Origin of the sequence: Sinorhizobium meliloti, assembly GCF_017876815.1 — a bacterium.
Lineage (GTDB): Bacteria > Pseudomonadota > Alphaproteobacteria > Rhizobiales > Rhizobiaceae > Sinorhizobium > Sinorhizobium meliloti.
The window spans coordinates 3624402-3734984 of sequence record NZ_JAGIOS010000001.1; the positions used below are offsets into that span (position 1 = coordinate 3624402).

Annotated in this window: 118 protein-coding genes and 4 tRNA genes (1 of these 122 cut by a window edge); 36 read left to right on the top strand and 86 right to left on the bottom strand. The window is 61.5% G+C overall.

Translation table 11 applies throughout. The features are described 5' to 3' along the window. Positions 1 to 94: 94 nt before the first annotated feature. From lipA to tpiA, 15 genes are all read right to left on the bottom strand, one after another. Positions 95 to 1063 (bottom strand): lipoyl synthase, encoded by a 969-nt coding sequence (lipA, locus tag JOH52_RS17575; protein WP_003535457.1) that lies wholly within the window; start codon positions 1061 to 1063, stop codon positions 95 to 97. 134 nt (positions 1064 to 1197) lie between these two features. After that, positions 1198 to 1449 (bottom strand): GlsB/YeaQ/YmgE family stress response membrane protein, encoded by a 252-nt coding sequence (locus tag JOH52_RS17580; protein ID WP_003535458.1) that lies wholly within the window; start codon positions 1447 to 1449, stop codon positions 1198 to 1200. Between the two features lie 75 nt (positions 1450 to 1524). Beyond that, the gene (gene lpdA / locus JOH52_RS17585) at positions 1525 to 2970 is read right to left on the bottom strand and encodes a dihydrolipoyl dehydrogenase (RefSeq protein ID WP_010969230.1); all 1446 of its coding nucleotides are present in this window, start codon (positions 2968 to 2970) and stop codon (positions 1525 to 1527) included. 17 nt (positions 2971 to 2987) lie between these two features. Further along, complete coding sequence (locus tag JOH52_RS17590) at positions 2988 to 3569, bottom strand: GNAT family N-acetyltransferase (RefSeq protein ID WP_014529673.1); 582 nt, start codon at positions 3567 to 3569, stop codon at positions 2988 to 2990. Between the two features lie 2 nt (positions 3570 to 3571). Then, entirely contained in the window at positions 3572 to 4213 is a 642-nt protein-coding gene (locus tag JOH52_RS17595) for an SGNH/GDSL hydrolase family protein (protein WP_014529674.1), read from the bottom strand. Positions 4214 to 4269: 56 nt separating this feature from the next. Continuing rightward, the gene (locus JOH52_RS17600) at positions 4270 to 5613 is read right to left on the bottom strand and encodes a pyruvate dehydrogenase complex dihydrolipoamide acetyltransferase (protein ID WP_014529675.1); all 1344 of its coding nucleotides are present in this window, start codon (positions 5611 to 5613) and stop codon (positions 4270 to 4272) included. Between the two features lie 12 nt (positions 5614 to 5625). After that, positions 5626 to 7008, bottom strand: coding sequence for a pyruvate dehydrogenase complex E1 component subunit beta (locus JOH52_RS17605; protein ID WP_010969227.1), 1383 nt, complete (start codon positions 7006 to 7008; stop codon positions 5626 to 5628). 17 nt (positions 7009 to 7025) lie between these two features. Then, positions 7026 to 8072 carry a pyruvate dehydrogenase (acetyl-transferring) E1 component subunit alpha gene (pdhA, locus tag JOH52_RS17610; RefSeq protein ID WP_003535472.1) on the bottom strand — a complete coding sequence of 349 codons (1047 nt, stop codon included), beginning with the start codon at positions 8070 to 8072 and terminating at the stop codon, positions 7026 to 7028. A gap of 136 nt (positions 8073 to 8208) precedes the next feature. Then, complete coding sequence (locus tag JOH52_RS17615) at positions 8209 to 8529, bottom strand: FtsB family cell division protein (protein WP_013844312.1); 321 nt, start codon at positions 8527 to 8529, stop codon at positions 8209 to 8211. Between the two features lie 768 nt (positions 8530 to 9297). Then, entirely contained in the window at positions 9298 to 10572 is a 1275-nt protein-coding gene (gene eno, locus JOH52_RS17620) for a phosphopyruvate hydratase (protein WP_010969226.1), read from the bottom strand. Between the two features lie 134 nt (positions 10573 to 10706). Beyond that, positions 10707 to 11549 carry a 3-deoxy-8-phosphooctulonate synthase gene (kdsA, locus tag JOH52_RS17625; protein WP_003534735.1) on the bottom strand — a complete coding sequence of 281 codons (843 nt, stop codon included), beginning with the start codon at positions 11547 to 11549 and terminating at the stop codon, positions 10707 to 10709. Beyond that, a complete protein-coding gene (locus JOH52_RS17630; protein ID WP_003534734.1) occupies positions 11549 to 12439 on the bottom strand; it encodes a VOC family protein in 891 nt (296 codons plus the stop codon). Before JOH52_RS17630 ends, kdsA begins: the two co-directional genes overlap by 1 nt. A gap of 152 nt (positions 12440 to 12591) precedes the next feature. Beyond that, positions 12592 to 14229 carry a CTP synthase gene (locus JOH52_RS17635; RefSeq protein WP_162098018.1) on the bottom strand — a complete coding sequence of 546 codons (1638 nt, stop codon included), beginning with the start codon at positions 14227 to 14229 and terminating at the stop codon, positions 12592 to 12594. Positions 14230 to 14363: 134 nt separating this feature from the next. Next, the gene (secG, locus tag JOH52_RS17640) at positions 14364 to 14849 is read right to left on the bottom strand and encodes a preprotein translocase subunit SecG (protein WP_003534731.1); all 486 of its coding nucleotides are present in this window, start codon (positions 14847 to 14849) and stop codon (positions 14364 to 14366) included. A 122-nt stretch (positions 14850 to 14971) separates the two neighbouring features. Beyond that, the gene (gene tpiA, locus JOH52_RS17645; RefSeq protein ID WP_010969225.1) at positions 14972 to 15742 is read right to left on the bottom strand and encodes a triose-phosphate isomerase; all 771 of its coding nucleotides are present in this window, start codon (positions 15740 to 15742) and stop codon (positions 14972 to 14974) included. 258 nt (positions 15743 to 16000) lie between these two features. On the opposite strand from tpiA, the gene JOH52_RS17650 reads away from it, so the two are divergent. Continuing rightward, positions 16001 to 16627 (top strand): cytochrome b, encoded by a 627-nt coding sequence (locus tag JOH52_RS17650; protein ID WP_010969224.1) that lies wholly within the window; start codon positions 16001 to 16003, stop codon positions 16625 to 16627. Next, positions 16624 to 17229, top strand: coding sequence for a YceI family protein (locus JOH52_RS17655; RefSeq protein ID WP_010969223.1), 606 nt, complete (start codon positions 16624 to 16626; stop codon positions 17227 to 17229). The genes JOH52_RS17650 and JOH52_RS17655 overlap by 4 nt, the downstream gene beginning before the upstream one ends. Here JOH52_RS17655 and JOH52_RS17660 read toward each other — a convergent pair. Continuing rightward, on the bottom strand, positions 17226 to 18551 hold the full coding sequence (locus JOH52_RS17660; RefSeq protein ID WP_010969222.1) for an FAD-binding oxidoreductase: 1326 nt from the start codon (positions 18549 to 18551) through the stop codon (positions 17226 to 17228). The genes JOH52_RS17655 and JOH52_RS17660 overlap by 4 nt on opposite strands. Before the next feature lie 28 nt (positions 18552 to 18579). Next, on the bottom strand, positions 18580 to 19515 hold the full coding sequence (locus JOH52_RS17665) for an alpha/beta hydrolase (RefSeq protein ID WP_017271814.1): 936 nt from the start codon (positions 19513 to 19515) through the stop codon (positions 18580 to 18582). Between the two features lie 192 nt (positions 19516 to 19707). Between JOH52_RS17665 and parE the strand changes: the two genes are divergently transcribed. Continuing rightward, positions 19708 to 21768: a DNA topoisomerase IV subunit B gene (gene parE / locus JOH52_RS17670; protein WP_003534725.1), complete on the top strand. Its 2061-nt coding sequence runs from the start codon at positions 19708 to 19710 to the stop codon at positions 21766 to 21768. A gap of 16 nt (positions 21769 to 21784) precedes the next feature. On the opposite strand, the gene JOH52_RS17675 is transcribed toward parE, so the two are convergent. Further along, on the bottom strand, positions 21785 to 22255 hold the full coding sequence (locus JOH52_RS17675; protein WP_010969220.1) for a GNAT family N-acetyltransferase: 471 nt from the start codon (positions 22253 to 22255) through the stop codon (positions 21785 to 21787). Between the two features lie 226 nt (positions 22256 to 22481). On the opposite strand from JOH52_RS17675, the gene JOH52_RS17680 reads away from it, so the two are divergent. Next, entirely contained in the window at positions 22482 to 22913 is a 432-nt protein-coding gene (locus tag JOH52_RS17680) for a hypothetical protein (protein ID WP_014529679.1), read from the top strand. 15 nt (positions 22914 to 22928) lie between these two features. Here the strand turns inward: JOH52_RS17680 and JOH52_RS17685 are convergent, their stop codons facing one another. After that, the gene (locus JOH52_RS17685; RefSeq protein WP_014529680.1) at positions 22929 to 24062 is read right to left on the bottom strand and encodes a DUF2336 domain-containing protein; all 1134 of its coding nucleotides are present in this window, start codon (positions 24060 to 24062) and stop codon (positions 22929 to 22931) included. Positions 24063 to 24134: 72 nt separating this feature from the next. Here JOH52_RS17685 and JOH52_RS17690 point away from each other — a divergent pair, with 72 nt between their 5' ends. Beyond that, positions 24135 to 24845: an aldolase/citrate lyase family protein gene (locus tag JOH52_RS17690; protein ID WP_017267057.1), complete on the top strand. Its 711-nt coding sequence runs from the start codon at positions 24135 to 24137 to the stop codon at positions 24843 to 24845. Between the two features lie 8 nt (positions 24846 to 24853). On the opposite strand, the gene JOH52_RS17695 is transcribed toward JOH52_RS17690, so the two are convergent. Together JOH52_RS17695 and JOH52_RS17700 are read right to left on the bottom strand one after the other, a co-directional pair. Continuing rightward, positions 24854 to 25456 (bottom strand): flavin reductase family protein, encoded by a 603-nt coding sequence (locus JOH52_RS17695; protein ID WP_003534717.1) that lies wholly within the window; start codon positions 25454 to 25456, stop codon positions 24854 to 24856. Further along, positions 25456 to 26040: a nitroreductase family protein gene (locus tag JOH52_RS17700; RefSeq protein ID WP_003534715.1), complete on the bottom strand. Its 585-nt coding sequence runs from the start codon at positions 26038 to 26040 to the stop codon at positions 25456 to 25458. Before JOH52_RS17700 ends, JOH52_RS17695 begins: the two co-directional genes overlap by 1 nt. Before the next feature lie 100 nt (positions 26041 to 26140). On the opposite strand from JOH52_RS17700, the gene JOH52_RS17705 reads away from it, so the two are divergent. Then, on the top strand, positions 26141 to 27136 hold the full coding sequence (locus JOH52_RS17705) for a hypothetical protein (RefSeq protein ID WP_017267056.1): 996 nt from the start codon (positions 26141 to 26143) through the stop codon (positions 27134 to 27136). 204 nt (positions 27137 to 27340) lie between these two features. On the opposite strand, the gene thrS is transcribed toward JOH52_RS17705, so the two are convergent. The 5 genes from thrS to JOH52_RS17730 all read right to left on the bottom strand — a co-directional run bounded on the left by thrS (position 27341) and on the right by JOH52_RS17730 (position 31229). Next, positions 27341 to 29323: a threonine--tRNA ligase gene (gene thrS / locus JOH52_RS17710; RefSeq protein WP_014529683.1), complete on the bottom strand. Its 1983-nt coding sequence runs from the start codon at positions 29321 to 29323 to the stop codon at positions 27341 to 27343. Between the two features lie 111 nt (positions 29324 to 29434). Next, complete coding sequence (locus JOH52_RS17715) at positions 29435 to 29974, bottom strand: DUF1697 domain-containing protein (protein ID WP_010969217.1); 540 nt, start codon at positions 29972 to 29974, stop codon at positions 29435 to 29437. Then, positions 29971 to 30408 (bottom strand): DUF2267 domain-containing protein, encoded by a 438-nt coding sequence (locus JOH52_RS17720; RefSeq protein ID WP_017266739.1) that lies wholly within the window; start codon positions 30406 to 30408, stop codon positions 29971 to 29973. The genes JOH52_RS17715 and JOH52_RS17720 overlap by 4 nt, the downstream gene beginning before the upstream one ends. Next, on the bottom strand, positions 30405 to 30779 hold the full coding sequence (gene yidD, locus JOH52_RS17725) for a membrane protein insertion efficiency factor YidD (RefSeq protein WP_014529685.1): 375 nt from the start codon (positions 30777 to 30779) through the stop codon (positions 30405 to 30407). The genes JOH52_RS17720 and yidD overlap by 4 nt, the downstream gene beginning before the upstream one ends. A 3-nt stretch (positions 30780 to 30782) precedes the next feature. Beyond that, positions 30783 to 31229, bottom strand: a complete 447-nt coding sequence (locus JOH52_RS17730; RefSeq protein ID WP_014529686.1) for an iron-sulfur cluster assembly scaffold protein — start codon at positions 31227 to 31229, stop codon at positions 30783 to 30785. 338 nt (positions 31230 to 31567) lie between these two features. Here JOH52_RS17730 and folE point away from each other — a divergent pair, with 338 nt between their 5' ends. The 3 genes from folE to JOH52_RS17745 all read left to right on the top strand — a co-directional run bounded on the left by folE (position 31568) and on the right by JOH52_RS17745 (position 34048). Beyond that, the gene (folE, locus tag JOH52_RS17735) at positions 31568 to 32182 is read left to right on the top strand and encodes a GTP cyclohydrolase I FolE (RefSeq protein ID WP_014529687.1); all 615 of its coding nucleotides are present in this window, start codon (positions 31568 to 31570) and stop codon (positions 32180 to 32182) included. A gap of 101 nt (positions 32183 to 32283) precedes the next feature. Continuing rightward, on the top strand, positions 32284 to 32736 hold the full coding sequence (gene hisI / locus JOH52_RS17740) for a phosphoribosyl-AMP cyclohydrolase (protein WP_003534698.1): 453 nt from the start codon (positions 32284 to 32286) through the stop codon (positions 32734 to 32736). 346 nt (positions 32737 to 33082) lie between these two features. Further along, entirely contained in the window at positions 33083 to 34048 is a 966-nt protein-coding gene (locus JOH52_RS17745) for a patatin-like phospholipase family protein (RefSeq protein WP_003534696.1), read from the top strand. 462 nt (positions 34049 to 34510) lie between these two features. Here the strand turns inward: JOH52_RS17745 and JOH52_RS17750 are convergent, their stop codons facing one another. Together JOH52_RS17750 and JOH52_RS17755 are read right to left on the bottom strand one after the other, a co-directional pair. After that, positions 34511 to 34939 carry a CBS domain-containing protein gene (locus tag JOH52_RS17750; RefSeq protein WP_003534694.1) on the bottom strand — a complete coding sequence of 143 codons (429 nt, stop codon included), beginning with the start codon at positions 34937 to 34939 and terminating at the stop codon, positions 34511 to 34513. Between the two features lie 395 nt (positions 34940 to 35334). Beyond that, positions 35335 to 36066, bottom strand: coding sequence for a rhomboid family intramembrane serine protease (locus tag JOH52_RS17755; RefSeq protein WP_003534691.1), 732 nt, complete (start codon positions 36064 to 36066; stop codon positions 35335 to 35337). 281 nt (positions 36067 to 36347) lie between these two features. Here JOH52_RS17755 and JOH52_RS17760 point away from each other — a divergent pair, with 281 nt between their 5' ends. From JOH52_RS17760 to JOH52_RS17785, 6 genes are all read left to right on the top strand, one after another. After that, entirely contained in the window at positions 36348 to 37010 is a 663-nt protein-coding gene (locus tag JOH52_RS17760; protein ID WP_014529689.1) for a PAS domain-containing protein, read from the top strand. Between the two features lie 67 nt (positions 37011 to 37077). Beyond that, entirely contained in the window at positions 37078 to 37686 is a 609-nt protein-coding gene (locus JOH52_RS17765; RefSeq protein WP_003534682.1) for a PilZ domain-containing protein, read from the top strand. Positions 37687 to 38545: 859 nt separating this feature from the next. After that, complete coding sequence (locus tag JOH52_RS17770; RefSeq protein ID WP_014529690.1) at positions 38546 to 39154, top strand: transglutaminase-like cysteine peptidase; 609 nt, start codon at positions 38546 to 38548, stop codon at positions 39152 to 39154. Positions 39155 to 39383: 229 nt separating this feature from the next. After that, positions 39384 to 40112 (top strand): hypothetical protein, encoded by a 729-nt coding sequence (locus JOH52_RS17775; protein WP_014529691.1) that lies wholly within the window; start codon positions 39384 to 39386, stop codon positions 40110 to 40112. A gap of 243 nt (positions 40113 to 40355) precedes the next feature. After that, complete coding sequence (locus JOH52_RS17780; RefSeq protein ID WP_014529692.1) at positions 40356 to 41858, top strand: D-alanyl-D-alanine carboxypeptidase; 1503 nt, start codon at positions 40356 to 40358, stop codon at positions 41856 to 41858. A gap of 75 nt (positions 41859 to 41933) precedes the next feature. Beyond that, positions 41934 to 42203 (top strand): hypothetical protein, encoded by a 270-nt coding sequence (locus JOH52_RS17785; protein WP_010969213.1) that lies wholly within the window; start codon positions 41934 to 41936, stop codon positions 42201 to 42203. Between the two features lie 670 nt (positions 42204 to 42873). Here JOH52_RS17785 and JOH52_RS17790 read toward each other — a convergent pair. Together JOH52_RS17790 and JOH52_RS17795 are read right to left on the bottom strand one after the other, a co-directional pair. Beyond that, positions 42874 to 43308 (bottom strand): DUF1489 family protein, encoded by a 435-nt coding sequence (locus JOH52_RS17790; RefSeq protein ID WP_003536712.1) that lies wholly within the window; start codon positions 43306 to 43308, stop codon positions 42874 to 42876. An 86-nt stretch (positions 43309 to 43394) separates the two neighbouring features. Then, positions 43395 to 44795, bottom strand: a complete 1401-nt coding sequence (locus JOH52_RS17795) for an L-serine ammonia-lyase (protein ID WP_017266111.1) — start codon at positions 44793 to 44795, stop codon at positions 43395 to 43397. A gap of 600 nt (positions 44796 to 45395) precedes the next feature. Between JOH52_RS17795 and JOH52_RS17800 the strand changes: the two genes are divergently transcribed. The 3 genes from JOH52_RS17800 to JOH52_RS17810 all read left to right on the top strand — a co-directional run bounded on the left by JOH52_RS17800 (position 45396) and on the right by JOH52_RS17810 (position 47761). Beyond that, positions 45396 to 46130 carry a DUF599 domain-containing protein gene (locus tag JOH52_RS17800; protein WP_013844304.1) on the top strand — a complete coding sequence of 245 codons (735 nt, stop codon included), beginning with the start codon at positions 45396 to 45398 and terminating at the stop codon, positions 46128 to 46130. 140 nt (positions 46131 to 46270) lie between these two features. Further along, entirely contained in the window at positions 46271 to 47284 is a 1014-nt protein-coding gene (locus JOH52_RS17805; RefSeq protein WP_017266112.1) for a heparan-alpha-glucosaminide N-acetyltransferase, read from the top strand. 3 nt (positions 47285 to 47287) lie between these two features. Then, entirely contained in the window at positions 47288 to 47761 is a 474-nt protein-coding gene (locus tag JOH52_RS17810; protein WP_014529695.1) for a methyltransferase family protein, read from the top strand. A gap of 225 nt (positions 47762 to 47986) precedes the next feature. Here JOH52_RS17810 and JOH52_RS17815 read toward each other — a convergent pair whose 3' ends face one another. Beyond that, a complete protein-coding gene (locus JOH52_RS17815) occupies positions 47987 to 48373 on the bottom strand; it encodes a MerR family transcriptional regulator (RefSeq protein ID WP_003536722.1) in 387 nt (128 codons plus the stop codon). A gap of 84 nt (positions 48374 to 48457) precedes the next feature. Continuing rightward, entirely contained in the window at positions 48458 to 49879 is a 1422-nt protein-coding gene (mgtE, locus tag JOH52_RS17820; RefSeq protein WP_010969209.1) for a magnesium transporter, read from the bottom strand. 223 nt (positions 49880 to 50102) lie between these two features. Between mgtE and JOH52_RS17825 the strand changes: the two genes are divergently transcribed. From JOH52_RS17825 to JOH52_RS17835, 3 genes are all read left to right on the top strand, one after another. Next, on the top strand, positions 50103 to 50621 hold the full coding sequence (locus tag JOH52_RS17825; protein WP_014529696.1) for a peptide deformylase: 519 nt from the start codon (positions 50103 to 50105) through the stop codon (positions 50619 to 50621). 79 nt (positions 50622 to 50700) lie between these two features. Further along, positions 50701 to 50967 (top strand): putative periplasmic lipoprotein, encoded by a 267-nt coding sequence (locus JOH52_RS17830; RefSeq protein ID WP_014529697.1) that lies wholly within the window; start codon positions 50701 to 50703, stop codon positions 50965 to 50967. 156 nt (positions 50968 to 51123) lie between these two features. Beyond that, positions 51124 to 51477: a hypothetical protein gene (locus tag JOH52_RS17835; RefSeq protein ID WP_010969207.1), complete on the top strand. Its 354-nt coding sequence runs from the start codon at positions 51124 to 51126 to the stop codon at positions 51475 to 51477. 258 nt (positions 51478 to 51735) lie between these two features. On the opposite strand, the gene JOH52_RS17840 is transcribed toward JOH52_RS17835, so the two are convergent. The 4 genes from JOH52_RS17840 to JOH52_RS17855 form a co-directional block, all read right to left on the bottom strand. After that, positions 51736 to 53283 (bottom strand): SpoVR family protein, encoded by a 1548-nt coding sequence (locus tag JOH52_RS17840; protein WP_010969206.1) that lies wholly within the window; start codon positions 53281 to 53283, stop codon positions 51736 to 51738. 12 nt (positions 53284 to 53295) lie between these two features. Then, entirely contained in the window at positions 53296 to 54612 is a 1317-nt protein-coding gene (locus JOH52_RS17845) for a YeaH/YhbH family protein (RefSeq protein ID WP_003536733.1), read from the bottom strand. A gap of 24 nt (positions 54613 to 54636) precedes the next feature. Then, positions 54637 to 56586 carry a PrkA family serine protein kinase gene (locus JOH52_RS17850; RefSeq protein WP_003536736.1) on the bottom strand — a complete coding sequence of 650 codons (1950 nt, stop codon included), beginning with the start codon at positions 56584 to 56586 and terminating at the stop codon, positions 54637 to 54639. Between the two features lie 584 nt (positions 56587 to 57170). Next, positions 57171 to 57255: transfer RNA gene (locus tag JOH52_RS17855), tRNA-Leu, on the bottom strand. A 158-nt stretch (positions 57256 to 57413) separates the two neighbouring features. Here JOH52_RS17855 and lipB point away from each other — a divergent pair. The 10 genes from lipB (at position 57414) to JOH52_RS17905 (ending at position 64900) form a co-directional block, all read left to right on the top strand. Then, positions 57414 to 58172, top strand: a complete 759-nt coding sequence (gene lipB / locus JOH52_RS17860; protein WP_003536740.1) for a lipoyl(octanoyl) transferase LipB — start codon at positions 57414 to 57416, stop codon at positions 58170 to 58172. Between the two features lie 182 nt (positions 58173 to 58354). Beyond that, entirely contained in the window at positions 58355 to 58753 is a 399-nt protein-coding gene (locus JOH52_RS17865; RefSeq protein WP_003536742.1) for a helix-turn-helix domain-containing protein, read from the top strand. An 88-nt stretch (positions 58754 to 58841) separates the two neighbouring features. After that, positions 58842 to 59969 (top strand): S-(hydroxymethyl)glutathione dehydrogenase/class III alcohol dehydrogenase, encoded by a 1128-nt coding sequence (locus JOH52_RS17870; RefSeq protein WP_014529699.1) that lies wholly within the window; start codon positions 58842 to 58844, stop codon positions 59967 to 59969. 73 nt (positions 59970 to 60042) lie between these two features. Then, a complete protein-coding gene (locus JOH52_RS17875; RefSeq protein ID WP_003537410.1) occupies positions 60043 to 60483 on the top strand; it encodes a YaiI/YqxD family protein in 441 nt (146 codons plus the stop codon). A gap of 22 nt (positions 60484 to 60505) precedes the next feature. Next, a complete protein-coding gene (locus tag JOH52_RS17880; protein WP_003537409.1) occupies positions 60506 to 61165 on the top strand; it encodes a DUF1345 domain-containing protein in 660 nt (219 codons plus the stop codon). 16 nt (positions 61166 to 61181) lie between these two features. Beyond that, positions 61182 to 62015: an S-formylglutathione hydrolase gene (fghA, locus tag JOH52_RS17885; RefSeq protein ID WP_014529700.1), complete on the top strand. Its 834-nt coding sequence runs from the start codon at positions 61182 to 61184 to the stop codon at positions 62013 to 62015. A gap of 33 nt (positions 62016 to 62048) precedes the next feature. After that, a complete protein-coding gene (crcB, locus tag JOH52_RS17890) occupies positions 62049 to 62426 on the top strand; it encodes a fluoride efflux transporter CrcB (RefSeq protein WP_014529701.1) in 378 nt (125 codons plus the stop codon). Between the two features lie 38 nt (positions 62427 to 62464). Continuing rightward, positions 62465 to 63457, top strand: a complete 993-nt coding sequence (locus tag JOH52_RS17895) for an RluA family pseudouridine synthase (RefSeq protein ID WP_003537406.1) — start codon at positions 62465 to 62467, stop codon at positions 63455 to 63457. Then, the gene (locus JOH52_RS17900) at positions 63457 to 64122 is read left to right on the top strand and encodes an HAD-IA family hydrolase (RefSeq protein ID WP_003537405.1); all 666 of its coding nucleotides are present in this window, start codon (positions 63457 to 63459) and stop codon (positions 64120 to 64122) included. Before JOH52_RS17895 ends, JOH52_RS17900 begins: the two co-directional genes overlap by 1 nt. Beyond that, positions 64115 to 64900, top strand: coding sequence for an ATP12 family chaperone protein (locus JOH52_RS17905; protein ID WP_014529702.1), 786 nt, complete (start codon positions 64115 to 64117; stop codon positions 64898 to 64900). The genes JOH52_RS17900 and JOH52_RS17905 overlap by 8 nt, the downstream gene beginning before the upstream one ends. A gap of 122 nt (positions 64901 to 65022) precedes the next feature. Here the strand turns inward: JOH52_RS17905 and sugE are convergent, their stop codons facing one another. The 3 genes from sugE to JOH52_RS17920 form a co-directional block, all read right to left on the bottom strand. Beyond that, positions 65023 to 65337 carry a quaternary ammonium compound efflux SMR transporter SugE gene (sugE, locus tag JOH52_RS17910; RefSeq protein ID WP_014529703.1) on the bottom strand — a complete coding sequence of 105 codons (315 nt, stop codon included), beginning with the start codon at positions 65335 to 65337 and terminating at the stop codon, positions 65023 to 65025. 164 nt (positions 65338 to 65501) lie between these two features. Beyond that, complete coding sequence (locus JOH52_RS17915) at positions 65502 to 66812, bottom strand: replication-associated recombination protein A (RefSeq protein WP_014529704.1); 1311 nt, start codon at positions 66810 to 66812, stop codon at positions 65502 to 65504. Continuing rightward, a complete protein-coding gene (locus JOH52_RS17920) occupies positions 66809 to 68206 on the bottom strand; it encodes a DegQ family serine endoprotease (protein WP_014529705.1) in 1398 nt (465 codons plus the stop codon). The genes JOH52_RS17915 and JOH52_RS17920 overlap by 4 nt, the downstream gene beginning before the upstream one ends. A gap of 389 nt (positions 68207 to 68595) precedes the next feature. Between JOH52_RS17920 and msrP the strand changes: the two genes are divergently transcribed. Next, positions 68596 to 69537, top strand: a complete 942-nt coding sequence (msrP, locus tag JOH52_RS17925; protein ID WP_013844298.1) for a protein-methionine-sulfoxide reductase catalytic subunit MsrP — start codon at positions 68596 to 68598, stop codon at positions 69535 to 69537. 2 nt (positions 69538 to 69539) lie between these two features. Beyond that, positions 69540 to 70190 carry a protein-methionine-sulfoxide reductase heme-binding subunit MsrQ gene (msrQ, locus tag JOH52_RS17930; RefSeq protein ID WP_003536490.1) on the top strand — a complete coding sequence of 217 codons (651 nt, stop codon included), beginning with the start codon at positions 69540 to 69542 and terminating at the stop codon, positions 70188 to 70190. 437 nt (positions 70191 to 70627) lie between these two features. On the opposite strand, the gene rplQ is transcribed toward msrQ, so the two are convergent. The 31 genes from rplQ to rpsL form a co-directional block, all read right to left on the bottom strand. Further along, positions 70628 to 71053 (bottom strand): 50S ribosomal protein L17, encoded by a 426-nt coding sequence (gene rplQ, locus JOH52_RS17935; RefSeq protein ID WP_003536492.1) that lies wholly within the window; start codon positions 71051 to 71053, stop codon positions 70628 to 70630. Positions 71054 to 71098: 45 nt separating this feature from the next. Then, positions 71099 to 72109, bottom strand: a complete 1011-nt coding sequence (locus JOH52_RS17940; RefSeq protein WP_003536494.1) for a DNA-directed RNA polymerase subunit alpha — start codon at positions 72107 to 72109, stop codon at positions 71099 to 71101. Positions 72110 to 72212: 103 nt separating this feature from the next. Beyond that, complete coding sequence (rpsK, locus tag JOH52_RS17945; protein WP_003536496.1) at positions 72213 to 72602, bottom strand: 30S ribosomal protein S11; 390 nt, start codon at positions 72600 to 72602, stop codon at positions 72213 to 72215. Between the two features lie 230 nt (positions 72603 to 72832). After that, complete coding sequence (gene rpsM / locus JOH52_RS17950; protein ID WP_003536498.1) at positions 72833 to 73201, bottom strand: 30S ribosomal protein S13; 369 nt, start codon at positions 73199 to 73201, stop codon at positions 72833 to 72835. A 230-nt stretch (positions 73202 to 73431) separates the two neighbouring features. Continuing rightward, complete coding sequence (locus JOH52_RS17955; protein ID WP_003536501.1) at positions 73432 to 74010, bottom strand: adenylate kinase; 579 nt, start codon at positions 74008 to 74010, stop codon at positions 73432 to 73434. After that, a complete protein-coding gene (gene secY, locus JOH52_RS17960) occupies positions 74007 to 75347 on the bottom strand; it encodes a preprotein translocase subunit SecY (RefSeq protein ID WP_003536503.1) in 1341 nt (446 codons plus the stop codon). Before secY ends, JOH52_RS17955 begins: the two co-directional genes overlap by 4 nt. A gap of 235 nt (positions 75348 to 75582) precedes the next feature. Next, positions 75583 to 76053 (bottom strand): 50S ribosomal protein L15, encoded by a 471-nt coding sequence (gene rplO / locus JOH52_RS17965; protein WP_003536505.1) that lies wholly within the window; start codon positions 76051 to 76053, stop codon positions 75583 to 75585. 13 nt (positions 76054 to 76066) lie between these two features. Further along, positions 76067 to 76270, bottom strand: a complete 204-nt coding sequence (rpmD, locus tag JOH52_RS17970; RefSeq protein ID WP_003536508.1) for a 50S ribosomal protein L30 — start codon at positions 76268 to 76270, stop codon at positions 76067 to 76069. Between the two features lie 12 nt (positions 76271 to 76282). Further along, complete coding sequence (rpsE, locus tag JOH52_RS17975; RefSeq protein WP_003536510.1) at positions 76283 to 76852, bottom strand: 30S ribosomal protein S5; 570 nt, start codon at positions 76850 to 76852, stop codon at positions 76283 to 76285. A 133-nt stretch (positions 76853 to 76985) separates the two neighbouring features. Then, positions 76986 to 77348: a 50S ribosomal protein L18 gene (rplR, locus tag JOH52_RS17980; RefSeq protein WP_003536512.1), complete on the bottom strand. Its 363-nt coding sequence runs from the start codon at positions 77346 to 77348 to the stop codon at positions 76986 to 76988. A gap of 12 nt (positions 77349 to 77360) precedes the next feature. Beyond that, positions 77361 to 77894, bottom strand: coding sequence for a 50S ribosomal protein L6 (gene rplF, locus JOH52_RS17985; protein WP_003536514.1), 534 nt, complete (start codon positions 77892 to 77894; stop codon positions 77361 to 77363). A gap of 40 nt (positions 77895 to 77934) precedes the next feature. After that, positions 77935 to 78333 carry a 30S ribosomal protein S8 gene (gene rpsH, locus JOH52_RS17990; protein ID WP_003536517.1) on the bottom strand — a complete coding sequence of 133 codons (399 nt, stop codon included), beginning with the start codon at positions 78331 to 78333 and terminating at the stop codon, positions 77935 to 77937. A gap of 12 nt (positions 78334 to 78345) precedes the next feature. Then, positions 78346 to 78651, bottom strand: coding sequence for a 30S ribosomal protein S14 (gene rpsN, locus JOH52_RS17995; RefSeq protein WP_003536519.1), 306 nt, complete (start codon positions 78649 to 78651; stop codon positions 78346 to 78348). 34 nt (positions 78652 to 78685) lie between these two features. Beyond that, complete coding sequence (rplE, locus tag JOH52_RS18000) at positions 78686 to 79243, bottom strand: 50S ribosomal protein L5 (RefSeq protein ID WP_003536522.1); 558 nt, start codon at positions 79241 to 79243, stop codon at positions 78686 to 78688. After that, entirely contained in the window at positions 79236 to 79547 is a 312-nt protein-coding gene (gene rplX, locus JOH52_RS18005; protein ID WP_003536524.1) for a 50S ribosomal protein L24, read from the bottom strand. The genes rplE and rplX overlap by 8 nt, the downstream gene beginning before the upstream one ends. 14 nt (positions 79548 to 79561) lie before the next feature. After that, entirely contained in the window at positions 79562 to 79930 is a 369-nt protein-coding gene (rplN, locus tag JOH52_RS18010; RefSeq protein ID WP_003536525.1) for a 50S ribosomal protein L14, read from the bottom strand. Between the two features lie 178 nt (positions 79931 to 80108). Then, positions 80109 to 80345, bottom strand: a complete 237-nt coding sequence (rpsQ, locus tag JOH52_RS18015) for a 30S ribosomal protein S17 (RefSeq protein ID WP_003536527.1) — start codon at positions 80343 to 80345, stop codon at positions 80109 to 80111. A 13-nt stretch (positions 80346 to 80358) separates the two neighbouring features. Next, positions 80359 to 80559: a 50S ribosomal protein L29 gene (rpmC, locus tag JOH52_RS18020; RefSeq protein ID WP_003536529.1), complete on the bottom strand. Its 201-nt coding sequence runs from the start codon at positions 80557 to 80559 to the stop codon at positions 80359 to 80361. A 12-nt stretch (positions 80560 to 80571) separates the two neighbouring features. Continuing rightward, the gene (gene rplP / locus JOH52_RS18025) at positions 80572 to 80985 is read right to left on the bottom strand and encodes a 50S ribosomal protein L16 (protein WP_003536531.1); all 414 of its coding nucleotides are present in this window, start codon (positions 80983 to 80985) and stop codon (positions 80572 to 80574) included. 38 nt (positions 80986 to 81023) lie between these two features. Continuing rightward, the gene (rpsC, locus tag JOH52_RS18030) at positions 81024 to 81737 is read right to left on the bottom strand and encodes a 30S ribosomal protein S3 (RefSeq protein ID WP_003536533.1); all 714 of its coding nucleotides are present in this window, start codon (positions 81735 to 81737) and stop codon (positions 81024 to 81026) included. Continuing rightward, positions 81737 to 82126 (bottom strand): 50S ribosomal protein L22, encoded by a 390-nt coding sequence (gene rplV / locus JOH52_RS18035; RefSeq protein WP_003536535.1) that lies wholly within the window; start codon positions 82124 to 82126, stop codon positions 81737 to 81739. The genes rpsC and rplV overlap by 1 nt, the downstream gene beginning before the upstream one ends. 2 nt (positions 82127 to 82128) lie before the next feature. Further along, positions 82129 to 82407 carry a 30S ribosomal protein S19 gene (gene rpsS, locus JOH52_RS18040; RefSeq protein ID WP_002964358.1) on the bottom strand — a complete coding sequence of 93 codons (279 nt, stop codon included), beginning with the start codon at positions 82405 to 82407 and terminating at the stop codon, positions 82129 to 82131. A 15-nt stretch (positions 82408 to 82422) separates the two neighbouring features. Next, positions 82423 to 83259 (bottom strand): 50S ribosomal protein L2, encoded by an 837-nt coding sequence (gene rplB / locus JOH52_RS18045; RefSeq protein WP_003536619.1) that lies wholly within the window; start codon positions 83257 to 83259, stop codon positions 82423 to 82425. A 43-nt stretch (positions 83260 to 83302) separates the two neighbouring features. Beyond that, positions 83303 to 83596: a 50S ribosomal protein L23 gene (locus JOH52_RS18050; RefSeq protein WP_003536621.1), complete on the bottom strand. Its 294-nt coding sequence runs from the start codon at positions 83594 to 83596 to the stop codon at positions 83303 to 83305. Beyond that, complete coding sequence (rplD, locus tag JOH52_RS18055; protein ID WP_003536623.1) at positions 83593 to 84213, bottom strand: 50S ribosomal protein L4; 621 nt, start codon at positions 84211 to 84213, stop codon at positions 83593 to 83595. The genes JOH52_RS18050 and rplD overlap by 4 nt, the downstream gene beginning before the upstream one ends. Positions 84214 to 84225: 12 nt before the next feature. Then, entirely contained in the window at positions 84226 to 84912 is a 687-nt protein-coding gene (gene rplC / locus JOH52_RS18060) for a 50S ribosomal protein L3 (protein WP_010969195.1), read from the bottom strand. A 122-nt stretch (positions 84913 to 85034) separates the two neighbouring features. After that, positions 85035 to 85343: a 30S ribosomal protein S10 gene (gene rpsJ, locus JOH52_RS18065; protein WP_003507767.1), complete on the bottom strand. Its 309-nt coding sequence runs from the start codon at positions 85341 to 85343 to the stop codon at positions 85035 to 85037. 142 nt (positions 85344 to 85485) lie between these two features. After that, on the bottom strand, positions 85486 to 86661 hold the full coding sequence (tuf, locus tag JOH52_RS18070) for an elongation factor Tu (protein WP_010969189.1): 1176 nt from the start codon (positions 86659 to 86661) through the stop codon (positions 85486 to 85488). Between the two features lie 71 nt (positions 86662 to 86732). Then, a complete protein-coding gene (gene fusA, locus JOH52_RS18075; RefSeq protein ID WP_003536200.1) occupies positions 86733 to 88832 on the bottom strand; it encodes an elongation factor G in 2100 nt (699 codons plus the stop codon). 29 nt (positions 88833 to 88861) lie between these two features. Continuing rightward, a complete protein-coding gene (gene rpsG / locus JOH52_RS18080) occupies positions 88862 to 89332 on the bottom strand; it encodes a 30S ribosomal protein S7 (protein WP_003536198.1) in 471 nt (156 codons plus the stop codon). A gap of 57 nt (positions 89333 to 89389) precedes the next feature. Continuing rightward, positions 89390 to 89761, bottom strand: coding sequence for a 30S ribosomal protein S12 (gene rpsL, locus JOH52_RS18085; RefSeq protein ID WP_003507760.1), 372 nt, complete (start codon positions 89759 to 89761; stop codon positions 89390 to 89392). Between the two features lie 685 nt (positions 89762 to 90446). On the opposite strand from rpsL, the gene JOH52_RS18090 reads away from it, so the two are divergent. Next, on the top strand, positions 90447 to 90743 hold the full coding sequence (locus JOH52_RS18090; RefSeq protein ID WP_010969192.1) for a hypothetical protein: 297 nt from the start codon (positions 90447 to 90449) through the stop codon (positions 90741 to 90743). Positions 90744 to 91090: 347 nt separating this feature from the next. On the opposite strand, the gene rpoC is transcribed toward JOH52_RS18090, so the two are convergent. The 14 genes from rpoC to JOH52_RS18160 form a co-directional block, all read right to left on the bottom strand. Continuing rightward, on the bottom strand, positions 91091 to 95296 hold the full coding sequence (gene rpoC, locus JOH52_RS18095; RefSeq protein ID WP_003536196.1) for a DNA-directed RNA polymerase subunit beta': 4206 nt from the start codon (positions 95294 to 95296) through the stop codon (positions 91091 to 91093). 185 nt (positions 95297 to 95481) lie between these two features. After that, positions 95482 to 99624: a DNA-directed RNA polymerase subunit beta gene (gene rpoB / locus JOH52_RS18100; protein WP_003536195.1), complete on the bottom strand. Its 4143-nt coding sequence runs from the start codon at positions 99622 to 99624 to the stop codon at positions 95482 to 95484. Positions 99625 to 99889: 265 nt separating this feature from the next. Beyond that, the gene (gene rplL / locus JOH52_RS18105; RefSeq protein WP_003536194.1) at positions 99890 to 100270 is read right to left on the bottom strand and encodes a 50S ribosomal protein L7/L12; all 381 of its coding nucleotides are present in this window, start codon (positions 100268 to 100270) and stop codon (positions 99890 to 99892) included. A 58-nt stretch (positions 100271 to 100328) separates the two neighbouring features. Then, positions 100329 to 100847 (bottom strand): 50S ribosomal protein L10, encoded by a 519-nt coding sequence (gene rplJ, locus JOH52_RS18110; protein ID WP_003536192.1) that lies wholly within the window; start codon positions 100845 to 100847, stop codon positions 100329 to 100331. Between the two features lie 332 nt (positions 100848 to 101179). Next, entirely contained in the window at positions 101180 to 101878 is a 699-nt protein-coding gene (gene rplA, locus JOH52_RS18115; RefSeq protein WP_003536190.1) for a 50S ribosomal protein L1, read from the bottom strand. 4 nt (positions 101879 to 101882) lie between these two features. After that, positions 101883 to 102311 (bottom strand): 50S ribosomal protein L11, encoded by a 429-nt coding sequence (gene rplK / locus JOH52_RS18120; RefSeq protein WP_003536188.1) that lies wholly within the window; start codon positions 102309 to 102311, stop codon positions 101883 to 101885. A 216-nt stretch (positions 102312 to 102527) separates the two neighbouring features. After that, positions 102528 to 103058: a transcription termination/antitermination protein NusG gene (gene nusG / locus JOH52_RS18125; protein WP_003536182.1), complete on the bottom strand. Its 531-nt coding sequence runs from the start codon at positions 103056 to 103058 to the stop codon at positions 102528 to 102530. Positions 103059 to 103074: 16 nt separating this feature from the next. Then, the gene (secE, locus tag JOH52_RS18130) at positions 103075 to 103275 is read right to left on the bottom strand and encodes a preprotein translocase subunit SecE (RefSeq protein ID WP_003536180.1); all 201 of its coding nucleotides are present in this window, start codon (positions 103273 to 103275) and stop codon (positions 103075 to 103077) included. Positions 103276 to 103457: 182 nt separating this feature from the next. After that, a tRNA-Trp gene (locus tag JOH52_RS18135) sits at positions 103458 to 103533 on the bottom strand. A gap of 444 nt (positions 103534 to 103977) precedes the next feature. Further along, on the bottom strand, positions 103978 to 104871 hold the full coding sequence (locus JOH52_RS18140; protein WP_014529706.1) for an NAD-dependent epimerase/dehydratase family protein: 894 nt from the start codon (positions 104869 to 104871) through the stop codon (positions 103978 to 103980). Positions 104872 to 104996: 125 nt separating this feature from the next. Next, the gene (locus tag JOH52_RS18145) at positions 104997 to 105662 is read right to left on the bottom strand and encodes a hypothetical protein (RefSeq protein WP_017265768.1); all 666 of its coding nucleotides are present in this window, start codon (positions 105660 to 105662) and stop codon (positions 104997 to 104999) included. 347 nt (positions 105663 to 106009) lie between these two features. Then, entirely contained in the window at positions 106010 to 107185 is a 1176-nt protein-coding gene (tuf, locus tag JOH52_RS18150; protein WP_010969189.1) for an elongation factor Tu, read from the bottom strand. A 262-nt stretch (positions 107186 to 107447) separates the two neighbouring features. Continuing rightward, positions 107448 to 107521 (bottom strand) — tRNA-Gly (locus tag JOH52_RS18155). 23 nt (positions 107522 to 107544) lie between these two features. Further along, positions 107545 to 107629: transfer RNA gene (locus JOH52_RS18160), tRNA-Tyr, on the bottom strand. Between the two features lie 216 nt (positions 107630 to 107845). Between JOH52_RS18160 and rlmB the strand changes: the two genes are divergently transcribed. Then, entirely contained in the window at positions 107846 to 108721 is an 876-nt protein-coding gene (gene rlmB / locus JOH52_RS18165) for a 23S rRNA (guanosine(2251)-2'-O)-methyltransferase RlmB (protein ID WP_014529707.1), read from the top strand. Here rlmB and JOH52_RS18170 read toward each other — a convergent pair. Beyond that, positions 108711 to 108995: a hypothetical protein gene (locus JOH52_RS18170; protein ID WP_003533097.1), complete on the bottom strand. Its 285-nt coding sequence runs from the start codon at positions 108993 to 108995 to the stop codon at positions 108711 to 108713. The two genes, rlmB and JOH52_RS18170, sit on opposite strands and share 11 nt — an antisense overlap. A gap of 108 nt (positions 108996 to 109103) precedes the next feature. Then, positions 109104 to 109724 carry an FMN-dependent NADH-azoreductase gene (locus JOH52_RS18175; protein ID WP_010969187.1) on the bottom strand — a complete coding sequence of 207 codons (621 nt, stop codon included), beginning with the start codon at positions 109722 to 109724 and terminating at the stop codon, positions 109104 to 109106. 206 nt (positions 109725 to 109930) lie between these two features. On the opposite strand from JOH52_RS18175, the gene JOH52_RS18180 reads away from it, so the two are divergent. Next, positions 109931 to 110583, top strand: the 5' portion of a protein-coding gene (locus tag JOH52_RS18180; RefSeq protein ID WP_003533095.1) for a LysR family transcriptional regulator. Its footprint extends 289 nt past the window's final position; 653 of the gene's 942 nt are visible here — the first part of the coding sequence; its start codon is at positions 109931 to 109933; the stop codon falls past the right edge of the window.

Here is a 110583-nt window from a genome sequence, read left to right on the forward strand (position 1 = left end):
GTAAACGAGTGCCGGGTGTTGCCACGGGTTCCCTTCGCCCCGCCTGCGGGGAGAAGGTGGCCGGCAGGCCGGATGAGGGGCGGAAGCAGGCGGACTACTCCGCCGCAGCCAGCTTCCTTTCGCGCGCCGCCTTCAGCCTTGCGAAGTCGTCGCCGGCATGGTGGGACGAGCGGGTCAGCGGGCTTGAGGAAACCATCAGGAAGCCCTTGGTGTAGGCGACCGTCTCGTAGGACTTGAATTCTTCCGGAGTGACGAATTTCTCGACCTTGTGATGCTTGCGGCTCGGCTGCAGATATTGGCCGATCGTCAGGAAATCGACATCGGCGGTACGCAGGTCGTCCATCAGCTGCAGCACTTCGTTGCGCTCCTCGCCGAGGCCGACCATGATGCCCGACTTGGTGAACATTGTGGGGTCGAGTTCCTTCACGCGCTGCAGAAGCCGGATCGAATGGAAATAGCGCGCGCCCGGCCGGACCGTCAGGTAGTTGGACGGAACCGTTTCGAGATTGTGGTTGAAAACGTCCGGCTTGGCGGCCACGACACGCTCCAGCGCGCCGGGCTTGCGGAGGAAATCGGGCGTCAGGATTTCGATCGTGGTTTCCGGCGAGGCTTCCCGGATCGCGAAGATGACCTTCTCGAAATGCTCGGCGCCGCCGTCGTCGAGGTCGTCGCGGTCGACGGAGGTGATGACGACATGGCTCAGGCCCATCTGCTTCACCGCCTTGGCGACATTTGCGGGCTCGTCCAGATCGAGGGCATTGGGCTTGCCGGTCGCGACGTTGCAGAAGGCACAGGCACGCGTGCAGATCTCGCCCATGATCATGAACGTCGCGTGCTTCTTGTCCCAGCACTCGCCGATGTTAGGGCATCCGGCTTCCTCGCAGACCGTAACGAGCTTGTGGCTCTTCACGATCGAGCGGGTCTCCTGGTATCCCTTCGAGGTCGGTGCCTTCACACGGATCCAGTCCGGCTTGCGCAGGACCTCGGTGTCGGGCCGGTGGGCCTTTTCCGGGTGGCGAACACGCTGCGCCCGATCCGAGACGGCGTCGAAAACCGTTACCATGTGTCTTCCTTCATAGTGACGGGCAAGCGGCAGCAAGGCCGCCCGCACCTTGTCGCCTTATATAAACAGCCGGACATGAAAAGTCAGGCCACCATTTGCATGGCAGCCTGACGGCAAACGAATGGTGAATGGCCCTACCCTCGGACGGCGCGGCCCGCCGCGATCAACAGGCATGCGCCGATGAATCCGATGATGAGATAGGCGATCCAGCCGGTGTAGGCCATGCCCAGGGCCGCGAGAATGAAATTCAATACCACGGCGCCGATAATGCCGAGGATGATGTTCGCGAACAGCCCCATCTGGCTGTTCATGAATTTTTCCGCCAGCCAGCCGGCAAGCCCGCCGATGATGATCGCCGCCAGGATACCTACGCCATTCAAGCTCATGAGAACCTCCCCGCATTGTAGATGCCATGCAATCAATGCGTGAAAAAGCCGAAAGTTCCGGACGGCCGCGCGTCATCAGGCGTTCAATACTCTGCCGTAGGCATCGAGCACGCTTTCCTTCATCATCTCCGAAAGGGTCGGGTGCGGGAACACCGTGTGCATCAGTTCCTCTTCGGTCGTCTCCAGGTTCATGGCGACGACGAAGCCCTGGATGAGTTCGGTCACTTCGGCCCCTACCATGTGCGCGCCGATCAGTTCGCCGGTCTTCTTGTCGAAGATGGTCTTGATCAGGCCCTGGTCTTCGCCGAGCGCGATCGCCTTGCCGTTTGCGCCGAAGCTGTATCGGCCGACGCGGATGTCGCGGCCGAGTTCCTTGGCCTTCGCTTCCGTGAGGCCCACGGAGGCGACCTGCGGGTCGCAATAGGTGCAGCCCGGGATCTTGCCCTTGTCAAGCGCGTGCACGCCGGGAACCCCGGCAATCTTCTCGACGCAGATGACGCCCTCATGCTCGGCCTTGTGCGCCAGCATCGGCGGCCCGGCGACGTCGCCGATCGCATAGATGCCCGCGACATTGGTCTTGCCGTAGCCATCGGTGACGATGCAGCCGCGGTCGGTCTTCACGCCGAGGGCCTCGAGGCCGAGATTCTCGATGTTGCCCTGAACGCCGACGGCGGAGATCAGACGGTCCGCCTTGATCGGCGTGACCTTGCCGTCCTTCGTCTCAACATGCGCCGTGACGTCGTTCGCGCCCTTCTCGACCTTCGTCACCTTGGCATCGGTGATGATCTTCAGGCCGCGCTTTTCGAGCTGCTTACGGGCGAAAGCGGAAATTTCCGCATCCTCGACCGGCATGATCTGCGGCAGCAGTTCGACGACGGTCACGTCGACGCCCATCGAGCGGTAGAAGCTCGCGAATTCGATGCCGATCGCGCCGGAGCCCATGACGAGCAGCGACTTCGGGAATTCCTCCGGCTTCATCGCCTCGAAATAGGTCCAGATCAGCTTGCCGTCCGGCTCGATGCCGGGGAGCGCGCGCGGGCGCGCGCCGGTTGCGACGATGATGTGCTTGGCCGTATAGGTCCCCTCTCCCTTGACGCCCTTCGGAACCGGGTTCTGCGGCTGGACGGCTGGCTTGGACGGCGCGCCGACGACGATCTCGCCGGGTTTGGTGAGCTTCGCCTCGCCCCAGATCACGTCCACCTTGTTCTTCTTCATCAGGAAGGCGACGCCGCCGTTCAGCCGCGCGGAGACACCGCGCGAGCGGGCAACGACATCCTTGACGTTGGCGGTGATCTTGCCTTCGAGGGTCAGGCCGTAGTTCTTGGCATGGTTGGCATGGTCGAGAATTTCGGCGGAGCGCAAAAGCGCCTTGGTCGGAATGCAGCCCCAGTTGAGGCAGATCCCGCCCAGATGCTCCCGCTCGACGATCGCCGTCTTCAAGCCCAGCTGCGCCGAACGAATGGCGGTCACGTATCCGCCCGGACCCGAACCGACAACGATAACGTCGTAATTCTCAGCCATGTTTTTCCTACCTTTGGTCAAGCGGCGTTGCGGGTGAAAAGCACCCAGTGGTGTTTTCTGCTGTCTTCGAAAAGCGGCACGGCCCCGGCGCGCGCCACCTCCTCGAAGCCGTTCAGCCTGTAAAGCGCCTGCGCCGTTTCATTGTGGCTTTCGGTGATCAGGCTCACCGGCGCCTGCCCGGCGCGGGAAAACTCGTTCTCGAGCAGAGCGCGGCCTATGCCTTTACCGCGGTAATGGCGGTAAACGCCGAGGCTATCGATGAACCAGTGACCGACCACCTGCTTCTGCAGGAAAAGCAAGGGCGCAAGCACGGGATGTTTCGGCTCGATCTCGAGGATCGATGCATCGATGCCGTAGGAAACCGACACGCCGACGATCTCGTCTCCGATTTCGGCCACCACCGCATTGCGCCACGTACCGGGCCCGGTATCCCGACGCAGCACGTTGCGGCCATGCTCGAAGGCGGTTTCCGCGGATTTGCTCAGAACGCCGCCGTACCAGAGCCAGGAGGCAAAGCCGTGTGAGGCGATGTCGATCAGGATCGCAAGTTCCGCTGCCTCGCTTCGCTTAGCAGGCCTGAGGGTCGCGCCAGCCGTCATCGTCAAAGCCCGAGCATCATCCGCACGACAGGCTCCAACCCTCTGCCGACCGCCCGGGTGTTCTCCGCGTCGAGGTGGACACCGTCGATCGGCGTCGTCCTGGCCACCGATCCGCCGTCGAAGAAGCCGCAGTCGAGCTCGTCGGCGAGATCGCGATAAAGCGGCGCCAGCATTGCGGATTGCTCGACCCCGCCCGCGAACATGGCGGCAAAAGCGCTGTTGGCCGTCTCGCAGAGCGGCGGCGGCGAGACGATGAGAATCTCGGGCTCCTCCTCCGTTTCCGTCGGCCAGTCGTGCCTGCGCACCAGATTGACGAGGCGCTCGATGCCCTTCACCGCGCCGAAAGCGGTGCCGTGAATGATCGGTTTCATGTCGTTCGAGCCGAGCATGAACACGATGAGATCGAGTGGCGCGTGGGTGTGCAGGACCGTCGGGAGGACACGCGCGCCGTTCCGGTCGCAATCGGCGAGATGGTCGTCATAGGCGGTCGTCCGCCCGTTCAGCCCTTCGGCGATGACATGCGCGTCCGAACCGAGCGCCTTCTGCAGCACGCTCGGCCAACGGTCCTCCAGCGCATGCCGGCCGGAACCGGTTGCATCGTATCCCCAGGTCAGACTGTCACCGTAGCAAAGGACTGTCTTCATCTGCCTACTCGCTTTTCATGGGGAAAGGACCGGCTGGGAAGCCGGTCCGGATCGCATCAGACGAGCATACCCATCGGGTTTTCGATGTAGCGCTTGAAGGCGGCGAGCAGTTCGGCGCCGAGCGCGCCATCGACGCAGCGATGGTCGGTCGAAAGCGTGACGGTCATCACATTGGCGATGACCATTTCCTTGTTCCTGACGACGACACGGTCCTCGCCGGCGCCGACCGCGAGGATCGTCGCGTGCGGCGGATTGACGACGGCGGCGAAGTCCTTGACGCCCATCATGCCCATATTGGAGACGGCCGTGGTGCCGCCCTGATATTCTTCCGGCTTCAGCTTGCGCTCCTTCGCGCGCTTGCCGAGATCCTTCATCTCGTTGGAGATCGCCGAGAGGCTCTTCAACTCCGCCTGGCGGACGATGGGCGTGATCAGGCCGCCGGGGATGGAGACGGCAACGCCGACGTCCGCGTGCTTGTGCTTGACCATGTTCTGATCGGTCCAGGACACATTCGCATCCGGTACGTCGCGCAGCGCCAGAGCAAGCGCCTTGATCACCATGTCGTTCACGGAAAGCTTGTAGACCGGCTTACCATCCTTTTCAGGTGCTGCGGCATTCAGCTGGGCGCGCAGCGCCATAAGCGCGTCGAGCTCGCAATCGACCGAAACATAGAAATGCGGGATCGTCTGCTTCGATTCGACGAGGCGCTTGGCGATCGTCTTGCGCATGCCGTCATGCGGCACGAGTTCGTAGGAGCCTGGCTCGAAGAGCTTGAGGACGGCGTCCTCCGACATGCCCTTAGCGAGCGTCGCCGGGGCCGGAGCTGCTGCCTGCGCGGCGGCGGGCTTGGCGGCGCCACCGGAAACGGCTGTCTCGACGTCCTTCTTGACGACGCGGCCATGCGGTCCGGAACCGGCGATCGCCGAAAGGTCGATGCCTGCCTCCTTCGCGAGGCGGCGTGCCAGCGGCGACGAAAAGATGCGCTTGCCTTCGCCATCGGCGGGCGCAGGAGAAGCCGGAGCAGCAGCTTGCGGTGCCGGCGCTGCGGCGGGTGCCGGAGCCGCGGCCGGTGCCGTTTCGGCCGTTTCCTTCGGCTTCGGTGCCGGGACTGCTCCCGCTGCACCGTTGCCGCCCTTGGCGGCAGTCGCGACGTCTTCGCCCTCGGCGGCGAGAACCGCGATCAGCGCATTGACCTTGACGCCTTCAGTGCCGGCGGGAACGACGATCTTGGCGACCGTGCCCTCATCGACGGCTTCCACTTCCATCGTCGCCTTGTCGGTCTCGATCTCGGCGATCACATCGCCGGACTTGACCTTGTCGCCTTCCTTGACCAGCCACTTGGCCAGATTGCCTTCTTCCATGGTCGGGGAGAGGGCCGGCATGGTGATGTTGATTGGCATCGAACGACCCCCTTATTTGTAGCAGACGGCTTTCACCGCATCGACGACTTCCGCGACATTCGGCAGAGCAAGCTTTTCAAGGTTGGCCGCGTAAGGCATCGGCACGTCCTTGCCGGCGATCGTCAGGATCGGCGCATCGAGATAGTCGAAGGCCTGCTGCATGACGCGGGTGGCGATCTCGGTGCCGACGGAGGACTGAGGATATCCTTCCTCGACGGTGACGAGGCGGCCGGTCTTCTTGACGGACTCGATGACGGTCGGCAGGTCCATCGGCCGGATCGTGCGAAGGTCGATGATCTCGACGTCGATACCCTGCGCCTCGAGTTCCGCCGCGGCCTTGATCGCATAGGTCATGCCGATGCCGAAGGAGACGAGCGTCGCGTCCTTGCCGGTACGATGGATGCGTGCCTTGCCGATCGGCAGCACGAAATCGTCGAGCTTCGGCACTTCGAAGGACTGGCCGTAAAGGATCTCGTTTTCGAGGAAGATCACCGGGTTCGGATCGCGGATGGCGGCCTTGAGCAGCCCCTTCGCGTCCGCCGCCGTATAGGGCATAACGACCTTCAGGCCCGGAATGTGGCTGTACCAGGCGGCATAGCACTGGGAGTGCTGCGCGGCGACGCGGGCTGCAGCACCGCTCGGACCGCGGAAGACGATCGGCGCGCCCATCTGGCCGCCGGACATATAGAGCGTCTTAGCGGCCGAGTTGATGATCTGGTCGATCGCCTGCATGGCGAAGTTGAACGTCATGAACTCGACGATCGGGCGCAGACCCGTCATCGCCGCGCCGACGCCGACGCCGGCAAAGCCATGTTCCGTGATCGGCGTGTCGACCACGCGGCGCGCACCGAATTCCTGCAACAGGCCCTGCGTGACCTTGTAGGCGCCCTGGTATTCGGCGACCTCTTCGCCCATGACGAAGACGTCCTCATTGGCGCGCATCTCTTCGGCCATCGCGTCGCGAAGCGCTTCGCGGACGGTCATCGTCGCCATTTCGGTTCCGGCCGGAATTGCCGGGTCGGAAGGAACGTCCGCCTTGGGCTGCGCCGCGACGGGCGCCGCGGAAGCAGCCGGCGCTTCAGCCGCGGCCGGCTTAGGCGTTTCCGCTTTCGGGGCTTCGGTTTTCATGGAATCGATGTCGCTTGCGGCTTCGCCATCCTGCAACAGGACGGCGATCGGCGTGTTCACCTTCACACCCTCGGTGCCGGCTGCGATCAGCAGCTTGCCGATCGTGCCTTCGTCTACCGCTTCCACTTCCATCGTGGCCTTGTCGGTTTCGATTTCCGCGATGACATCGCCGGAGGACACCTTGTCCCCCTCGTTCTTCAGCCACTTGGAGAGCGTGCCTTCCTCCATGGTCGGGGAAAGGGCAGGCATAAGGATTTCTACAGGCATGTTTGTCCCTCCCCGGATCAAAGCAGGATATCGGTATAGAGCTCGGAGACATCCGGCTCCGGATCAGACTGGGCGAAATCGGCACTGTCCGCAACGATGTCGCGAACCTCCTTGTCGATCTGCTTCAGTTCGTCCTCGGTGGCCCAGCCTTTATCCGTCAGGCGGGCCTTCACCTGCTCGATCGGATCATGCTCCGAACGCATCTTCTGCACTTCATCCTTCGAGCGATACTTCGCCGGATCGGACATGGAATGGCCGCGATAGCGGTAGGTCAGCATTTCGAGGATGATCGGGCCCTTGCCGGAACGGCAATGTTCGACCGCCTCGTCGGCTGCGGCCTTGACGGCGCGGACATCCATGCCGTCGACCTGATAGCCGGGAATGCCGAAGGAAGCGCCGCGCTGGGAGAAATCGGTCTGCGCCGATGCCCGCGACACGGAGGTACCCATGGCATAACGGTTGTTCTCGACGATGTAGATCACCGGCAGTTTCCAGAGAGCGGCCATGTTGAAGCTCTCATAGACCTGACCCTGGTTGGCGGCACCGTCGCCGAAATAGGCAAGGCTTACATTGTCGTTGCCGCGGTATCTGTTGGCGAAAGCGAGGCCGGTCCCGAGCGAGACCTGTGCACCGACGATGCCGTGCCCGCCATAGAAATGCTTTTCCTTGGAGAACATGTGCATAGAGCCGCCCTTCCCCTTGGAAAGACCGCCACGGCGCCCGGTGAGCTCCGCCATCACGCCGCGCGCACTCATGCCGCAGGCGAGCATATGGCCATGGTCGCGATAGCCGGTGATGACCTGGTCGCCCTCTTTCAGCGCCAGCTGCATCCCGACGACGACGGCTTCCTGACCGATATAGAGGTGACAGAAACCACCGATGAATCCCATGCCGTAGAGCTGGCCGGCCTTTTCCTCGAAACGCCGGATCAACAGCATTTCCCGGTAGGCCTTGAGATCGTCTTCCTTGGAGAATTCGGCGATCGTGCCGCCGGCAAAATCTTTCTTGGCCGGCTTGGCAGCGGTCTTGCGGCTGGAAACGGACGCGGATTTTCGCGGAGCCATTCGTTCCTCCCAATGGTTAGCCTTTGGCGGCTACCATAGGGAAAGAAAAGCGCGGCAGCAATGCCATATTTGCATGGCTATTATTCGCGCCAACCATTTGAAATTTAACGTCTTTTTTAATTTAACCTATTTTCAGTTAATTCGCTGGGTGGTGGAAAATAACGATCTCGTCGCTGCGCGACATGTTGAGCGCGAGGCGAGCCTTCTCATCCAGCATGTCTCTCTCCAGCGAACCGTCGCTCATCAGCTCGACTTCCTTTTCCAGGATTTTTCGCGTCTGAGTGAGCTCGTCCAGCCGTGCCTGCCGCTCGGCAATCTGGCGGTCGAACTCCTTCGTCGCCTCCAGACCATAGCCGCCATGGATCGAATGATAGCCGAAATAGGAAAGGAAGGCGACCGCCAGCAACGGCACCACCAATCGCCCCAGTCTTCGCTTCTTGTGATGCCGTGTCCACATCGCTCATGCCCTGAATTGAGTTGGAGCGGGCTGCAGGAGAAACTGCAAACCATAATCCCGCGCCCGCTCCAATACGCAGTACGAATATGAAGACTAGCGTCGATTGATTAACCGACGGTTGACCATGAATAATTTGCGAATGGAGAGGGAATTCGGAGGACGGAGCGCCGTCGGCCGGCCATCGGCCATGAAATCGCGGCGGCCCCTCATCCGCCTGCCGGCACCTTCTCCCCGCAAGCGGGGCGAAGGGACTCGTAGCGCCGCCGCTTGTCCCTTCTCCCCGTCAGAACGCTACGGCATGCACATATCTCTTGTTGTCCAGCCCTTCGCGGACTTACTCCGGAGTGGCGGCATCTGTATTTCCAGCAGTGGCGAGGCTTGCGGATGGGTCCTTGGGATCAAACCCGTATGCGCTGACATTGGCATTAGCGGTCACCCGCCCCTCATCCGCCTGCCGGCACCTTCTCCCCGCAGGCGGGGAGAAGGGACAAGCGGCGCCAACTGAACCCCGCATTCACCGTCCGCCCGAGGGCGCGAGCGGGCGCGGCATATCCCTTCTCCCCGCCTGCGGAGAAGGTGGCGGCAGCCGGTTGAGGGGCAACCGAGACCGAGCGGGGTTGAGCCGGTTGGGTTCCCGAGGGATCCCTTTCATCAGCAGTATCCGCCGCCCCGGCGCGCAAGAGATATGTGCATGCCGTAGCGTCAGAACGGGGAGAAGGTCGCGGCAGGCGGATGAGAGGCGGAAAACTACCCCCGCCCCGCCTTCAATCATCCACGCAGGACCGAGCGGCCGGCATATTGCGCCTGCGGGCCGAGCTGTTCTTCGATACGGATCAACTGGTTGTACTTGGCGAGCCGGTCGGAACGTGCGAGCGAGCCGGTCTTGATCTGACCGCAATTGGTGGCGACCGCGAGGTCGGCAATCGTCGAATCCTCGGTCTCGCCGGAGCGGTGCGACATGACGGCGGTATAACGCGCCTTGTGCGCGGTCTCGACCGCATCGAGCGTTTCCGAAAGCGATCCGATCTGGTTGACCTTGACGAGGATGGAGTTCGCGACGCCCATCTTGATGCCGTCGCGCAGGCGCGCAGAATTGGTGACGAACAGGTCGTCGCCGACAAGCTGGCACTTGTTGCCGACGAGGTCGGTCAGGGATTTCCAGCCGTCCCAATCGTCTTCAGCCATGCCGTCCTCGATCGAGATGATCGGATATTTGCCGGCGAGCTCGGCGAGATACTCGGCCATGGCGCCCGGCTCCAGCGTACGGCCCTCACCCTCGAGCACGTATTTGCCGTCCTTGAAGAATTCGGTCGAAGCGCAGTCGAGGGCGACATACATGTCCTCGCCAGGTTTGTAACCGGCCTTCTCGATCGACTTCATGATGAAGTCGAGGGCTGCAGGCGCCGAGGCGAGGCCCGGCGCAAAGCCGCCTTCGTCGCCGACATTGGTGTTATGGCCATCCGCAGCGAGCTGCTTCTTCAGCGTGTGGAAGACTTCCGAACCCATGCGGACGGCGTCCTTCAGGGTCTCGGCGCCGACCGGCATGATCATGAATTCCTGGAAGTCGATCGGATTGTCGGCGTGCGCGCCGCCATTGATGATGTTCATCATCGGAACGGGCAGGAGATGCGCGTTCGGGCCGCCGACATAGCGGTAGAGCGGCAGGCCGGAGGCTTCCGCAGCGGCCTTCGCGACGGCGAGCGAAACGCCGAGAATGGCGTTGGCGCCGAGGCGCGACTTGTTCGGCGTGCCGTCGAGCTCGATCATGGTACGGTCGATCTGGATCTGATTTTCAGCGTCGAGGCCGCCGATCGCCTCGAATATCTCGCCGTTCACCGCATCGACGGCGCGCTCGACGCCCTTGCCGAGATAACGCGTGCCGCCATCGCGCAGCTCAACCGCTTCATGCGCACCGGTGGAGGCGCCCGAGGGAACCGCCGCGCGACCGAAACTGCCATCCTCGAGATGGACATCGACCTCGACGGTCGGGTTGCCGCGGCTGTCGAGGATCTCTCGGCCGATGATGTCGATGATTGCAGTCATGATCTCTTCCCTTGTGGACGATGATGATGGTCGGCCTGTCTTAATTCACGGCCTTGAAATTACAATGGCGCCGGGATCGCAAAATCCGGACCGCCGGGCCGCTTCATGAAAAATTCACGAAGCGCGGCACCGGCTCACGCTTTCGCAACCGCGTCAAAGGCGAGCAGTTTCTCAAGCAGCCGCGGCATGTCCTTCAGCGGCACCATGTTCGGACCGTCGGAGGGAGCATTGTCGGGATCCTCATGGGTCTCGACAAAGACACCGGCGACACCGACGGCGACGGCCGCACGCGCCAATGTCTCGACGAACTCACGCTGGCCGCCGGTGGAGCCTCCCTGGCCGCCCGGCTGCTGCACGGAATGGGTCGCATCGAAGACCACCGGAGCGCCGAGTGCCGCCATGATCGGCAGCGAGCGCATGTCGGAGACCAGCGTGTTATAGCCGAAGGAAGCGCCGCGCTCGCAGAGAAGCACGTTCGGGTTGCCGCTCTCGGTGAACTTGGCAAGGACGTTCTTCATGTCCCAGGGGGCGAGGAACTGGCCCTTCTTGACGTTGATCGTCCGCCCCGTCTTGGCGGCGGCGACGAGCAGATCCGTCTGCCGTGACAGAAAGGCCGGGATCTGCAGGATGTCGACGGTCTCGGCCACGGCAGCGCATTGCTCTTCCGTATGGATATCGGTCAGCACCGGAAAACCGAACTCCCGCTTGAGGTCGGCGAAGACCTCCATCGCCTTGTCGAGCCCGATGCCGCGTTTGCCGGAAAGCGAGGTGCGGTTCGCCTTGTCGAACGAAGATTTATAGACGAGTCCGAGCCCGAGCGATCTGCAGAGCTCGACGAGCTCCCCCGCAATCATGAAGGCGTGTTCGCGGCTCTCCATCTGGCAGGGTCCGGCGATCAGCGTCAGCCGTTCCTTCTGCGAGAACACCACCTGGCCGGCACCTTCGCCGACGACGACCCTTGAATTGGTTTCCATCATCATCCTCCAAAGGCGAAGACTACACCCTGACCCGGCGCTTCCGGAACAATGAGGCGTCCGCCCATTTCTGCGAATTCGATATCGTTCTGCGCGAACAGCGCCCGCGTGGCCTCCAGATCGCTCACGCGGAAGACCACGGCGCGACCCCGCAAGCCGCGCTCTGCACCCTCGATCGAGCGACCGAAGAATGCCTCCACGCCGGCCGGGGTCAGGACGTTGATTTTGGCACTGCCTGCCTGGATGTCCATGCCGAAGGAATGGGCCGAGACCTCGCGCTCGTCCACGGCTTCCTGCAGAAGATACTGGAAATCCGTCGGGTTCTGCTCCGAAAGCACGACCTCGGCAATGCCGAGCACGCCGTTTCCATGGCGGTGAAGCGAGCTGCTGTCGACCGGCAGCGCACGCAGGCGCTGGCAGGCAAAAAGGAAAAAGTCCGGCGAACGCAGGTCCGCGGCAAAGGAAAGCCGGAAGGAACCGAGCCCTTCGCGCCCGTCGGGCAGCCGCAAAGGCCGTGAGAATTCGAGCATTTCGCCGCCGGAGATGCCGCGCGAGCGGAAACGGATGTGATCTTCGGCAGCGTCCGGCGTCCCGAGCACGACGGCCGACAGGCCCTCCGCCCCCTGGCGAAAACGAAACGCCTGGTCACGCGCCACGAAGGCGTTGCCTTCAAGCGCGGCTGCCTCGCATTCCTCCCGCGAAGCGACCGCGAGCGGCTCCAGATAGGTGTCGTCCGAGAAGAAGACGCAGGCATTTGCGGTGCCGAAGGGGTGGCGCGCCTCATCGGCAACCGTGAAGCCGAGCGCCGCCAGGCGCTGCCTCGTCCGCGCGAGATCGGCCACCGGCAGCACGAGATGATCGAGCGGGCGGGCGGTTCGCTTGGATTGGCTCATGGCGGATTCCCTGATGACCGGTTTGCCGCTGTTTGCAACTTTTGACCGCCGATTGCAAGCGCGGCGGCGGGGCGCCCGGCACCGTGACCGGAAATGCGAACGGCCGCCTCTTGCAGGCGGCCGCAGAAGTGATTGCCCGTTCGGTGATCCGGCTACACAAGCCGGGACTGTTCGAGCGCTGCCTCGATGAAGCTCGAAAAGAGCGGGTGCGGATCGAGCGGACGCGACTTCAGTTCCGGATGGTACTGAACGCCGATGAACCAGGGATGGTCGGGATACTCGATCGTCTCCGGCAGAACGCCGTCCGGGGACATGCCGGAGAAAACCAGGCCACAGGATTCCAGTCGGCTCTTGTAATCGACATTGACCTCGTAGCGGTGGCGGTGACGCTCGGAAATATCGGGCGACCCATAGATCCCGGCGATCTTCGTGTCGGGCTTCAACGCTGCGCGATAGGCGCCGAGGCGCATGGTGCCGCCGAGATCGCCCGCGGCGGACCGCTTCTCGAGTTCATTGCCCTTCACCCACTCGGTCATCAGGCCGACGACCGGCTCCTTGGTCGGGCCGAATTCCGTCGAAGACGCCTTTTCGATACCGGCGAGATTGCGCGCCGCTTCGACGACCGCCATCTGCATGCCGAAGCAGATGCCGAAATAGGGCACCTTGCGCTCGCGGGCAAAGCGCGCCGCATTGATCTTGCCTTCCGAGCCGCGTTCGCCGAAGCCGCCCGGAACGAGAATGCCGTGGACCTTTTCCAGATAGGGCGCCGGGTCCTCCTTTTCGAAGACTTCCGACTCGATCCACTCGAGCTTGACCTTGACGCGATTGGCGATGCCGCCATGGTAGAGCGCCTCGATCAGCGACTTATAGGCATCCTTCAGGCCGGTATATTTGCCGACGATCGCGATCGTCACCTCGCCTTCCGGCGTGCGGATCCGGTGCGCCACATCTTCCCAGGCTTCCATGCGCGGCTTCGGCGCCGGCTCGATGCCGAAGGCGGCAAGCACTTCGTTGTCGAGCCCTTCCTTGTGATAGGCGATCGGCACGTCATAGATCGAAGCGACGTCGAGCGCCTGGATGACCGCGGACTGGCGGACATTGCAGAAGAGCGACAGCTTGCGGCGTTCCGCTTCCGGGATTTCCCGGTCGGCGCGCACGAGCAGGATGTCCGGATGAATGCCGAGCGCCTGCAGTTCTTTGACGGAATGCTGGGTCGGCTTGGTCTTCAGCTCGCCCGCGGCCGGAATGTAGGGCATCAGCGTCAAATGGACATAGACGGCGGTGCCGCGCGGCAGATCGTTGCCGAGCTGGCGGATCGCCTCCATGAAGGGCATCGCCTCGATATCGCCGACCGTGCCGCCGATTTCGCAGATGACGAAATCGTAGTCCTCATTGCCTTCGGTGACGAAGTTCTTGATTTCATTTGTTACGTGCGGGATCACCTGGACCGTCGCGCCGAGATAGTCGCCACGCCGCTCCTTGTCGATGATGTTCTTGTAGATCCGGCCCGTGGTGATGTTGTCGGTCTTGGTCGCCGAGCGCCCCGTGAAACGCTCGTAGTGCCCGAGATCGAGGTCCGTTTCCGCGCCGTCGTCGGTGACGAACACCTCGCCGTGCTGGGTGGGGCTCATGGTGCCCGGATCGACGTTCAGGTAGGGATCGAGCTTGCGCAGCCTCACACGGTAGCCACGCGCCTGCAGCAACGCTCCAAGAGCGGCCGCAGCGATGCCTTTTCCGAGGGAGGAGACCACGCCGCCAGTGATGAATACATATCGCGCCATGGGAGTCACCGGATACCTTTTCACAAACGATTCCGCCACCGAAAAATTCGTCTTTCAGAATTTTCCGTGCGGAATGGCAGATTTCACACAAAACAAAACCGGCGGATGAAGGCATCCGCCGGCAGATCTTCTGATTTGCGGCCTTACTGACCGCTCGGAACCTGCGATCCCGTATTGCCGTTGGCGCCATCAGCCGGGGCTGCGGGGGCCGGAGCGGCAGGTGCGGCACCTGCCGGGGCCTGAGGCGCGGCAGTGCCACCTGCCGGTGCGGCGTTGTTGGCGCCGTTGCCATTGGCCGGAGCCTCGGTGTTTCCGCCGGCCGGTGCGGGCTGACCGCCACCGAGCGAATCGAGTACCCCGCCGCTCGAGCTCGTTCCCGGGATTCGATCGAGAATGTCGGTCGCCTGCGGCTCGTAGCGCGACAGGATGCCCATCGCCAGCGCCAGGGCGAAGAAAAGGAAGGCCAGAACCGCGGTCGTTCGGGTCAGCGCATTGGCCGTGCCACGCGCGGACATGAAGCCCGAGCCGCCGCCGATCCCGAGACCGCCGCCTTCGGAACGCTGAATGAGAACGACGCCGATCAGGGCGACGACCACCATGAGATAGATGACGAGTAGTACGGTCTGCATCAGCTTCCAGTCCTGCCCTCTGCGGGGCATGCGAATCGAACGACGCCGGCCTCACCGTGGGGCCGCGTCAAATTTGGCGCCTCTTTATACCAAGCCGCCAGCTATTCCAAGTCCCGCGGCAATCAGGCAGTCAATTCTTCATAGGCCCTGTAGATGGCGAGGAAATCATCGGCTTTCAAGCTCGCGCCGCCGATCAGGGCGCCGTCGACATTGGCAACGCCCATGAGTTCCTTCGCATTCGAGGGCTTGACGGAACCTCCATAGAGGATGCGCATCTTGCCGCCTTCCGCGCCGAAGCGCGAGACGAGCTCGCGGCGCATGAAGGCGTGCGCCTCCTCGACGTCGGACACGGTGGGCGTCAGGCCGGTGCCGATCGCCCACACGGGTTCGTAGGCAATCACGGTATTTTCGGCCGTCGCCTGATCCGGCAGGCTCTCGGAGAGCTGGCGCTTCAGAATATCGAGCGTCCGGCCGGCCTTGCGCTCCTCTTCCGTCTCACCGACGCAAACGATCGCGACGAGATCCGCTCCATGCGCGGCCTCCGTCTTGGCACGCACCAGTGCGTCGCCTTCGCCATGATCGGTGCGCCGTTCGGAATGGCCGACGATCACATGCGTGCCGAAGCAATCGGCGACCATTTCAGCCGAGACTTCGCCGGTATGGGCTCCCGACTGTTTCTGGTGGCAGTCCTGCGCCCCGATCATCAAAGGGCTGTCGTCGCAAAGCGCGGTCGCAACGTAAAGCAATGTGGCGGGCGGGCAGATCAGGGCGTCAACCCTCGCGGAAAGGTCGCCTTTGACGCCCTCGGCCATTGCCTTGATCTGGTCCAGAGACGCACGTGTTCCATTCATCTTCCAGTTGCCGGCGACGAGCGGGCGGATATCGGGCGTCATGGGATCTCCTCCAGATCAGGTCTCTTCGTCTCGGCAAGCGGCGTAGCAAATCGCTCGCGTAAAAAAAAGCACCCAGGCGGATTATTCCGGCGCCGGCGGTACAAGCTCTGCGGAATACGTCGCCCCATAACGCTTTGCCGGCTGTCCGGCCAAATGGCGAATCGACCGGGCGAAAGCGAATAAAAACGAGGCCGCGGGCGTCTAATCGGAGACGCTCTACCATCACGTAGACGTACGCGCCGGGCGTCGGAGTCTGCCATGCTGCGCAACAGCGAGAACGGGTTCGGAACGGTGACGATCGCCCTTCACTGGACGATCGCGGTTCTGATCCTCGGGCTCATCCTCGCCGGCTTCGTCATGCGGCGCATCGAGATCGACCCGGGTCTGCAGTTCTCCCTTTACCAGTGGCACAAGTCGTTCGGCTTCACCGCTTTGGGACTGGCTGCGTTTCGGATGCTCTGGTGGCTCGTGGAAACCAGCCCGGCAGCTTCTCCGACCCTTGGCCCGATGGAGCACATGGCCGCACGGGCCACGCATCTGTCGCTCATCGCGCTCGCACTCCTCGTGCCGCTGTCCGGCTGGGCGGTCGTGTCCGTCTCGACGCTGGCGATCCCGAGCTTCTATTTCAACTTGATCATCATTCCGCATCTGCCGCTCCCGAAATCCGGGACTTCGGAAGCGTTCTGGGCCCTCGCCCATGCAATGCTCGCCTATGTGACGCTTGGCCTGGTCGCGATCCACGCGGCGGCGGCATTCTATCACCATCTCGTGCGGCGCGACTTGGTGCTCATCCGCATGCTTCGCTCCGGGTCGATGCCGCGCACCGGCAGCACCGTCAAGACTTCCGGAAAGGACGACACCGTTGTCGAGAGGAAACGAATATGACCAGCTCAGGCAAGCAGTCCATGGCAGTGACCCTGCCGCTTTCGCTCCTCGCCCTTGCCCTCGCAGGGACGCCGGTTGCGGGGGCGAAAGCGCCGGCGCTTGCGGATGCTGCCGGGACCTACCGCATCGCGAGCTCGTCGAGGATCCAGTTCAGCGTTGGACAAGTGGGTGGCAGCGGCGGCATTGCCGGCAGCTTCACTAAATTCTCGGGCATATTCCGGATCGATGGCGACGACGTCGGGCGATCCTCCGTGGAGTTCACGCTTTTTCCGGAGAGCGTAAGGTCCACCGAGCGCCGGATCGAGGACTTCCTGCGCTCCAGCGCAGTGTTCGATGCAGCCAACCACAGGACCGTGACCTTCCGCTCCACCGGCGTCAGCCAGACCGGCCCGGATGCCGCAACGATCGAGGGCGTTCTCACCGCCCGCGGCAAGAGCCGCAAGGAGCGCTTCGACGTGAGGCTCACCGATTGGAACAGGCGCTCGATTTCCTTCACGATCCGCGGCAGCATCCGCCGCTCGCCCTACGGCATGACCGTCGGGACGCCCATTTACTCCAACGTCGTGGAGTTCGACATGAACATAAGAGGGCAGAAGCGTTAGGTTTGCCCGGGCGCCAGGGCCGTGCGCCGCCAGAAGTCCGAGACCATTGCCGGATCGCGCAGCGCCTCCAGCCTTTTCCAGGCGGGAAATGATGCTTCGAAGATGGCTGGGCTCATGCGGAAGTCCTGGCACGGATTGACCGCACCGCCGGCCACGACGGCAATCTCGTCGAGAGCGTCGAGCAGCTTGACGGTGGCCTCGCCTTGATTGGCAAAGTCCATGGTCAGGGCGAAGCCCGGTCTCGAAAAGGAGAGAAGCCCCGGGGAGGCTATGCCACCGAAACGGTGCAGCTTCGTCCGTACGGACCCATGACCGGCACGGCGGGCTGTTTCGAGCAACCGCGCCGTGGTCTCCGGCGCGGTCGCAACGGGATACACGCTTTGATGCTGGCAGAGGCCACGCCGCCCGTAGAGCCTGCGCCACCCGCCGATCGCGTCGAGAGGGTGAAAGTAGGAAGTCCACGTCTGCGTCGACACGGTCTCACCACGGTCGTGCTTGCGAAAGCGGTATTCGTTCAGCATTTTCAGCGTCACGCTGTTGAACAGACTGAAGGGCGGCGAAAAAGGCACGGCGAGCCTCGGCCCCTTCGGGATATCAGGATATTCGCAAGCGCCGTCGGCGTGATCCGCGGCGAACAGGACGCCCCTCCCCATGCGCCGTCCCGTCGCGAGCTGGTCGAGCCAGGCTACGGCATACTCGTGCTCCTCTTCGGCCCATTCGGCCAGCGTGAAATATCGATCGAGACTATCGAAGCGAAGCACGTGCCGCTGGACATGCGGCGACGGCACCTTCATCAACCGAAGCTCGACGTCGAGGATCAGCCCGGTCAGTCCCAGGCCGCCGATCGTCGCAGCGAAGAGTTCTGCATTCTCCTCGGGCGAGCAGACGAGGCGTTGGCCCGTCGAACGCAGCAAGGTCAGGCGCCGGACGTGATTGCCGAAGGAGCCGCGCGCATGGTGATTGCCACCGTGGATGTCGTTGGCGACGGCGCCGCCGACGGTGACGAGGCCCGTCGCCGGCGTCACGGGAAGAAAGAAGCGATGCGGAACGGCGCGCGCCAGCAGGTCGGCAAGGATAGTGCCGGCCTCGCAGCGAATGGTCCCGCTCCCCGGATCGAAAGACAGGATGCGGTTATGCTTCCTGCTTTCGATAAGGGTCCCGAATTGGTTGCGGCAAACATCGCCGTGGCTCAGGCCATTGCCGACGGGAAGAAACGCCATGGCGGCCACCGAGCTTATGCCGTCCTCGTAGTCATCGGGTGAAACGGTCGGTCGAGACCGGTTTCCAAACCGACCCGCTTCCTCGAAATCGTCCATTCTCATTACCGCCGTCAACTCCACAACCGATCGCCTAGCGGTCAAGGATCCAGTTCAGCGCCTCTCGCCAGTCCGTCATTCTGATCGGAGTTCCATGCGAACCTGTTTCGAACAGGACGAAACGGACAGGATAGGCCTTCGATCTGAGGCTGCGATAGAGCGCGACCTGGGACTCGGCCGGATAGACGCTGTCGCGGCTGCCGTGGCTGAAGAGTATCGGCAGCCGCGCGCTGTAGGCGGCACTCTTGCGAAAGTCGGGGTCGGCGGGGCCGCCCATGATCATCATGCCGCCAAGGGCCGAGACGGCTGCCTCTTGGCGGGCTATGCCCCAGCAGATGAAGCTTCCCATGGAGGCACAGGAAAGGATTACCGGCCCTCCGCCGGAACGCTCCGCTGCGAAACGGATCAGTGCCGAAACATCCGCTACGCCCGCAGCATCGAAGGACCTGACGCTTGGAGCGTAATAGGTTCCGCCATTGACGACAGCCAGATTTTTGAGGCGATTGAAATTGCCTCCGAAGGCGAAATCATTGGCACCGAGACGGCGGTCGCCGCCGCGACCATGAATAAAGATCACGGTGAATGCGGCGCCGCGATCGGGGCCGACGCGGGTGACGTCAAGCCCCCGCTCGCCGAAACCGAGCGTCTCGTTCACCTGCACGCTCTTGACACCGAGCGACACGTAAGCGCGCTTCACCCGCCGCTCGGGTATCTGGTCGCGCTCGTTGATGTCGCGTAGTTCCTGGTAATCGACAACGCGGAAGTCGCCGCCATCCGCCTCCTGAAGCAGTTTGCTATAGCGAAACAGCGCGTCCTTGTAGGGCTTAACGGGTTCGGCCCTTGCGGAAACGGCAAGGCTCGCGAAAAGAAGCGCGCCGATCAGATGCCGTATGGAGAAAAGAATTGTGGACATGGACACCCGATCGGCTCCCTCGTTCGGCGCCTGCCTTGCCACCGGCGCCTCGGCCAAGCAACACTGGCGCGGCAAATCTGGCTCATTAAAGGGTATTTCTTCCTCCGGGGCATCGAAATTCGCCTTTTGTTCGCTCTTCGGGCGAGACTCTGGCAGAATTCCGGTGATTCGCGCGACAAAGGATGGCGGCCGCGCCGCGGTCTTGCTATGGCCTAGCCGACAATTAGACAGGAACGATCTGAACGCTTCATGGACGACAGCAGCGACCTTTTTTCCGCTATGCCCCAACAGCCGAAGCCGGCGGATGCCGCGCCACGCAAGCCCGCGGCCCCCGCCGCCGGTAACGAAGCGTCGCGCCCCGCACCCAAGACGAGCGACGGCAGCGACTACGACGCCTCGGCAATCGAAGTGCTGGAAGGTCTGGAGCCGGTCCGGCGCCGTCCGGGCATGTATATCGGCGGGACGGACGAAAAGGCCCTGCATCATCTGTTCGCCGAGGTCATCGACAACTCGATGGACGAGGCGGTCGCGGGACACGCCAACTTCATCGACGTGAACCTGGACGCCGACGGCTACCTGACGGTGACCGACAACGGCCGCGGCATCCCCGTCGAGAACCACCCGAAATTTCCCGGCAAGTCGACGCTCGAGGTGGTGATGACGGTGCTGCATGCCGGCGGCAAGTTCGACGGCAAGGCCTATGAGACCTCCGGCGGCCTGCACGGCGTCGGCGTTTCCGTGGTCAACGCACTGTCGGACGACCTTGAAGTCGAGGTTGCACGCAATCGCCGGCTCTATCGCCAGCGCTTCTCCCGCGGCATCGCGCAGGGCGGCCTCGAAGACCTGGGTGACGTACACAACCGGCGCGGCACCAGGGTCCGTTTCCACCCCGACCCGCAGATCTTCGGACCGCATGCCCGCTTCGAGCCGGCGCGGCTTTTCCGAATGGCCCGCTCCAAGGCCTATCTCTTCGGCGGTGTGGAAATCCGCTGGTCCTGCGATCCGGCGCTCCTGCCGGAAGGTTCGGAAATCCCGGACAGGGCCGTGTTTCATTTCCCCGGCGGCCTCAAGGACTATCTCGCCGCCACGCTCGGCAAGGAATTCACGGTCACCCGCGAGATTTTCGCCGGCAAATCGGAAAAGTCCGGTGGCCACGGTTCGCTCGAATGGGCCGTCACCTGGTATGGCGGCGACCAGCAGATCCATTCCTACTGCAACACCATCCCGACGCCCGAAGGGGGAACGCACGAGGCGGGTCTGCGCATTGCGCTGACGAAGGGGCTCAAGAACTACGCCGAGCTCACACAGAACAAGCGCGCTGCGATCGTCACCACGGACGATGTCATGATCTCTGCGGCAGGCATGCTCTCGGTCTTCATTCGCGAGCCGGAATTCGTCGGTCAGACGAAGGACAAGCTGGCTACGGTGGAGGCGCAGCGCATCGTCGAAAACGCGCTTCGCGATCCTTTCGACCATTATCTCGCCGACAATCCGGCAGAGGCGGCCAAGCTTCTCGACTGGGTGGTGGAGCGCGCCGAGGAGCGTGTACGCCGGCGCAAGGAAAAGGAAGTCAGCCGCAAGACGGCGGTCCGCAAGCTGCGCCTGCCGGGCAAGCTCGCGGACTGCGCCCAGAATACGGCGGAAGGTGCCGAACTCTTCATCGTCGAAGGGGACTCGGCCGGCGGTTCGGCCAAACAGGCGCGCAACCGCGCCAACCAGGCGATCCTGCCGCTGCGCGGCAAGATCCTCAACGTCGCCAGCGCCGGCCGCGAGAAGCTCGGTGCCAATCAGCAGATCGGCGATCTCGTCCAGGCGCTCGGCTGCGGCACGCGCTCGAAGTATCGCGAAGAGGACCTGCGCTACGAGCGCATCATCATCATGACCGACGCCGACGTCGACGGTGCGCACATCGCCTCTCTTCTGATCACCTTCTTCTATCAGGAGATGCCGGAGCTCATCCGCGGAGGCCATCTCTATCTCGCCGTGCCGCCGCTCTATCGCCTGAGCCAGGGTTCCAAGACGCTTTATGCCCGCGACGACGCGCATCGCGAAGAGCTGATGCGGACGGAGTTCAATGGTCGCGGCAAAGTCGAACTCGGGCGGTTCAAGGGCCTCGGCGAGATGCTGCCCGCGCAGCTCAAGGAAACCACGATGGACCCGGCCAAGCGGACGCTCCTCAAGGTCGAAATCGACGATGTCGACTTCGAGGGCACCCGCGATGCCGTCGACAGCCTGATGGGAACGAAAGCCGAGGCCCGCTTCCGTTTCATCCAGGAGCGCGCGGTCTTCGCGGACAACCTGGACATCTGAAACTCGCGATCGCCCCTCACGCCTCCTGCCGAACCGGTTTTTCCATGAACAGGCTCAGCGGATCAGGTAGATAGCTGCCGAAGGGCGCACACTCCACGTAGCCGGATGCCTTGTAGAGACCGATCGCTTCCGGCTGATAGATGCCGGTCTCAAGACGGATTGCCGTGAGACCGAGCTTTGCCGCTTTGGCTTCGAGAACCGATAAAAGCAGCTTGCCAAGCTTCAGCCCCCTCGCCTCCGGGTCGACGAACATCCGCTTGATCTCGGCCGTACCGTCGCCCGCTTCGACGAGGCCACAGCAGCCGACGACTTCGCCGTCACGGCGGGCCACGAAAAAGGATACGGTGGGCTGCTCCAACTGAGACAGATCGACCAGATGATTGCTTTCGGCCGGATAGAGCGATGCCGCATAGGCATCGGACAATTCCAGAAGGCGAATAACGGCCGGCTGGCGCGGCGACTCTTCGGCGATGGTTACGGCGGTCATTTCAGTTTCTCCATTCGGTCCCGTCCGGACGCACATGATTTCAACGCTCTAATGCCGAAGATCGCCGGGACCAATACGCCAAACGACGCAATTTCGCAGCTACTACAATCAATCCGCGTAACGGGGAGAAACAATTTGTTTCGGCGCCCGCCGGCTTTTGCCCTTCTTTGGAAAGAATCGGACGGCCATAAAAAAGCGTCGTCATCATCTGAACGGAAGAGTGACCATGAAAGCCGCCCTGATCGTCATGACCATTCTCGGTTGCGACGACAACATTACCCAATGCCATTACATCTCGACCGTGAACGGCGACTGGCCGTCGATCGCGCAGTGCGACACGGAATCGCAAAAGGAACTGCCGCGGTTCTCCGACAGGAACTACCCCGTCGTGGTGGCCGTGTGCGAGAGCTCAGGGCCGGGCATGACGGCGGAAAGCGAGCCGGTTCCGGAGCTGAATGCAACGCTTCCGGCTCAGCCGGGCGTGCAGCAAAACACAACATCAACGGCAGAAGGCGGAGAACCAACCTTGCCGAGGCGCGCCCTGGCATTGATCAGCGGCGCCGTACCCGACCGGGAGAAACTGAAGGCGATCGTCAGTGCACCGGTCCACTACGTCGAAGACGGCTATTCCTGGGTGGCGCGCCGATTCGGCAATTGAGGTAATCAAGCCGTCTTACGCGGCCTGGCGGGAGAGCAACAAGGCGTAGTTGCGCGCCCTCTGCCGCTGCTCGGCAAAAGCCAGCCGCTCCGCGAGTTCGGCGACGGCGTGATATGCGCCGAAGCTTCGGCGGCGAAGGCGATCCGAAAGTCTGGCGGCGACGGAGAGGGAGGCTCCATCGTGATCCGCATCTGCCTCGCATTGGCAGAACAATACGGCCTCCGAAAACATTCCGCTCACTTCACGGCCAAGCCCCGCAGTTTCGAGGAGAGCCCTGATCGAGTGGAATCGCCCGCCCGAAAGGATCGACCGGACGCGCTTCTCCGGGACTCCGGACAGATCCACGATTGCCGCAGAAAAAAACTCCGTCCTGCCGCTGCAAAGCGCCGTCAGCAGCAGAGCCGGCGTCAGGCGGCCGGTTTTGCGGAGAGCGGCAACCATCCGCTGCAATTCCTCCCGCGCGGAGGCGGAGGAAAGCGTCAGCGCTGCCGCGTCGCAAGTCTCCCGCACGACACGCTGCGCCCGGTCCTCGCCGATAACGGCGCGTACCAGGTCAGACGCCGCAAGCGCCGCGCCGGCTTTTTCGGCGAGGGTCTGGCGCGCGTCGCTCGGCAGATCATGACGCTCGAGCAACAGGCCGCGGGCGGCCACGCTATCGCCGAGGCGGTCGGCAATTCGCCGCAACGAGCCCGGAGAAAGCCTGGCCCCCGGATTTTCCAACAGGATGAGCACCTCTTCCTCGCCGCCAATCTCGGCGATGGCAGCCGCAACGGCGCATGAGACGTCGCTGCGGGAGGCGATCAGCGCCCGCATCTCCGCGCCGCCGTCCGCCGCCATGTCGACAAGATCGTCGTCATTCAAGACCGGTGAGCGGGAAATCGCGATGTAGGCAATCTCGGGCTGGTCCTGCGCAAGCGCCTTGATGATCGAGCGCGGCACAATCGGGCAATCCGCCAGCGCCTCGGCAAGAGACCGCCGCACCTTGGGCGAAGGATCGTCGAGGAGAAAGGTCATCGCCATTTCGACCGCCTGCCGATCGATGCCATTCACATCGGCCTGAGCAAAGGCACGACCAAGCGCACTGGCAGCACTGGCGCGTTCGCTGGCTTTCGCCGTTTCCACCCAGCGAAGAAATGCTTGTATGATCACCTATGCCCCACTAGTCACCCGAGCAGCCCCATGCTCGAAGCCTAGCGGCCAAAGGTTTAAGATTGGTTCACCATGTCTGTTAACGGCGCGCAAACCATCCTACCGCTCCTGTATCTGCCGGCCGGCGAACCGGTGCCTCGCAGGGAGATCCTGACCGCCTTCCGAGCGGTCGTGATTGCCGGGAGCGAAACTGGCCTGCCGCCCTCGGATCTGCCTCGACAGGACGCCGGCTGCCTGTTGCTCGCCCGAATCGAAACGAGTAGCGATCCCGGTGAAGACGAGCTTGCCGCTTTGATCGGCAGCGGCTTCGACGGCGTCGTTCTGGCCGGATGCCGCGGCCCCGCAGACATTCAACGGCTCGATGTGCTGCTCAAGGTCGCCGAGGCGGCGGCCAGCAAGCCCCAGGGCCGAACGGTTATTCTTGCGGAATACGCGACGACGCCGGAAAGCGTCCTGTCGCCTCACTCGCTGGCGGGTGCCTCATCGCGCCTCTCGGCACTGGTGTTCGATGCCTCGGCCCTGGCCGAAGCGTGTGGTTGCAGGCGCGTGACCGAAACGGGCGACGTGCCGGCTGTCGTTCGAGCCGGCCGTGCTGCGGCAGTCCTGAGAGCCTGCGAGGCCCGCATCGCGGCTTACGACATGCTGCCTATCGACGCCGAGGATGAGGCGACCGTGCGGCGCCTGTGGAAAAACAGCGTGGAGAACGGCTTTTCGAGCGTTGCCCTCCGCTCGCCGCAGCAGATCGACCTTCTTGCCGCTGCAGGCGTCGTGCCGGAAGTCTAGAACCTGATCTAGCGAACAGGCCGCATCATCTCGAAGACGTCGCCGCCATCGCAATAGTCCATGTAGCCGAGCCGGGCGAGCGGCTTGACGGTCGCCATGTCGAACCGCCCATCGCGGATGGCCTCCTCGCGGATGTGAATGCCGACCACTGCGCCGATGACGACATAGCTGTCGGAAACGACGCCATCGATACCCTTGGGCCGGAAGATCTCCGTCATCCGGCATTCCAGCGCCGCGAATGCCTCGCCCACGAAGGGAGCCTTCACGAGCGTTCCCTCTACAGGCGTCAGTCCGGCGATCTCGAACTCGCTTTCACCATGCGGGGCGGCCACCGAGGTGAGATTGACCGCCTCGCTCAGGTTGCGGCTGGCAAAGCTCGCGGTGAACTCCCCGGTCGCCTCGATGTTGCGTACCGAATCCTTGTAGCCGCTCGAGGCGAACATCACGAGCTTCGGCCGGTCGCTGATGGCGTTGAAAAAGGAATAGGGCCCAAGGTTCAGCGCCCCATCGGCCCCGCGCGTGCCGATCCAGCCGATCGGTCTCGGCGACACGATCGCCTTGAAGGGATCGTGCGGCAGGCCGTGCCCGTTTCCGGCGGTGTCGTAGAACATCAGTCGCCCTCCCCGACCCAGGTGACGATCTCCTCGAGTTCGGGCCTGGGGCGCTCCGTCGGCGGCACCATTGCAGTGCCGATGTGAATGAAGCCCGCAATCTTCTCGCCCGGCGCCACGCCGAGCAGCGGATAGGCCCGTTCCTCGAAGGCATACCATTCGGTCAGCCAGTTCGAGGCGTAACCGAGCGCATTTGCGGCCATCAGCAGATTGAGGCAGACGGCACCAGCCGACATCTGCTGCTCCCATTCCGGAATCTTGAAATGCGGCGCCGCCTTGCTGACCACGGCGACCACGACCGGCGCGCGCGTCAGCCGCGCCTCCTCGACCTTGATCATCTCTTCCGGCATGTCCGGCTTGGCGGCAAGCGCCATCTTCTTCAGTTCGGCGCTGATGCGCGCCCTCTCCTCGCCCCGATAGACAATGAAGCGCCACGGCGCCAATTTGCCATGATCCGGCACGCGCGAGGCGAGCTTCAGCATTTCCGCGACTTCCGCCTTGCTGGGTCCTGGCTCACCCATCTGAAAGGCCGGGATGGACCTGCGGGAGGCAAGATAGTCGACAAGCTTTATTTCGGTTTTCATATCGAGCGAATTCCACTAGTTTGCCGCCGCATCGGCAGCCACGAAAATGCCATACCGGCGTCCCAAGTGGAGTCACCCAGTCAAGAAGTCAACTGCTCTCATGCGTCTCCGTCTTCGTATTTTCCTGAGAACCGTTCTGGCGATCACACTCGCCGGGACCGGTGCGGGACGAGCGTTTGCGGAGGACCCCACAGACGCCTTCAAGAGCTTTCCCTCGATCTCCGGCACGCAAAAGATGCCGAAGCTTACCGGTTTCAGCCCGCTCATCACCGATCCGACGCAGGGCGGCCAACTGAAGGACGTGGAGCTCGAGGCGCTGCTGACGGATAAGGGAAAGCCGGTCCAATCGGGCCTTACCTGGCGGGTCTTCAGCCCCATTCCGGGCAGCGACGGAAAGCTGCCGCTGCTCGCGACCTCCGAGGGCGGCTCCACCGCTTTCAATCTCGTGCCCGGCGAATATTTCGTCAACGTCGCCTTTGGCCGGGCGGGCGCGACCCGCAAGATTCGCGTGCCCGAAGACGGCCCGCTCGACAAACAGGTGCTCGTGCTCGATGCCGGGGGCGTCATGCTGAACGCCGTCTCCGGCAGCGATGTCCGCATCCCGCCGAACGAACTCAGCTTTTCGATCTTCTCTTCCGACGTGAAGGAGGATGGCGAGCGCGGCCTCGTGGTCGCCGACGTGAAACCCGGTACGGTGGTTCAACTCAATGCCGACACCTATCACGTCGTGTCGAACTACGGATCGGTGAATGCCGTCATCCGTGCCGACATCCAGATCGAAGCCGGCAAGCTGACCGAAGCGACGATCCAGCACCGCGCCGCGAAGCTGACCCTGAAGCTCGTCTCGGAAGCCGGCGGCGAAGCCATTGCGGATACCGCCTGGTCAATCCTCACTTCCTCCGGCGACGTCGTCAGCGAGAGCGTCGGCGCTTTCCCGACCCTCGTCCTTGCCGAGGGCAGCTACACGGCGGTGGCGCGCAACAAGGACAAGATCTACCAGCGCGATTTTGCCGTGAAGGCAGGCGTCAATACCGACGTGGAAGTGCTGCTCAACGGCAACGGCGAAGCCGACCAGGCCGCGGAAGCGCAGGACTGAAGCCCGCCCCTCATCCGCCTGCCGGCACCTTCTCCCCGCAAGCGGGGCGAAGGGACAAGCAGCGGTCGCCCGATCATCTTTCACGCCGGTTGCTGCAGCGGGACGAGCGTGCCGCTTGTCCCTTCTCCCCATCAAGATGGGGAGAAGGTGGCGGCAGCCGGATGAGGGGCAGCCGCGTCATGAGCGCGCACTTACGGAAAACCGTTACACGCTTTTCCTGGAATTGCTCCTGCGCTTGAGGTCCGGTGCCATGGCTTCGGCGGAGAGCGAAGCAACGGCCTCGTCCAGCGACATTGCCGTCTGCCCCTGAGAACCCAGGCGACGGATGTTGACCGAGCGCTCCTCCGCTTCGCGCTTGCCGCACACGACGATCACCGGAACCTTCGTTACCGAATGCTCGCGGACCTTGTAGTTGATCTTCTCGTTGCGGAAATCGGTCTCGACCGTCAGCCCCGCATCACGCAAGCGTTCGGCGACTTCGCGGCCATAGTCGTCCGCTTCCGAGGTAATCGTTGCGACCACCACCTGCAGCGGCGATATCCAAAGCGGCATATGGCCGGCATAGTTCTCCAGCAGAATGCCGAGGAAACGCTCCATCGAACCGCAAATGGCACGGTGGATCATCACCGGCTGACGCTTCTCGGATTCGCTGTCGATGTAGAAGGCGCCGAAACGCTCCGGCAGGTTGAAGTCGACCTGCGTCGTTCCGCACTGCCATTCGCGGCCGATCGCGTCCTTCAGCGTATATTCGAACTTCGGACCGTAGAATGCGCCCTCGCCCGGCAGGATGCCGGTCTTGATGCGGCCTTCGGACTGCTCCTCGATCGTCTGCAGGACTTCCGTCATCACGGCTTCGGCGCGATCCCAAAGCTCATCGGAGCCCACACGCTTTTCCGGCCGCGTCGACAGCTTCACGACGATTTCCTTGAAGCCGAAGTCCTCGTAGACGGAAAGGATCAGGTCGTTGATCTTCAGGCATTCGGCCGCCATCTGCTCGTCGGTGCAGAAGATGTGCGCATCGTCCTGCGTGAAGCCGCGGACGCGCATGAGGCCATGCAGCGCGCCGGAGGGTTCATACCGGTGGACTGCGCCGAATTCCGCCAGCCGAACGGGCAGTTCGCGGTAAGACTTCAGACCATGCTTGAAGATCTGGATATGCCCGGGGCAATTCATCGGCTTCAGCGCGAAGACGCGATCATCGTCCGTATCGTCGCCGGCGACAGTCACCTTGAACATGTTGTCGCGATACCAGCCCCAGTGACCGGAGGTCTCCCAGAGCGACTTGTCGAGGACCTGGGGAGCATTGACCTCCTGGTAATCGCCTTCGAGCCGGCGGCGCATATAGGCGACGAGACTCTGGAAGATCCGCCAGCCCTTTCCGTGCCAGAAGACCACGCCAGGCCCTTCCTCCTGGAAGTGGAAGAGGTCCATCTCGCGGCCGAGCCGGCGATGGTCGCGCTTCTCGGCTTCGGCGAGCACGTGCAGATACTGATCCAGTTCCTCCTGCGTGTGCCACGCAGTGCCGTAGATGCGCGTCAGCATCGGATTGTTGCTGTCGCCGCGCCAATAGGCGCCCGCCACCTTCATCAGCTTGAAGGCCGTACCGATCTGGCCTGTCGAGGCCATGTGCGGCCCGCGGCAGAGATCGAACCAGTCGCCCTGGTAATAGATCTTCAGGTCCTGGCCCTCGGGGATGGTGTCGACGAGCTCCACCTTGTAGTTCTCGCCCTTGGCGGCAAAGACCTCCTTGGCCCTGTCGCGTGACCAGACCTCCTTGGTGAAGGGCTTGTTGCGGGCAATGATCTCCCGCATCTTCTTCTCGATGACGGGCAGGTCGTCCGGCGTGAAGGGCTCGTTCTTGGCGAAATCGTAATAGAAGCCGTTGTCGATGACCGGACCGATGGTCACCTGCGTTCCCGGCCACAATTCCTGCACGGCCTCCGCCATGACATGGGCCGCGTCGTGGCGGATGAGCTCGAGCGCGCGCTTGTCTTCGCGCGTGACGATCTCGATCCTGCCTTCCGTCACGGCATCCGAGAGATCGCGCAGTTCGCCGCCAATGGCGATCGCGACGGCCTTCTTGGCGAGCGACTTCGAGATCGATTCCGCGACGTCGCGACCGGTCGTGCCGGCGGCGAATTCTCGAACGGAGCCATCAGGAAATGTAAGGGAAACGGATTGCGACATCATGATCTCCTATCCAGTCCCGCCAACGAATGCGGGTGGTATGGTTTGCCGGCCGGGGCCGGTTCGCGGGCCTGATAAAGCTTTTTCACCGTGGAGTAAAGGCGCGGCCGCTCAACCGGCAACCATTCCACGCAGTCCCTTCACCGTATTCCAGTTGCGCACCGTCCCGATGCCGAGCCGCTTGGTCGTTAGCGCCCCGAGCAGCTTCGATTCGCTCGCCTTGCCGGCAAAATCGACCCAGAGATCGCCGTCCACTATGGCCACGCGCTCGCCCCTGGAGCAATAGCCGAGCAGTTTTTCCCGCATGTCGACCTCGAGAGGCAAGCGCATCACCCGCACGTGGACGCTCGCAGGGTCCCTTTCGCTTTCCGCGAGAAAAGGGTTGCCTGCAGCAAGTCTCGACCAGTCCTCCGCGGAACGAACGATGATGTCGACGTGACGGCCGAAGGTCTTCTCGAAAGCCTTTTCGAGTTCGGCCTCCAATTCCGCGAGGGGCTTTTCCGGCGCCTCGAACAGGAGATTGCCCGTGGCGACAAGCGTGCGCGGCGCCCTGCAGCCGAGCGCTTCGGCCATCGCCTTCAAGTCGGCCATTACGACGCGCCGGCCGTCGCCGAGAACGATGCTGTGGAGCAAGGCGACGTAAGCCTTCATTCGCTCGAAGCCCGCCAGAAATCGACTGCCCCCGCCGGCAGCCGTGCAAGCACACGATCGAGCAGGGTTTTGTCGACATTCCGCCGCAAAGCCGCGGCTACATCTGCAATCGCCGTTTCCGGAGAGACGTTGTGGTTGCCGCGGAAGGCCTGCACCTCGCGCGTCATCGCCCGGCGCTCGGAGAAGGGGAGCGTCGGCTCCTCCAGATCCCAATCGGCGACGAAGATCGCACGAAGGACCGGCGGCAGCGCATTGGCGAAAAGCAGGGCGGCGGAAATTTCGAGGCGGCGGCGGAAAGTGTAAAGCACCGCCTGCACCATCGTATAGGCCTGATTGGTTGTCTGAAGAGCGGCGATATCGCGCGCATCGACGATGAACCGGTCGAAATCCGCAGAGGCCTGCCGGTACTCCATCGGAATGGTCACGGCTCTCATGCGTCCTTTCGGCGTCGCTGCCAGTAGCGCCATGGCGTGTACCAGCGCTGGCGCGGTGCGAGGCTGTCCGGCACCGGATCGAATCCGTGGGTTCCGCCCGGGCCGCAGCGGATGACCCGGAACAAGGTCAGCCACCCGCCGGCCCAGAGGCCGTACCGGGCGATCGCCTCGAAGCCGTATTCCGAACAGGTCGGCAGGTGCCGGCAGGAATTGCCGATGAAGCTCGACAGCGTCAGTTGATAGGCGCGGATCAGGGCCATGCCGACGAGCCGTCCCGGCGTCTTGCGGAACGGCCCGGACCAATTCCGCCCTCCGGCGGCACCGGTATCGCCGCGGGTGATTGCATGATCGGCATGGGGCTGAGGGCACATGGCTCAGACGGCCGCAGCGAGGCGCCTCGCCTCGATCTGCCCGATGGCATCGACGACGGCATCGAAAGTCAGCATCGTCGAGGCATGGCGCGCCTTGTAGTCCTTGACGGGCTTCAGAAAGCGCATGTCCTCGAAACGGTCCGACGGGCCCTCCCCATCGGCCTTCAGCATGGCCAGCATATCCTCGCGGGCCTGCCGGATCTCGTCCGCATGGGCCCCTACGACATGCCGCGCCATGATGGATGAAGATGCCTGGCCGAGCGCGCAAGCCTTGACGTCATGGGAGAAGTCGCTGACGACGTCGCCGTCCATCTTCAGCCAGATTCTCACCTTCGAGCCGCAGAGCTTGGAATGCGCGGCGGCTTCGGCGTCGGCGTCGGCCAACATTCCGAGGCGCGGAATATTGCCTGCGAATTCGAGAATTCTGCTGTTGTAAATGTCGTCGATCATTTAGGAATCCGGTGGATTTTTCGCGGTTTCTGACGTTCGGCGCATGATTTTCCCCAGGGGGCGGGAAAAAAGCAAGGCGTGGCGCATTCGGGCTCTTTTATCCATGTGGCACCATACTATATGCTATGTCGTGTTGGGGTGACAGTTCCGCAAGGGGATCAAATGTCGCCTGTTGTTTGGGAAACCGTGCCGGACGGTCCAGTGCACTGCTAAGCCGAGACCCGAAAGCCCCGGAACCCGCCAACGGAACCCAAGCCTGCAGGGTTAGGCGTATGGCCAATGGCGAGTTGTCCGAAAAGATAAAACGTCAGCAATTTCGTATTGCTTGAAGGGGCCATATGGACGCCATAGTGAAGAATTTTCCTGTGCTCGACGACACAGGTCGTCCGACGCAGAAGGAAGCCGAAGAAGCCGTTCGCGTCTTGTTGCGCTGGGCAGGTGAAGATCCGGCACGAGAAGGCCTGAAGGACACGCCTGCGCGTGTCGCCAAGGCGTATCGGGAAATTTTCGGCGGCTACGATCTCGTGGCGGAAGACGTGCTCGGACGAACCTTCGAGGAAGTCTCAGGCTACGACGATATCGTGCTCGAAAAGGACATCCCCTTCTATTCGCATTGCGAGCACCACATGGTGCCGATCATCGGCAAGGCCCATATCGCCTATCTGCCGAACGGCCGCGTGCTCGGCCTTTCCAAGATCGCCCGGGTCGTCGATATCTACGCCCGTCGCCTGCAGACGCAGGAAGCGATGACGGCGCAGATCGCAAAGGCCATCGACGAGACCCTCATGCCGCGGGGCGTGGCGGTGATGATCGAGGCCGAGCACCTGTGCATGGCGATGCGCGGTATCAAGAAGCAGGGCGCGACGACGCTGACGACCACCTTCACCGGTGCGTTCAAGAGCGAGCCGGCCGAACAGGTCCGCTTCATGACGATGCTCAGGGGCTTCAAGTAAGCTCCGCCACCGCATGTTGAAACGCATGCAGCAACCCCCAAGTGCTACAGCGGCCTCGCGCGTCTGATCAAGACGCGCGGCGCTGTAGTGGAGCTCAGACGATGACGCTCACTTTTGCATCCCCCCCGCAGGACAAGGCCGAACTGGAAAGCGGCCCGGCCTTCACTCCGCGTTTCGACGAGAAGGGTCTGATCACGGCCGTCGTGACCGATGCCCGCGATGGCGAATTGCTGATGGTCGCGCATATGAACGCCGAAGCGCTGTCCCTCACGCTCGAGACCGGATTCGCGCATTACTACAGCCGCTCACGCGACCGCCTCTGGAAGAAGGGCGAAAGCTCGGGCAATTTGCAGACCGTCCGGGAAATACGAACCGATTGCGACCAGGACGCCGTCTGGTTGAAAGTCTCGGTGGCCGGCCACGATGCCACCTGCCATACCGGGCGCCGCTCGTGCTTCTATCGGACGGTCGGCGTCGCCGATGGCGAAGCAAAAGTGGCGATCACCGACGACCACAGGCATTTCGATCCGGCGCAGATCTACGCCGGCAACTGAGCATCTGCTTTTTTCTGGTTCGCCTGGTTGATATATTCATCTTTTGGCAACCAAACGGGCATCTAATCATTAATCTTGTAAGTGGTTCCCGCGGTAACGGCGGAGCACCAAAATGTGTTGCAGGCTGTATCCAATGTTTATCGGGCGGGCCGCATTTGTAGCCGGTTCAGTGCTATATCTCGATCATGGTGTCAGTCTTTCAGCGACCAAATGTGAGGCCGGCACCGGCATGTTTCGATGGCCGAATCGCTTCGGTTCAAGGAATATTCGGTAGTAGGGCTCGGCAGGGCTTCCTGCAGGGCCGTGTGCTGGAAGCTAATCTATTCGGCGGTGTCGGAGGTGCCGGATGCTGAACTGGACATTCACGCGTAACAGTCAGATTGCCGATCTTTCCGGCGCGAACGGGTCGTCGATCACGACCACTCCTCCAGCACTACCCATTTCCCAATCCGTGAAACCCAGGATTGCGCTGGCGCTCGGCGGCGGTGCTGCGCGGGGCTGGGCCCATATCGGTGTCCTGAAAGCCCTCGACGAGGAGGGTATCGAAGTCGGAATGATTGCGGGCACATCGATCGGTGCGCTGGTGGGCGGCTGTTACCTCGCCGGCAAGCTCGATGAATTGGAGGCTTTCGCCCGCTCGCTTACCGTGCGCCGCATTGCCGGCTTGCTCGATTTCGCGATCGGCGGCGGTGGCCTCTTCGGCGGTCTGCGGCTCACCAAGCGGATGCAGGAACATCTGCAGAACCTCAGTATCGAGGATCTCGACCGGCCCTTCGTGGCCGTCGCCACGGAGGTCTACAGCGGTCACGAGGTATGGATCGAGAAAGGATCCCTTATTACCGCCATTCGCGCATCTTACGCCTTGCCTGGCATTTTCGAGCCCGTCAACGCCAATGGCCGGACTCTCATCGACGGCGCGCTGGTCAACCCCGTTCCCGTTTCGGTCTGCCGCGCACATGAGCAGTTGCACGTCGTCGCCGTCAACCTGAACTACGATGTCTACGGGCGCTCGGCGGTGGTCAAGCACAGCGCCGGCATGGAAACGCCCGATGCGCCGGCAACGGAGGCAAACCGCTTTTCAGCACGGCTCGGCATGACCAGCGTCATGGTCCAGGCCTTCAACATCATTCAGGACCGCATTTCGCGCGCCCGGCTGGCTGGCGATCCGCCGGATCTGTCTCTCCACCCGAAGCTGAACGATATCGGACTTTCGGAATTCCACCGCGCGGGCGAAGCGATCGAGCGCGGCTATCAGGAAGCCAAGATCAAGCTTTCGGAAATCCGGCGCATGCAGGAACCGCTGTCCCGTTGAACGGCTGGGAGAATTCGCGGATCGGCCCAAGTGTTCCAAGGCCCGTTGAGATCCGGACACCCGGCGCCGCTTGTTTGATTTCCTCATTCCTGTGCTTGTCACAGGAATCCAGCCAGACCAAGTCCTTGGGCTGAAAGAATGCTCCCGCGCCGCAGACGCGGCGCTGCTGGATCCCTGTGACGAGCACAGGGATGAGGTAGAGGAGAGATTGCAGTCCTCCGAAAAGTTCCTACAGCGCCGCTCGTCTTATGAGACGCGCAAAGGTCGCTGTAGCACTTTGAGCTGCTGCATGTTTTTGTCCATTGATCGGCCACGATCAATGGACACATGCAGTGGCGCACGGTCGGTACTCAAGGAAATTCAAGCGCATCGCCATGTGTGCTGACAAAACCGAGCAGGGCTTCAACGCCATTATCCATCTCGCAGCAGCCATCATAAACTCAAAATGAATCTCAACAGGCCCTAGCCGGCGATATAGGCCTTGATCTGTTCGGCCTCGTTCTCGATGGCGCGGATGTGATACTTAACCACGTCTCCGATCGAGATAATGCCGGCCAGCCGGCCTTCCCGCTCCACGGGCAGATGACGCGCGCGAAATTTACTCATCATCTCCATCAGCGAGTCGACGGACATTTCCTCGCGACAGCAATAGACGTTCTGCCACATGACGGAAGAAACCGGCTTGTCGAGGCAGGCGGCACCATATCGGGCAATCGAGGCGACGATGTCGCGCTCCGTCATGATGCCAACGATATGCTCCTCCGGATCGACGACGACAACGGCTCCGATATGATTTTCATGCAGTAAAGACGCGGCCTGCTGAACCGTCACCTGCGCTGTGACCGTGATGACGTTGCTGCCTTTTTCATTGAGAATCGCTTTCACCGACATGCGCACATCTCCCGTTGCGACAAAACCGGGCCGACGGGAAGAGTTTCCGTCCGTGCCGGTCACTGCACTTTCTTCCGGCGGAAGGAAGACCGCGAAGACAGTGCAGATGGCCGCAGGAAACCCGTACCCATTCCGGCGCCTGCGCTGCCCTTTGCCGCTCCTCGAGCACAAAGCTACGCCGGCACCCGGCCTTTTCCGCGGTCGCCTCGAGCAATTCGGCGGCCGTGATGAATGGTGCTCCAGCGACTTCAGGAAATCAAGGCTTCTGCAGAAAGCCTGCCGCCTCTGCGGCGAAATCAGGCATCACGAAAATTCTGCGGTTGATACAATCGATTATCGCACTCTCGCCCGAAGGCGGCCGAGGCTTCTTCCCGGCTGGCGGCGCCTCACCCAACCTACCTTCGGGGATCGAAGAATGCGAACAGAAGGAAGCCGAAGAGGAAACCGCCGATATGCGCCTCCCAGGCCACGCTTCCTGCCCCTCCGATCGACAGAAAGCCAAAGCCCACCAGCAAATTGGTCAGAAACCATATCCCGGTGAAGACGAGCACGGACCGGTTGGTGAGCGTCTCCGCAAACGACAGCCGTCGATTGAGATGGGCAAACTGGCGGCTGATGCGACCGCTCGGGGAAAATACGAAACGGGCCGCCGCCCCCATCAAGCCTGAAACGACGCCCGAAGCCCCGATCACCACGGCCATCTCGCCCCAGTGGAAGATGATGTGCAAGCCGACGGCGGCAGCCGCCGACAGGCACCAGAACAAGGCGAGCCGAGCCATCCCGATCCGTCTGACGACGGGGGCGCCGAACGCGACCATCCAGAAGACATTGAAGATGAGATGCTCCCAACTTCCGTGCAGGAAGGAATAGGTCACCGGCGTCCAGAGCCAGACCAGCCCCTGCTCACCGAGCGGAAGCGTGTAGCGCACGGGCAGAAAGGCAAAGTTGAGGATCAGCTCCTGGTCGATCTCGGCCGGCAGGACATAGGTCCTCAAGACATGGACCGCGATCAGGAACGAAAGGATTCCGGTCAGCCCCGGCGGAAGATTGAAGGCGGGCTCGCGACTGCGGACGTCGGTACTGTCGACATCGGTTTCCGGTGACGTTGCCGCCTGATCCCGTTCCATAGCTGCCTCTTCCCTTCGGTCGCTGCGGTTGCGCCCAGACGGCGGCGAACCGCCCGCAGTAGCGCGCAAGGGATAAGCAAACAAAAAAACGCCGTCCAGTGAAAACTGAACGGCGTCACGCGCCGTTGCGCGCGCGTCAGTCGATGTGCTGAAGGCAATCCTTCGTGAAGTGCTGCCGAATGACATGGCAGCCGCCGGCGTCGAGCGCAATCGAAACCGGCCGTTAACCTTAATTTCGCCGTGGCACGAAAATCGCTCCATGCACTCAAGGACCACGCAATATGCCGCCGGCTATCTCGATCTGGGACGGTCTGCGCCGCAACAACGACCGATCGGGCAAGATGCGCAGCAGAACGACAATGGAACTGTTTCAATACTGGAACGAAGTTCGCGGCGGCCGCGATCTCCCGCGCCGTGACGAAATCCAGCCCGCCGATATTCGTTCACTCCTGCCCAACGTCTTCATCCTCCAGGCGCAGGCGGACGGTGGAATACACTTTCGTCTCGCGGGCACCCACATCTGCGGCTTGTTCGGCGACGAACTCCGCCACCGTCAATTCTCCGCCTTGTGGCTCGGCGGACAGCAGGAGGAGGCTGCCCGTATCGCCGGTCAGGTCGTGAAGCGATGCATGCCGATGCTACTGGCTGCGTCCGGCGCAACCGCAACCGGGGATCGGTTGGAAGTGGAAATTCTGCTTACCCCCCTCGCCTCTCCCGATGGAACGGGCGACCGCATACTCGGCGCTCTGTCGCCGCTGTCCCGTCCGATATGGCTGCACATGAAGCCATTGCAGCACCTTGTCCTGGAAAGCCGCTGTGCCGCATTGCCTGCGTCCGAATGCTCCACGACTGCCGGTCTTACCGGCAGCCGCATCGATGCCTGCGATCGCCCCTTCCGCATGGCGCAGCACCTGCGCGTCTTCGAGGGTGGAAGGCGAAACTGAGCGAACCTTCTGTTAATCGGTGCGGTCTATACTTTCGCCTGCAAAATATATCCATCGTAGAGTGATCATGTTCTCCTTCCAGCATGCGCAGAACAGCGCCCCGAAACCACATCAGGAAAGCGCCTTTCAGCGCGTTTCGGTCAATCTTTCGGGACGACTGATGCTTGCCAGTCACGAGGAATATGACTGTACCGCCCTGGAGATGTCGCCGGGCGACGTTCTGTTGACCTCGCCCGCGCGTCCGCGCGGCGGAGAGCGTATCATTGCCTATGTCGACCATGTGGGTCGCCTCGAAGGCACGGTGTCACGCGTTGCGGACGATGCGTTCGTGATCCAGCTCAACGCCACGGAACGCAAGCGCGAGAAGCTTGCGGCACAACTGACCTGGATCGCCAACAAACACGAACTCGGTCTGCCGGAAGACCGGCGCCATGACCGGCTGGCACCTCGCAAGACATTGACGGAACTCACAGTCGATACCGGCGAGAGATACAGCTGTCGGATCATCGACCTCTCGCTTTCCGGCGCGGCGGTCGACATCGACACACGGCCTGCCGTAGGATCGCCGGTCAGGCTGGGTAACATGAAGGGCAGGATCGTCCGTCATTTCCAGGAAGGCGTCGCCATCGAATTCTCCGGGATACAGTCCCGCGAGGCACTGACCGAGTTTCTGTAAGCACTAAGGCGTGTTGAGATTCATCTTGAGGTTATGGCGGCTGCTGCGAGATGGATAATTTCGTTGAAGCTCTGGTCGGTTTTGTCGCTACGCATGGCGCGACGCGCTTGAATTTCTTGGATACCGACTGCGCAGCCCACTGCATGTTTCCTTTGATCGTCGCCGATCAAAGGACAAGAACATGCAGCAGTCAAAGTGCTACAGCGACCTTTGCGCGTCTGATAAGACGCTGCAATCTCTCCTCACCCTCATCTCTGTGCTTGTCACAGAGATCCAGCAGCGCTGCGTCTGCGGCGCGGGGGAATGTTCTTTCAGCCCAAGGACTTGGTCTGACTGGATCCCTGTGACGAGCACAGGGATGAGGAGATCAAGCCGGGGCGGGTATCCCGAATCTCAACAGACCTTAGAGGCGGCGCTTGCGTCAGCGGACCGCCTTGACCAAGCCTCTGCCCTCGCCTAGTCCAAAATCAACTCTTCCGCAGCGGGCCGGCAACAGAAATAGCTTCTGGTAAACCGGGCGTTACGCTTCCCGGCGATCCGACACTATTTCCTGCTGGCTCCGATGGGTCCCACCGTCACCGGCTGCATGGCTGGCGGGACGCGCAATCGCGGCTCTGCTACGCTCGCCGCACATAGTATTCTCACCTATATTCAATGGCTTACACGGATTTGCACCGTCGTCGCTCCCGGTGGCCGCCGACAAGCAGCATGAAAATCGATAAAATTTGAATCGAATTTTATTACTGTTCGCCTCAATTTTTATTCTTATGTTATTCGAGTTTGTTCTTGTTTTTACTTCCGATCTTCGCCGCCGGTAAAAAACTCTGTGCCAATGTCGAACCACAACGGGGAGACAGACATGCGCACAATCATCACCATGGCGATCGCTGCCGCAGCCCTTGCCACCGGCCTCATCGCCGGGCCGGCTTACGCGGTGCCGGCGAACATGACGGTCGGCGGCGCGACCAACCCGCCGATCGGGCATTACGAGTTCTGCAAGGCCAATCCCTCCGAATGCGCGGCCATTGGCGCGGACCATGGCCCGTCCGTGCTGACGCGCGACAGCTGGAAGAAGATCCTCGAAATCAATTACGAGGTGAATCAGGCGATCGCCCCGATGACCGACATGGAAATCCATGGCGTCGAGGAAAACTGGTCCTACCCGGACGCCGTCGGCGACTGCGAGGATTACGTGCTGCTGAAACGCCGCAGGCTGATCGAAAGCGGCTTCTCCCCCGCCGATCTTCTGATCACCGTCGTCCTGCAGCCGAATGGCGACGGTCATGCCGTCCTGACGGTGCGCACCGACCGCGGCGATTTCATTCTCGACAACATGCGCAGCAAGGTGCTGCTCTGGTCGGACACGGAATATACCTACCTGAAGCGGCAGTCCTCGGAGCATGCCGGGCGCTGGGTGAAACTGCAGGATGGCCGCGCTCTCGCCGTCGGCAGCGTCAGCGCGCAATAACGGATGAGCAGGCGCCGGCCATGGCCCGCGCCTCTGATCGGCCCCGGTCGGCACTACCCCGTCCGGCCCGGGCCGATTTTCTCCGGGCGGCGCAGACCCGCCACGCTTCACCCAATATTAACCAAGTTGGACGAGCCTTGGCTGCGAGCGAATTCCGCGCGGCGAGGTCATCCAGTGGCCTTCGAGCGGATAGAACGCGCGCCCTGATCAGCTACCCTACGGCGCAGCCATGAACCCGCCCCACATTCCCGAACCGGAACTCCTGCCGCTCCTTTCGTCCCGCTTCGTCTACAAAGCGGCAGCAGCCGTCGTGATCCTCCTTGCGCTGACAATCACCCTTTCCTTTTCCGGGCAATGGTTCGGCCGACATCTCGCTGAGGCCGGCCACACGGCAAGCCGCGAAACCTATGACATCTTTATCGGCCAGGACCATTTGCGCCTGCCGGCGAATGTCATTCGCTTCGAAAACCAACGTAGCACGAGCATCGTCGGGCGCGTGGATCTCTATCTCACCTGGCCCGGGCTGGAAGGCTACGGCGAAGAGACGCGGCCCTTGTTCGACGATGTCAGCCGGCCGGAAAACCTGATCTTCCTGCAGGTCGCGCAGAGTACGATGTCTCGCGACATGTCGGGGCGCCTCGCCCCCGTCTACCGCCATATCCTGCAGGACGCGCCGCAGGCCGGCCCCGAGGGCCTGACAAGGTACGACGCAAAGCCGGATTCGAGCTATGCCGGCGAAGTCTTCTTCATCGCCGAGAGAGATGAGCGCCCTGCCTACGTGCTGCGCTGCGTACTCCCCGAGACCACCGCGGCTTCGACCAGCGCCGATTGCCAGCGCGACGTTCACATGGGCAAGGACCTCATCGTTCTCTACCGTTTCTCCAGCAGGTTGCTGCCGCAGTGGCGTGCCATCGAAGATTCGATGGAAACTTACATCAGCACGCATCTCGTGCCGTGATTTTGACGAAGAGTCGTGATGCAGCCAATGCGCCGGCTAGAACGGGATGGGGGAGTATGCGCGGGGTTTTCGGCCGAGCCTACCAAAACGTCATGATCTAGTGCGGGCTGAAGGTGCCGATCCTGAACAAAACGACCTGTGGCGGGCAACCAATCATTCATCATAAACCGATTGGTAACGCTATCCCGATACTGTCTCGGGAAAGGTCGTATCCGGAGACGGCATCCGGACGGCACCCCTGATATGAGAATGAAGAGCGATACAGTGTCTCAATCCGTTTTTTTTGATCTCGCGAAACGCCCGTTCGGCGTCTTTACAGAAGTTATGGGGCGGATTTTTCTCGCCGGCCTGATCGCCGTGCTGACCTTTTCGGCGCCCGCCTTCGCGAATTCCAAATATGCCGGCATCGTCGTCGACGCGAAAACCGGCAAGGTTCTTTACGGCGAAGACGCTGATCAATTACGCTATCCGGCCTCGCTGACGAAGATGATGACGCTGTATCTGACGTTCGAGGCGCTCGAAGCCGGACGGATCAGCAAAAGCACGCCTGTTCCCTTTTCCAAGAAGGCGTCGGCAGAGCCGCCGTCGAAGCTCGGTGTGCGCGCCGGGCGATCGATCACCGTCGAGCAGGCGATCCTCTCGCTGGTGACGCGCTCCGCCAACGATGCGGCGACGGCGCTTGGCGAGCTCCTGGGTGGTTCGGAACAGCGCTTCGCCCGGATGATGACCAACAAGGCCCGCGCGCTCGGCATGACGCGCACCACCTATCGCAACGCCCATGGCCTGCCCAATTCCGAACAACGGACGACGGCCCGCGACCAGGCCCGCCTCGGCATCGCGCTCCGGCAGCATTTCCCGCAGTATTACGACTACTTCTCCACGCGCAGCTTCCGTTTCGGCAAGCAGACGATCGGTAACCACAACCGGCTGCTCGGCAACGTCCGCGGGGTAGACGGTATCAAGACCGGCTATACGCGCGCTTCCGGCTTCAATCTCGTAACCTCGGCCCAGCTCGACGGGCGCAGCATCGTGGCGGTCGTCATGGGCGGCACGTCGGGCGGCGCCCGCGATGCGCAGATGCGCAAGCTCGTCGCGAAATACATGCCTTCCGCATCGCGCCGCGGCAGCGGCAATCTGATCGCCGAGGTCCCGGCCGAACCCGTGACGACGGTAGCCGAAGCCGAAGTACGGCCGGCCACCGCCGCAGCTGTCGCGTCGGCGGCAATGGACCTGCCGAATACCGGCCCGGTCCCGGATTTCCGCTACACCGGCGAAAGCGCCGCCGGCGTCGCAATGGCCTATGCATCGACGAAACCGGCCTCGGACAATCCCGTGCTCGCAGCCAAGATCGCGCCGAACACGCTCGACTCGCAGATCGCCAGACTTGCCCAGGAGCCGGAAGCCGCTGGCGACGTCGATACGCAGATCACCAATTCGGTCGCCACCGCTGAAACCGCACCTGCCGCGGCCGAAGCCAGCACCGAAGCGAATGTCGGCATGCAGGGCTGGGTCATCCAGATCGGCGCCACGCCCGACAAGACGCAGGCCATGACGCTGCTCGACAATGCCAAGGAAAAGGGCGGCAAGGCACTGCGTAACGCCACCCCCTTCACGGTCGCCTTCAGCAATGACGGAGCTCAGCTCTACCGCGCCCGCTTCGGCGGCTTCGACGATCAAGACAAGGCCGTCAACGCATGCAGGGCATTGAAGAAGAAGGGCTTCGCTTGCTGGGCGAGCCAGCAGTAAGAGACTCTATGAATGGCAGCCGGGCGCGTTTCTCCGGCTGTCCTCCTCGGTTTTGTACAGCGTAACGAGGTCAGCATGGCAATGAACGAGAACGTCCCCGGCGACACGATGATGGCGGACAGAAGAGCCAGACCATCGCGAATTCGGCTGCATCCGTTGCACGAGGCGGCCATGCGCATCGCGGACATCGGCCTGAACCGATCCAAGGCAAAAACGCGCGACCTGGTTGGCATGCTCCTTACGCATGGCGCGCGCGCCTGGCGTTCGACCCAGCCTCGGGCGGGCATCCATTTGCACGTCGCGGCACCGGGGCGCAGCCGCCCCCTCCGAATTCGCCTGCATTAGGCTCGAATTTGGAATATCGCATGCGGCTTTCCGCGCGCAGCCAGCGTTTCAACGCTTTAAACTCGATCATGCGGGCAGGTCATGGACCGCCCCTCATCCGCCTGCCGGCACCTTCTCCCCGCAAGCGGGGCGAAGGGAACTCGCGGCGCCCCACCGCTTTTCCCTTCTCCCCATCAAAATGCTACGGCATGCACATATCTCTTGCGCGCCGGTGCGGCGGATACTGCTCATGAATGGGATCCCTCGGGAACCCAACCGCCTCAACGCCGCTCGGTCGGGATTGCCCCTCAACCGGCTGCCGCCACCTTCTCCCCGCAGGCGGGGAGAAGGGATATGCCGCGCCCGCTCGCTCCCTCGGGCGGGCGGTGAATGCGGGGTTCAGTCGGCGCCGCTTGTCCCTTCTCCCCGCCTGCGGGGAGAAGGTGCCGGCAGGCGGATGAGGGGCGGGTGACCGCTAATGCCAATGTTAGCGCATATGGGTTTGATCCCAAGGACCCATCCGCAAGCCTCGCCACTGATGGAAATACAGATGCCGCCACTCCGGAGTAAATCCGCGAAGGGCTGGACAACAAGAGATATGTGCATGCCGTAGCATCAAAATGGGAGCAGCCGTGGTCATGAGCGCGATTTGTCGGACGCGTCCGCTCTCGCCGGCGAAGGTGGCCGCCGGCTATAAAAGGCCGAGTTCGGCGAGTTCACGCCGCAAGTCGAGCGGCATCTCCCCGCCATCGGCGAGCGAGGCAAGATCGCGCGGGGCTTCCTTCTCCTCGAGATAGCGCCAGCCCTGAAAAGCCCGACGCGGCTGCGGTTCCGTCTCCATGACTTCCGGACCGAGAAGGAGATTGCAGCGGCCGATGCCCTCGCCGTCGGTGAAGGTCTCGATGCCGATCAGCGGCTGACGCGCCTGAACGTATCCCTTGATCACCCAATAGAGCGAACCGCCGGCGAGAAGCTCTTCCGTACGCTTCGGGACCATCCGGGTCGTGTGGAAGGAGTGCGGCTGCTGCCCGGCTGCGATCGCCGCCAGGGCCTTGCGCGCTACCCATTCGCGCAGGTCCTCGATCGATTCGGCACCGACACAGAGTTTGATGAGATGCAAAGCCATGGCGAACCTTGAACACCCGGCCGGCGGCTGCGGTCAAGCCGTCCGGGCGTATTCGTCCACAGCCCCATCGGCTTCGGACTGAGCGCTCAGCACTCGACCACGTTGACGGCGAGACCCCCGGTCGATGTTTCCTTGTACTTCTCGTTCATGTCCGCGCCGGTCTGGCGCATCGTCTCTATACAGGCATCGAGCGGCACGAAATGCTTGCCGTCGCCCTTGAGTGCGAGCGAAGCGGCCGTAACCGCCTTGACGGCACCAAGGGCATTGCGTTCGATGCACGGCACCTGAACGAGACCTGCGACCGGATCGCAAGTCATTCCGAGATGGTGTTCGAGCGCGATCTCGGCCGCATTCTCGATCTGCTCGGGCGTTCCACCCATGACGGCAGCAAGACCCGCCGCGGCCATCGCCGACGCCGATCCGACTTCGCCCTGACAGCCCACCTCCGCGCCTGAAATCGAGGCGTTGTGCTTGATGATGCCGCCGATCGCCGCTGCGGTCAGCAGGTAATCCCGGATGCCTTCCTGATCGGCATCGTCGTGGAAATGCAGATAGTAGCGGATCGTCGCCGGAACGACGCCGGCCGCGCCGTTGGTCGGCGAAGTCACCACCCGGCCGCCGGCAGCATTCTCCTCATTGACCGCCATGGCATAGACGCTCAACCAATCATTTGCGAGGAGAGGATTGGTCTTGTTGGAGCGCCATTCCTCCTGCAGCTTGTCGTGGATCGCCCGGGCGCGCCGGCGCACCTTCAGCCCACCAGGCATGATGCCGTCCTGGCTGAGGCCGCGATCGATGCAACTGCTCATCGCCGTCCAGATGCGGTCGAGCCCGGCGTCGAGCTCGTCCGTCGACATGCTGCACTCTTCGTTCGCCCGCTTCATCTGGGCGATCGTCAGCCCGGAGCGCGCGGCCATGTCGAGCATCTGCTGGGCCGTGGCAAAGGGATAGGGCACCTTTACGCCGGCGGGCTTGTTCTTCTGGGCCCTCATCGCGTCCAGTTCCGTATCGGTCACCACGAAGCCGCCGCCGATCGAATAGTAGATGCGTTTCAGAAGGAGCCGGCCGTCCCGGTCGAAGGCGGAGAAGGACATGCCGTTTGCATGACCCGGCAGCGGCGTCTTCTTGTCGAAGGCGAGATCGGTTTTCGGCTGGAACATATAGCCCGGGTGACCCGGCGGGGTGATGCGGCCCGTACGCTCCACCTGCTCGATGATCCCGTCCATCCCGTCCGGCTCGACGAGATCCGGCCGCTCGCCCATCAGGCCGAGAATGACCGCCCTGCCCGTTCCATGGCCGATGCCTGTATGCGCCAGCGAACCATGGAGGCTTACCTTGATGGCGCCGACAGCCGCGTGAGACGGTCGCGGCCATTCATCCGACAGGATGAGATCGAGAAACCTGTTGGCCGCCGACATCGGCCCCATCGTGTGTGAGCTCGATGGACCGATACCGATCTTGAAAACGTCGAAGACGGAAAGAAACATGAATTGCCTGCCCAGAGCCTGACGCCACGCTGCTGCCGATGAGCTCCGCGTTCGCGTCGATGATAGGACCGAAACCGACCGTTTTCCTGCTCGGGCGGTGTCGATCATTTCCTAATATAGGATCGAACCCTAAGCGATCCTATGCCGATCCATCAGGCGACCGACCGACATTGGATTCTGTTCGTGCGACATGCCACTGAAGAACTGCGCATGTGTTCGGCGATCAAAAAAAAGCGATGCAGCCCGTGGACTGCATCGCCTGACATTTCAATCTATCTTCAGAAGCCGCCGAAGAGATAGGCGAGAACGAGAACACCCCCGAAACCCGCCACGGCGCGAACCGTCACGCCCCAGCACGACTTCTCTACTGTTTTGTCCATGATGTCTCCGAATACCGAAGCCCGGTAACCATTAAGTCGTGTGGCCGTTCAATAGCGAAGAATCTGTTAACACGCAATGGTGAAATATGGCGAAATAGTGTCAGAGCGATGCGGGACACCTTGGGCGCGGACACGAAGCCGTGTGCAAGCGGCGGAATCCCGGAGCGCCCGGCTCGATGCTCGCGCCTCGATTTCGCCGTGAGTCTTAAGACAGGCCAACATGGGCCCATCTTGCATTTTCGGACGGCCGTGCCAAAACACCGCTATGACCTCTGAAGATTACGTCGCGCTCGCCATCTTCGTCCTCCTCTGGGCCGGCTTCAGCTGGGCTTCCGACGGGGGGCGCGGCTTCGACCGCGTCAGCCTTACGCGTTTGATGAACGAGCACAGGGCGCGCTGGATCCGCAATTCGCTCAATCGCGATCTGAAGATGATCGACACGCAGATCATCGCCGGGCTGCAGGCCGGTACCGCCTTCTTCGCCTCGACGACGATCTTCGCGCTCGGCGGTTGTTTCGCATTGCTCGGCGCGACCGACCAAGTGCAGATGATCTTTAGCGATCTGCCACAAATATTCCGAAGCGGGCGGACGGCCTTCGAACTGAAAGTCGGCGGTCTGACCTGCCTCTTCGGCTATTCCTTCTTCAAGTTCGGTTGGTCATACCGGCTGTTCAACTACTGCTCGATTCTGATGGGCGGCATTCCGATGACGGCGGACATGAAACGCGACCAGAAGGCCGCCGAGCGTGCCGCAGAGCGTGCGATCCGCATGAACATACTTGCGGCCAAGCACTTCAATGCCGGCCTTCGGGCGATCTTCCTGTCGATCGGCTATCTCGGCTGGTTCATAAGCCCCTATGTGTTCATGGTGCTGACCGCCCTCGTGATCTTCGTCCTCGCGCGCCGGCAGTTCTTCTCCGAAGCGCGCGCCGCGCTGATCGAGAATGCGCAATAGGCTGCAGCAACCGATTGCACCCGGCCCGCGGTTTGCGGTAACCGACCGAATGACTGGCGGCCCTCATTTCAACATATTCGCGACGCGACTGAAATGAGGCGCCCTCGTAGATCCACCTCCAGCAGCAGAGCGATTCTTCGATGTCCGAACATAGCGCGACGACGACCCCTAAAGCGCAAATGCGCACGGAGGCGACCGGAACCAACCGGATGGTTCTCCTGGATGCGCTGCGCGGCCTGGCACTCGTCGCCATGGCCCTCTATCACTTTGTCTGGGACCTCGAATTCTTCGGCTATGTCGCGGCCGGGACCGGCGGCTGGCGGATGTTTGCACGCTTGATTGCCAGCAGCTTCCTGTTTCTTGCCGGTTACAGCCTCGTGCTCGGCCAGCTCCCGAAACTCCGTCCGCGCGCCTTCGCCATACGTTTCGCGAAGATCGCCGGCGCAGCCGCGCTGATCAGCATCGGGACCTGGTTCGCCTTCCCTCAGTCGTTCATCTTCTTCGGCATTCTCCACGCCATTGCGGCGGCAAGCCTCGTCGGCCTCCTGTTCCTGAAAATGCCGGCCGCCGTTTCCTTTCTTGCCGCTGCCGCGGCCTTCGCGGCTCCCCTCTATCTGCGCTCGTCGTTTTTCGACATGCCGGCGCTCTGGTGGGTCGGCCTCTCGGAAACGATCCCGCGCTCGAATGACTACGTTCCTCTGCTTCCCTGGATTGCCCCTTTCCTGCTCGGCCTCGGCACCGCGAAGCTGCTCCACCCGTTATTTTCCGCCCGCCGCAGCCGAAGCGCCGGGACCCATAAGCACCCGTGGATGACGCCTCTCGCCTTTGGCGGCCGTCACAGCCTTTTGATATATCTCATCCACCAGCCGCTGCTTATCGCGGCAGTCTATCTCTTCTCTCTCGCCGTTCCCGCCCCGGCACCGGATCCGGCACGGGTCTATCTGCTGAACTGCGAACGGGCCTGCAGCAACGAAAATTCCGGGATCTCCTGCAGCACCTTTTGCGGTTGCACGCTCGCCGGCCTGAAGGAACAGAACCTGTTCGACGATCTGAACCTGGGCAAGATCGACGTGAACACGGATGAACGCATTGCGCGAATCGCCGGTCAGTGCACAATGGATGCACAATCAGGAGAGGCACAGTCAGGGGACTAGGACATGAATGCCTTTCGTGCCAAGCCGCTGAAGTTTCCATGGCCGCCTCTGCTCTATGGCGCGGCCGTCCTGATCGCGCTGGCCCTGGGCCACCTTTTCCCGATTCCGGTGGCGCACCAGCACAGTTGGATCCTCTCGCTGGTGGGCTACGGCCTCGTGGTGCTGGCGATCACCATCGATCTCTGGGCCGTCAAAACCCTCCTTGACCGCCATACAGCCGTACTTCCGAACCGGTGCGCCACCTGCCTCGTCACCTGCGGCCCATTTCGTTTCACCCGCAACCCGATCTATTTCAGCTACACGCTGGCGATGACCGGCCTCGGATTGGCGACGATCAACCCCTGGTTCTTCATCACGGCAATTGCGGCGGTCGGATTGACCACCCTTTTCGCGATCCGCAAGGAGGAGCGGCACCTGCTGTCGCGCTTCGGTTTCGAGTTCGAGCGATATTGCCGGCACACTAGCCGTTGGATTTGAGCGGACATGGAAGAGTCTGCCTTTTCCTCATCGTGCACGCCACAGGGATCCAGAAGCGCCGTCTGCGGCGCGGAAGCGTCCGTTCAGCTGGCTGGATTCATGTGACACGCAGGAATGGGGGAGTTTTGGGGGCGGTACGCGAGCGTTCGCGCGCGGATTATGCGAGCCGTCTTTCGCTGATTGCATTGGCTTGCGAAACGAACGGGCAAAAACTCAAACGGACCGTCAGGTGCCGACACCGATTTCGGCAAGACGCGTGAGGCAGGCCTCTTCGACATTGTCGAGTTCGCTAAGTGTGTCTTCGATGTCCTTGCGCTTCTGCCGCAAGTCCTCGCGCTTCTCCTCGACGCGTTTGATCAAGAGCTGCAACTGGCCCATTTCACCCGGCGGATCCTTGTAGACCTGAATGATCTCGCGAATTTCGGCAATGGTGAAGCCAATGCGCCGGCCACGCAGGATCTCCTTTATGAGGTGCCTGTCGGCGGGGCGGAACAGACGCGTGCGGCCACGACGCTCCGGATGAATCAGTCCCTCATCCTCATAGAAGCGCAGTGTCCGGGTCGAGATGCCGAATTCCCGGGTCAGCTCGGTAATGCTATAATATTTGTTCACGCAGCCATTCCATCAAAGACGCGCCCTAACTATTGTTGACTTTGACGTAAAAGTCAAACACGGCGCGCCCGCTTGCGTCGCAACTCAGCTAATACTGAACCACCATGTCGCGATGCCGAGAAAGCTGAAGAAGCCGGTTATGTCGGTGACGGTCGTCACGAAGACGGCGGAGGAGACCGCCGGGTCGGCACCGTATCTTTCGAGCAGAATCGGGATCAGGATGCCGGCGAGTGCGGCGGCCATCATGTTGATCAGCATCGCGGTCGCGATGATGCCGCCGAGGTCGGGATTCTGGAACCAAAGTCCCGCAACAAGACCGATGAACCCACCGAAGATCACGCCGTTCAGGAGTCCGACGCCCGCCTCGCGGCGGATGATTCTCGGCGCGTTGTGAATATCGAGCCCCCGGGTCGCGAGCGCACGCACCGTTACGGTCATGGTTTGCGATCCGGCATTGCCGCCCATTCCTGCGACGATCGGCATCAGGACCGCAAGTGCAACGATCTGCTGGATCGTGGCGTCGAACAGGCCGATGACCGAAGCAGAAACGCAAGCCGTCATCGAGTTGATGAAAAGCCAGGGAACGCGTGAGCGCGCGGCTTCCGCGACCGAGTCCGACAGTTCTTCGTCACCGACGCCGCTCAGGCGCAGGAAATCCTCTTCCGCCTCTTCTTGGATCACGTCGACCACGTCGTCGATCGTCAACACGCCGACGAGCCGGCCGTTTTCATCGACGACGGCGGCCGAGAGAAGGTCGTACTGTTCAAACAGCTGCGCCGCCTCCTCCTGGTCCATTTCCGCCGGCACGGAATGGCTGGTATCACGCATGATCGCATCGATCTTTACCGAGCGCTTCGCGCGCAGCACCCGGTCCAGATCGACTGCCCCGAGCAGCTTGAAAGTCGGATCGATGACGAAGATCTGCGTGAAGCTTTCGGGAAGGTCGTCGTCCTCGCGCATGTAATCGATCGTCTGGCCGACGGTCCAGAAAGGCGGCACCGCGACGAACTCGGTCTGCATGCGCCGCCCGGCGGTGCTCTCCGGATAGTCGAGCGAGCGGCGCAGGCGGACGCGCTCGGTAAAGGGCAGCTTGGCGAGGATCTCTTCCTGATCCTCCTCGTCGAGATCCTCGAGAATGTAGACCGCGTCATCGGAATCCATCTCGCCGATCGCCTCGGCAATCTGCTCGTTCGGCAGATGTTCGACGATGTCGAGACGGATTCCTTCATCGACCTCGGTCAGCGCAGCCAGGTCGAAGTCCTTGCCGAGCAGCAGAACCAGAGCGATACGCTGCTCCGGCTGGATCGCCTCGATAAGGTCACCGAGTTCCGAGGCATGGAGGCCGGCGACATGCTGGCGAAGATAAATGGTATCGCGATCCGCGATCGCGGCGCCGACATGCATCAGGAAATCGGAGCGTACCGACCCGTCTTCGGCGTAGATGTCCGAGCCGTCGTGGACAGCGATTTCGTCGGAACCGCGGTCGTCGTCGCCGGTGCTGCTCATGGACCCGCCCCTCCAGAGATTACCGCCGTCCGAGCCCGCGCCGGAAACGGCTCCTCTGCCCTGCTAGCGTAAAGCTCCGCCTGCGTCCACAGTCGAGACGAGATCGGCGATCCGCCTCGGAACATTTATCCAAGCTGTTGCAAAAACATATGAAATGATGAAACGAATGTGAGAATCCTAATGGGCGCCGGCCCGACCACTGACCCGAGCAGAGACATTCCTCATGGCCGTCCGACCGATCATACGCTTTCCAAGCCCGCTGCTGACGACGTCAACCGAACGGATCGGCCGGTTCGATGGCACACTTCGCCAGCTATCAGACGATCTCGTCGACACGATGCGCGCCGCCCCCGGCATAGGCATCACCGCGTCCCACATCGGCATCCTGCAGCGGCTGACGGTCATCGAAGTCGATCCGCAAATGGGACCGCGCAGCTTCGTCAACCCGGAAGTCGTCTGGCAATCGAGCGAGACGGCGCGGCACAGCGAGGGCAGCGTCTCAATGCCGGGTGTCGCCGAAGAAGTGGAGCGGCCGGTGCGCGTGCGCATCAGCTTCCAAACTCTGGACGGCGAGACACGCGAGGAAGAAGCCGAGGGACTGATGGCGGTCTGCCTGCAGCATGAGATCGACCAGCTCAACGGTATCTTCTGGATTCGGCGGCTTTCCAGGCTAAAGCGCGAACGCGCCGTCAAGCGGTTCGAAAAATTTAACCGAGCCGAAGCTTTTCCCGGCACGCAATGATTGCGGCACCCCTTCGATCTGCCGTAAACCGTTTTCCGGTCGGCCACCGGCTCCAAAATAGCAAGGCGAAGGACAATCGATGAAGAAAATAGCCCTGATGCTTCTCTGCGCGGTTGCGCTTGCAGCCTGCACCGCAACCCCTCCCGACCTGGAGCCGCTTCCCGGAAGCCTCACCCATGGAGAAACAGCCTCCTCTCGGAAGACCCGTGCCGCCCCGGGGACCATGATCCAGAACCGGTTCCTCCATAAGGGCACCATGGTCTTCGAGACCTATGAGGTTCAACCCGACCATACATATAAGCTCGTTCGCCGCAGCGTGGCCGACTCCTGGCCGCCCGGCGACTGATCACGGAACATTGTCGGCCTCCGCTCCGTTCCCTACTGCATGTATCCTCGGATCCTAGCCGGTCCAAGGACAAAAAAATGCAGCAATTCAAGGTGCTACACCGACCTTTCGCCTCCTTGAGGCGCGGCGCTGTAGATAGCCAGTGGAGTCAAAGCGATGGCCAAATATCTTGACGAACGCGGCGATCCGGCCTCGGCAACGCACGGAGCGGATCGAGAGAATTTCACCGGTGAGGAAGCCAAGCAGGGACGCACGGGCGTTCCGGTGCTTGGGGTCCTCGTCGGCGGACTGTTCCTAGCCCTCCTCGCCTGGGGCGCCGTCGAAATCTGGGGTGAAAGCACCGATAACGACCGCCTCACGGAAACGGAACAGGTTCAGCCGGCGCCCTCTCCGGAGCAGACAGGCAGCGTCGGCACCGGACAGCCCGTCCCGACCGACCGGGATCCCACGGCACAGACCGGCACCGGCGGCGAGTCGCAGCAGGTTTCCCCGGAGGGGACCGAGAAATAATTGCCGGGTCGACCTGAAATCATGAGACGCGGGATGCGAGCGGAATACTTGTCCCGCCCCAAAGCGCATATCGGAGGACTGCAATCTCTCCTCTCCTCATCTCTGTGCTTGTCACAGAGATCCAGCAGCGTCGCGTCTGCGGCGCGGGAAGCGTTCTTTCAGCCCAAGGACTTGGTCTGGCTGGATCCCTGTGACAAGCACAGGGATGAGGTGATCAAACAAGCCGCGGCGGTAATCCCGAGTCTCATCAGGCCTTAGCTAGTCCGACAGTTCCTCAGTCGAGCACTCGTAGAGCGTCTCGCCGCTCTCCATGTCGACGCCGGCGAGGCTCACCTCGTAGCCCCACAGACGGCGGACGTGGCGCAGAGTGGCATCGCGGCTGTTCTCCTCCAGGAGGACCCCATTCTTCACATTGTGCTGCAATCGCAGGTGCCGGTCGCCCAGCAAATCGACATCCATGACCTGGATATCCGGCTGGCTGCTTCCGATGTCGTAGCTGCGGGCGAGAGCGCCGCGTATCGTTTCGTAGCCGCGCTCGTTATGGATGGATGCCACCTCGCAGAAATTGTCGTCCGCCTCGTCCGTCAGCAGGAACAGCCGAAACTTGCGGATCAGCGCAGGGCTCAGGAACTGCAGGATGAACGACTCGTCGCGGTGGTTCGCCCAGGCATCGAGAAGCGTCTCGCGCCAAAGGCCGGTGCCGGCGATTTCGGGAAACCAATCGCGATCCTCCGCCGTCGGCGCGACGCAGATGCGCTCGATGTCCTGCATCATGGCAAATCCCAGCGCATACGGGTTGATCCCCGGAAAGCGGGGATCGTCGAAGCCCGGCTGAAAAACGACATTGGTATGACTCTGGAGAATCTCCAGCATTGCGCCTTCGCTTATTTTGCCCTGGTCGAAGAGATTGTTCATGATGGTGTAGTGGACGAAGGTGGCGCATCCCTCGTTCATGACCTTCGTCTGCCGCTGCGGATAGAAGTACTGAGCGATCACGCGAACGATTCGCAGTATCTCCCGCTGCCAGGGCTCAAGGATGAGGCTGGTCTTCTCCAGGAAATAGAGCAGGTTCTCTTCCGGGAGGTTCAGTGATTTTTTCCGCTCCGAGAGCTCCCGTTCCAACTGGGTCGGATCGTTGTTCTCCCCCGCGGGCGGAAGCGTTCTCCACAGGTCGCTGAAGGTCTGCTCTTCATATTCCAGCCTCTCGCGCATCCGCTCCTGCTCTTTTTCGGTCGACAGGCGCGGCGGCCGTCTGTAGCGGAAGACGCCCTGCTCCATGAGTGCATGGGCAGAGTCGAGGATCGCCTCGACTGCCGGCGTTCCGTGCCGCTCTTCGCATTTGCTGATGTATTTCTTCGCGAAGTCCATATAGCTGAGGATTGCGCTGGCGTCGGTCCACTGCCGGAAGAGGTAGTTGTTCTTGAAAAAATGATTATGGCCGAAGGCTGCATGGGCGGTCACCAGGGCCTGCATGGCCATGGTGTTCTCCTCCATCAAGTAGGTGATGCAGGGATTGGAGTTGATCACCAGCTCATAGGCGAGGCCGCGCCGGCCCCTGCGATAGAGATGATCCTCGAAAACGAAGCGCTTCCCGAAGGACCAATGCTGGTACATGAGCGGCATGCCCACCGACGAATAGGCATCCAGCATCTGCTCGGAGGAGATGATCTCGAGCTGATTGGGGTATACGTCGAGACCGAGATCTTCGAGCGCGATCTCCTCGATGGCATCGTAGGTGCGCGCCAGTGTCTCGAAATTCCAGTCGGAACTCTGGAACAGAAGGTTTGAGGCGGCGCCTTTTGACATCCCGGTCCCTTTTCACTTGCGCAATTGCATTTCCGGCTGCTTGCCGAAGAGTTTTCGGAAAACGGGGTAGATATCCGCCGGTTTCGCGATGCGGGTCATCTGGAAATTCGGCCATTCGCCGTCGACGGTGCGATAGGCCCGCCAGAGCGAAGTCCCGTTATCGGTCGTGCCGAAAATCTCCGTCTCTCGCTCATCGATAATCTCGACATAGGCGTAATATTGGCAAAGTCCCATCAGTTCGTCGTGAAGAAGGGAAGCGCAGCGTTCGGAGTCGCCTGAGATATTCTCGCCGTCCGATGCCTGCGCGGCATAGATGTTCCATTCGTGGGCAGGATAGCGCTCCCGGATGACGCGCAGCATCTCCTCCAGCGCGGTGGAAACGACCGTGCCGCCGCTCTGCTTGCTGTAGAAGAAGGTATTCTCGTCGACCTCGCCGGCCTCGTCGGTGTGCCGGATGAACACGATGTCGATCCGCTCATAGCGGCGCTTGAGGAAGAGGTGCAGCAGCACGAAAAAACGCTTGGCGAGGTCCTTCTCCCGCTCCCCCATCGAAGCCGAGACATCCATGAGGCAGAACATGACCGCACTCGCATTGGGCAGCGGCTGCGGCTCGAAACGATTGAAGCGAATGTCCACGGGATCTACATAGGGAATCCGCCGGCGCCGGCGCTCGAGCCTGTCGAGCTTCTGGCGCAGCTCCTCTAGGCGCTGCCGGTGCTTGATGCGGCCACGCGGCTCCGTCTCCAGCCCTGCAATCTCGTCGGCTAACGCCTCGATTTCCCGGCGCGACGGCCGCCGCAATGCGATGCGGCGTCCGTAGCTGTTGCGCATGGTGCGGCCGACATTGATGTTCGTCGGCGAGCCGCTTGCGCTGAAACCGGCGCGCCGTCGCTTGAAGGTAACCGATTCCTTCAGATTGAGCTTCACCATGTCGGGGAGCTCGAGGTCCTCGAAGAAGAGATCGAGCACCTCCTCGCGTGAAAGGACGAACTGAAACTCGTCTTCGCTTTGGCCGGTGCCGGCACCGGCATTGCCCGCACCGCCACCTGACCCCCTTTTGGGAATACGGTCTCCCGCCGCGAACTCCCGGTTTCCCGGTAGGACGTGGCGCCGCTCGCCGCTGTTGGAGTCCGGCTGGAAAGCGGGCTCGTTGACGCCACGTGCGGGCATGGACACGTTCTGTTCGGCATCGACATCCGCGATCTTGCCCGACTTGACCCGCTCTTTGATGGTTCGCTTCAGTTCCTCTCGTGCCCGTTTCAGGAAGCGTTGCCTGTTACCGAGACTTTTGTCCTTCGGATTGAGGCGACGGTCGATGAAATTCGGCATTAGCTAACCCCCGCATCCGCAGCCTCAACCCGCCTTGTTTACACGCATGTACCAGTCGACGAGACGCCGCACCTGCCGTTCGGTGTACCCGCGCTCCTTCATGCGCTGGACGAATTCGACATGCTGCTTCTCCGTGGAGCTGTCCTTCTTCGACCCGAAGCTGATAACCGGCAACAGGTCTTCGACCTGGCCGAACATGCGTTTCTCGATGACCTCGCGAAGTTTTTCATAGCTCGTCCAGGACGGGTTCTTGCCATGGTTCTTGGCCCGCGCCCGCAAGGTGAACTTGACGACCTCGTTGCGGAAGTCCTTCGGGTTGGCGATGCCCGCCGGTTTTTCGATCTGAGACAGTTCGCTGTCGAGGATCTTGCGGTTGAGGATCTGGCCGGTGTCGGGATCCTTGAAGTCCTGGTCCTCGAGCCAGGCATCGGCGTAGGCGATATAGCGGTCGAACAGGTTCTGGCCGTATTCGCTGTAGGACTCCAGATAGGCCTTCTGGATCTCGTGACCGATGAATTCCGCATAACGGGTGGCGAGTTCCGACTTGATGAAGTCGAGATAGGCTGCCTCCGTTTCCTTCGCAAACTGCTCGCGCTTGATGGCCTGCTCCAGGATGTACATCAGATGTACGGGATCGGCCGCGACCTCCTTGGTGTCGTAATTGAAGGCCTCGGACAGGACCTTGAAGGCGAAGCGGGTGCTGACGCCGGTCATGCCCTCGTCGACGCCGGCAGCGTCCCGATATTCCTGCACCGATCGCGCCTTCGGGTCGACATCCTTGAGGTTCTCGCCGTCATAGACGCGCATCTTGGTGTAGAGAGACGAGTTCTCGTGAGGAACGAGCCGGGTGGATACGGTGAAACGGCTCAGTATCTCCAACACCTCGGGTGCGCAGGGATTGCTGACCAGTTCGCTCTCGCGAAGAAGCTTTTCGTAGATCTGCTTCTCCTCGGTGACGCGCAGGCAATAGGGCACCTTGACCACCAGGATGCGGTCCAGGAATGCCTCGTTGTTGCGGTTGTTCTTGAACTGCAGCCATTCCGATTCGTTGGAGTGGGCCAGAATTGTGCCCTGAAACGGGAACGCGCCGAAGTTTTCGGTACCGTTGTAGCTGCCTTCCTGGGTCGCCGTCAGAAGGGGATGCAGGACCTTGATCGGCGCCTTGAACATCTCGACGAATTCGAGCAGCCCCTGCGTCGTGCGGTTCAGGCCGCCGCTGTAGGAGTAGGCGTCCGGGTCGGCCTGGCTGTAGTTCTCGAGCTGGCGGATATCGACCTTGCCGACAAGCGAGGAGACGTCCTGATTGTTCTCGTCGCCCGGCTCGGTCTTGGCGATGCCGATCTGACGCAGGCGCGACGGCATCAGCTTGACGACGCTGAACTTGGATATGTCGCCACCGACCTCGTCCAGCCGCTTGGAGGCCCAGGGAGAGATCAGGCCTGTCAGCCTCCTACGGGCGATGCCGTATTTGTCTTCCAGGAGATCGGCCATGCGTTCGGGATGGAACAGGCCGAGCGGCGATTCGAAAACCGGGCTGATCTTGCCGTCGACCATCAGCGTGTAGATCGGTCGCAGTTCCATCAGCTTCTTCAACCTTTCGGCGAGCGAGGACTTACCGCCGCCGACCGGCCCCAGAAGATAAAGGATCTGCTTGCGCTCCTCGAGACCCTGGGCGGCATAGCGGAAGTAGCCGACGATCCGCTCGATCGTGTCTTCCATGCCGAAGAAGTCGGAGAAGGCCGGGTAAATTTTGATGGTTCGGTTTGCGAAGATCCGACCTAAACGCTCGTCAGCGCTGGTATCGACGAGAATCGGGTCTCCAATTGCGTCCACCATTCTTTCCTGAGCGGTGGCGTACATGCTTTTGTCATCGCGACATGCGAGGAGATATTCCTGTAGACTTATCTCTTCTTGCGCTGCACTCGTATAAATCTCCGAAAAGAGATCGAAGACGTCAGATTCACTCCTTTGCATCGTGCTCTCCCGCGGCGGGCCGCTTGGTTGAAACGGGCTCGCTGCCTTTCGGCATCTGCTTCAGGTGAACGGTTTTCCTAGCTTCAAAGTTCCTTCACATAACCGACACTGAAACGGATACCGAAGCAGCAGCCAGCGACGAACATCCGCTTATCAGTTCGGGACCGACCGATCGGCGCCTCGTGAAAGTTGTGAGGCGCACTCCGCAAGACTCGTCGCTCTGTCACCCCATCATGCCGGCGCTTCTCGCGAATCCGTCATGACAAGCGAATCATAACTTGTCCCTGCTCATTCGCCGACTTTTTTTTTGCGATTCCACGAATTTAGCCATCAACAACATCATGCAGGACGGTGATTTCGTGATCGGGCACCGCCATATCGATGCGTTGGCGGGCGCTCCGCATCGGCACGGAGCAGAGACCTGGACGACGCTGCGGCCCGAGGCATGACGCCGAGCCATTATGCGCCGTAGTTCAGAGGATAGTCCTCGCGTCCTACCGCGTCCAGCAACAACGTCGTGAAGGAGGATTAAAAATAAAAAAACCCGCGGAACCATCTGGTTACGGGGGCTTCTTCATCTTAGATGGTGCGGTCGAGAAGACTCGAACTTCCACGGGTTGCCCCACAGCGACCTCAACGCTGCGCGTCTACCAATTCCGCCACGACCGCATCGTGGTAGGTGCCGATTGCGTCGGCGGGGCTGCATGTAGCAAAAGGATTCCGGGTGCACAAGTGCATGACGACAGAAATTTGACGAGAAACAAAACTATTTCGATCGGCTCCCCGCGAACCACTGGAAACGCTGGACTCTTGCCGTCGGCGACCCCATGTACAGGCCGGAAAAAATCAGCATTCGCAAGGTTCCCATGCAACGCGAAGACCTTATCCAGAGCATGTTCGCTCCGCCGGATGCACCGCCGGTGCGGTGGCGCATTGCGCCTTCCCTCGTCGATTATCCGGAGGCCGTCGAGACGATGGAACGCGAGGCTGCTGCGATCGCGGACGGCACCGCCGACGAGCTGGTCTGGCTGGTCGAGCACCCGCCGCTTTACACCGCGGGAACCAGCGCCAACGCCGCCGACCTCGTGATGCCGGATCTGCTCCCGGTTTTCGCAACAGGAAGAGGCGGCGAGTACACCTATCACGGTCCCGGGCAGCGGGTCGTCTACGTCATGCTCGACTTGAAGCGCAGACGCCAGGACGTCCGCGGATTTGTCGCCGCACTCGAGAGCGTCATCATCGCCACGCTCGATTCCATGAACGTCAAGGGCGAACGCCGTGAAGATCGTGTCGGCGTCTGGGTGCGCCGCCCGGAGAAGCCGCCGCTCATGGACGGCTCGATGGCGGAGGACAAGATAGCGGCCATCGGCATTCGCTTGCGCAAATGGGTAAGCTTTCACGGATTGTCGTTGAACGTCGATCCGGACCTCGAGCATTTCGGGGGCATCGTGCCTTGCGGAATTCGCGGCTATGGTGTCACCAGCCTCGTCGATCTCGGTCTGCCCGTCATGATGGCCGACGTCGATATCAGGCTGAGGGAAGCCTTCGAAAGGGTCTTCGGCCCGACCCGCACCGAGAACGAATAGCAGGGTTCCACAGCACGTTGCTCGGTCCGAAATGGCGGCAAAGCCGCTTTTAGCCGTCTTTTTGCCGCTTCACATTGCCCCATCCGCAAGGAAAAGCCTATAAGCTCCCTTCACCTTCGCCCCACCGCGGGCAGTCAGGGTGCCTCGGCACCCGACAACGACAACAGGCGAGAGGAGCTACCATGCTGTTATCAACCGAGAATGCGATTGCACGTCTGCGCGAGACAGGAGACGGCGATACGCTGGGCGGTCGTATCTGGAGAGCCCGTGACGCGACGGGGCTCTCTACGAAGGAGCTGGCCAGCAAGCTCGGTGTCCGCAACGACACCATTTCTTCCTGGGAACGCGATCGCGCCGAGCCACGGGCGAATCGCCTGTTCATGCTGGCCGGCGTGCTTGGCGTGACGCCCGCCTGGCTGATGGCCGGTATCGGACGCGCACCGGATGATAGCACTGGAGATGCTTCGGGGGACGAACTTCGCAAGCAGCTGGATCTCGTAAAGAAGCTGCATGAGCAAACCGCCGAGGCCATTGCGGCGCTCGAGATGGAGTTCGAACGCCTCGACCAGGACGTTCGGTGATCGGATAGGATTTTTCCTCTTGCCGGCGGCGGCCGGCGCGATATGACGGTCGCCCCGCCTCGTTGTTCTTAGTTGATGGAGTAGAGAAATGGACGTACGCGCCGCCGTGGCCTTGGAAGCCGGCAAGCCGCTGGAGGTCATGACCGTGCAGCTCGAAGGCCCGCGGGCCGGCGAGGTGCTGGTCGAGGTGAAGGCGACCGGCATCTGCCATACCGACGATTTCACGCTGTCGGGGGCCGATCCGGAGGGGCTGTTCCCGGCGATCCTCGGTCATGAGGGCGCCGGCATCGTCGTCGATGTCGGCCCCGGCGTCACCTCGGTGAAGAAGGGCGACCACGTCATCCCGCTCTATACGCCGGAATGCCGCTCCTGCCCCTCCTGCCTCAGCCGCAAGACCAATCTGTGCACCGCCATCCGCGCCACCCAGGGGCAAGGGCTGATGCCGGACGGCAGCTCGCGGTTCTCGATCAACGGCGACAAGATCCACCATTATATGGGCTGCTCGACCTTCTCGAACTTCACCGTGCTGCCGGAGATCGCGCTCGCCAAGGTCAATCCGGACGCCCCCTTCGACAAGATCTGCTATATCGGCTGCGGCGTCACCACCGGCATCGGCGCGGTGATCAACACCGCCAAGGTCGAGATCGGCGCCACCGCCATCGTCTTCGGCCTCGGCGGCATCGGGCTCAACGTCATCCAGGGGCTTCACCTTGCCGGCGCCGACATGATCATCGGCGTCGACCTCAACAACGACAAGAAGCCCTGGGGCGAAAAGTTCGGCATGACCCACTTCGTCAATCCGAAGGAGGTCGGCGACGACATCGTCCCCTATCTCGTCAACCTGACGAAGCGCGGTGCCGACCAGATCGGCGGCGCCGACTACACCTTCGACTGCACCGGCAACACCAAGGTCATGCGCCAGGCGCTCGAAGCCTCGCATCGCGGCTGGGGCAAGTCGGTGATCATCGGCGTCGCCGGCGCCGGCCAGGAGATTTCGACCAGGCCGTTCCAGCTCGTCACCGGCCGCACCTGGATGGGCACCGCGTTTGGCGGCGCGCGCGGCCGCACCGATGTGCCGAAGATCGTCGACTGGTACATGGAGGGCAAGATCGAGATCGATCCGATGATCACCCACACCATGCCGCTCGAGGACATCAACAAGGGTTTCGAGCTCATGCATTCCGGCGAGAGCATTCGCTCTGTCGTCGTCTACTGAGTTCGCAATCTCACTCAGGAAAGCGCCGGAGATCATTGAATCCGGCGCTTTTTCTCCCGCCGGAAACTACTCGATGATCTATGTCGATGCCGATGCATGCCCGGTAAAGCCGGAAATCCTGAAGGTGGCCGAGCGCCATGGTCTCGAGGTGACCTTCGTCGCCAATTCCGGCCTGCGTCCCTCGCGCGATCCGATGGTTCGCAACGTCATCGTGTCGGCCGGTTTCGACGCAGCGGATGATTGGATCGCCGAACGCGCCAAGGACGGCGATATCGTCGTCACTGCCGACGTGCCGCTTGCCGTGCGCTGCGTCGGCGCCGGGGCACTCGTCACCGGTCCGACCGGGCGCGTCTTCGACGAGACCAACATCGGCATGGCATCCGCGATGCGCGATCTCTCGGCCCATCTCAGGGAGACCGGGGAAAGCAAAGGCTACAACGCCGCCCTCACCTCCCGCGACCGCTCCGCCTTTCTCGAAACGCTTGACCGACTCTGCCGACGGGTAAAAAGGTAGAACCGGCGAACGGAGGCGACGAATGGATCGGAAGGCAGGCCTGCGGCACTGGCCGTTCTATCTCGCCCTGACGGGCGGGTTGCTCAGCCTGCCGATCGGTTTTGCATTCTTCCGCGCAGAAGCAATCGAGGTCGCCGCCATCCTCTTTTTCCTTATCTATCTGTCGATCACGGCTTTGCGGCTTCCCAAACTGACTGGCAGCTATCTCGAGGCCAATGCGCGCGACACGGGCGAGCCGGAGCCGATCATCTTTCTCGTGACGCTCGTTGCCGCGGCAACTTCGCTGGTGGCCCTGTTCCTCGCGCTGAACCGCGCCGGGGGCGGCGGCACTGTGGGGCTGTCCATCGCCTTCGCAGCGGTTGCGCTCGGCTGGGCGACGATCCACACCATGGCGGCGCTGCATTATGCTCATCTTTACTGGCTTGCCGGCCGCAATGATCCCGCCAGCAATCCCGCAGCGCGCGGTCTTGCATTCCCGGAGACCGACAGCCCCGGCGGATACGATTTCCTCTATTTCGCCTTCGTCATCGGGATGACGGCGCAGACTTCGGACGTCGCCATCACGACAACGGCGATGCGCCGCGTCAACCTGATGCACGCGATCGTCTCGTTCTTCTTCAACACGGTGCTCGTCGCCGCCGCCGTCAATGCCGCGGTTCAGCTTGCAGGCGCCACCCCATGAAATTCAGGAGCCAAGAATGAAAGTAATCTCGCAAAACACGGCCTTCGGCGGCATGCAGGGCGTCTACGCTCATGATTCCACGGCCTGCAAAGGCGAAATGACCTTCGCCGTCTTCGTCCCGCCGCAGGCGATCACGGAGCCTCGCCCCGTTCTCTGGTATCTTTCCGGCCTCACCTGCACCCACGCCAATGTCATGGAGAAAGGCGAGTACCGGCGTATGGCCTCGGAGCTGGGGCTCATCATCGTCTGCCCGGATACGAGCCCAAGAGGAGCGGATGTTCCCGATGAGCTCACCAACTGGCAGATGGGCAAGGGCGCCGGCTTCTATCTCGATGCAACGGAGAAGCCCTGGGCCGAGCACTATCGGATGTACAGCTACATCACAGAAGAACTCCCGGCCCTCGTCGGCCAGCATTTCCGCGTGGATATGGGCCGCCAGGGTATCTTCGGCCACTCGATGGGCGGGCATGGCGCCATCACGGTCGCTCTCAAGCACCCCGAGCGTTTCAAGAGTTGCTCCGCCTTCGCGCCGATCGTCGCGCCGTCTTCCGCCGACTGGTCGGTCGGTGCCTTCGAGAAGTATCTCGGCCCCGATAAGGCCGCCTGGCGGGAATACGATGCCTGCGCCCTCGTCGAGGACGGCGCCCGCTTCCCGGAATTCCTGATCGACCAGGGCAAGGCGGATAGCTTCCTCGAAAACGGTCTGCGCCCCTGGCTGTTCGAAGAAGCCGTCAAAGGAACGGACATCGGGCTTACGCTCCGGATGCACGAGCGTTACGACCATTCCTATTATTTCATCTCGACCTTCATGGACGACCATCTCAGGTGGCACGCCGAGAGGCTCGGCTGACATGATGCAGCCTTCTCGGATCGGAACGATTTGATGAACCATATCCTCCTCGTCGGTGCCGGCGGCGCCCTCGGCTCCGTCCTGCGCTACCTCATCGGCCTCTGGATGCTGCAGCGCGCCGGTCCCGCCTTTCCCTGGGGGACGCTGTTCGTGAACGTCACTGGCTCCTTTCTGATCGGTTTTCTGGCGGAATTCATCATGCACAAGATGGGTGCCTCGCCGGAAATGCGCGTGTTCCTGATCACCGGCGTTCTGGGGGGCTACACGACGTTCTCGGCCTTTTCGCTCGACGCGATCGCCCTTCTGGAACACGGGCAGACGATGAGTGGCCTCGCCTATATCGTGGCGAGCGTCGGTCTTTCGATACTTGCCGTGTTCGCCGGGCTGGCCCTGATGCGCGCAATGGTCTAAAGCCAGCCTTTAAGGAAAAGAAGGCGGATTTCTGCAAGATGGCGGGCATAGAACACAGGCAGGTTGACAGCGACGAAGCGGGAATGCGTCTCGACCGCTGGTTCAAGGTGCATTTCCCCGGACTGGGCTTCGGTCCGCTGCAGAAGCTGCTGCGTTCCGGACAGATCCGCGTGGATGGGGCGCGGGCAAAATCCGACACGCGCATACAACCCGGTCAGACGATCCGCATTCCGCCGCTGGGCGTCGATCCGAAGGAAGCGAAATCCGGGCCGATCGGAGGCCGTGACCTGCGCCAATCGCCGGACGGCGAGCTTCTGTCGCGCATGGTGCTGCATGAGGATGCCAAGGTCATCGTGCTCAACAAACCGGCGGGCCTTGCCGTTCAGGGCGGCTCGGGCGTCAACCGGCATATAGACAAGATGCTCGAGGCATGGACCAGCCAGAAGGGCGAAAAGCCGCGCCTCGTCCATCGTCTCGACCGTGATACGTCGGGCGTACTTGTCGTCGCCCGCACGCGCGGGGCTGCGCAACAGCTGACCGCGGCGTTTCGCGAGCGCGACACCAAGAAGACGTACTGGGCTCTGGTCAGGGGCGTGCCGCGCAAGCGGGAAGACAAGATTTCCACCTGGCTCGTAAAGGAGCCCACGCCCGATGGCGACCGTGTTCGGATTGCCAAGCACGGCGAGGATGGCGCCGACCACGCCATCTCCTATTACCGGATCGTCGAGCAAGCCGGCCAGAACCTCGCCTGGCTGGAAATGGAACCCTATACCGGCCGCACGCACCAGCTGCGCGTCCACGCCGCCCATATCGGCCATCCGATCATCGGCGATCCGAAATACTTCGAAGCCGACGTCAACTGGACCTTCCCCGGCGGCATGCAGAACCGGCTGCATCTTCACGCGCGGCACATAGACATTCCGCATCCGAACGGCGGGCGGCTGAAGATCACCGCTCCCCTGCCCCAGCACATGGTGCAGAGCTGGAACCTGCTCGGCTTCGACGAGAACGCCGCCGGCGAGGAAGAGTGATGAAGCTCGTCCTTTTCGATTGCGACGGAACGCTCGTCGACAGCGCGGGACTGATCCATGAGGTAATGGCCCGCACCTTCGAGGCGTTCGATCTGGATCGCCCGACATCGGACGCGACCAAGGCGATCATCGGCCTCACCCTCGATATCGCGATTGCCCGGCTCATGGGGCAGGAACACGTCGACGACCGGGCGACCGCAATGACGGCGCATTACAAATCTATATTCGCTTCGGTACGAGGCGAGCCCGGCTGCAGCGAAGCGCTGTTTCCGGGCATTGCGGAGATGATGCAGACTCTGGCCGGACGCGACGAACTGCTGATCGGTGCCGTCACCGGCAAATCGAGGCGAGGTCTGACGCATATCGCGGCGACGCATGGATTCGACAAGATTTTCTTCGTCTCCCGCACTGCGGACGACTGTCCCTCGAAGCCGCATCCCGCCATGGTGATGGAGTGCTGCGCGGAAGCCGGAGTCGATCCCCGCGACACGATCGTGATCGGCGACGCGATCTATGACATGCAGATGGCGAAGGCCGCCGGCGCCGATGCCCTGGGCGTCGCCTGGGGTTACGCCAGTGTGCCGGAGCTGATGGTATCCGGCGCGGATCACATCGCCCGCGTGCCGGCAGACATAATCGAATGGATGGACCGCAACCATGCCTGATATTCGCGACGAACTGAGTGGTGCGCTGAGCCACGACGATCCCGTGCGCCGGGCCCAGATACAGATGCAGAAACCGCTGCCGAAACGCTTCTACAAGCAGGCGAGCGCCGCACCGGCGGATGACGGCGGATACGCCGTGCTTCTCGACGGAAGGTCGGTGCGCACACCGGCCAAACGGGCGTTCACCGTCCCTACCGAAAAGCTCGCGGGGCTGCTGGCAGCCGAGTGGGACGCCCAGACCGACGTTATCGATCCATCGGCGATGCCGCTCACGCGGATCGTCAACACCGCGATCGACGGAGTTGCGCTCGACGATCGTGCGGTCTTCGACGACATTCTCCGTTTTGTCGGCAGCGATCTCCTCTGCTATCGGGCCGACAGCCCGAAGGAACTCGTCGCTCGGCAGAACGAACACTGGAATCCGATAATCGACTGGGCCGCCCGGACGCTCGGCGCCCGGTTCATTCTCGTCGAAGGCGTCATCCATCAGGAACAGCCGGCGGAGGCGGTCTCGGCCTTTGCCGAAGGCCTGCGCGGCTTTGCGACACCCCTCGGCCTCGCCTGCCTGCACACCGTCACCAGCCTGACCGGATCCGCCCTGCTCGCCCTTGCCCTCGCCATGGGCAGGCTCTCCGCCGAACAGGCATGGGCTGCCGCTCATGTCGACGAGGATTGGCAGATCGAACAGTGGGGAACAGACGAAGAGGCATTCAGACGCCGCGAAAACCGCTGGCGGGAAATGCTGGCTGCCGCGGTCGTGCTCGACGCGCTGAAGTGACGATGACGGTGGCTCGCCCCTCATCCGCCTGCCGGCACGTTCTCCCCGTTTTAGAGCCCCGCTTGCGGGGAAAAGGTGGCCGGCAGGCCGGATGAGGGGCCGAATCTCAGTGGTCGAACCCGTCAGCCGACGAGCTTCAGACCGGCGATGCCCGCGACGATGAGGCCGATGCAGCCGAGGCGCATCGCCGTTGCGGGCTCTGCGAACAAAATGATGCCGAGAATGACCGTACCCACGGTGCCGATCCCCGTCCAGACGGCATAGGCCGTGCCGAGCGGCAGCGAACGCACCGCTATTCCGAGCAGAACGACGCTCAGGATCATCGACCCGACCGTCAGCACAGTCGGCGTGAACCGCGTAAATCCATCCGTGTATTTGAGACCGATCGCCCAACCGATTTCGAGAATTCCGGCGAGCAACAGCGTGAACCAGGCCATTTCGAACTCCTTCATGTGGAGCGAGGCCGTCCCCGCGGAAGTTCGGATCCATTCGATCCGTGCAGCCGTCTGCGATGTGATCCTTCTATGCCACGGGCTCATCCGGACAGCAAGGCATCCTCTGGCACGGCAGCCCTGCTGGCGTGACAGAGCTGGATCGGCCCTCACGAATTCCGGTCGCGCCGAAGCTTGTTCCACCACTCCAGCCGCTTGCGGATCTCGCGTTCGAAGCCGCGCTCCGGAGGGTCGTAAAAGGTCTTTCTGCCCATCTTCTCGGGGAAATAATCCTGGCCGGAAAATGCGTCGGGCTCGTCATGATCGTAGCGATAGCCCTCGCCGTAGCCTTCCCCCTTCATGAGCTTCGTCGGAGCGTTGAGAATGTGCTTCGGCGGCAGCAGAGATCCGTTCTCCTTGGCCGCGCGCATCGCCGCCTTGTAGGCGGTATAGACCGCGTTGGACTTCGGCGCCGTGGCGAGATAGACGCAGGCCTCTGCAAGAGCCAGTTCCCCTTCGGGGGACCCGAGATAATCATAGGCATCCTTGGCGGCATTGCAGATCGCCAGTGCCTGCGGATCGGCGAGGCCGATATCCTCGACCGCCATCCGCACGAGCCGTCTGCCTATATAGAGCGGATCCTCCCCGGCATCGAACATGCGGCAGAGATAATAGAGCGCCGCGTCCGGATCGGACCCCCGAACGGACTTATGAAGCGCCGAGATCAGGTTGTAATGACCGTCCTGGCCCTTGTCGTATACCGGCGCGCGGCGCTGGACGATCTCCTGAAGCCCGGCGGAATCGAATATCTCCTCCCGGCGCGCCGCCCGCCATACCTCTTCCGCGAGCGTCAGCACCGCCCGGCCGTCCCCGTCCGCCATGCGGATCAGGCTGGCGCGAGCCTCGTCATCCAGCGGCAGCGGTTTGCCCTCGGCCGCCTCGGCCCGCTTCAGGAGTTCCTCGAGGCTGGCTTCGTCATGCGGCTTGAACGTCAAGACGCGGGCCCGCGACAAAAGCGCGGCGTTAAGCTCGAAAGACGGATTCTCGGTGGTGGCGCCGACCAGGATGACCGTGCCATCCTCCATGACCGGCAGGAAGCTGTCCTGCTGCGCCCGGTTGAACCGGTGGATCTCGTCGACGAAAAGCAGCGTCTGGCGCCCCGACATGCGCCGGGCGCGGGCAGATTCGAACACCTTCTTGAGGTCCGCAACACCGGAGAAGATTGCCGAAATCTGCTCGAATGCGAGACCTGCCTCGCCTGAAAGCAGGCGGGCAACCGTTGTCTTGCCGGTTCCCGGTGGGCCCCAGAAGATCATCGATCCGAGGGATCCGGAAGCGATCATCCGTGTGAGCACGCCGTCCGGGCCGGTCAGATGCTCCTGGCCCGTCACCTCCGCCAGCGTGCGCGGGCGCAGGCGATCCGCAAGCGGCCTTGCCGAGGCCATTTCCGGAGGCTCATGGGGGGCGAAGAGGTCGCTCATCGGAAGAACTGACGGATGATCTGACCGTTGCGCTCGATCTCGACACGCCAGAAGGAGGCATCCTCGGCGACGACGCTTTCCAGCGTCTTCGAACTGTCGATTGCCGTCCCGTTGACCGAACGAACGATGTCCTTCGGTTCCAGGCCGATACGCGCAGCCGGCGAGCCGCGATTGATCTCCGTGATGACCACGCCCTGCAGCGACGTGGGCATGCGCAACTCGTCCGCAAGCCGGGGCGAGAGATTTGCCACGACAGCGCCGGCGAAGGGATTGCGCCCCTCGATCAGCCGTTCGTCTCGTGGCTGCGTTTCCGGCGCCCGCTCAAGCTTGAGGGTGATTTCGCGTGCACCGCCGTTTTCCGAAATCGTCACACGCGCCTCGTGACCGATCCCCACGGTGGTCAGACGATAGCCGAGCGCATCGGGGTGTTCGACCGGAATGCCGTTGACGGCGGTGACCACCTGTCCGGGGCGCATGCCGGCGCTCTCGGCCGGACCGCCTGCGACGACCGCCGTCACCAGCGCCCCGCGCGCCCGCTCAAGCCCAAGCGCCTCGGCCACGTCGGAGGTCACCGGCTCGAAGGTCGCGCCGACGAAGGGACGGATGAACGAGCCGTTGCCTCCTTCAGCGGAGGCAACGAAAACCTTGACCAGGTTGGCGGGGATCGCAAAGCCCACACCGTTGGAACCGCCGCCTCTCGAAAAAATCGCAGTATTGATGCCGATCAACTCGCCCTTCATGTTGATCAGGCCGCCGCCGGAATTGCCCGGATTGATCGCCGCATCCGTCTGGATGAAAAAGCCGAAATCGCCGTTGGAGATCTGGTTGCGGGCGAGCGCCGACACGATGCCGCTCGTCACCGTCTGCCCGACGCCGAAAGGATTGCCCATCGCCAGCACCAGGTCGCCGACCTCCACCGCGTCGGAATCACCGATCGGGACGATGTCGAACGGACCGTCCGACTGGATTTTCAGGACCGCCAGATCGAGGCGATCATCCTTCAGGATGATCTTGCAGGGAAACTCACGCCCGTCGGCCAGCGCCACCTTGATATCGTCGGCCCCCTCGATGACATGGTTGTTGGTCACGACCAGGCCATGGCGGCCGACGATGACGCCCGACCCCAGAGACGACTGCTTCTCGGTGCGATTCGGCATCCGCTGTCCGAAGAATTCCTCGAAGAAAGGGTCCCCGGCAAAGATCGAGCGGCGCTCCACCACGCGCTCGGCATAGACGTTCACGACTGCATTCGCAGTCTGTTTGACGAGTGGCGCGAAAGAGAGCTGCATCTCCGACCGCGACTGCGGCACGGTCCTGGCATCCTGGGCCATCGCAGGTGTCGATATGGCAACAGCAAGCACGAGAGCCGCGAGAGCTCGATGGCCGAAGATCATGAAGCATTCTCCCTTTCGTTGCTGCTACGTTCAGATAGGATTTCGCACGGAAAAAGGCAAACCTGCCGCCCGACAATTCAGCGTAACGGAGCCGCAAGGACGGATCGTTTCATCAGGGAATTCATGGGAGTACACATTGCGCGCCGATGCTCGGCCTACTGCATGTCTCCTTAAATCGACCTCGATTTAAGGACGAAGACATGCAGCACTTCAAAGTGCTACAGCGACCTTTGCGCGTCTGATAAGACGCGCGGCGCTTTAGGCCTCCCAAGGACGCAGGCAACGTTCACGAGTCATGCACGAAAACGTGGTCTCGCCAGCCTTTTCCGGTGAACGAAACTCTGCTCATTTGCGTATTAGAAAAAGTCGAATGACACCGAGGAGACCCCATGCCCAGCTATCGCGCGCCGAAGATTGCCGCTGCCGAAATCACACCGGAGCGCTTCTTCCTGGATCGGCGGACCTTCATCGCCGCCGCGGCCGGAAGCCTGGCTCTCAGCGTACCCAAGCCAAGCCGCGCGGCCGCACTCGAGGCGTCCAAGAGCACGTACAGGGCCGATGACCCCGCAACGCCGGAAAAGGACGCCACCACCTACAACAACTTCTATGAATTCGGGACGGGCAAAGGCGATCCGGCTGCCAACTCGGCAAACTTCAAGCCGGCGCCCTGGACGGTGAAGGTCGACGGATTGGTCGGCAAGCCGCGGGAATTCGGCCTGGAGGAACTCCTGGCCTTCCCTCTCGAAGAGAGAATTTACCGGATGCGCTGCGTCGAAGCGTGGTCGATGGTCATTCCCTGGATCGGCTTTCCATTGGCCGCGCTCCTCGACAGGGTCGAGCCGCTCGGAAGCGCGAAATATGTCGCCTTCGAGACCGTGGTCCGGCCCGAGGAAATGCCGGGCCAGTCCGGTTATTTCCAGCCCCTGGAATGGCCCTACCGGGAAGGCTTGAGGCTCGACGAAGCGCGCCACCCGCTGACGATCCTCTCCGTCGGGCTCTATGGCAAGACGCTGCCGAACCAGAACGGCGCACCGATCCGCCTGGTGGTCCCGTGGAAATACGGCTTCAAGGGGATCAAGTCGATCGTGCGCATCTCGCTCACCGAAACGCCGCCGCCGTGCACCTGGAATCTCGCCGGGCCGAGTGAATACGGCTTCTATGCCAATGTGAATCCGGCCGTCGATCACCCCCGCTGGAGCCAGGCGACCGAAAACCGTATCGGCGAAGGCGGCTTCTTCGGCGCCAACCGCCGCGATACGCTCCCTTTCAACGGCTACGCAGAGGACGTCGCGAGCCTCTACGCCGGCATGGACCTCAGCGTGAATTTCTGAGGATGCGGAGCCTTCCTGCCCTGCCGAAGCGATTGCACGGCCCTTCGATCTGGGCGCTCTATATACTCGGCTTCCTACCGGCAGTCTGGGGGTTCTATCTGGGAGCCACCGGTCGGCTGCCCGGAAATGCGGTCAAGGAATTCGAGCACCTGCTCGGCATCTGGGCCCTGCGCTTTCTGATTGCCACGCTGGCGATCACGCCGATTCGCGACCTGTTCGGCGTCAACTGGCTCAGATACCGCCGCGCCCTGGGCCTCCTCGCCTTTTATTATGTGATGATGCATTTCCTCACATATATGGTGCTGGACCAGACGCTCCTTCTCCCGGCGATTGTCGCCGACATCGCCCGTCGTCCCTTCATCACCATCGGCATGGCGGCCCTCGTTCTGCTCATCCCGCTGGCGGTTACATCGAACAACTGGTCGATAAGGCGCCTCGGGCAACGATGGAACAAGCTTCACAGGCTCGTCTACGTGATCGCCGCGGCCGGAGCGCTGCATTTCGCCATGTCGGTCAAGGTCGTCGGCCCCGAGCAAATGCTGTATCTCTTCCTTGTGGCGGTCCTCGTCGCCTGGCGCGCCGTCAGAAAGCGGTTTCTGCGGTGGCGGCGACAGGGCACCGCACCCATGCGGTCGCAAGCCAGAGCGGGATAAAGGCACAACGGGCCAGTGGGGAAGAGCACCGGCCAAGGTCTAGCAAGCCAGGCCACGTCCTTGGGCTCAAAGGGCTCTCCCGCGCCGCAGACGCGGCGCTGCTGGATCCCTGTGACGAGCACAGGGATGAGGGGGGCGGAGAGGCACAGTCCACTTCTCATAGCCGGTGTGGAAAGTCCGGAGTTGGCGTGCATATCCGCAAGCGAAAGTTTCCGTTGCGCCCTCGCACTCCCTCTCCCTCATTCCTGTGCCTGTCACAGGAATCCAGCCAGCCCAAGTCTTTGGGCTGAAAGGACTTCAGCGCCGCAGACGCAGCGCTCTTCCCTGCGACAAGCACAAGGGATGAAGACCTACTTCCACTTTCAATAGAACGAGAAAAAGCGGCCGGGTGAAATTATCACCCGGCCGCTTTCATTCTTTGGTCAGCTCTGACGAAATCAGGCCGCTTCGGCTGCTTCAGCTTCGGCAGAAACGCGGGCGCGGTCCTTCGAACCCTTGGCGTCGACGTCGCGGTCGACGAATTCGATGACGGCGAGCGGGGCATTGTCGCCCTGGCGGAATCCTGCCTTCATGATGCGCAGGTAGCCGCCATTGCGGGTGGCGTAGCGCGAGGCAATCGCGTCGAACAGCTTCGAGACGACGGCAACGTCGCGGATCTGCGAGATCGCCTGGCGGCGGGCATGCAGATCGCCGCGCTTGCCGAGCGTGACGAGCTTTTCCACGATCGGGCGGATTTCCTTGGCCTTCGGCAGGGTCGTGACGATCTGCTCGTGCTCGATCAGCGAAGCTGCCATGTTGGCAAACATCGCCTTGCGGTGGCTGGCGGTTCTATTCAGCTTGCGGCCGGCTTTACCGTGGCGCATGGCTATTCTCCTTTACTTGCAGGCATCCGCCCGCAGTCTAATAGGTTAGTACTGGTCTTCGTAACGCTTGGCGAGGTCTTCGATGTTCTCCGGCGGCCAGGACGGCACTTCCATGCCGAGGTGCAGGCCCATGGAAGCGAGAACTTCCTTGATCTCGTTGAGCGACTTGCGACCAAAATTCGGCGTACGGAGCATTTCTGCTTCGGTCTTCTGAATGAGGTCGCCGATATAGACGATGTTGTCGTTCTTCAGGCAGTTGGCCGAACGGACGGAAAGCTCCAGTTCGTCGACCTTCTTGAGAAGCGCGGGGTTGAAGGCGAGTTCGGTGACCGCCTCTTCCTCGGTTTCCTTCTGCGGCTCGTCGAAGTTGACGAAGACCGACAGCTGGTCCTGAAGGATGCGGGCCGCGAAAGCGATCGCATCTTCGCCGGTGACGGAGCCATCGGTTTCGATGGACATCGTCAGCTTGTCATAGTCGAGAACCTGGCCTTCACGGGTGTTTTCCACCTTGTAGGAGACCTTCTTGACCGGAGAGTACAGGCTGTCGACCGGAATGAGGCCGATCGGCGCATCTTCCGAGCGGTTGCGGTCAGCCGGTACGTAGCCCTTGCCGTTGTTGACGGTGAACTCCATGCGGATTTCCGCGCCCTCATCGAGGGTGCAGATCACGTGGTTCGGGTTGAGGATCTCGATGTCGCCAACCGTCTGAATGTCACCGGCGGTCACGACGCCCGGACCCTGCTTGCGCACGACCATGCGCTTTGCGTCGTCGCCATCCATCTTGATGGCGATTTCCTTGATGTTGAGCACGATGTCGGTCACGTCTTCCCGGACGCCCGGGATAGAAGAGAACTCATGCAATACGCCGTCGATCTGAACCGCGGTTACGGCAGCACCGCGCAGCGACGACAATAGGACGCGGCGAAGCGCGTTGCCGAGCGTCAGGCCAAAGCCGCGCTCAAGCGGCTCCGCGACCAACGTTGCCTTGGTGCGGCCGGAGGAGGCGAACTCCACCTTGTTCGGCTTGATCAATTCCTGCCAATTTTTCTGGATCATGTTTTCTGCCTTCCGTTCGTTGCCACCATCCAATCGTGACAACCGAGCCCCGAAGACCGGGAGGACACCGGAAAGTCCTCACCGGAATGTTGAATACAGATGATCAGACGCGGCGCTTCTTGCGCGGACGGCAGCCATTGTGCGGGATCGGGGTCACGTCACGGATCGACGTGATCATGAAACCTGCAGCCTGGAGCGCGCGAAGAGCGGATTCACGGCCGGAACCCGGACCGCAAACTTCCACTTCCAGCGACTTCATGCCGTGTTCCTGGGCCTTCTTGGCGCAATCTTCAGCGGCGATCTGCGCGGCGAACGGGGTCGACTTGCGCGAACCCTTGAAACCCTTCGCACCGGCGGACGACCAGGCAATAGCATTGCCCTGCGCGTCGGTAATGGTGATCATCGTGTTGTTGAACGACGAATTGACGTGTGCAACGCCCGACGTAATGTTCTTGCGCTCGCGACGGCGAACGCGGGTGGCTTCCTTGGCCATAGGATCCCTTTCTTAGATCTCTGCACCGCCGTAATTCCAGCGGCTCCACCGGGAAAAGGATTTGTCGTCCCCTGCCCTGCATCTTACGAATCGCAACAGCCGGCGCACCGGCCTCGCGAGCATTCCGAGGAACCGGTAACGGTCCTCGCGTTGGTCGGACACTTGCCCTTCCCAAACTGCAAAAGGAGGCCGGCGCGTGCGCCAGCCTCCCGTTTTCCCTTTTCGGGAAATTACTTCTTCTTGCCGGCGATCGCCTTTGCCGGACCCTTGCGGGTGCGGGCATTGGTGTGCGTGCGCTGACCGCGCACCGGCAGGCCGCGACGATGGCGAAGACCGCGATAGCAGCCGAGATCCATCAGACGCTTGATGTTCATCGAGGTCTCGCGACGCAGGTCACCTTCGACCTGATAGTCGCGGTCGATCGTTTCACGGATCTGAAGGACCTCAGCGTCCGTCAACTGGTGAACGCGACGCTCGGCCGGAATACCGACCTTCTCGATGATTTCCTGTGCGAATTTCGTGCCGATCCCGTGAATATACGTCAGCGCGATGACGACGCGCTTTGCGGTCGGGATGTTGACGCCAGCGATACGTGCCACGTCTATTCTCCTTGCGTTCCAGTTGCCTACAGGCAATAGGTGCTTCGTTACGCGACCTTAAGAGCCGCACTTTGATTGAGGTTCGAGACACGTCAAAAACGACCGTACCCGGACTTCATTTCGTTGAAGACCGCGCCGATCGCTTCTCTTGTCGCGAGTTGACGCAGTCTTTGGAGGAATCGGCCGGAAAAGTCAACTCCCCGGCGCTCCCATTTTGGCAAAGGCAGCGCCTATGCCAGAATCTTCTCGATCTCGGCGGTAACCGTATGCACATCCGCCATGCCGTCCACGGTCTTCAACCGACCGGTTCGGGCGTAGTGTTCCGAAAGCGGAGCGGTCTTTTCCCGATATTCCTGCAGACGACGCCGGAATGCTTCCGGATTGTCGTCGGAGCGTACGGTGCCGCCGGCCGCGACGGTTTCGGTTACGCGATTCTCCATGCGCCGCACAAGGGCTGCCTCATCGACCTTCAGCTCGATGACCGCATCGAGTTTCAGGCCTTTTTCCTCAAGCATCCGGTCGAGCGCTACGGCCTGCGGGACCGTGCGCGGATAGCCGTCGAGAATGAAGCCCCTTGCGCAATCCGCAGAATCGATGCGGTCGGAGACGATCTCGTTGACGATTTCGTCGGAGACGAGCTGGCCGGCATCCATCACGGCTTTCGCGCGCTTGCCGACCTCGGTCGCCTGAGCTACCGCCGTCCGAAGCATATCCCCCGTGGAAAGCTGCGGAATGCCGTATCTCTCCGTCAGAAGCTTGGCCTGAGTACCCTTGCCAGCGCCCGGCGGTCCCAAAAAAATTAGCCTCATCGTCCCCTCTTTCCTCCGCGCAGCTTCGACTTCTTGATCAGTCCCTCATATTGCTGGGCAATGAGGTGACCCTGGATCTGTGCTACCGTATCGAGGGTCACGCTGACAACAATCAAAAGCGACGTACCACCAAGGTAGAACGGCACGCCTGTCTGCGAGATGAGTATCTCGGGCAGGATGCAGACGAAGACCAGGTAGATCGCGCCGATGACGGTGATGCGCGTCAACACGTAATCGATGTATTCGGCCGTGCGTTCACCGGGGCGGATGCCTGGAACGAACCCGCCATGCTTCTTCAGATTGTCGGCCGTATCCTTCGGGTTGAAGACGATGGCCGTATAGAAGAAGGCGAAAAAGGCGATCATCGCACCGTAAAGGATCATATAGAGCGGCTGACCGTGAGCGAGCGCACCGACGATCGCGGTTGCCCAGCCGGGCATGGTCGCGGTGTTGGCAAAGCCGGCAAGCGTGGCGGGCAGCAGGAGAAGCGACGACGCGAAGATCGCCGGGATCACACCCGAGGTGTTGAGCTTCAGCGGCAGGTGCGACGTGTCGCCCTGGAACATGCGGTTGCCGACCTGGCGCTTCGGATACTGTATCAGCAGGCGGCGCTGCGCGCGCTCGACGAAGACGATCAACGCGATCACGCCGACGACCATGACGATAATCGCAAGGATGAGAGGCGTCGACAGAGCACCGGTACGGCCGAGCTCAAGGGTCCCGGCAAGCGCCGAGGGCAGAGCGGCGACGATGCCGGCGAAGATGATCAGCGAAATACCGTTGCCGATGCCGCGGGACGTGATCTGCTCACCGAGCCACATCAGGAACATCGTGCCGCCGAGCAGCGAAATAACGGTGGAAATCCGGAAGAACCAGCCCGGATCGTTGACGAGGCCGCTGCCGCTTTCGAGACCGACGGCAATACCGTAGGCCTGCATCGCACCCAGCAGCACCGTACCGTAGCGGGTGTACTGGTTGATGACCTTGCGGCCCTGCTCGCCTTCTTTCTTCAGCTGCTCGAGCGCCGGAACGACCGACGTCATGAGCTGCACGATGATCGATGCGGAAATGTAAGGCATGATGCCGAGGGCGAAGATCGCCATGCGCTCGACCGCGCCGCCCGAGAACATGTTGAAGAGGCCGAGGATGCCCCCCGACTGTCCCTGGAATGCCTGCGCGAATGCGTCCGGGTTAAGGCCCGGCAACGGAATGTAGGTGCCAAGTCGATAGACCAGAAGCGCACCGAGAGTGAACCAGAGGCGTTTCTTCAGATCTTCCGCCTTGGCGAAAGTCGAAAAATTCAGGTTCGAGGCGAGCTGTTCCGCTGCAGAAGCCATGCAATTCTCCGCGTACCAAGTCTCGGAAACACGGGAAAACCCGGTCGTTCCGGATGGAATCAGTTTTCGTCGTTGAAAACCAGGCACGAGGCGATTGTCGCTGCAATCGGATGCCTCACCGTGGTTTCCGTTATGTCCCGTCGCGGCAGGCGATTCGCTGCGCTTGGACGTGAGGCTCACATATGGGAGCAAAACCGCCCGGCGTGAAGCACCCCGGGCGGTTCATCAGTCATATTTATTCAGCGGCTGCGGAGAGCAGCTTGATGGAACCGCCAGCCTTCTCGATCTTCTCGATCGCGGGCTTGGAGGCGCCGGCAACTTCGAGCGAAACCTTCGCCTTCAGTTCGCCGTCGGCGAGAACGCGCACACCATCCTTGACGCGGCGGATAACGCCGGCCGCCTTGAGAGCAGCGGCATCGACGGTCTTGGATGCGTCCAGCTTCTTGGCATCGACTGCGGCCTGAATCCGGCCGAGCGACACGACAACGAACTCCGAAGCGAAGATGTTGTTGAAGCCGCGCTTCGGCAGGCGACGGTAGATGGGCATCTGACCGCCTTCGAAGCCGTTGATCGCGACGCCCGAACGCGCCTTCTGACCCTTTACACCGCGACCGGCCGTCTTGCCGGAACCGGAGCCGATACCGCGGCCCAGGCGCTTGCGGTTCTTGGTCGCGCCTTCGTTGTCCTTGATTTCATTCAGTTTCATATCTCGATCCCCCTCACTTCTCGTCGACGACGCGAACGAGGTGCTGGACGGCCCGGATCATGCCGCGAACGGCCGGAGTGTCTTCCAGCGTGCGTACCCGGTGCATCTTGTTGAGGCCCAGGCCGACGAGCGTCTGACGCTGCACGGCCGGACGGCGAATGGGGCTACCGATCTGCTCGACGGTAACCGTCTTCTTGGCAACTTCCTTCTTAGCCATCTGTCAGCTCCCTTATTCTTCGGAAGCAACGCCGGCGGAAACGCGACGGGACTGGAGCGTGGCGTACTTCATGCCGCGCTGTGCCGCGATATCCTTCGGGTGCATCTGGTTCTTGAGCGCGTCGAAGGTTGCGCGAACCATGTTGTAGGGGTTCGACGAACCGGTCGACTTGGCTACGACGTCGTGAACGCCGAGCGTCTCGAAGACGGCGCGCATCGGGCCACCGGCGATGATACCGGTACCGGGCTTGGCCGAGCGCAGCAGCACCTTGCCGGCGCCATGACGGCCGTGCACGTCGTGGTGCAGAGTGCGGCCACCGCGCAGCGGTACGAAGATCAGGTCACGCTTGGCGGCTTCCGTTGCCTTGCGGATGGCTTCCGGCACTTCGCGTGCCTTGCCATGGCCGAAGCCGACGCGGCCCTTCTGGTCGCCCACGACGACGAGAGCGGCGAAACCGAAACGACGACCGCCCTTCACCACCTTGGCGACGCGGTTGATAGCGACGAGCTTATCGACAAACTCGCTGTCGCGCTCTTCGCGGTTCTGGCGATCTTCGCGAGAACCTCTTCTTTCTTGTGCCATTGTCCTCTTCCTTTTTCTTTTCCGGGTGCAATCGGCAGATTGACGAAAGCCGCCTCGCTTCCTTGGAAATCGAAGCGGCCGGGGATTTGCGAAGCCGGGTTACGCCCGGGCATTGCTGCCCGGGCGACGAACCTTAGAAGTTCAGGCCGCCTTCGCGAGCTGCCTCGGCCAGCGCCTTGATGCGGCCGTGGTAGATGAAGGCGCCACGGTCAAAGACAACGTCCTTGATGCCCGCCTTGGAAGCACGTTCTGCCAGGAGCTTGCCGACAGCCGTAGCGGCTTCGGTATCCGCTCCGGTCTTCAGCGAAGACCGCAGATCCGTGTCGAGGGTCGATGCCGAGGCAATCGTCTTGCCGGCAACATCGTCAATGATCTGCGCATAGATGTTCTTCGACGAGCGATGAACCGACAGGCGCGGGCGGCCATTGGCAACCGCCTTGATTTGACGGCGCACGCGGCTGGCGCGACGCACAAGAGTATCTTTCCTGCTAGCCATTTCGCGTGATCCTTACTTCTTCTTGCCTTCTTTGCGGACGATCCGCTCTTCGGCATACTTGACGCCCTTGCCCTTGTAGGGCTCGGGGCCGCGGTATTCGCGGATTTCCGCGGCAACCTGGCCGACCTGCTGCTTGTTGATTCCGGAAACGACGATTTCCGTCGGCTTCGGCACAGCGATCGTGATGCCTTCCGGCGTCTGGTAGACGACGTCGTGGCTGAAGCCGAGCGCGAGCTGCAGGTTCTTGCCCTGCATGGACGCGCGGTAACCGACGCCGTTGATTTCGAGCTTGCGCTCGTAACCGTCCTTCACGCCCTTGAGGATGTTCTCGATCATCGTGCGGGACATGCCCCACTTTGCGCGAGCATCCTTGCTCTCGTTGAGCGGCTGAACGACAACCGTGTTGTTTTCGAGCTTCACCGAAACTTCGTCATTTGCGACGAAGAACAGTTCGCCCTTCGGGCCCTTTGCCGTTACCTTCTGGCCATCCACGTTAGCCGTGACGCCTGCCGGAACTTGAACGGGCTTCTTACCGATACGAGACATTTTTATACCTGTCTGTTCGCTATGGAGATCCTGCTCGATCTTAGAAGATCGAGCAAAGAACCTCACCACCAACATTCTGTTCGCGTGCCTGGTGATCGGCCATCACGCCCTTCGGAGTCGAAAGGATGGTGATGCCGAGGCCGTTCGCGACCTGCGGAATGGACTTGACCGAGACATAGACCCGGCGGCCCGGCTTGGAGACGCGCGCGATCTCACGGATCACGGAGGCGCCTTCGTAGTACTTCAATTCGATGTTCAGCTCGGCCTTGCCGTTGCCGAATTCGACTTCTGAGTATCCGCGGATGTAGCCTTCTGCCTGAAGGACATCCAGCACGCGTGCGCGAAGCTTGGAAGCCGGCGTCGAAACGCTCGACTTGCGGCGAGCAGCGCCGTTGCGGATACGGGTGAGCATATCGCCCAAAGGATCAGTCATTGCCATGTACCCGTCTCCTTACCAGCTCGACTTGACCACGCCCGGCACCTTGCCGAGATTGCCCAGTTCGCGAAGTGCAATACGCGACATGCGCAGCTTGCGATAATAGGCACGCGGACGACCGGTGACTTCGCAACGATTGCGGATGCGGGTCTTGGACCCATCGCGGGGCAGTTCAGCCAGCTTGAGGGTGGCCTTGAACCGCTCTTCGATCGGCAAAGACTGGTTCATGATGATTGCCTTCAGGACCGCGCGCTTGGCGGCGTGATTGGCAACCAGTTTGCGGCGGCGCTTGTTCTTTTCAACTGCGCTCGTTTTCGCCATAACAGTTATCCTTCTTTACGCTTGCCGTTACGGATTACTGACGGAACGGGAAGTTGAACTCTTTGAGAAGAGCGCGTGCTTCGTCGTCGTTAGTTGCCGTCGTGCAAACGATGATGTCCATGCCCCACATCTGATCAACCTTGTCGTAGTTGATCTCAGGGAACACAATGTGCTCCTTGATGCCCATGGCAAAGTTGCCACGACCATCGAAGGACTTCGGATTGAGGCCGCGGAAGTCTCGAACACGCGGAAGAGCGATGTTGATGAGACGATCCAGGAACTCATACATCCGAACGCCGCGCAGGGTAACCTTGGCACCAATCGGCATGCCTTCGCGAAGCTTGAAGCCCGCGATGGAGTTGCGAGCGCGGGTGATGACCGGCTTCTGGCCGGCAATCGCAGCGAGGTCGGCAGCAGCAACCGTCGGCTTCTTGGAATCGCCGGTTGCTTCGCCAACACCCATGTTGATGACGATCTTGTCGAGGCGCGGGATCTGCATTTCGTTGGCGTAGGAGAACTGCTCCTGCATCGCCTTGCGGATGCGCTCTACATATTCCTTCTTGAGCCGCGACTCATAAGCGGACTTAGCCATCGATCACATCTCCCGAACGCTTGGCCACGCGGACCTTCTTGTCACCATCGATCTTGAAACCGACACGGGTCGGCTTGCCGTCCTTCGGATCGGCGATCGCGATGTTCGAAAGGTGGATCGAGGCTTCCTTTGTGATAATGCCGGCTTCCTGGTTCTGAGTCTGGCGCTGGTGACGCTTCACCACGTTGACGCCGCGCACGAGAGCCCGGTCTTCCTTCGGCATGACCTGAATGACTTCACCGGTACGGCCCTTGTCCTTACCGGTCAGAACGACGACCTTGTCGCCTTTGCGAATCTTTTGCATCTCTGATCGCTCCCTTAGAGTACTTCCGGAGCCAGCGAGATGATCTTCATGTGGTTCTTGGCGCGGAGTTCGCGCGGAACCGGTCCGAAGATACGGGTGCCGATCGGCTCTTTCTTGTTGTCGATGAGAACGGCTGCGTTGGTGTCGAAACGGATGACGCTGCCATCCGCACGGCGGATGTCTTTCGCGGTGCGAACGACAACAGCCTTCATGACATCACCCTTCTTCACGCGGCCGCGCGGAATGGCTTCCTTGATCGAAACGACGATGATGTCGCCGATCGACGCGTACTTGCGCTTGGAGCCGCCCAGCACCTTGATGCACATGACACGACGTGCGCCGGAATTATCCGCCACGTCGAGGTTTGTTTGCATCTGAATCATGTCAGGTCGCCTTCTTGTTGTTACCAGGCCGGTTGGGTCGAAACCCCCTCGCCCGGCTTATTGTGCTCATCTCAAAGCAAAAGAACGCTCGAACTCGAGCGTTCCTCGGCTTTAATTGCGTGCTTCATACAGATATTTGCCCGAGACGCAAGGGTCCGGCGGACAAAACCTGCAGAAATCAAGACTGGGCGGAAACGACCGTCCAGCGCTTGTCCTTGGAAATCGGCGCGCATTCCTCGATGGAAACGAGGTCGCCGACCTTGAACTGATTGTTCTCGTCGTGAGCCTTGTACTTCTTGGAACGACGAACGGTCTTCTGAAGGATCGGGTGCGCAAAGCGGCGCTCGACCCGGACGACGACGGTCTTGTCGTTCTTGTCGCTGACGACGGTGCCCTGCAGAATGCGTTTCGGCATATTGTTCTGGTCCTTAGGCCTTGGCTTCTGCCGCCTTCTGGCGGGCAATGGTTTTGATGCGTGCGATGTCCTTGCGGACCTCGTTGATACGCGAAGACTTCTCGAGCTGGCCAGTCGCCTTCTGGAAGCGCAGGTTGAACTGCTCCTTCTTCAGCTTGGCAAGCTCTTCCTTGAGTTGGTCGGCGCTCAGAGCGCGAACATCTGCGGCTTTCATGAGCTTCACTCCTTACTCTGCGATACGCTGCACGAAGCGCGTCTTGACAGAGAGCTTGGCAGCGCCGAGGCGAAGTGCCTCGCGGGCGAGCTCCTCGTTGACACCGTCGATCTCGAACATCATGCGGCCGGGCTTGACCTTGCATGCCCAGTATTCGACCGAACCCTTGCCCTTACCCATGCGGACTTCGGTCGGCTTTGCCGTGACCGGAACGTCGGGGAATACCCGGATCCAGACGCGGCCGGCGCGCTTCATATGACGGGTGATCGCACGGCGGGCCGCTTCGATCTCGCGAGCATTGACGCGGTTGGGCTCCTGGGCCTTCAGGCCGAATTCGCCGAAGGCGAGGTCAGAGCCGCCCTTCGCGACGCCCTTGATGCGCCCCTTGAACTGCTTGCGATACTTCGTACGCTTTGGCTGCAACATTTTTTTACTTCTCCGATATTGGCTGCCACGCGCGAATGTTACGCGTTCTCGCGGCGACGCTCTCTGCCGCTACCGCCCTGGTTGTCACTCTCGGTCGCGCGACGCTCGGAAGCCATCGGATCGTGCTCAAGGATTTCGCCCTTGAAGATCCAGACCTTGACGCCGCAGATTCCGAAAGCGGTTTCGGCTTCGGCCGTACCGTAGTCGATGTCGGCGCGCAGCGTATGCAGCGGAACGCGGCCTTCACGATACCATTCGGTACGGGCGATTTCCGCACCGCCGAGACGGCCGGCGCAAGTGATCTTGATGCCTTCGGCGCCGAGGCGCATCGCCGACTGAACGGCACGCTTCATCGCACGACGAAACGCTACGCGGCGCTCGAGCTGCTGAGCGATCGACTGCGCAACGAGCGTTGCGTCGACTTCCGGCTTGCGCACTTCGACGATGTTGAGGTGCGTTTCCGAATTGGTCATCTCGGAAAGCTTCTTGCGAAGCTTTTCGATGTCGGCGCCCTTCTTGCCGATGATCAGGCCCGGGCGAGCCGAGTGGATCGTCACGCGGCACTTCTTGTGCGGACGCTCGATCACGACCTTGGCGATACCGGCCGACTTCAGCTCTTCCATCAGATAGGCGCGGATCTTCAGGTCTTCGTGAAGAAGCTGGCCGTATTCCGCGTTATCCGCGAACCAACGGCTATCCCAGGTCCGGTTGATGCCGAGACGGAAACCGATCGGATTAATCTTCTGGCCCATTATGCGGCCTCCCCTTTGGCTTCCACTTCACGAACAACGATCGTCAAGTGCGCGAACGGCTTTTCGACGCGCGATGCACGGCCGCGACCACGGGCGTGGAAGCGCTTCATCACGATCGACTTGCCAACAAAAGCTTCTGCGACGATGAGCGAATCAACGTCGAGATCATGGTTGTTCTCTGCGTTGGCGATCGCAGATTCAAGCGTCTTCTTGACCGTGCCTGCGATGCGCTTGCGCGAGAACTCGAGTTCGGCCAGAGCCCGGTCGACCTTCTTGCCGCGGATCAGCGCGGCAACGAGGTTGAGCTTCTGGGGGCTGACGCGGATCGTGCGCGCAACTGCCTGCGCCTCATTATCCTTCAGCCGGCGTTCGGCTTTTGCCTTGCCCATCGTTACTTCCTCTTCGCTTTCTTGTCCGCGCCATGACCATAATAGGTCCGGGTCGGAGCGAATTCACCGAACTTGTGACCGACCATTTCTTCGGACACCGAGACGGGAACATGCTTGTTGCCGTTGTAGACGCCGAAGGTCAGACCGACGAACTGCGGAAGGATCGTGGAGCGACGGCTCCACATCTTGATCACTTCGTTGCGGCCGCCTTCGCGGACCTTCTCAGCCTTCTTGAGAAGATAACCGTCAACAAACGGACCTTTCCATACTGAACGAGCCACTTGAGACTTCCTCTCTTACTTCTTGCGCTGGTGACGCGAGCGCATAATGAACTTGTCGGTCGACTTGTTGGAGCGCGTGCGCTTGCCCTTTGTGGGCTTGCCCCATGGCGTGACCGGATGGCGACCACCGGAGGTGCGGCCTTCACCGCCGCCGTGCGGATGGTCAACCGGGTTCATGACGACGCCGCGTACGTGCGGACGCTTTCCGCGCCAACGCGAACGGCCGGCCTTACCATCATTGATGTTGCCGTGATCGGGGTTCGATACAGCACCGATCGATGCGAGGCAAGAGCCGTGCACCAGACGCTGCTCGCCCGAGTTCAGGCGCAGGATCGCCATGCCCTGGTCACGGCCGACGAGCTGAGCGTAAGTTCCGGCGGAGCGGGCGATCTGACCGCCTTTGCCCGGCTTCATCTCCACATTGTGGATGATGGAGCCGACCGGAATGAACTGCAGCGGCATCGCATTGCCGGGCTTGACGTCGACGGCCTTTTCCGAGGCAATCACCTTGTCGCCGACAGCCAGGCGCTGCGGCGCCAGGATATAGGCCTGCTCGCCGTCCGCGTAGTTGACGAGCGCGATGAACGCCGTGCGGTTCGGGTCATATTCCAGACGCTCGACCGTGCCTTCGACGTCGAACTTGCGACGCTTGAAGTCGACCAGACGGTAGGTCCGCTTGTGACCACCGCCCTGGAAACGAACGGTGATGCGACCCAGGTTGTTGCGACCGCCCTTGGAGGACAGGCCCTCGGTCAGCGTCTTGACCGGCTTGCCCTTGTAGAGGCCAGCCCGGCTGACGATGACCAGTTGACGCTGGCTCGGCGTCGTCGGATTGAAACTTTTCAATGCCATTTTCTTGTTCCCTTTTGGGTTTTTACCCTAATGGGCCTATCCGTTAGAGACCGGTGGAAACGTCGATGGACTGGCCGTCGGCGAGCGTTACGATCGCCTTCTTCACGTCCTTCTGCTTTCCGGCGAAGCCGCGGAAGCGCTTCAGCTTGCCCTTGCGGACGAGCGTGTTCACGGCCGTAACCTTCACGCCGAACAGCGCTTCGACGGCAGCCTTGATCTCAGGCTTCGAAGCACCCTTGGCGACATTGAAGACGACCTGGTTCTGTTCGGAGACCAGCGTCGACTTTTCGGTGATCGAGGGAGACACGATCACGTCGTAGTGGCGAAGATCCGTCATTTGAACCGCTCCTCCAGAGCTTCCACAGCAGCCTTGGAAAGCACGAGCTTGCCACGGCGCAGAATGTCGTAAACGTTGATGCCCTGAACCGGCAGAACGTCCACATTCGGGATGTTCTGGGCGGCGAGCTTGAAGTTGCCTTCGATCTCGGCTCCGCCGATGATCAGGGCGTTGGTGAGGCCGAGCGAGGCGAATGCACCGGCGAGCGCCTTCGTCTTTGCTTCGTTGGCTACGAGATCATCGATGACGATGATGTCTTCGGCCTTCAGCTTGGCCGACAGCGCATGGCGCAGGCCCAGCGCGCGGATCTTCTTCGGAAGATCGTGCGCATGGCTGCGGACCACCGGACCGTGAGCCTTGCCGCCGCCGCGGAACTGCGGAGCACGAGCCGAATGGTGGCGGGCGCGGCCCGTACCCTTCTGCTTGTACATCTTGGCGCCGGTGCGGGAGACTTCCGCACGGCCCTTGGACTTGTGCGTACCCTGCTGGCGCTTTGCGAGCTGCCAGCGAACGACGCGGGCAATGATGTCTTCACGAGGCTCGAGACCGAAAATGGCGTCGGAAAGGGAAACCTTTCCCGCGTCCTTGCCCTCGAGGGTTTTGACGGTGAGATCCATTATTCGGCTCCCTTACTTCGATTCTGCGGCGCGCACTGCGGCAGGGCGCGGTGCGCCTTCCGGAGTACCCGACTTGATGGCGTCACGGACGACGATCCAGGAACCCTTGGAGCCGGGAACTGCACCCTTGACCAGGATCAGACCGCGGTCTTCATCGGTCGATACGACTTCGAGGTTCTGCGTGGTGACGCGCGTCTGGCCCATGTGACCAGCCATGCGCTTGCCCTTCCAGACGCGGCCCGGGTCCTGGTTGGAACCTGTCGAACCATGCGAACGGTGCGATACGGACACGCCGTGCGTTGCACGCAGGCCGCCGAAGTTGTGGCGCTTGATCGCGCCGGCAAAACCCTTACCGATGGTGGTGCCGGTAACGTCCACGAGCTGCCCGGCGACGAAATGGCCCGCCGTAAGCTCGGCGCCAATGTCGATCAGGTTGTCGGCGCTCACGCGGAACTCGACCAGCTTTGCCTTCGGCTCAACGCTGGCAGCGGCAAAATGGCCGCGCATGGCCTTCGGCGTATTCTTGACCTTCGAACGGCCGGCACCCAGCTGAACTGCGGTATAACCGTTCTTCTCTTCGGTGCGGTGGGAAACTACCTGGCAGTTCTCCAGCCGCAATACTGTTACCGGGATATGCTCGCCGGCGTCGTTGTAGACGCGGGTCATTCCCACCTTCTGTGCAATCACACCTGAACGCATCGGTTCACGCCTCTTGTTTAGGGTTCCCGTCCGGTGCTTCACACACCTTCCGGTTTCCTGTTCCTGGAAGCCGTTGGAGAAACTCCACGTACCTTCCTTGTTATTTCGGCTTGCGCCGGGTCTTACAGCTTGATCTCGACGTCTACGCCGGCGGCCAGATCGAGCTTCATCAGCGCGTCCACCGTCTGCGGGGTCGGATCAACGATATCGAGAAGGCGCTTGTGCGTGCGCATCTCGAACTGTTCGCGGCTCTTCTTGTCGACGTGGGGCGACCGGTTGACCGTGAATTTCTCAATCCGGGTCGGAAGCGGCACGGGCCCGCGCACACTCGCACCGGTGCGCTTGGCCGTCGACACGATTTCGCGCGTGGAGGCATCGAGGATCCGGTGATCAAACGCCTTGAGGCGGATGCGGATATTCTGGCCGTTCATTCGACTTGTCCTTGCTCGTGTTTTCCGGTGTGCTCACGAAGCACACACTTGAAGTATTCGTTTCGCTTAGCCGCTTCTTTTCAAAAATCGCAGGGACATGGCGGACCATGTCCCTGCCGAAACGGCTCAAGCCGTTTTCTTGTTACTCGACGATGGAGGCGACGATGCCTGCGCCGACGGTGCGGCCGCCTTCGCGGATAGCGAAGCGCAGCTTTTCTTCCATCGCGATCGGCACGATCAGCTCGACGTCAACCGTGACGTTGTCGCCCGGCATGACCATTTCCGTGCCTTCCGGAAGCGTCACGATGCCGGTCACGTCCGTCGTGCGGAAGTAGAACTGCGGACGGTAGTTGGTGAAGAACGGCGTGTGACGGCCACCCTCTTCCTTCGTCAGGATGTAGGCTTCAGCCTTGAACTTGCGGTGCGGCTTGACCGAACCCGGCTTGCACAGAATCTGACCGCGCTCGACGCCGTTGCGGTCGACACCGCGAAGCAGCGCGCCGATGTTGTCGCCGGCCTGGCCCTGGTCGAGCAGCTTGCGGAACATTTCAACGCCCGTGCAGGTCGTCTTCGTCGTCGGACGGATGCCGACGATCTCGATTTCCTCACCGACCTTGACGATGCCGCGCTCGACGCGACCGGTCACGACCGTACCGCGGCCCGAGATCGAGAACACGTCTTCGATCGGCATCAGGAACGGCTGGTCGATCGGACGCTCAGGCGTCGGGATGTAGGCGTCGACCGCAGCCATCAGCTCGCGGATCGCGTCTTCGCCGATCTTCTTGTCCGAATCTTCAAGCGCGGCCAGAGCCGAACCCTTGACGATCGGAATGTCGTCGCCCGGGAATTCGTAGGACGACAGCAGTTCGCGCACTTCCAGCTCGACGAGCTCGAGCAGTTCCGCGTCGTCGACCTGGTCGACCTTGTTCAGGAACACGACGATCGCCGGAACGCCGACCTGGCGGGCCAGCAGGATGTGTTCGCGCGTCTGCGGCATCGGGCCGTCAGCGGCCGAAACAACCAGGATCGCGCCGTCCATCTGCGCCGCACCGGTGATCATGTTCTTGACGTAGTCGGCGTGGCCGGGGCAGTCGACATGCGCATAGTGACGGTTCGGCGTCTCGTATTCGACGTGCGCCGTCGAAATGGTGATGCCGCGGGCCTTTTCTTCCGGCGCAGCGTCGATCTGGTCATACGCCTTGAACTCGCCGAAATACTTCGTGATCGCTGCCGTCAGCGACGTCTTGCCATGGTCAACGTGGCCAATCGTGCCAATGTTGACGTGCGGCTTATTGCGCTCAAATTTGCTCTTTGCCATTTCCGGCTCTCCGTTTCCTGTCCCCTAGAGGGGAAATCTTTTCATTCTGTTTCAGCGCGAGGCTATTCCGGTCACTTCTGACCGGAATACTTCGCCTGGATTTCCTGCGCGACGTTCGACGGAACCGGCGCGTAGTGATCGAACAGCATCGTGTACTGAGCGCGGCCCTGCGACATCGAGCGCAGGTTGTCCACGTACTTGAACATGTTCGCGAGCGGCACGTGGGCATTGATCACAACGGCGACGCCGCGCGCTTCCTGACCCTGGATCTGGCCACGGCGAGAGTTCAGGTCACCGATAACGTCACCGACGTAATCTTCCGGCGTCACGACCTCGACCTTCATGATCGGCTCGAGGAGCTGAGCTCCAGCCTTCTTCGCGGCTTCACGGAAGCATGCACGGGAAGCGATTTCGAAGGCCAGGACCGACGAGTCGACGTCGTGGAATGCACCGTCGATCAGCGTCGCCTTGACGCCGAGCATCGGGAAGCCCGCGAGCGGACCCGAGGACAGGACGCTTTCGATACCCTTCTGAACGCCGGGGATATATTCCTTCGGAACAGCACCACCGACAATCTTCGATTCGAATGCGAAGTCTTCGCCTTCCGGGTTCGGTTCGAAGACGATCTTGACGCGCGCGAACTGGCCGGTACCACCGGACTGCTTCTTGTGCGTGTAATCTTCCTCGTGCTTGCGCGTAATGGTCTCGCGGTAGGCAACCTGCGGAGCACCGACCGAAGCTTCGACCTTGAACTCGCGACGCATGCGGTCGACGATGATGTCCAGGTGAAGTTCGCCCATGCCGGCGATGATCGTCTGGCCGGACTCCTCGTCGGTCTTGACGCGGAAGGACGGATCCTCGGCAGCCAGGCGGTTGAGCGCGAGGCCCATCTTTTCCTGGTCGCCCTTGGTCTTCGGCTCGATCGCGATCTGGATGACCGGCTCCGGGAATTCCATGCGCTCGAGGATAACCGGCTTCAGCGGATCGCAAAGCGTATCGCCAGTGGTGGTTTCCTTGAGGCCGGCCAGAGCAACGATGTCGCCAGCGAAGGCTTCTTCGATGTCTTCACGCGAGTTGGAGTGCATCTGCAGCATGCGGCCGACGCGCTCGCGCTTTTCCTTGACCGTGTTCATCACCGACGTGCCCTTTTCGAGCTTGCCGGAATAGATGCGTGCGAAGGTCAGCGAACCGACGAAGGGGTCGTTCATGATCTTGAACGCGAGCATCGAAAGCGGCTCGTTGTCGTCGGCCTTACGGGTGATCTCGCCTTCGGTCTTGACGTCGATGCCCTTGATCGCCGGAATGTCGATCGGCGACGGCAGGTAATCGACGACGGCGTCGAGCAGAGGCTGAACGCCCTTGTTCTTGAAGGCGGTGCCGCAGAACATGGGGTGGAACTTGACGTCGATCGTACCGCGGCGGACCAGTTCACGGATCTTGTCGTTATCCGGGTAGGTACCTTCCAGGTAGGCTTCCATTGCCGCTTCGTCGATCTCGACAACCGTCTCGATCAGCTTCTCGCGGTATTCTTCCGCCTTTTCCTTCATGTCGGCCGGGATTTCGACGACATCCCACTGGGCGCCGAGCGATTCGTCGCGCCATACGAGAGCATTCATCTCGATCAGGTCGATAACACCCTTGAAGTCGCTTTCAGCGCCGATCGGCAGCTGCATGACGACGGCCGTCGCGCCGAGGCGCGTCTTGATCATCTCGACCGAGCGGTAGAAGTCCGCACCGGTCTTGTCCATCTTGTTGCAGAAGATCATGCGCGGAACATGATACTTCTCGGCCTGGCGCCAGACGGTTTCCGTCTGCGGCTCGACACCGGCATTGGCGTCGAGAAGCGCGATCGCACCGTCGAGAACGCGCAGCGAACGCTCGACTTCGATGGTGAAGTCGACGTGGCCGGGAGTGTCGATGATGTTGAAGCGGCGCGTCTTGCCGTCGCGGCCCTTCCAGAAGGTCGTCGTCGCAGCAGACGTGATCGTGATGCCGCGCTCCTGCTCCTGTTCCATCCAGTCCATGGTCGCGGCGCCGTCATGGACTTCGCCGATCTTGTGGGACTTGCCGGTGTAGTAGAGGATACGCTCGGTCGTCGTCGTCTTGCCGGCGTCGATGTGCGCCATGATACCGAAGTTTCGGTAGTCTTCGATTTTATATTCGCGAGCCATGAGAGACTGCCTTTCGGAACCTGTTCTGATTACCAGCGGTAGTGCGAGAACGCACGGTTGGCATCAGCCATCTTGTGGGTGTCTTCGCGCTTCTTCACTGCGCTGCCGCGATTGTTCGCTGCGTCCATGAGTTCGCCGCACAGGCGATCGACCATGGTCGTTTCATTGCGCTTACGGGCAGCTGCGATCAGCCAGCGGATAGCGAGAGCCTGACGGCGCTCCGGACGAACGTCGACCGGAACCTGGTAGGTAGCACCACCGACGCGGCGCGAACGCACTTCGACATGCGGAGCGATGTTGTCGAGCGCGGAATGGAACACGGCGACCGGCTCCTGCTTCAGCTTCGACTGGACCGCATCGAACGCACCGTAGACGATGCTTTCCGCAACGGACTTCTTGCCGTGCAGCATGATTGCGTTCATGAACTTCGTGACGACCAGATCACCGAACTTCGGATCCGGGTTGATCTCACGCTTTTCTGCTCTGTGACGTCGGGACATACTTCTCGTCTCTCAACTTTAAATCTTATGACCAGCGAAATGGCGCCGGTTGCGATGTTATTTCGGACGCTTCGCGCCGTACTTGGAGCGGCGCTGCTTACGGTTCTTCACACCCTGCGTATCGAGAACGCCGCGGATGATGTGGTAACGAACACCCGGAAGGTCCTTCACGCGGCCGCCGCGGATCATGACCACGGAGTGCTCCTGAAGGTTGTGGCCTTCACCCGGAATGTAGCCGATCACTTCGAAGCCGTTCGTCAGGCGGATCTTGGCAACCTTACGCAGAGCCGAGTTCGGCTTCTTCGGGGTCGTCGTGTAGACGCGGGTGCAAACGCCGCGCTTCTGCGGGTTCTCCTGCAGTGCAGGAACCTTGTTGCGCTTTACCTGTGCCTGACGTGGCTTGCGGATCAGCTGGTTTACGGTAGGCATCTAACCATCCCTTACAAAAACTTGTCTCGTTACCCTTTCGGGCGGATCGCTTGCCGTCGCCGGCAACAACGAACGCCTATGAAATGCGCAAAACGAGGGCCGATCCGCTTTTCCGCAGATGGCCCCACAAAAAGCAGAGGACGCACTATCTCGCGCGTCTTGCGTGCAGCATTATGTCGTCAGCGTACGTTTTGAACCTTGTTTGAGGCGAACTCCAGAACGCGTCGTTCCGAACCAGCCAGCCTCACATGGGCTCTGATGCGGCGGGGTGTACTGATTTCGGGGCGATCCGTCAAGGGCAATTAGGAAATAATCTGGGCGTTGCAGCCCTGATATGCCCGAGAAACAAGGCTTTGCGCGCTCGCTATGCCCGCGGGCTGGCCCGACGCCGGTTCGTGCCGCCGCATATTCCTTCGCACTTAAGGAATCAGCAACCTCTTTCTGTCGTTTTCCACGACCGCGAGTCGCGCCGTGCCGATGACCGAAAATGTTCAAGCGATCTGGCTGATTCTGGAACGGGTTTCGATCTGGCGCAATATGCAGTAGAGCAGGATGAAGGCAAAGTGTATCCGGTTTCCCCGCATCCCGCGTCTCAACGCTTGAGAATCGATCGCGACGGTTTCGGCCTCTTTCGACCTAAAATGAACGCGATCGCCCGTTACTATTCTTCAAAGAGGATGTTTCCATGTCTGTCACACCGGATAACGACAACGCACCCGACGAACCGCTGATCTTCATCGTTATCGGCAAAGCCTACGAGACCGACGGCGATGCCGAGGGCGTCGACATCCATGTGATGCTGCGGGCGCCGGATGACGATACGGCCGTGCGCGAAGCGCTGAATGCACTGGCCGAGGAGGGCTTCCTTGAAGCCGATCTCGACCAGATCGGCACCTTGGACGGCATACCGGACGAGGAGCCGCACGCTTCCGCCTATCAGGGCGCACTCGAGGGCGAAGTCGCCATCATTCGCTTCGGTTGAGCGATCCGGCGGCATCTGGTGCCGCCTTGGATCACGATGTTTTTAGGTCGGGTCGACCTAAAAACATGAACGTGATCGATTCCAAGAAGTTGAGACCCGGGATGCGGGCGGAAAACCGCACACACTTTTCCTCATCCCGCTCTACTGCATGTTTCCTTTAATCGTATCCGATCTAAGGACAAAAACATGCAGCAGATAAAAGTGTTACAGCGACCTTTGCGCGTCTGATAAGACGCGCGGCGCTGTAGCGCATCGACGCCAAACACATCGACCTGAAAAAGCCGCCCGGATCGCTCCAGGCGGCTTTACTGTTTCACCAGGGAGGGCAGATACCCTCCCCTTTCCGCTTATTCCGCCGCGGCGGGATCGTTCGCCATGTCGGCGAGCATCGGCGTGGCGCTTTCCGCACCGGTGCCCTTGCGTCGCTCTTCAAGGATCAACTCGTCGCGGGCCGTAGCGATGCGGCGGATCTGTGTCATCGTGCCGCCCGTACCGGCCGGGATGAGACGACCGACAATGACGTTCTCCTTCAGGCCCTGCAGATTGTCCGTCTTGCCTGCGACCGCAGCTTCGGTGAGGACCTTGGTGGTCTCCTGGAACGAAGCGGCCGAGATGAAGGACGGGGTCTGCAGCGATGCCTTGGTGATGCCGAGCAGCACCGGCTCGCCAAAGGCGGGCTTCTTGCCTTCGGCAAGCAGAGAGTCGTTGACGTCCTCGAGCTCGATGCGATCGACGTTGTCGCCGACGATATAGGTCGAGTCACCGGCGTCGGTGATTTCGACCTTCTGGAGCATCTGCCGGACGATCACCTCGATGTGCTTGTCGTTGATGACAACGCCCTGCAGTCGGTAGACTTCCTGGATCTCGTTCACGAGATAGGAAGCAAGTGCTTCCACGCCCTTGATCGCCAGGATGTCATGCGGCGCCGGATTGCCGTCGAGGATGTAGTCGCCCTTCTCGATGTAGTCGCCATCCTGAAGATGGAAGGGCTTGCCCTTCGGGATCAGGTATTCGACCGGCTCGACACCGTCTTCCGCCGGCTCGATCATCACGCGACGCTTGTTCTTGTAATCGCGGCCGAAACGGATCGTGCCATCGATCTCAGCGATGATGGCGTGATCCTTCGGACGACGCGCCTCGAACAGTTCGGCAACGCGCGGCAGACCACCGGTGATGTCCTTGGTCTTGGCGCTTTCGAGCGGCGAACGGGCAAGAACGTCGCCCTGGCTGACCTTCTGTCCCGGCTCGACGGAAAGGATCGCGTCGACCGAGAGCATGAAGCGGGCTTCGCCGCCGCGGGCAAGCTTGGCGATGTTGCCGTTCTTGTCCTTGATGACGATCGCCGGCTTCAGGTCGGTACCGCGTGGCGTCGAACGCCAGTCGATGACCTGGCGCTTGGTGATGCCGGTCGACTCGTCGGTCGATTCCAGAACCGAGATGCCGTCGACCACGTCTTCGAAGTGAACGGTACCTTCCACTTCCGTCATCATCGGACGGGTGTAGGGGTCCCACTCGGCGAAACGCTGGCCGCGCTTCACCTTGTCGCCATCGTCGACGAAGATCTTCGAACCGTAGGCAACGCGCTGCGAGGAGCGCTCGACACCGCGTTCGTCGAGGATCTGGATCGCCATGTTGCGGCCCATGGCGACGAGTACGCCATCGGAGTTGCGCAGCATGTTGCGGTTCTTGATCTGAACCGTGCCCTCATAAGAGGCTTCCAGGAACGACTGGTCGACCACCGTTGCCGTACCACCAAGGTGGAACGTACGCATGGTCAGCTGCGTGCCCGGCTCGCCGATCGACTGAGCCGCGATGACGCCGACGGCTTCGCCCATGTTGACAGGCGTACCGCGAGCGAGGTCACGGCCGTAGCAAACGCCGCAGACGCCGGTCTGGATCTCGCAGGTCAGAGCCGAGCGAATCCGGACGGACTGGATACCGGCCTTCTCGATCGCGACGACGTCCGGCTCGAGAATCATCTTGCCGGCATCGACGATGCGCTCACCGGTGACCGGGTTGTCGATGTTGTCGAGCGCCGTACGGCCGAGGATACGCTGGCCGATCGAGGCCACGACCTGACCGGCATCGACGATCGCAGTCATGGTGAGGCCCTTGTCGGTGCCGCAATCCGTATGCGTGACGATGCAGTCCTGCGCCACATCGACGAGACGACGGGTCAGGTAACCGGAGTTCGCAGTCTTCAAGGCGGTGTCGGCGAGACCCTTACGGGCACCGTGCGTCGAGTTGAAGTACTCGTTCACGGTCAGGCCTTCCTTGAAGTTCGAGATGATCGGCGTTTCGATGATCTCGCCCGAAGGCTTTGCCATGAGGCCGCGCATGCCGCCAAGCTGACGCATCTGGTTCGGAGAACCGCGGGCGCCCGAGTGCGACATCATGTAGATCGAGTTCATCGGCTTCTGGCGGCCGCTGTCGTCGAACTCGACGGCCTTGATGCGCGCCATCATCTCTTCGGCGACCTTCTCGGTCGCCTTGCCCCAGGCGTCGACGACCTTGTTGTACTTTTCGCCCTGGGTGATGAGGCCGTCATTGTACTGCTGCTCGTATTCCTTCACGAGCGCTTCGGTGTCGCCGACGATCTTCACCTTCGTGTCCGGAATCACCATGTCGTCCTTGCCGAACGAAATGCCGGCGCGGCAGGCATGCGAGAAGCCGAGCTGCATGATCCGGTCGCAGAAGATGACCGTGTCCTTCTGACCGCAATGGCGATAGACCGTGTCGATCATCTTGGAGATGTTCTTCTTGGTCATTTCCTGGTTGCAGGTTTCGAAGGGGACGTTCGGGTTCTTCGGCAGGAGTTCGCCGATGATCATGCGGCCAGGCGTCGTTTCATAGATCTTCGAAACCGGGTTGCCCTCGGCATCGACGGTCTTGTAACGGCCACGGATCTTGGCGTGCAGGGTGACGGCCTTGGTCTCCAGCGCATGGTGCAATTCGCCCATGTCGGAGAAGGCCATGCCTTCGCCCGGCTCGTTCTGGTTCATGATCGAGAGATAGTACAGGCCGAGAACCATGTCCTGCGACGGCACGATGATCGGGGCACCGTTTGCCGGATGCAGGATGTTGTTCGTCGACATCATCAGCACGCGTGCTTCGAGCTGTGCTTCGAGCGACAGCGGCACGTGAACGGCCATCTGGTCGCCGTCGAAGTCGGCGTTGAAGGCCGTGCAGACGAGCGGGTGCAGCTGGATCGCCTTGCCTTCGACCAGGATCGGCTCGAAGGCCTGGATGCCCAGGCGGTGCAGGGTCGGCGCGCGGTTCAGAAGAACCGGGTGCTCGCGGATGACCTCGTCGAGGATATCCCAGACTTCCGGCTTTTCCTTCTCGACCAGCTTCTTCGCCTGCTTGACGGTCGAGGAGTAACCCTTGGCGTCGAGGCGGGCGTAGATGAACGGCTTGAAGAGCTCGAGCGCCATCTTCTTCGGCAGGCCGCACTGGTGCAGCTTGAGTTCCGGACCGGTCACGATGACCGAACGGCCGGAATAGTCGACGCGCTTGCCGAGCAGGTTCTGACGGAAGCGGCCCTGCTTGCCCTTGAGCATGTCGGAGAGCGACTTCAGCGGACGCTTGTTCGCACCCGTGATGACGCGGCCGCGGCGGCCGTTGTCGAACAGCGCGTCCACGGATTCCTGCAGCATCCGCTTTTCGTTGCGGATGATGATGCCCGGCGCACGCAGTTCGATCAGCCGCTTCAGGCGGTTGTTGCGGTTGATGACGCGGCGGTAGAGATCGTTGAGGTCCGACGTTGCGAAACGGCCGCCGTCAAGCGGCACGAGCGGACGCAGGTCCGGCGGGATCACCGGAACGACCTTCATGATCATCCATTCCGGACGATTGCCGGATTCCATGAAGTTCTCGACGATCTTCAGCCGCTTCATCAGCTTCTTCTGCTTCAGATCGGACGTCGTCTCGGCCATCTCCGAACGCAGATCGCCCGCGATCTTCTCGAGATTCATCGATGCGAGCATCTCGTAGATCGCTTCGGCGCCGATCATCGCGGTGAACTGGTCCTCACCGAACTCGTCGACCGCGATCATGTATTCTTCTTCGCTCAGGAGCTGGTTTTCCTTGAGCGACGTCAGACCCGGCTCGGTGACGATGTAGTTCTCGAAGTAGAGGACGCGCTCGATATCCTTGAGCGTCATGTCGAGCAGCGTTGCGATGCGGCTCGGCAGCGACTTCAGGAACCAGATGTGAGCAACGGGCGCGGCGAGCTCGATATGGCCCATGCGCTCGCGGCGAACGCGCGACAGCGTGACTTCGACGCCGCACTTTTCGCAGATGATGCCCTTGTACTTCATGCGCTTGTACTTGCCGCACAGGCACTCGTAGTCCTTGATCGGACCAAAGATGCGGGCGCAGAAAAGACCGTCGCGTTCCGGCTTGAAGGTACGGTAGTTAATCGTCTCCGGCTTCTTGATCTCACCGTAAGACCAGGAAAGAATCTTCTCCGGGGACGCTATCGAAATCCGGATGGAATCGAAGGTCTGTGCAGGCACCTGCGGATTGAAAAGATTCATGACCTCTTGGTTCATGCCTGTCTCCTTTGCGGGCATTTAAGCCCTGAGCTTGGCGAGGGTGCCGGCAAATCCCGGGCGCCGGCCCCTGCCCCATAAACAGCTAAAACCGCATCGGGTGCGGCCCTGTTCCTGCCGCGGACAATCAGGTGCCCGACGGCGGAAACGGTGCGCGCCGCTTAGCGGCACGCACCTGATGACTCTTATTCGGCCGCGTCCGGCAGCTGCGCCGTGCTACCGACGTCGTCAACCTTGGAGTTCTCCAGCTCGACCGAAAGGCCCAACGAGCGCATTTCCTTGACGAGAACGTTGAAGCTCTCCGGAATGCCCGCTTCGAAGGTATCGTCGCCGCGGACAATCGCCTCGTAGACCTTGGTGCGGCCGGCCACGTCGTCCGACTTGACCGTCAGCATTTCCTGCAGCGTGTAGGCGGCACCATAGGCTTCCAGAGCCCAGACCTCCATTTCGCCGAAGCGCTGACCGCCGAACTGCGCCTTGCCGCCCAGCGGCTGCTGGGTAACGAGCGAGTAAGGACCGATCGAACGGGCGTGGATCTTGTCGTCGACCAGGTGGTTGAGCTTCAGCATGTAGATGTAGCCCACGGTCACCTGACGGTCGAAAGTCTCGCCGGTACGGCCGTCATAGAGCGTCGACTGACCTGTTACCTTCAGGCCAGCCTGCTCCAGCATCTCGTTGACGTCCGCTTCGACGGCACCGTCGAAGACCGGTGTCGCGATCGAAACGCCGCGGCGGGTCTGCTCGGCAAGCCGGACGATCGATTCATCGTCGTACTGCTTGATCGGCTCGCCCTTCGGGCCAGATCCGATGACGCTGTCGATGGTATCGCGCAGCGGCTGGATATCAGCGCCCGCCTTGTATGCATCGAGCATCGCTCCGATCTTCTTGCCCATGCCGGCGCAAGCCCAACCGAGATGGGTCTCGAGGATCTGACCGACGTTCATGCGCGACGGCACGCCGAGCGGGTTCAGAACCACGTCGACATGCGTACCGTCTTCCAGGAACGGCATGTCTTCGATCGGCACGATCCGCGACACGACACCCTTGTTGCCGTGACGGCCGGCCATCTTGTCGCCCGGCTGGATCTTGCGCTTCACGGCGACGAAGACCTTGACCATCTTCATGACGCCCGGAGGCATCTCATCGCCGCGCTGAACCTTTTCGACCTTGTCCATGAAGCGCTGTTCGAGGCGCGACTTGGATTCGTCGTACTGCGCGCGAAGCGCTTCGATCTCGCCCTGAGCCTTTTCGTCCTCGATAGCGAACATCCACCACTGCGAGCGGGGATATTCACTGATGACGACGTTGGAGAGCTCGGTGCCCTTCTTGAAGCCCTTCGGACCGGCAACGGCGACGTGGCCGCGAAGCATGTCGACCAGACGCGCATAGACGTTGCGGTCGAGGATCGCCTGCTCGTCGTCGCGGTCCTTCGCGAGACGCTCGATTTCCTCGCGCTCGATCGCCATCGCGCGCTCGTCCTTCTCGACGCCATGGCGGTTGAAGACGCGCACTTCGACGACCGTGCCGAAGGTGCCCGGGGGCATGCGCATCGACGTGTCGCGAACGTCCGACGCCTTCTCGCCGAAGATGGCGCGCAGAAGCTTTTCTTCCGGCGTCATCGGGCTCTCGCCCTTCGGCGTGATCTTGCCGACGAGGATGTCGCCCGGCTGAACTTCGGCGCCGATGTACACGATACCGGCTTCGTCCAGGTTTTTCAGCGCTTCTTCCGAAACGTTCGGAATGTCGCGGGTGATTTCTTCCGGACCAAGCTTGGTGTCGCGCGCCATCACTTCGAATTCCTCGATGTGGATCGAGGTGAAGACGTCGTCACGCACGATCCGCTCGGAGAGCAGGATCGAGTCTTCGTAGTTGTAGCCGTTCCAGGGCATGAACGCGACGAGGGCGTTGCGGCCGAGCGCCAGATCGCCGAGGTCGGTCGACGGACCGTCCGCGATGATATCGCCCTTGTTGATCACGTCACCGACGGTGACCAGCGGGCGCTGGTTGACGCAGGTGTTCTGGTTGGAGCGCTGGAACTTCTGCAGGCGGTAGATATCGACGCCCGACTTGGACGGATCCAGGTCTTCGGTGGCGCGGATAACGATACGGGTCGCGTCCACCTGGTCGACGATACCGCCGCGGCGGGCAGCGATCGCAGCACCGGAGTCACGCGCGACGACCGGCTCCATGCCGGTGCCGACGAAGGGAGCTTCCGCACGCAGCAGCGGCACGGCCTGACGCTGCATGTTCGAGCCCATCAGCGCGCGGTTGGCGTCATCGTTCTCGAGGAACGGAATGAGCGCGGCCGCGACCGAGACGAGCTGCTTCGGCGAAACGTCCATCAGGTTGATGTTGTCGCGCGGCGCCAGCATGACTTCGCCGGCGTGGCGGCAAACGACGAATTCTTCAGAGAAGGAGCCGTCGTCATCCAGCACCGAGTTTGCCTGTGCAACGTGATACTTCGCTTCTTCCATCGCCGACAGATAGACGACGTCGTTCGTCACCTTGCCGTCGACGATCTTGCGGTACGGGCTCTCGATGAAGCCGTACTTGTTGACGCGGGCGAAGGTCGCAAGCGAGTTGATCAGACCGATGTTCGGGCCTTCCGGCGTTTCGATCGGGCAGATACGGCCGTAATGCGTCGGATGCACGTCGCGCACTTCGAAGCCGGCACGTTCGCGGGTCAGACCGCCCGGACCCAGTGCCGAAAGGCGGCGCTTATGGGTGATTTCCGAAAGCGGGTTCACCTGGTCCATGAACTGCGAGAGCTGCGAGGAACCGAAGAATTCGCGAACGGCTGCGGCAGCCGGCTTCGCGTTGATCAGGTCCTGCGGCATCACGGTGTCGATCTCGATCGAGGACATGCGCTCCTTGATCGCACGTTCCATACGCAGGAGACCCAGACGATACTGGTTCTCCATCAACTCGCCGACCGAGCGGACGCGGCGGTTGCCGAGGTTGTCGATGTCGTCGATCTCGCCCTTGCCGTCACGCAGCTCCACGAGCATCTTGACCACGGCCAGGATGTCTTCCTTGCGCAGCGTGCGAACCGTGTCCGGAACGTCCAGATCGAGGCGCATGTTCATCTTCACGCGGCCGACGGCCGAGAGATCGTAGCGCTCGGCATCGAAGAAGAGCGCATTGAACATGGCTTCGGCCGAATCCATGGTCGGCGGCTCACCCGGACGCATGACGCGGTAGATATCGAACAGCGCGTCCTGACGGTTCTCGTTCTTGTCGGCCGAAAGCGTGTTGCGGATATAGGCGCCGATATTGATGTGGTCGATGTCGAGCACCGGGATCTCATCGAAGCCGGCGGAAAGAATGACCGGAAGCGTCTTCTCGTCGATCTCGTCACCGGCCTCGAGATAGATCTCGCCGGTCTCGAAGTTGACGACGTCCTCGGCGAGATAGTTGCCGTAGAGATCGTCGTCGGTCGCCTTGAGCGCCTTCAGGCCCTTTTCCTGCAACTGCCGCAGCAGGCGCGGCGTCAGCTTCTTGCCGCTCTCGACAACGACCTCGCCGGTGTCGGCGTCGATCATGTCTGCCAGTGTCTTCTGGCCCTTCAGCGCATCCGGCTGGAACGGCACGCGCCAGCCCTCGCCATCGCGCTGGTAGAGCGACTTCGTGTAGAAGGTGTCGAGGATTTCTTCGCCGTCCATTCCGAGCGCCATCAGAAGCGACGTCACCGGAATCTTGCGGCGGCGGTCGATACGCGCATGGACGATGTCCTTCGCGTCGAACTCGATGTCGAGCCACGAACCGCGATAGGGGATCACGCGCGCGGCGAAGAGCAGCTTGCCGGACGAGTGGCTCTTGCCCTTGTCATGGTCGAAGAAGACACCCGGCGACCGGTGCATCTGCGAGACGATGACGCGCTCCGTGCCGTTGACGATGAAGGTACCGTTGTCCGTCATGAGCGGCATGTCGCCCATGTAGACGTTCTGTTCCTTGATATCCTTGATGGACTTGGCGCCGGTGTCCTCGTCGATATCGAACACGATCAGCCGCAGCGTCACCTTGAGCGGCGCCGCATAGGTCAGGTCGCGCTGACGGCACTCCTCGACGTCGAACTTCGGTGCCTCGAACTCGTAGGAAACGAACTCGAGCATCGAAGCGCCGGAGAAATCCTTGATCGGAAATACCGATTTGAAAACGGCTTGAAGCCCCTCATCCGGCCGTCCGCCTTGGGGCTCGTCCACCATGAGGAACTGGTCGTAAGACGCCTTCTGAACCTCGATGAGGTTCGGCATCTCCGCGACTTCGGGAATTTTACCAAAAAACTTGCGTACGCGCCTACGACCGTTAAACGAAAGGGTCTGAGCCATCGTCGCTCCTTGTCAATCTTGCATCCGGGCCTGCAACGGACGGGAACCGATGGCCAGTCGACCCCGTCAATCAATGGGTAGTTCAATCTCGTCCAGCATTCGAAAGACGCCAGCGCGGAATGCTGTGCTGTCCTTCGATCGGGACCATCCTCTTGAAGAACCCATTACCCAAAAGCCGTTTTCGACAGGCTTTTGGGTAATATGTTCTAAAAACGGTCAAAGAGAGGCGGCCACGAGGGCCACCTCCCTTTCGCATTTCGTCGAATTACTTGACGTCGACTTTCGCGCCAGCGTCTTCGAGCTTCTTCTTGAGGTCAGCAGCTTCAGCCTTGGAAACGGCTTCCTTGACAGCCTTCGGAGCGCCTTCGACGAGGTCCTTGGCTTCCTTGAGGCCGAGACCGGTGATGGCGCGGACTTCCTTGATGACGTTGATCTTGTTCGCGCCGGCATCCGTCAGGATGACGTCGAACTCGGTCTTTTCTTCTTCGACCGGAGCAGCAGCGCCAGCAGCACCACCGGCAGCAGCAACGGCTACCGGAGCAGCGGCGGAAACGCCCCACTTTTCTTCGAGAAGCTTAGAAAGCTCAGCAGCTTCCAGGACGGTCAGCGAGGAGAGGTCTTCAACGATCTTTGCGAGATCAGCCATTTTACTTTTCCTTTTGTTCGGTTCGAACTGGTTTTAAATGCAACAGCGAAATTCCGCCTCAGGCGGCTTCGTCCTTCTTGGCATAGGCCGAGAACACGCGGGCAAGCTGGCTTGCCGGTGCTGCGACAACCGTCGCGACGCGGGTTGCCGGGGCGTTGATGAGGCCCAGCAGCTTCGCGCGCAGCTCGTCGAGCGAAGGCAGGGTCGCAAGCGACTTGACACCTTCGGCGTTGAGCGTGGTTGCCCCCATGGCGCCGCCCAGAACAACGAGCTTGTCGTTGGTCTTTGCGAAATCCATGACGACCTTCGGAGCCGTTACGGGGTCTTCGCTGAAAGCGATCAGCGTCTGCCCCTTGAAGAGATCGGTCATCCCTTCAGACTCCGTGCCCTGAAGAGCGATCTTGGCCAGGCGGTTTTTCGCGACTCTGACGGTGCCGCCAGCAGCGCGCATCTTCGAACGGAAGTCGTTCATCTGCGCAACTGTGACACCAGCATAGTGGGCCACGACAACCGAACCGGAAGCCTTGAAGACTTCGTTCAGCTCCGTGACGAATTCGCGTTTTTCCGCTCTTTCCACTGTCTGTCTCCAGTTGGCAGGGTTGCTCATCGCAGCCCTGCCGGGTTTGCCTTTGTCACCCGGGATCATTCTCGATCCCAAGCAACGCTTGAGGATCCTGTCCCTTGGCGTTCCCGGGGAGCCGGGTCTGACACAAGGCAAGCGAGGTTCGAACCGAATTCCGACGCGTCCGCGTCTTCGTGAAATTCAGATCTTACCCGTCTCATGCGGGCCAGGTGATTAAGGTAAAACCACCCGCAATCTCGGACAGGAGTTCCGGGCGGTAGGCCCGGAATTTCCGGCCCCGAAAGGCCGGAAATCTTGTTACGGGCCGAAGCCCGTCAAACTATCTATCAGGCAGCGCTGATCGTTGCCGGGTCGACCTTGAGGCCGGGGCCCATCGTCGAAGAAACAGCTACGCGCTTGACGTAGTTGCCCTTGGCGCCGGTCGGCTTTGCCTTGATCACGGCATCTGCGAAGGCCCGGATGTTCTCTTCGAGCGCCTTGGCATCGAAGGAAGCCTTGCCGATGCCGGCGTGAACGATACCTGCCTTCTCCACGCGGAACTCGACCGCGCCGCCCTTCGAAGCCTTCACGGCTCCGGTGACGTCCATGGTGACGGTGCCGACCTTCGGGTTCGGCATCATGCCACGGGGGCCGAGAACCTTACCGAGACGGCCGACGAGCGGCATCATGTCGGGGGTCGCAATGCAGCGATCGAAGTCGATCTTGCCGCCCTGGACGATTTCGACGAGCTCTTCCGCACCGACGACGTCGGCGCCGGCAGCCTTGGCTTCGTCAGCCTTCGCGCCACGGGCGAAAACGGCGACGCGAACCGACCGGCCGGTGCCGTTCGGCAGATTGACCACGCCGCGGACCATCTGGTCGGCATGGCGCGGATCGACGCCGAGGTTCATCGCGACTTCGATCGTTTCGTCGAACTTGGCCGTCGCACGCTCCTTGACCAGCGTTACGGCTTCGGTGAGGCCATAGAGCTTCGTCGGATCGACGCCCTCGCGGGACTTCTGTACACGCTTTGCAATCTTCGCCATGGTCTTAGCCCGTCACTTCCAGGCCCATGGAGCGGGCCGAGCCCTCAACCATCGCCATTGCGCCATCGATATCGGCCGCGTTGAGGTCCTTCATCTTGGCCTCTGCGATCGTGCGGATCTGAGCCTTGGAGATCGAGCCGGCCTTGGCCTTGCCCGGGGTCTTGGAGCCCGCCTGGACCTTCGCTTCGCGCTTCAGGAAGTAGCTGACCGGCGGCTGCTTCATGACGAATGTGAAGGACTTGTCCTGGTAATAGGTGATGACGACCGGGATCGGCATACCCTTTTCCATTTCCTGCGTGGCGGCGTTGAACGCCTTGCAGAATTCCATGATGTTAATGCCACGCTGACCAAGCGCAGGACCGATCGGCGGCGACGGATTCGCCGAGCCGGCCTTTACCTGCAGCTTGAGCTGGCCTGCAACTTTCTTAGCCATTTCTCTCTGCCTTTCACTGCTCCTTTGCGGCGAGGCCGAAAAGGGAGCTCATCAGCCGGTTGCCCGGCCATTTGCCGATCGATCGATCGGCGGCTGCGGTTGCGTGGTGCGGATGAACCGACCCGGCTTAAGGTCGGAAACCTCCCACGCGATGCGGATCGCTCCGCCGAACAGGCCGATGAATCGACCTGCCCATTCCTATTGGCTTACGCTCTATCAGACCTTTTCGACCTGGCCGTATTCCAGCTCGACAGGCGTCGCGCGGCCAAAGATCGACACCTCGACCTTCAAGCGCGACCGCTCTTCATCGACATCCTGAACGGTGCCGTTGAACGATGCGAAGGGGCCGTCGGAAACGCGGACCTGCTCGCCGATCTCGAACGAGACCGAAGGCTTCGGGCGCTCGACGCCGTCCTGCACCTGACCGAGAATGCGATCGGCCTCATGATCAGGAATCGGCACCGGCTTGCTGTCCGTACCAAGGAAACCCGTCACTTTCGGCGTGTTCTTGATAAGGTGATAGGCCTCGTCGGTCAGATCGGCGCGAACGAGAACATAACCCGGAAAGAACTTCCGCTCCGCATCGACTTTGCGTCCGCGACGGACCTCTACCACCTTCTCGGTCGGCACGAGGATCTTCTCGAAGAGATGGGTGAGGCCCTTCTGCTTGGCCTTCTCCTCGATCGATTCGGCGACCTTCTTTTCAAAATTCGAATAGGCGTGAACAATATACCAGCGCGCAGCCATGCTACTCTCCACCCAATCAAGCGCCAACGTTGAGGATCAGGCTCATCACCCAACCCAGCAACTGGTCCGCACCAAAGAAAAAGGCGGCGGCAAAAGAGACCATGACGAAAACCATCAGCGTCGAGATCGTCGTCTCGCGCCGTGAAGGCCAAGTCACTTTCGACGTTTCAGCGCGCACCTGCTGCAGAAACGCAAATGGATTTGTTTTGGATGCCATATAATGCTCACGCCATTACGGCGCGTAAAGCCGACGTGTCAGCCCCACGCACCGCGTGTCTGTTTGGACCCTACATAAAGACCGATTGCGAAAACCACAAGAGCCAATCAGCCTTTTTTGTGAATATACAAAGACGGCCGTGCCGCCTTCCCACGCATCCCAACACGGCAGGATCGGGAGAATGGCAGGGGCAGAGGGGCTCGAACCCCCGACCTGCGGTTTTGGAGACCGCCGCTCTACCAACTGAGCTATACCCCTACGGTGCCGCGACGCAACCCGAACCGGCTGCGTCCCAAGTCAGCGGCTTAATATTCAGTTTGCCGGACGCTTTCAAGCGCATTCGCAGCAAAAGCCAAAAAAGATTCGACAAAATTTCAGCGGACGCTCGATCGGCGGCTGCGACGCAGAGTGTGTGCGGTTTTCCGCTGCACCCGCGTCTCAACGTAACAGAATCGATCACCTTCATGATTTTGAGTCGACCCGACCTAAAATCCTCATCCCTGTGCTCGTCACAGGGATCCAGCCAGACCAAGTCCTTGGGCTGAAAGAACGCTTCCCGCGCCGCAGACGCGGCGCTGCTCTCATCTCTGTGACAAGCACAGAGATGAGGAGAGATTGCAGGCGACAAAACCCACTAGAGCGCCAACGCCATTATCCATCTCGCAGCAGCCGTCATAAACTCAAGATGAATCTCAACATACCCTAGTCGTTCAGCCGCACATATTTACGCCAATCATGCTCTTCCTTGAAACCAAGGACCTCGCGGATCTTGCGATTGGAAAGCAGCCCTTCGAATTCGCCGATCTCGCGCGTGAAGGGAACATTCGGATAGAACTGCCTGGCCAATTCGCGCGAAGGCGTGTTGGCCGAGACCGTGTCGTTCGCGGCGTTGAATATCGCGAAGCCCAGGCCGTCCTTCTCAACGCAGAGCTTCACGATCTGGCCGAGGTCGCGGGCATCGATATAGCTCCAGGCGATCCTTTTGCGGATCTCCGGATGGGCGAAATAATGCGGGAAGTCTGCATATTCATGCGGCTCGATCACGTTGCCGATGCGCAAGGCGTAAATATCGAAGCCGGAGCGCTCCGCGAAGGCCCTCCCCGTCTTCTCGTTCACCACCTTGGAGAGCCCGTAGGAATCCATCGGATCGACATCGTAATCCTCTTCGAGAGGAAAATGATGGAAGTCACGGTGCCCCTCCGCAAAGCAGACGCCATAGGTCGTCTCGCTGGAAGCGACGATGATCTTTCGGATGCCGAGCTTCACCGCCGCCTCGATGACGTTGTAGGTCCCCATCACGTTGACCCGGAAGGTTTCGTTGTCGGGTTTGATGAGGATGCGCGGAATGGCCGCGAAATGCACGACGGCATCGAAGGGCTGCGTGCCGCGGTCGAGATCGGGGAAGTCCCGGTGCATCGACAGCGCATTGAACATCTGGCCGCTGTCGGTGATGTCGGCGATCAGATTGGTGACGCCGGGGCTGTCGAGCGGCACGAGATCGACATTGTGCACGTCATAGCCGGCCTCGACGAGATAGGGCACGGCGTGCCGCCCGGCCTTCCCCGAGCCGCCGGTAAACAGAATTCGCTTTTTCATGATATATCCCCACGCAGAAGAAGACGTGCTGCAGCGACTGTACTGTATGCGCCGCTCCGTAGGTTAGGTACTTTGCGCCTTTGCGCAAGATCGATCGTGCGTGCCACCGGGTGTTCCTGCCGGATTCACCACTTCAGACTATAGCGGACATCGACCACGCTCCGCGGCGCCAGCAACGGATCGGCGACCGCCGCGCCGAGGCGCAGATTTCCGAAATTCTGTTCCACTCCAATCCGGCTCACACCGCTGACGCCGTCACGCGAAACCTGGCTCTGCACGGTGAGCGACGTTCGGCTTGCGGGAGACACGAGCTTGGCGGATTGCGTCAGCCTCAGTTCGCTGCACCGGTTCTCATAGGCGTTGCATTGGAGAGCGATGCTCCTGTGGACCTCCGCATCGAGCGTGGGCGTGACGATCCAGCTGCGCGCAGTACCGGCGCCGAAGTTGCCGGTCCCTCGCAAGGCATTGTAATCCACGCTGACCTGAGAGGAACGCGTGACCGCCCCTCGCCCGCTCCCGCGCGAAACCGTTCCCCAGAGGCGGACCGGCGCGCCGGGCGGATTGATCTTGCCCGAGCGTGTGGCGTCCATCGAGACTTCGGCGCCGGCGGACGTGTTCCACCGCCCCGTCCGGCGAACGCCGAACCGGAATTTGTAGGCGTTGGCTCCGGTCTTGGAAGGCGACCAGATAAGCGGGCGGTCATCGGCGGCCGAGGCGAATTGCGGGGACTTCCCGACGCAGATCAAAACGATGCCAGCCGCGGCAAGCCGCGTGGAAATACGTCTTCTCATTGGATTCCAATCCTGCTGCATATGTCCTTTGACCGGAACCGATCGAAGGACAAGACATGCACCAATTTCAACGCGCTACAGTGAAACCTTTGCGCGTTTGGCAAAGACGCGCGGCGCTGTAGGCCGCAACCGTTGCCATTCGCAAGTCGTCAGGACCGGAAGGTAACACGGACCGGCGGCAAGGTCCCGTGATAATCGGACGTCGCGTGTGGGACTATGCAAACACTGTTGCAGACATCACACGCGAAAGAGATCGCCCCACCGCTTCAAAAAGCGTTGATCTGGTAATCGCCAAAAGAAAAACCCCGCGGTTGCCCGCGGGGTTCGAAGTCCGATCCGAACCGGAATTACTCGACGATGGAGGCGACGATGCCTGCGCCGACGGTGCGGCCGCCTTCGCGGATAGCGAAGCGCAGCTTTTCTTCCATCGCGATCGGCACGATCAGCTCGACGTCAACCGTGACGTTGTCGCCCGGCATGACCATTTCCGTGCCTTCCGGAAGCGTCACGATGCCGGTCACGTCCGTCGTGCGGAAGTAGAACTGCGGACGGTAGTTGGTGAAGAACGGCGTGTGACGGCCACCCTCTTCCTTCGTCAGGATGTAGGCTTCAGCCTTGAACTTGCGGTGCGGCTTGACCGAACCCGGCTTGCACAGAATCTGACCGCGCTCGACGCCGTTGCGGTCGACACCGCGAAGCAGCGCGCCGATGTTGTCGCCGGCCTGGCCCTGGTCGAGCAGCTTGCGGAACATTTCAACGCCCGTGCAGGTCGTCTTCGTCGTCGGACGGATGCCGACGATCTCGATTTCCTCACCGACCTTGACGATGCCGCGCTCGACGCGACCGGTCACGACCGTACCGCGGCCCGAGATCGAGAACACGTCTTCGATCGGCATCAGGAACGGCTGGTCGATCGGACGCTCAGGCGTCGGGATGTAGGCGTCGACCGCAGCCATCAGCTCGCGGATCGCGTCTTCGCCGATCTTCTTGTCCGAATCTTCAAGCGCGGCCAGAGCCGAACCCTTGACGATCGGAATGTCGTCGCCCGGGAATTCGTAGGACGACAGCAGTTCGCGCACTTCCAGCTCGACGAGCTCGAGCAGTTCCGCGTCGTCGACCTGGTCGACCTTGTTCAGGAACACGACGATCGCCGGAACGCCGACCTGGCGGGCCAGCAGGATGTGTTCGCGCGTCTGCGGCATCGGGCCGTCAGCGGCCGAAACAACCAGGATCGCGCCGTCCATCTGCGCCGCACCGGTGATCATGTTCTTGACGTAGTCGGCGTGGCCGGGGCAGTCGACGTGCGCATAGTGACGGTTCGGCGTCTCGTATTCGACGTGCGCCGTCGAAATGGTGATGCCGCGGGCCTTTTCTTCCGGCGCAGCGTCAATCTGGTCATACGCCTTGAACTCGCCGAAATACTTCGTGATCGCTGCCGTCAGCGACGTCTTGCCATGGTCAACGTGGCCAATCGTGCCAATGTTGACGTGCGGCTTATTGCGCTCAAATTTGCTCTTTGCCATGGGTACGCTTCCTGTGGTCAAATCGGATGGATCAGCCGGCGGGGCCGGTTTGTCGAGCCGTTTAAGGGTTTCGTCGCATTTGCGCAAGACTTAATTGCGTGCGCCGGAACGGCAAGGTCTCGCCTCCTTAGAAAGGCAGCGGCAAGCGGCGGCAGAAGCACCCAAAGCGCAACGCCTCAGGCCGGAAAACAGAACGTAAACAGGCGCATGCGGCACAAACCTAAAGTGCAGCGGAATTTTTGTTATGCTTTGAAAAAGAAGCTGGAGCGGGTAGCGGGAATCGAACCCGCGTATTCAGCTTGGAAGGCTGCTGCTCTACCATTGAGCTATACCCGCGGGCCTTCGATCCTGAAGCAGAATGGTGGAGGGAGTTGGATTTGAACCAACGTAGGCTGAGCCAACGGATTTACAGTCCGTCCCCTTTAACCACTCGGGCATCCCTCCATTTTTCTGTCGGGATCAATCGACCAAGCATTTGAGATCGCGTAAGAACCGGCGCCGTTTGTCGCCGCCCCTCGATCTGCGCCGGGTATATGACCGCCTGCATTCGTCCTGTCAACACGGCGAAATGCAAATTTTCAGAATTTCTCCACAGGCGGCCGCAGCGGCGATTTTCCGAAATCAGTTTCAACCCGGGACGAAGCTCACTATAAGACCGGCATGAGCAAGGACAAGACCGGCGACAAGAGCGCCAGAGACACCCATTATGCAAATCTCCGCCGTGCGCACCGGGACGCAAGGCGCGAACGCGGGGAGATTCCAACCCCGCGTCAGGACAAGCGCGGAAAGCCGCCCGCCGACTGGAAGCCGCCGGCACTCGCCCCGGACCAGGTGCTCCTCTACGGCCTGCACACGGTCCGCGCAGCCCTCGACAATCCGGAACGCCGCATCATCCGCCTCTCGGTCACGCAGAACGCCGCCGCACGCCTGGATCTCGGAGATCTCACGGCGCTCCCCTTCCCGACCGAGACTGTAACGCCGCAGGAACTCGACCGCATACTCGGGCCCGATGCCATTCACCAGGGAGTGATGCTGGAGACGCAGCCTCTGCCGCACCGCAAGCTCGAGGCTCTTCGCGACTGCCCCTTGATTCTCGTTCTCGATCAGGTGACCGACCCCCACAATGTCGGAGCGATCATGCGCTCGGCGGTCGCCTTCGACGCAGGCGCACTCATTACGACGATGCGCCACAGTCCGACCGAATCGGGTGTTTTGGCGAAATCGGCCTCGGGTGCGCTGGAACTCATTCCTTATATCCAGATCACCAATCTCGCCGACACCCTCGAAGAGCTCCACGAGCTCGGCTTCATGACGATCGGCCTCGATTCCGAGGGGCCGCAGGCGCTCGAAGGCACATTCGCCGGCGACAAGATCGCGCTCGTGCTCGGATCGGAGGGCAAGGGCCTGCGCCAGAAGACGCGGCAGACGGTCAAGGCGCTCGCCCGGCTCGACATGCCCGGCGCGATCAAGTCGCTGAACGTGTCGAATGCCGCCGCCATCGCGATGTACGCGGCGAGACATCATCTTAAGGGATAGGAGCCGACGGGACGATCGTCACGGCGAGCCCCGCCGTCGGGCAGCCGTCCTGCAATCTTTTCCATGTCGTGACGTTGAGGTTCATTTCGCAGCGCGCGAGATAGGAGATATCGCCGATGCGGATGCAGGCAGTCTGCCCGAGTTCGTATTTCGCTCCGTCGCGGTGTCGGCAGGTGCAACGCCCGCCCGGCGCAGACGCGGAAACACTTCCGGCCACCAGGGCGACGGCCGCGAGCGACAACGCCAGAAACCGCAGGGCGCGCACGCATTTCATGCCCGACAGAATAGCGCAGTTTCGACCCGATCAGAAACGGAGAATGCCGGCTGATCGCTCGGCCGGCATCCTCCGCAACGAACCGGCGCCACAGCGCCGGCCGAATGGTTAGCTCGCGAGCTTCAGAACGTTGCCCTCGGCAATCGTCTTTTCGGCTTCGGCGATGGCGAACTGCTTCTGGTCGGGGCCGAGATTCAGGCCCTCTGCGCGGATGAACTCGATGTCCGTTATGCCGAAGAAACCGAAGACCGACCGCAGATAGGTTTCCTGGTGGTCCATGGCGGAAGCCGGGGCGACCGAATAATGACCGCCACGGGTGGAGGCGACGATCAGCTTCTTGCCCTTGGCGAGGCCTTCCGGTCCTGCTTCGGTGTAGCGGAAGGTTTTGCCGGCAACGGCCAAGCGGTCGATCCACGCCTTGAGCTGGCTCGGGATCGAGAAGTTGTACATCGGCGCACCGACGACGACCGTGTCGGCAGCCAGGAATTCCTCGAGCATCTGGCGGCCGATGCGAACATCAGCGGCCAAAAGGGCGTCGACACCTTCGAGATCTGCAGGCGCCATGATCTGTGCGCCGGTCAGGTGCGGAACGCGTTCGGATGCGAGATCCCGATAGGTGATCTCCGCATCGGGCCGGTCGGCCTTGAGCTGCGAGACGATTGCCGATGTCAGGCGGCGGGAGACGGAGTGTTCGCCGAGAATGCCGGAGTCGATGTGAAGGATTTTCATGGGAAGCACCTTTGCTTACGTTGCGGTGCATCACATATGATCTGCAAACAATCCTTCGATAAGTCAGCGAATATTTGACATTCCGTTTCCCCAGGGAAACAATTCGGCATATATCGCGAACAGGTGGCCGCCTGGGCTCTAATCGTCGCCTCCAATGGACGACGAGCTGCACCGATCGTCGATACCGCCTTTGATGGGAGGCACTCATGCAGGATCTCAACGATATCGCGCTCTTCGCCGCAGTCGTCAAACACAACGGCTTCAGCGCCGCCGCGCGCGACCTGAACGTGCCGAAATCCAAGCTCAGCAAACATGTCGCACGCCTGGAGGAGCAATTGGGCGTGCGTCTGCTCGAGCGCTCGACGCGCAAGCTTCGGATGACCGAGGTCGGCCGCATCTTCTACGAGCACGCCCAGGGATTGCTCGACGGCGTGGCCGCAGCCGAAGCCGAGATCGCCGCAGTGCGCGCCGAGCCGACGGGCGTCGTCCGGCTCGCATGTCCTATCGGCTTCACACCGATGCTCGCCGACATCCTGCCCGCCTTCCACCGCCGATATCCGGGCGTCCGCCTGCTGATCACCGCCTCCAACCGGCGGATCGATCTCATCGAGGAACGGATCGACGTGGCCTTGCGCGCGCGCGACCAGCTCGACACCGACAGCCAGCTCATCGTCCGCAAATTCGGCGAGGTGCGCCAACGCCTCGCCGCCAGCCCGACGCTTCTCGCGCGCCTCGGCGGGATCACGACCGACAATCTTTCGCAAATGCCGACGCTGTCGATGAACGAACAGCACCCCAATGATGTCTGGCGGCTCGTACACGCAACCGGGGGAGCAATCGAGATCGCTCACCGGCCCGT

What these genes read in the sequence shown, in the direction of transcription:
- sugE (WP_014529703.1), bottom strand. Translation starts at nt 65,337, where the DNA reads ATGGCCTGGTTCACGCTGTTGCTCGCCGGAATTCTCGAAATCGGTTGG.
- rplL (WP_003536194.1), bottom strand. Translation starts at nt 100,270, where the DNA reads ATGGCTGATCTCGCAAAGATCGTTGAAGACCTCTCCTCGCTGACCGTC.
- JOH52_RS18170 (WP_003533097.1), bottom strand. Translation starts at nt 108,995, where the DNA reads ATGAAATGCGTGCGCGCCCTGCGGTTTCTGGCGTTGTCGCTCGCGGCC.
- JOH52_RS17705 (WP_017267056.1), top strand. Translation starts at nt 26,141, where the DNA reads ATGCGTCTCCGTCTTCGTATTTTCCTGAGAACCGTTCTGGCGATCACA.
- JOH52_RS17615 (WP_013844312.1), bottom strand. Translation starts at nt 8,529, where the DNA reads ATGTGGACACGGCATCACAAGAAGCGAAGACTGGGGCGATTGGTGGTG.
- JOH52_RS17720 (WP_017266739.1), bottom strand. Translation starts at nt 30,408, where the DNA reads ATGAGAGCCGTGACCATTCCGATGGAGTACCGGCAGGCCTCTGCGGAT.
- JOH52_RS17895 (WP_003537406.1), top strand. Translation starts at nt 62,465, where the DNA reads ATGGCGGGCATAGAACACAGGCAGGTTGACAGCGACGAAGCGGGAATG.
- JOH52_RS17840 (WP_010969206.1), bottom strand. Translation starts at nt 53,283, where the DNA reads ATGTCAAAAGGCGCCGCCTCAAACCTTCTGTTCCAGAGTTCCGACTGG.
- JOH52_RS17595 (WP_014529674.1), bottom strand. Translation starts at nt 4,213, where the DNA reads ATGAAGACAGTCCTTTGCTACGGTGACAGTCTGACCTGGGGATACGAT.
- JOH52_RS17680 (WP_014529679.1), top strand. Translation starts at nt 22,482, where the DNA reads ATGAAAGCCGCCCTGATCGTCATGACCATTCTCGGTTGCGACGACAAC.
- eno (WP_010969226.1), bottom strand. Translation starts at nt 10,572, where the DNA reads ATGACTGCAATCATCGACATCATCGGCCGAGAGATCCTCGACAGCCGC.
- JOH52_RS17590 (WP_014529673.1), bottom strand. Translation starts at nt 3,569, where the DNA reads ATGACGGCTGGCGCGACCCTCAGGCCTGCTAAGCGAAGCGAGGCAGCG.
- JOH52_RS17955 (WP_003536501.1), bottom strand. Translation starts at nt 74,010, where the DNA reads ATGAGGCTAATTTTTTTGGGACCGCCGGGCGCTGGCAAGGGTACTCAG.
- rpsL (WP_003507760.1), bottom strand. Translation starts at nt 89,761, where the DNA reads ATGCCTACCGTAAACCAGCTGATCCGCAAGCCACGTCAGGCACAGGTA.
- rpsQ (WP_003536527.1), bottom strand. Translation starts at nt 80,345, where the DNA reads ATGCCGAAACGCATTCTGCAGGGCACCGTCGTCAGCGACAAGAACGAC.
- JOH52_RS17920 (WP_014529705.1), bottom strand. Translation starts at nt 68,206, where the DNA reads ATGATCTTCGGCCATCGAGCTCTCGCGGCTCTCGTGCTTGCTGTTGCC.
- tuf (WP_010969189.1), bottom strand. Translation starts at nt 107,185, where the DNA reads ATGGCAAAGAGCAAATTTGAGCGCAATAAGCCGCACGTCAACATTGGC.
- JOH52_RS17605 (WP_010969227.1), bottom strand. Translation starts at nt 7,008, where the DNA reads ATGCCTGTAGAAATCCTTATGCCTGCCCTTTCCCCGACCATGGAGGAA.
- rplQ (WP_003536492.1), bottom strand. Translation starts at nt 71,053, where the DNA reads ATGCGCCACGGTAAAGCCGGCCGCAAGCTGAATAGAACCGCCAGCCAC.
- JOH52_RS17675 (WP_010969220.1), bottom strand. Translation starts at nt 22,255, where the DNA reads ATGACCGCCGTAACCATCGCCGAAGAGTCGCCGCGCCAGCCGGCCGTT.
- JOH52_RS18090 (WP_010969192.1), top strand. Translation starts at nt 90,447, where the DNA reads ATGTCTGTCACACCGGATAACGACAACGCACCCGACGAACCGCTGATC.
- crcB (WP_014529701.1), top strand. Translation starts at nt 62,049, where the DNA reads ATGAACCATATCCTCCTCGTCGGTGCCGGCGGCGCCCTCGGCTCCGTC.
- JOH52_RS17805 (WP_017266112.1), top strand. Translation starts at nt 46,271, where the DNA reads ATGTCCGAACATAGCGCGACGACGACCCCTAAAGCGCAAATGCGCACG.
- rpmC (WP_003536529.1), bottom strand. Translation starts at nt 80,559, where the DNA reads ATGAAAGCCGCAGATGTTCGCGCTCTGAGCGCCGACCAACTCAAGGAA.
- JOH52_RS17825 (WP_014529696.1), top strand. Translation starts at nt 50,103, where the DNA reads ATGGCCGTCCGACCGATCATACGCTTTCCAAGCCCGCTGCTGACGACG.
- fusA (WP_003536200.1), bottom strand. Translation starts at nt 88,832, where the DNA reads ATGGCTCGCGAATATAAAATCGAAGACTACCGAAACTTCGGTATCATG.
- lpdA (WP_010969230.1), bottom strand. Translation starts at nt 2,970, where the DNA reads ATGGCTGAGAATTACGACGTTATCGTTGTCGGTTCGGGTCCGGGCGGA.
- JOH52_RS17695 (WP_003534717.1), bottom strand. Translation starts at nt 25,456, where the DNA reads ATGTTCTACGACACCGCCGGAAACGGGCACGGCCTGCCGCACGATCCC.
- JOH52_RS17580 (WP_003535458.1), bottom strand. Translation starts at nt 1,449, where the DNA reads ATGAGCTTGAATGGCGTAGGTATCCTGGCGGCGATCATCATCGGCGGG.
- rplV (WP_003536535.1), bottom strand. Translation starts at nt 82,126, where the DNA reads ATGGGCAAGGCAAAAGCCGAACGCCGGCTGAAGGATAATGAGGCGCAG.
- rpsC (WP_003536533.1), bottom strand. Translation starts at nt 81,737, where the DNA reads ATGGGCCAGAAGATTAATCCGATCGGTTTCCGTCTCGGCATCAACCGG.
- rplF (WP_003536514.1), bottom strand. Translation starts at nt 77,894, where the DNA reads ATGTCTCGTATCGGTAAGAAGCCCGTTCAAGTTCCGGCAGGCGTCACG.
- fghA (WP_014529700.1), top strand. Translation starts at nt 61,182, where the DNA reads ATGAAAGTAATCTCGCAAAACACGGCCTTCGGCGGCATGCAGGGCGTC.
- JOH52_RS17630 (WP_003534734.1), bottom strand. Translation starts at nt 12,439, where the DNA reads ATGAGCCAATCCAAGCGAACCGCCCGCCCGCTCGATCATCTCGTGCTG.
- rplB (WP_003536619.1), bottom strand. Translation starts at nt 83,259, where the DNA reads ATGGCATTGAAAAGTTTCAATCCGACGACGCCGAGCCAGCGTCAACTG.
- secY (WP_003536503.1), bottom strand. Translation starts at nt 75,347, where the DNA reads ATGGCTTCTGCAGCGGAACAGCTCGCCTCGAACCTGAATTTTTCGACT.
- tpiA (WP_010969225.1), bottom strand. Translation starts at nt 15,742, where the DNA reads ATGACGCCCGATATCCGCCCGCTCGTCGCCGGCAACTGGAAGATGAAT.
- JOH52_RS17810 (WP_014529695.1), top strand. Translation starts at nt 47,288, where the DNA reads ATGAATGCCTTTCGTGCCAAGCCGCTGAAGTTTCCATGGCCGCCTCTG.
- JOH52_RS17690 (WP_017267057.1), top strand. Translation starts at nt 24,135, where the DNA reads ATGTCTGTTAACGGCGCGCAAACCATCCTACCGCTCCTGTATCTGCCG.
- JOH52_RS17700 (WP_003534715.1), bottom strand. Translation starts at nt 26,040, where the DNA reads ATGAAAACCGAAATAAAGCTTGTCGACTATCTTGCCTCCCGCAGGTCC.
- tuf (WP_010969189.1), bottom strand. Translation starts at nt 86,661, where the DNA reads ATGGCAAAGAGCAAATTTGAGCGCAATAAGCCGCACGTCAACATTGGC.
- parE (WP_003534725.1), top strand. Translation starts at nt 19,708, where the DNA reads ATGGACGACAGCAGCGACCTTTTTTCCGCTATGCCCCAACAGCCGAAG.
- JOH52_RS18145 (WP_017265768.1), bottom strand. Translation starts at nt 105,662, where the DNA reads ATGAGAAGACGTATTTCCACGCGGCTTGCCGCGGCTGGCATCGTTTTG.
- mgtE (WP_010969209.1), bottom strand. Translation starts at nt 49,879, where the DNA reads ATGAGCAGCACCGGCGACGACGACCGCGGTTCCGACGAAATCGCTGTC.
- JOH52_RS17845 (WP_003536733.1), bottom strand. Translation starts at nt 54,612, where the DNA reads ATGCCGAATTTCATCGACCGTCGCCTCAATCCGAAGGACAAAAGTCTC.
- rplC (WP_010969195.1), bottom strand. Translation starts at nt 84,912, where the DNA reads ATGCGTTCAGGTGTGATTGCACAGAAGGTGGGAATGACCCGCGTCTAC.
- pdhA (WP_003535472.1), bottom strand. Translation starts at nt 8,072, where the DNA reads ATGGCTCCGCGAAAATCCGCGTCCGTTTCCAGCCGCAAGACCGCTGCC.
- JOH52_RS17795 (WP_017266111.1), bottom strand. Translation starts at nt 44,795, where the DNA reads ATGTTTCTTTCCGTCTTCGACGTTTTCAAGATCGGTATCGGTCCATCG.
- secE (WP_003536180.1), bottom strand. Translation starts at nt 103,275, where the DNA reads ATGGCATCCAAAACAAATCCATTTGCGTTTCTGCAGCAGGTGCGCGCT.
- rpsK (WP_003536496.1), bottom strand. Translation starts at nt 72,602, where the DNA reads ATGGCCAAGGAAGCCACCCGCGTTCGCCGTCGCGAGCGCAAGAACATT.
- JOH52_RS17870 (WP_014529699.1), top strand. Translation starts at nt 58,842, where the DNA reads ATGGACGTACGCGCCGCCGTGGCCTTGGAAGCCGGCAAGCCGCTGGAG.
- rplA (WP_003536190.1), bottom strand. Translation starts at nt 101,878, where the DNA reads ATGGCGAAGATTGCAAAGCGTGTACAGAAGTCCCGCGAGGGCGTCGAT.
- nusG (WP_003536182.1), bottom strand. Translation starts at nt 103,058, where the DNA reads ATGGCTGCGCGCTGGTATATTGTTCACGCCTATTCGAATTTTGAAAAG.
- JOH52_RS17715 (WP_010969217.1), bottom strand. Translation starts at nt 29,974, where the DNA reads ATGAAGGCTTACGTCGCCTTGCTCCACAGCATCGTTCTCGGCGACGGC.
- rpmD (WP_003536508.1), bottom strand. Translation starts at nt 76,270, where the DNA reads ATGGCTAAGAAGGAAGTTGCCAAGAAGACGGTTACCGTCGAGCAGATC.
- kdsA (WP_003534735.1), bottom strand. Translation starts at nt 11,549, where the DNA reads ATGATGGAAACCAATTCAAGGGTCGTCGTCGGCGAAGGTGCCGGCCAG.
- JOH52_RS17865 (WP_003536742.1), top strand. Translation starts at nt 58,355, where the DNA reads ATGCTGTTATCAACCGAGAATGCGATTGCACGTCTGCGCGAGACAGGA.
- rlmB (WP_014529707.1), top strand. Translation starts at nt 107,846, where the DNA reads ATGAGCAAGGACAAGACCGGCGACAAGAGCGCCAGAGACACCCATTAT.
- rplO (WP_003536505.1), bottom strand. Translation starts at nt 76,053, where the DNA reads ATGAAACTGAATGAAATCAAGGACAACGAAGGCGCGACCAAGAACCGC.
- JOH52_RS18175 (WP_010969187.1), bottom strand. Translation starts at nt 109,724, where the DNA reads ATGAAAATCCTTCACATCGACTCCGGCATTCTCGGCGAACACTCCGTC.
- JOH52_RS17745 (WP_003534696.1), top strand. Translation starts at nt 33,083, where the DNA reads ATGCTGAACTGGACATTCACGCGTAACAGTCAGATTGCCGATCTTTCC.
- rpsH (WP_003536517.1), bottom strand. Translation starts at nt 78,333, where the DNA reads ATGGCAATGACTGATCCTTTGGGCGATATGCTCACCCGTATCCGCAAC.
- JOH52_RS18050 (WP_003536621.1), bottom strand. Translation starts at nt 83,596, where the DNA reads ATGACGGATCTTCGCCACTACGACGTGATCGTGTCTCCCTCGATCACC.
- JOH52_RS17660 (WP_010969222.1), bottom strand. Translation starts at nt 18,551, where the DNA reads ATGAGAATGGACGATTTCGAGGAAGCGGGTCGGTTTGGAAACCGGTCT.
- JOH52_RS17780 (WP_014529692.1), top strand. Translation starts at nt 40,356, where the DNA reads ATGAGAATGAAGAGCGATACAGTGTCTCAATCCGTTTTTTTTGATCTC.
- JOH52_RS17830 (WP_014529697.1), top strand. Translation starts at nt 50,701, where the DNA reads ATGAAGAAAATAGCCCTGATGCTTCTCTGCGCGGTTGCGCTTGCAGCC.
- msrQ (WP_003536490.1), top strand. Translation starts at nt 69,540, where the DNA reads ATGCGGAGCCTTCCTGCCCTGCCGAAGCGATTGCACGGCCCTTCGATC.
- JOH52_RS17765 (WP_003534682.1), top strand. Translation starts at nt 37,078, where the DNA reads ATGTTCTCCTTCCAGCATGCGCAGAACAGCGCCCCGAAACCACATCAG.
- rplX (WP_003536524.1), bottom strand. Translation starts at nt 79,547, where the DNA reads ATGCAAAAGATTCGCAAAGGCGACAAGGTCGTCGTTCTGACCGGTAAG.
- JOH52_RS17730 (WP_014529686.1), bottom strand. Translation starts at nt 31,229, where the DNA reads ATGATCGACGACATTTACAACAGCAGAATTCTCGAATTCGCAGGCAAT.
- rplN (WP_003536525.1), bottom strand. Translation starts at nt 79,930, where the DNA reads ATGATTCAGATGCAAACAAACCTCGACGTGGCGGATAATTCCGGCGCA.
- hisI (WP_003534698.1), top strand. Translation starts at nt 32,284, where the DNA reads ATGACGCTCACTTTTGCATCCCCCCCGCAGGACAAGGCCGAACTGGAA.
- rpsN (WP_003536519.1), bottom strand. Translation starts at nt 78,651, where the DNA reads ATGGCGAAAACGAGCGCAGTTGAAAAGAACAAGCGCCGCCGCAAACTG.
- JOH52_RS17905 (WP_014529702.1), top strand. Translation starts at nt 64,115, where the DNA reads ATGCCTGATATTCGCGACGAACTGAGTGGTGCGCTGAGCCACGACGAT.
- JOH52_RS18140 (WP_014529706.1), bottom strand. Translation starts at nt 104,871, where the DNA reads ATGAAAAAGCGAATTCTGTTTACCGGCGGCTCGGGGAAGGCCGGGCGG.
- rplE (WP_003536522.1), bottom strand. Translation starts at nt 79,243, where the DNA reads ATGGCTAAGTCCGCTTATGAGTCGCGGCTCAAGAAGGAATATGTAGAG.
- lipB (WP_003536740.1), top strand. Translation starts at nt 57,414, where the DNA reads ATGTACAGGCCGGAAAAAATCAGCATTCGCAAGGTTCCCATGCAACGC.
- JOH52_RS17785 (WP_010969213.1), top strand. Translation starts at nt 41,934, where the DNA reads ATGGCAATGAACGAGAACGTCCCCGGCGACACGATGATGGCGGACAGA.
- JOH52_RS17915 (WP_014529704.1), bottom strand. Translation starts at nt 66,812, where the DNA reads ATGAGCGACCTCTTCGCCCCCCATGAGCCTCCGGAAATGGCCTCGGCA.
- JOH52_RS17875 (WP_003537410.1), top strand. Translation starts at nt 60,043, where the DNA reads ATGATCTATGTCGATGCCGATGCATGCCCGGTAAAGCCGGAAATCCTG.
- JOH52_RS17600 (WP_014529675.1), bottom strand. Translation starts at nt 5,613, where the DNA reads ATGCCAATCAACATCACCATGCCGGCCCTCTCCCCGACCATGGAAGAA.
- JOH52_RS17850 (WP_003536736.1), bottom strand. Translation starts at nt 56,586, where the DNA reads ATGCAAAGGAGTGAATCTGACGTCTTCGATCTCTTTTCGGAGATTTAT.
- JOH52_RS17655 (WP_010969223.1), top strand. Translation starts at nt 16,624, where the DNA reads ATGACCAGCTCAGGCAAGCAGTCCATGGCAGTGACCCTGCCGCTTTCG.
- lipA (WP_003535457.1), bottom strand. Translation starts at nt 1,063, where the DNA reads ATGGTAACGGTTTTCGACGCCGTCTCGGATCGGGCGCAGCGTGTTCGC.
- msrP (WP_013844298.1), top strand. Translation starts at nt 68,596, where the DNA reads ATGCCCAGCTATCGCGCGCCGAAGATTGCCGCTGCCGAAATCACACCG.
- folE (WP_014529687.1), top strand. Translation starts at nt 31,568, where the DNA reads ATGGACGCCATAGTGAAGAATTTTCCTGTGCTCGACGACACAGGTCGT.
- JOH52_RS17775 (WP_014529691.1), top strand. Translation starts at nt 39,384, where the DNA reads ATGAACCCGCCCCACATTCCCGAACCGGAACTCCTGCCGCTCCTTTCG.
- rpsE (WP_003536510.1), bottom strand. Translation starts at nt 76,852, where the DNA reads ATGGCACAAGAAAGAAGAGGTTCTCGCGAAGATCGCCAGAACCGCGAA.
- rpoC (WP_003536196.1), bottom strand. Translation starts at nt 95,296, where the DNA reads ATGAACCAAGAGGTCATGAATCTTTTCAATCCGCAGGTGCCTGCACAG.
- JOH52_RS17760 (WP_014529689.1), top strand. Translation starts at nt 36,348, where the DNA reads ATGCCGCCGGCTATCTCGATCTGGGACGGTCTGCGCCGCAACAACGAC.
- JOH52_RS17750 (WP_003534694.1), bottom strand. Translation starts at nt 34,939, where the DNA reads ATGTCGGTGAAAGCGATTCTCAATGAAAAAGGCAGCAACGTCATCACG.
- secG (WP_003534731.1), bottom strand. Translation starts at nt 14,849, where the DNA reads ATGCAGACCGTACTACTCGTCATCTATCTCATGGTGGTCGTCGCCCTG.
- JOH52_RS17790 (WP_003536712.1), bottom strand. Translation starts at nt 43,308, where the DNA reads ATGGCTTTGCATCTCATCAAACTCTGTGTCGGTGCCGAATCGATCGAG.
- JOH52_RS17755 (WP_003534691.1), bottom strand. Translation starts at nt 36,066, where the DNA reads ATGGAACGGGATCAGGCGGCAACGTCACCGGAAACCGATGTCGACAGT.
- JOH52_RS17940 (WP_003536494.1), bottom strand. Translation starts at nt 72,109, where the DNA reads ATGATCCAGAAAAATTGGCAGGAATTGATCAAGCCGAACAAGGTGGAG.
- rpsG (WP_003536198.1), bottom strand. Translation starts at nt 89,332, where the DNA reads ATGTCCCGACGTCACAGAGCAGAAAAGCGTGAGATCAACCCGGATCCG.
- JOH52_RS17900 (WP_003537405.1), top strand. Translation starts at nt 63,457, where the DNA reads ATGAAGCTCGTCCTTTTCGATTGCGACGGAACGCTCGTCGACAGCGCG.
- thrS (WP_014529683.1), bottom strand. Translation starts at nt 29,323, where the DNA reads ATGTCGCAATCCGTTTCCCTTACATTTCCTGATGGCTCCGTTCGAGAA.
- rplD (WP_003536623.1), bottom strand. Translation starts at nt 84,213, where the DNA reads ATGGATCTCACCGTCAAAACCCTCGAGGGCAAGGACGCGGGAAAGGTT.
- rplK (WP_003536188.1), bottom strand. Translation starts at nt 102,311, where the DNA reads ATGGCTAAGAAAGTTGCAGGCCAGCTCAAGCTGCAGGTAAAGGCCGGC.
- rplP (WP_003536531.1), bottom strand. Translation starts at nt 80,985, where the DNA reads ATGTTGCAGCCAAAGCGTACGAAGTATCGCAAGCAGTTCAAGGGGCGC.
- JOH52_RS17650 (WP_010969224.1), top strand. Translation starts at nt 16,001, where the DNA reads ATGCTGCGCAACAGCGAGAACGGGTTCGGAACGGTGACGATCGCCCTT.
- rplR (WP_003536512.1), bottom strand. Translation starts at nt 77,348, where the DNA reads ATGGCTAGCAGGAAAGATACTCTTGTGCGTCGCGCCAGCCGCGTGCGC.
- JOH52_RS17800 (WP_013844304.1), top strand. Translation starts at nt 45,396, where the DNA reads ATGGGCCCATCTTGCATTTTCGGACGGCCGTGCCAAAACACCGCTATG.
- JOH52_RS17835 (WP_010969207.1), top strand. Translation starts at nt 51,124, where the DNA reads ATGGCCAAATATCTTGACGAACGCGGCGATCCGGCCTCGGCAACGCAC.
- yidD (WP_014529685.1), bottom strand. Translation starts at nt 30,779, where the DNA reads ATGTGCCCTCAGCCCCATGCCGATCATGCAATCACCCGCGGCGATACC.
- JOH52_RS17770 (WP_014529690.1), top strand. Translation starts at nt 38,546, where the DNA reads ATGCGCACAATCATCACCATGGCGATCGCTGCCGCAGCCCTTGCCACC.
- JOH52_RS17880 (WP_003537409.1), top strand. Translation starts at nt 60,506, where the DNA reads ATGGATCGGAAGGCAGGCCTGCGGCACTGGCCGTTCTATCTCGCCCTG.
- rpoB (WP_003536195.1), bottom strand. Translation starts at nt 99,624, where the DNA reads ATGGCTCAGACCCTTTCGTTTAACGGTCGTAGGCGCGTACGCAAGTTT.
- rpsJ (WP_003507767.1), bottom strand. Translation starts at nt 85,343, where the DNA reads ATGAACGGCCAGAATATCCGCATCCGCCTCAAGGCGTTTGATCACCGG.